The 115,343-nt window shown below is 40.2% G+C and carries 100 protein-coding genes and 2 pseudogenes (2 of these 102 running past the window's edge); 54 read left to right on the forward strand and 48 right to left on the reverse strand.

The features are described from left to right. Both hisF and hisIE read left to right on the forward strand, forming a co-directional pair. Nucleotides 1-111, forward strand: the 3' end of a protein-coding gene (gene hisF, locus HPE56_RS00510; protein ID WP_188241820.1) for an imidazole glycerol phosphate synthase subunit HisF. It extends 645 nt beyond the left edge of the window; the window shows 111 of its 756 coding nt (coding positions 646-756); its start codon lies off the left edge, out of view; the stop codon is at nt 109-111. Nucleotides 112-162: 51 nt separating this feature from the next. After that, nucleotides 163-759, forward strand: a complete 597-nt coding sequence (gene hisIE / locus HPE56_RS00515; protein WP_188241821.1) for a bifunctional phosphoribosyl-AMP cyclohydrolase/phosphoribosyl-ATP diphosphatase HisIE — start codon at nt 163-165, stop codon at nt 757-759. Between the two features lie 41 nt (nt 760-800). Here the strand turns inward: hisIE and HPE56_RS00520 are convergent, their stop codons facing one another. Continuing rightward, on the reverse strand, nt 801-1,175 hold the full coding sequence (locus HPE56_RS00520) for a hypothetical protein (protein WP_188241822.1): 375 nt from the start codon (nt 1,173-1,175) through the stop codon (nt 801-803). Nucleotides 1,176-1,376: 201 nt separating this feature from the next. Between HPE56_RS00520 and HPE56_RS00525 the strand changes: the two genes are divergently transcribed. Together HPE56_RS00525 and HPE56_RS00530 are read left to right on the forward strand one after the other, a co-directional pair. Beyond that, a complete protein-coding gene (locus tag HPE56_RS00525) occupies nt 1,377-2,525 on the forward strand; it encodes a vWA domain-containing protein (RefSeq protein ID WP_188241823.1) in 1,149 nt (382 codons plus the stop codon). A gap of 47 nt (nt 2,526-2,572) precedes the next feature. Next, entirely contained in the window at nt 2,573-4,042 is a 1,470-nt protein-coding gene (locus HPE56_RS00530) for an AAA family ATPase (protein ID WP_188241824.1), read from the forward strand. 69 nt (nt 4,043-4,111) lie between these two features. Here the strand turns inward: HPE56_RS00530 and HPE56_RS00535 are convergent, their stop codons facing one another. Then, nucleotides 4,112-5,602, reverse strand: coding sequence for a sensor histidine kinase (locus HPE56_RS00535; protein ID WP_188241825.1), 1,491 nt, complete (start codon nt 5,600-5,602; stop codon nt 4,112-4,114). Beyond that, a complete protein-coding gene (locus HPE56_RS00540) occupies nt 5,599-6,297 on the reverse strand; it encodes a response regulator transcription factor (RefSeq protein WP_188241826.1) in 699 nt (232 codons plus the stop codon). Before HPE56_RS00540 ends, HPE56_RS00535 begins: the two co-directional genes overlap by 4 nt. Nucleotides 6,298-6,613: 316 nt before the next feature. On the opposite strand from HPE56_RS00540, the gene HPE56_RS00545 reads away from it, so the two are divergent. After that, nucleotides 6,614-7,498 (forward strand): anti-sigma factor, encoded by an 885-nt coding sequence (locus tag HPE56_RS00545; RefSeq protein WP_188241827.1) that lies wholly within the window; start codon nt 6,614-6,616, stop codon nt 7,496-7,498. Between the two features lie 71 nt (nt 7,499-7,569). On the opposite strand, the gene HPE56_RS00550 is transcribed toward HPE56_RS00545, so the two are convergent. Then, nucleotides 7,570-8,052 carry a hypothetical protein gene (locus HPE56_RS00550; RefSeq protein WP_188241828.1) on the reverse strand — a complete coding sequence of 161 codons (483 nt, stop codon included), beginning with the start codon at nt 8,050-8,052 and terminating at the stop codon, nt 7,570-7,572. 170 nt (nt 8,053-8,222) lie between these two features. Then, nucleotides 8,223-8,663, reverse strand: a complete 441-nt coding sequence (locus tag HPE56_RS00555) for a hypothetical protein (protein ID WP_188241829.1) — start codon at nt 8,661-8,663, stop codon at nt 8,223-8,225. An 89-nt stretch (nt 8,664-8,752) separates the two neighbouring features. Here HPE56_RS00555 and truA point away from each other — a divergent pair, with 89 nt between their 5' ends. Further along, nucleotides 8,753-9,538 (forward strand): tRNA pseudouridine(38-40) synthase TruA, encoded by a 786-nt coding sequence (gene truA, locus HPE56_RS00560; RefSeq protein WP_188241830.1) that lies wholly within the window; start codon nt 8,753-8,755, stop codon nt 9,536-9,538. Nucleotides 9,539-9,585: 47 nt separating this feature from the next. After that, the gene (gene corA / locus HPE56_RS00565; protein WP_188241831.1) at nt 9,586-10,665 is read left to right on the forward strand and encodes a magnesium/cobalt transporter CorA; all 1,080 of its coding nucleotides are present in this window, start codon (nt 9,586-9,588) and stop codon (nt 10,663-10,665) included. Between the two features lie 16 nt (nt 10,666-10,681). On the opposite strand, the gene cysM is transcribed toward corA, so the two are convergent. Together cysM and epsC are read right to left on the reverse strand one after the other, a co-directional pair. Then, nucleotides 10,682-11,566 carry a cysteine synthase CysM gene (gene cysM, locus HPE56_RS00570; protein WP_188241832.1) on the reverse strand — a complete coding sequence of 295 codons (885 nt, stop codon included), beginning with the start codon at nt 11,564-11,566 and terminating at the stop codon, nt 10,682-10,684. Continuing rightward, nucleotides 11,559-12,350, reverse strand: a complete 792-nt coding sequence (gene epsC, locus HPE56_RS00575) for a serine O-acetyltransferase EpsC (protein ID WP_188241833.1) — start codon at nt 12,348-12,350, stop codon at nt 11,559-11,561. The genes cysM and epsC overlap by 8 nt, the downstream gene beginning before the upstream one ends. A 95-nt stretch (nt 12,351-12,445) precedes the next feature. On the opposite strand from epsC, the gene HPE56_RS00580 reads away from it, so the two are divergent. Next, the gene (locus tag HPE56_RS00580) at nt 12,446-13,126 is read left to right on the forward strand and encodes a DUF2461 domain-containing protein (RefSeq protein ID WP_188241834.1); all 681 of its coding nucleotides are present in this window, start codon (nt 12,446-12,448) and stop codon (nt 13,124-13,126) included. Here the strand turns inward: HPE56_RS00580 and HPE56_RS00585 are convergent. The 4 genes from HPE56_RS00585 to HPE56_RS00600 all read right to left on the reverse strand — a co-directional run bounded on the left by HPE56_RS00585 (nt 13,115) and on the right by HPE56_RS00600 (nt 19,028). Then, nucleotides 13,115-13,525 (reverse strand): glyoxalase, encoded by a 411-nt coding sequence (locus tag HPE56_RS00585; protein ID WP_188241835.1) that lies wholly within the window; start codon nt 13,523-13,525, stop codon nt 13,115-13,117. The two genes, HPE56_RS00580 and HPE56_RS00585, sit on opposite strands and share 12 nt — an antisense overlap. Nucleotides 13,526-13,659: 134 nt before the next feature. Then, nucleotides 13,660-16,689 carry a WD40/YVTN/BNR-like repeat-containing protein gene (locus tag HPE56_RS00590; RefSeq protein WP_188241836.1) on the reverse strand — a complete coding sequence of 1,010 codons (3,030 nt, stop codon included), beginning with the start codon at nt 16,687-16,689 and terminating at the stop codon, nt 13,660-13,662. A 67-nt stretch (nt 16,690-16,756) separates the two neighbouring features. Continuing rightward, on the reverse strand, nt 16,757-17,524 hold the full coding sequence (locus HPE56_RS00595) for an outer membrane lipoprotein-sorting protein (protein WP_188241837.1): 768 nt from the start codon (nt 17,522-17,524) through the stop codon (nt 16,757-16,759). 211 nt (nt 17,525-17,735) lie between these two features. Next, nucleotides 17,736-19,028, reverse strand: coding sequence for a dipeptidase (locus HPE56_RS00600; RefSeq protein WP_188241838.1), 1,293 nt, complete (start codon nt 19,026-19,028; stop codon nt 17,736-17,738). A 192-nt stretch (nt 19,029-19,220) separates the two neighbouring features. Here HPE56_RS00600 and HPE56_RS00605 point away from each other — a divergent pair, with 192 nt between their 5' ends. Beyond that, nucleotides 19,221-21,005: an ATP-binding protein gene (locus HPE56_RS00605; RefSeq protein ID WP_188241839.1), complete on the forward strand. Its 1,785-nt coding sequence runs from the start codon at nt 19,221-19,223 to the stop codon at nt 21,003-21,005. 187 nt (nt 21,006-21,192) lie between these two features. Further along, the gene (locus tag HPE56_RS00610) at nt 21,193-22,278 is read left to right on the forward strand and encodes a hypothetical protein (RefSeq protein ID WP_188241840.1); all 1,086 of its coding nucleotides are present in this window, start codon (nt 21,193-21,195) and stop codon (nt 22,276-22,278) included. 622 nt (nt 22,279-22,900) lie between these two features. Here the strand turns inward: HPE56_RS00610 and HPE56_RS00615 are convergent. Next, complete coding sequence (locus tag HPE56_RS00615) at nt 22,901-23,764, reverse strand: sigma-70 family RNA polymerase sigma factor (RefSeq protein WP_109653916.1); 864 nt, start codon at nt 23,762-23,764, stop codon at nt 22,901-22,903. A 180-nt stretch (nt 23,765-23,944) separates the two neighbouring features. Here HPE56_RS00615 and HPE56_RS00620 point away from each other — a divergent pair, with 180 nt between their 5' ends. From HPE56_RS00620 to HPE56_RS00640, 5 genes are all read left to right on the forward strand, one after another. Continuing rightward, entirely contained in the window at nt 23,945-24,454 is a 510-nt protein-coding gene (locus HPE56_RS00620; protein ID WP_188242483.1) for a DUF6155 family protein, read from the forward strand. Between the two features lie 269 nt (nt 24,455-24,723). Continuing rightward, nucleotides 24,724-26,235: a DEAD/DEAH box helicase gene (locus HPE56_RS00625; RefSeq protein WP_188241841.1), complete on the forward strand. Its 1,512-nt coding sequence runs from the start codon at nt 24,724-24,726 to the stop codon at nt 26,233-26,235. A gap of 93 nt (nt 26,236-26,328) precedes the next feature. Then, entirely contained in the window at nt 26,329-27,567 is a 1,239-nt protein-coding gene (locus tag HPE56_RS00630; RefSeq protein WP_188241842.1) for a glycosyltransferase, read from the forward strand. Between the two features lie 195 nt (nt 27,568-27,762). Continuing rightward, nucleotides 27,763-28,011: a hypothetical protein gene (locus HPE56_RS00635; RefSeq protein ID WP_188241843.1), complete on the forward strand. Its 249-nt coding sequence runs from the start codon at nt 27,763-27,765 to the stop codon at nt 28,009-28,011. A 299-nt stretch (nt 28,012-28,310) separates the two neighbouring features. Next, a complete protein-coding gene (locus tag HPE56_RS00640) occupies nt 28,311-28,559 on the forward strand; it encodes a hypothetical protein (RefSeq protein ID WP_188241844.1) in 249 nt (82 codons plus the stop codon). 174 nt (nt 28,560-28,733) lie between these two features. On the opposite strand, the gene aceA is transcribed toward HPE56_RS00640, so the two are convergent. Further along, a complete protein-coding gene (gene aceA / locus HPE56_RS00645) occupies nt 28,734-30,011 on the reverse strand; it encodes an isocitrate lyase (RefSeq protein WP_223170127.1) in 1,278 nt (425 codons plus the stop codon). 77 nt (nt 30,012-30,088) lie between these two features. Continuing rightward, complete coding sequence (gene aceB / locus HPE56_RS00650) at nt 30,089-31,687, reverse strand: malate synthase A (RefSeq protein WP_188241845.1); 1,599 nt, start codon at nt 31,685-31,687, stop codon at nt 30,089-30,091. A 118-nt stretch (nt 31,688-31,805) separates the two neighbouring features. Here aceB and HPE56_RS00655 point away from each other — a divergent pair, with 118 nt between their 5' ends. Both HPE56_RS00655 and HPE56_RS00660 read left to right on the forward strand, forming a co-directional pair. Continuing rightward, nucleotides 31,806-33,281 carry a helix-turn-helix domain-containing protein gene (locus HPE56_RS00655; RefSeq protein ID WP_188241846.1) on the forward strand — a complete coding sequence of 492 codons (1,476 nt, stop codon included), beginning with the start codon at nt 31,806-31,808 and terminating at the stop codon, nt 33,279-33,281. A gap of 372 nt (nt 33,282-33,653) precedes the next feature. Further along, nucleotides 33,654-33,896, forward strand: a complete 243-nt coding sequence (locus HPE56_RS00660) for a hypothetical protein (RefSeq protein ID WP_188241847.1) — start codon at nt 33,654-33,656, stop codon at nt 33,894-33,896. A 170-nt stretch (nt 33,897-34,066) separates the two neighbouring features. On the opposite strand, the gene HPE56_RS00665 is transcribed toward HPE56_RS00660, so the two are convergent. The 11 genes and pseudogenes from HPE56_RS00665 to HPE56_RS00715 form a co-directional block, all read right to left on the reverse strand. Beyond that, the gene (locus HPE56_RS00665; RefSeq protein ID WP_188241848.1) at nt 34,067-35,512 is read right to left on the reverse strand and encodes a glycoside hydrolase family 30 protein; all 1,446 of its coding nucleotides are present in this window, start codon (nt 35,510-35,512) and stop codon (nt 34,067-34,069) included. Nucleotides 35,513-35,757: 245 nt separating this feature from the next. Then, the gene (locus HPE56_RS00670) at nt 35,758-37,182 is read right to left on the reverse strand and encodes a M20 family peptidase (RefSeq protein WP_188241849.1); all 1,425 of its coding nucleotides are present in this window, start codon (nt 37,180-37,182) and stop codon (nt 35,758-35,760) included. Nucleotides 37,183-37,289: 107 nt separating this feature from the next. Continuing rightward, on the reverse strand, nt 37,290-38,786 hold the full coding sequence (locus tag HPE56_RS00675) for a M28 family peptidase (protein WP_188241850.1): 1,497 nt from the start codon (nt 38,784-38,786) through the stop codon (nt 37,290-37,292). A 71-nt stretch (nt 38,787-38,857) separates the two neighbouring features. After that, nucleotides 38,858-39,059: pseudogene (locus HPE56_RS20610) on the reverse strand (hypothetical protein). Nucleotides 39,060-39,101: 42 nt separating this feature from the next. Next, nucleotides 39,102-39,728, reverse strand: a complete 627-nt coding sequence (locus tag HPE56_RS00685) for a Pycsar system effector family protein (RefSeq protein WP_223170128.1) — start codon at nt 39,726-39,728, stop codon at nt 39,102-39,104. 27 nt (nt 39,729-39,755) lie between these two features. Continuing rightward, entirely contained in the window at nt 39,756-40,796 is a 1,041-nt protein-coding gene (locus tag HPE56_RS00690; RefSeq protein WP_188241851.1) for an adenylate/guanylate cyclase domain-containing protein, read from the reverse strand. A 4-nt stretch (nt 40,797-40,800) separates the two neighbouring features. Continuing rightward, nucleotides 40,801-41,175 carry a response regulator gene (locus HPE56_RS00695; protein ID WP_188241852.1) on the reverse strand — a complete coding sequence of 125 codons (375 nt, stop codon included), beginning with the start codon at nt 41,173-41,175 and terminating at the stop codon, nt 40,801-40,803. Between the two features lie 45 nt (nt 41,176-41,220). Continuing rightward, nucleotides 41,221-44,787, reverse strand: coding sequence for a sensor histidine kinase (locus tag HPE56_RS00700; RefSeq protein ID WP_188241853.1), 3,567 nt, complete (start codon nt 44,785-44,787; stop codon nt 41,221-41,223). Nucleotides 44,788-44,886: 99 nt separating this feature from the next. After that, the gene (locus tag HPE56_RS00705; protein WP_223170129.1) at nt 44,887-46,191 is read right to left on the reverse strand and encodes an ATP-binding protein; all 1,305 of its coding nucleotides are present in this window, start codon (nt 46,189-46,191) and stop codon (nt 44,887-44,889) included. Next, complete coding sequence (locus tag HPE56_RS00710; protein ID WP_188241854.1) at nt 46,184-48,688, reverse strand: ATP-binding protein; 2,505 nt, start codon at nt 48,686-48,688, stop codon at nt 46,184-46,186. Before HPE56_RS00710 ends, HPE56_RS00705 begins: the two co-directional genes overlap by 8 nt. 144 nt (nt 48,689-48,832) lie before the next feature. Then, nucleotides 48,833-50,770 carry a S9 family peptidase gene (locus HPE56_RS00715; RefSeq protein ID WP_188241855.1) on the reverse strand — a complete coding sequence of 646 codons (1,938 nt, stop codon included), beginning with the start codon at nt 50,768-50,770 and terminating at the stop codon, nt 48,833-48,835. 301 nt (nt 50,771-51,071) lie between these two features. Between HPE56_RS00715 and HPE56_RS00720 the strand changes: the two genes are divergently transcribed. Continuing rightward, entirely contained in the window at nt 51,072-51,914 is an 843-nt protein-coding gene (locus HPE56_RS00720; RefSeq protein ID WP_188241856.1) for a 1,4-dihydroxy-2-naphthoyl-CoA synthase, read from the forward strand. Nucleotides 51,915-52,385: 471 nt separating this feature from the next. Here the strand turns inward: HPE56_RS00720 and HPE56_RS00725 are convergent, their stop codons facing one another. Next, nucleotides 52,386-53,714: a serine hydrolase domain-containing protein gene (locus tag HPE56_RS00725; protein ID WP_188241857.1), complete on the reverse strand. Its 1,329-nt coding sequence runs from the start codon at nt 53,712-53,714 to the stop codon at nt 52,386-52,388. A gap of 227 nt (nt 53,715-53,941) precedes the next feature. Here HPE56_RS00725 and HPE56_RS00730 point away from each other — a divergent pair, with 227 nt between their 5' ends. From HPE56_RS00730 to HPE56_RS00745, 4 genes are read left to right on the forward strand one after another with little or no spacing between them, the layout of a single operon-like run. Next, complete coding sequence (locus tag HPE56_RS00730; protein ID WP_188241858.1) at nt 53,942-55,477, forward strand: FG-GAP repeat domain-containing protein; 1,536 nt, start codon at nt 53,942-53,944, stop codon at nt 55,475-55,477. Continuing rightward, nucleotides 55,464-55,895: a 3D domain-containing protein gene (locus HPE56_RS00735; RefSeq protein WP_188241859.1), complete on the forward strand. Its 432-nt coding sequence runs from the start codon at nt 55,464-55,466 to the stop codon at nt 55,893-55,895. The genes HPE56_RS00730 and HPE56_RS00735 overlap by 14 nt, the downstream gene beginning before the upstream one ends. Nucleotides 55,896-55,906: 11 nt before the next feature. Beyond that, entirely contained in the window at nt 55,907-56,569 is a 663-nt protein-coding gene (locus HPE56_RS00740) for a peptidoglycan recognition protein family protein (RefSeq protein WP_188241860.1), read from the forward strand. 1 nt (nt 56,570) lies between these two features. Beyond that, nucleotides 56,571-58,043: a M14 family metallopeptidase gene (locus HPE56_RS00745; protein WP_188241861.1), complete on the forward strand. Its 1,473-nt coding sequence runs from the start codon at nt 56,571-56,573 to the stop codon at nt 58,041-58,043. Between the two features lie 272 nt (nt 58,044-58,315). Here HPE56_RS00745 and HPE56_RS00750 read toward each other — a convergent pair whose 3' ends face one another. The 3 genes from HPE56_RS00750 to HPE56_RS00760 all read right to left on the reverse strand — a co-directional run bounded on the left by HPE56_RS00750 (nt 58,316) and on the right by HPE56_RS00760 (nt 60,850). Then, entirely contained in the window at nt 58,316-58,615 is a 300-nt protein-coding gene (locus tag HPE56_RS00750; RefSeq protein WP_188242487.1) for a GIY-YIG nuclease family protein, read from the reverse strand. Nucleotides 58,616-59,406: 791 nt separating this feature from the next. Then, the gene (locus HPE56_RS00755) at nt 59,407-59,574 is read right to left on the reverse strand and encodes a hypothetical protein (protein ID WP_188241862.1); all 168 of its coding nucleotides are present in this window, start codon (nt 59,572-59,574) and stop codon (nt 59,407-59,409) included. Between the two features lie 184 nt (nt 59,575-59,758). Beyond that, nucleotides 59,759-60,850 carry a vWA domain-containing protein gene (locus tag HPE56_RS00760; RefSeq protein ID WP_394355028.1) on the reverse strand — a complete coding sequence of 364 codons (1,092 nt, stop codon included), beginning with the start codon at nt 60,848-60,850 and terminating at the stop codon, nt 59,759-59,761. A gap of 169 nt (nt 60,851-61,019) precedes the next feature. Here HPE56_RS00760 and HPE56_RS00765 point away from each other — a divergent pair, with 169 nt between their 5' ends. The 3 genes from HPE56_RS00765 to HPE56_RS00775 are packed head-to-tail and all read left to right on the forward strand — an operon-like array spanning nt 61,020 to nt 63,726. Next, nucleotides 61,020-62,030, forward strand: coding sequence for an XdhC family protein (locus HPE56_RS00765; RefSeq protein WP_188241864.1), 1,011 nt, complete (start codon nt 61,020-61,022; stop codon nt 62,028-62,030). Next, a complete protein-coding gene (locus HPE56_RS00770) occupies nt 62,024-62,638 on the forward strand; it encodes a nucleotidyltransferase family protein (protein WP_188241865.1) in 615 nt (204 codons plus the stop codon). Before HPE56_RS00765 ends, HPE56_RS00770 begins: the two co-directional genes overlap by 7 nt. Further along, on the forward strand, nt 62,635-63,726 hold the full coding sequence (locus HPE56_RS00775) for an amidohydrolase family protein (RefSeq protein ID WP_188241866.1): 1,092 nt from the start codon (nt 62,635-62,637) through the stop codon (nt 63,724-63,726). Before HPE56_RS00770 ends, HPE56_RS00775 begins: the two co-directional genes overlap by 4 nt. Before the next feature lie 13 nt (nt 63,727-63,739). On the opposite strand, the gene HPE56_RS00780 is transcribed toward HPE56_RS00775, so the two are convergent. Further along, the gene (locus HPE56_RS00780; protein ID WP_188241867.1) at nt 63,740-63,886 is read right to left on the reverse strand and encodes a hypothetical protein; all 147 of its coding nucleotides are present in this window, start codon (nt 63,884-63,886) and stop codon (nt 63,740-63,742) included. Nucleotides 63,887-64,024: 138 nt separating this feature from the next. Between HPE56_RS00780 and HPE56_RS00785 the strand changes: the two genes are divergently transcribed. Then, entirely contained in the window at nt 64,025-64,483 is a 459-nt protein-coding gene (locus HPE56_RS00785; RefSeq protein WP_188241868.1) for a sigma-70 family RNA polymerase sigma factor, read from the forward strand. A gap of 41 nt (nt 64,484-64,524) precedes the next feature. Here HPE56_RS00785 and HPE56_RS00790 read toward each other — a convergent pair whose 3' ends face one another. Beyond that, nucleotides 64,525-65,157 (reverse strand): GntR family transcriptional regulator, encoded by a 633-nt coding sequence (locus HPE56_RS00790; protein ID WP_188241869.1) that lies wholly within the window; start codon nt 65,155-65,157, stop codon nt 64,525-64,527. Between the two features lie 221 nt (nt 65,158-65,378). On the opposite strand from HPE56_RS00790, the gene HPE56_RS00795 reads away from it, so the two are divergent. The 5 genes from HPE56_RS00795 to HPE56_RS00815 all read left to right on the forward strand — a co-directional run bounded on the left by HPE56_RS00795 (nt 65,379) and on the right by HPE56_RS00815 (nt 73,766). Next, a complete protein-coding gene (locus tag HPE56_RS00795) occupies nt 65,379-67,496 on the forward strand; it encodes a DUF5916 domain-containing protein (RefSeq protein ID WP_223170130.1) in 2,118 nt (705 codons plus the stop codon). A gap of 308 nt (nt 67,497-67,804) precedes the next feature. Beyond that, nucleotides 67,805-69,916 carry an elongation factor G gene (locus HPE56_RS00800; RefSeq protein WP_188241871.1) on the forward strand — a complete coding sequence of 704 codons (2,112 nt, stop codon included), beginning with the start codon at nt 67,805-67,807 and terminating at the stop codon, nt 69,914-69,916. 1,581 nt (nt 69,917-71,497) lie between these two features. Then, nucleotides 71,498-71,728 carry a GerW family sporulation protein gene (locus HPE56_RS00805; RefSeq protein WP_394355029.1) on the forward strand — a complete coding sequence of 77 codons (231 nt, stop codon included), beginning with the start codon at nt 71,498-71,500 and terminating at the stop codon, nt 71,726-71,728. A 277-nt stretch (nt 71,729-72,005) separates the two neighbouring features. Beyond that, on the forward strand, nt 72,006-72,461 hold the full coding sequence (locus tag HPE56_RS00810) for a cold-shock protein (RefSeq protein ID WP_109654622.1): 456 nt from the start codon (nt 72,006-72,008) through the stop codon (nt 72,459-72,461). Nucleotides 72,462-72,845: 384 nt separating this feature from the next. After that, complete coding sequence (locus HPE56_RS00815) at nt 72,846-73,766, forward strand: EamA family transporter (RefSeq protein WP_188241872.1); 921 nt, start codon at nt 72,846-72,848, stop codon at nt 73,764-73,766. An 87-nt stretch (nt 73,767-73,853) separates the two neighbouring features. Here the strand turns inward: HPE56_RS00815 and HPE56_RS00820 are convergent, their stop codons facing one another. The 7 genes from HPE56_RS00820 to HPE56_RS00850 are packed head-to-tail and all read right to left on the reverse strand — an operon-like array spanning nt 73,854 to nt 80,024. After that, nucleotides 73,854-74,462, reverse strand: a complete 609-nt coding sequence (locus HPE56_RS00820) for a rhodanese-like domain-containing protein (protein WP_188241873.1) — start codon at nt 74,460-74,462, stop codon at nt 73,854-73,856. Between the two features lie 12 nt (nt 74,463-74,474). After that, nucleotides 74,475-75,131: a rhodanese-like domain-containing protein gene (locus tag HPE56_RS00825; RefSeq protein ID WP_188241874.1), complete on the reverse strand. Its 657-nt coding sequence runs from the start codon at nt 75,129-75,131 to the stop codon at nt 74,475-74,477. Nucleotides 75,132-75,142: 11 nt separating this feature from the next. After that, entirely contained in the window at nt 75,143-75,733 is a 591-nt protein-coding gene (locus HPE56_RS00830; protein WP_188241875.1) for a YeeE/YedE thiosulfate transporter family protein, read from the reverse strand. Between the two features lie 23 nt (nt 75,734-75,756). Continuing rightward, nucleotides 75,757-76,287, reverse strand: coding sequence for a YeeE/YedE thiosulfate transporter family protein (locus tag HPE56_RS00835; protein ID WP_188241876.1), 531 nt, complete (start codon nt 76,285-76,287; stop codon nt 75,757-75,759). 12 nt (nt 76,288-76,299) lie between these two features. Continuing rightward, complete coding sequence (gene nrfD / locus HPE56_RS00840; RefSeq protein WP_188241877.1) at nt 76,300-77,241, reverse strand: NrfD/PsrC family molybdoenzyme membrane anchor subunit; 942 nt, start codon at nt 77,239-77,241, stop codon at nt 76,300-76,302. A 9-nt stretch (nt 77,242-77,250) separates the two neighbouring features. Beyond that, nucleotides 77,251-77,784: a 4Fe-4S dicluster domain-containing protein gene (locus HPE56_RS00845; protein ID WP_188241878.1), complete on the reverse strand. Its 534-nt coding sequence runs from the start codon at nt 77,782-77,784 to the stop codon at nt 77,251-77,253. Continuing rightward, nucleotides 77,781-80,024: a molybdopterin-containing oxidoreductase family protein gene (locus HPE56_RS00850; RefSeq protein ID WP_188241879.1), complete on the reverse strand. Its 2,244-nt coding sequence runs from the start codon at nt 80,022-80,024 to the stop codon at nt 77,781-77,783. Before HPE56_RS00850 ends, HPE56_RS00845 begins: the two co-directional genes overlap by 4 nt. A 184-nt stretch (nt 80,025-80,208) precedes the next feature. Between HPE56_RS00850 and HPE56_RS00855 the strand changes: the two genes are divergently transcribed. The 5 genes and pseudogenes from HPE56_RS00855 (at nt 80,209) to HPE56_RS00875 (ending at nt 86,934) form a co-directional block, all read left to right on the forward strand. After that, the gene (locus tag HPE56_RS00855; protein ID WP_188241880.1) at nt 80,209-82,107 is read left to right on the forward strand and encodes a hypothetical protein; all 1,899 of its coding nucleotides are present in this window, start codon (nt 80,209-80,211) and stop codon (nt 82,105-82,107) included. A 165-nt stretch (nt 82,108-82,272) separates the two neighbouring features. Next, the gene (locus HPE56_RS00860) at nt 82,273-82,926 is read left to right on the forward strand and encodes a metal-dependent transcriptional regulator (RefSeq protein ID WP_188241881.1); all 654 of its coding nucleotides are present in this window, start codon (nt 82,273-82,275) and stop codon (nt 82,924-82,926) included. Further along, entirely contained in the window at nt 82,926-83,945 is a 1,020-nt protein-coding gene (locus HPE56_RS00865) for a metal-dependent transcriptional regulator (protein ID WP_188241882.1), read from the forward strand. Before HPE56_RS00860 ends, HPE56_RS00865 begins: the two co-directional genes overlap by 1 nt. 3 nt (nt 83,946-83,948) lie before the next feature. Beyond that, a pseudogene (gene feoB, locus HPE56_RS20615) lies at nt 83,949-86,140 on the forward strand (ferrous iron transport protein B). 101 nt (nt 86,141-86,241) lie between these two features. After that, nucleotides 86,242-86,934 (forward strand): 3-keto-disaccharide hydrolase, encoded by a 693-nt coding sequence (locus tag HPE56_RS00875; protein WP_188241883.1) that lies wholly within the window; start codon nt 86,242-86,244, stop codon nt 86,932-86,934. Between the two features lie 12 nt (nt 86,935-86,946). On the opposite strand, the gene HPE56_RS00880 is transcribed toward HPE56_RS00875, so the two are convergent. Beyond that, nucleotides 86,947-89,139, reverse strand: coding sequence for an amino acid permease (locus HPE56_RS00880; RefSeq protein WP_188241884.1), 2,193 nt, complete (start codon nt 89,137-89,139; stop codon nt 86,947-86,949). Between the two features lie 90 nt (nt 89,140-89,229). Then, entirely contained in the window at nt 89,230-89,817 is a 588-nt protein-coding gene (locus tag HPE56_RS00885; protein ID WP_188241885.1) for a pseudouridine synthase, read from the reverse strand. A gap of 258 nt (nt 89,818-90,075) precedes the next feature. On the opposite strand from HPE56_RS00885, the gene HPE56_RS00890 reads away from it, so the two are divergent. From HPE56_RS00890 to HPE56_RS00905, 4 genes are all read left to right on the forward strand, one after another. Next, nucleotides 90,076-91,119, forward strand: a complete 1,044-nt coding sequence (locus tag HPE56_RS00890; RefSeq protein WP_188241886.1) for a dipeptide epimerase — start codon at nt 90,076-90,078, stop codon at nt 91,117-91,119. 3 nt (nt 91,120-91,122) lie between these two features. Continuing rightward, nucleotides 91,123-92,160, forward strand: a complete 1,038-nt coding sequence (locus HPE56_RS00895; RefSeq protein WP_188241887.1) for a DUF1611 domain-containing protein — start codon at nt 91,123-91,125, stop codon at nt 92,158-92,160. Nucleotides 92,161-92,312: 152 nt separating this feature from the next. Beyond that, nucleotides 92,313-93,383, forward strand: coding sequence for an adenylate/guanylate cyclase domain-containing protein (locus HPE56_RS00900; RefSeq protein WP_188241888.1), 1,071 nt, complete (start codon nt 92,313-92,315; stop codon nt 93,381-93,383). Nucleotides 93,384-93,779: 396 nt separating this feature from the next. Further along, a complete protein-coding gene (locus tag HPE56_RS00905) occupies nt 93,780-94,358 on the forward strand; it encodes a DUF4251 domain-containing protein (protein WP_188241889.1) in 579 nt (192 codons plus the stop codon). 72 nt (nt 94,359-94,430) lie between these two features. Here HPE56_RS00905 and HPE56_RS00910 read toward each other — a convergent pair whose 3' ends face one another. Then, nucleotides 94,431-95,315 (reverse strand): AraC family transcriptional regulator, encoded by an 885-nt coding sequence (locus HPE56_RS00910; protein WP_188241890.1) that lies wholly within the window; start codon nt 95,313-95,315, stop codon nt 94,431-94,433. A 313-nt stretch (nt 95,316-95,628) separates the two neighbouring features. Between HPE56_RS00910 and HPE56_RS00915 the strand changes: the two genes are divergently transcribed. The 9 genes from HPE56_RS00915 (at nt 95,629) to HPE56_RS00950 (ending at nt 102,827) form a co-directional block, all read left to right on the forward strand. Continuing rightward, a complete protein-coding gene (locus HPE56_RS00915) occupies nt 95,629-95,928 on the forward strand; it encodes a putative quinol monooxygenase (protein WP_188241891.1) in 300 nt (99 codons plus the stop codon). Between the two features lie 64 nt (nt 95,929-95,992). Next, on the forward strand, nt 95,993-96,466 hold the full coding sequence (locus HPE56_RS00920) for a Dps family protein (protein ID WP_188241892.1): 474 nt from the start codon (nt 95,993-95,995) through the stop codon (nt 96,464-96,466). A gap of 8 nt (nt 96,467-96,474) precedes the next feature. Further along, complete coding sequence (locus tag HPE56_RS00925; RefSeq protein ID WP_188241893.1) at nt 96,475-97,419, forward strand: aldo/keto reductase; 945 nt, start codon at nt 96,475-96,477, stop codon at nt 97,417-97,419. A 12-nt stretch (nt 97,420-97,431) separates the two neighbouring features. Continuing rightward, nucleotides 97,432-97,986 (forward strand): thioredoxin family protein, encoded by a 555-nt coding sequence (locus HPE56_RS00930; protein WP_188241894.1) that lies wholly within the window; start codon nt 97,432-97,434, stop codon nt 97,984-97,986. Between the two features lie 540 nt (nt 97,987-98,526). After that, complete coding sequence (gene nfsB / locus HPE56_RS00935; protein WP_188241895.1) at nt 98,527-99,192, forward strand: oxygen-insensitive NAD(P)H nitroreductase; 666 nt, start codon at nt 98,527-98,529, stop codon at nt 99,190-99,192. A gap of 20 nt (nt 99,193-99,212) precedes the next feature. Beyond that, nucleotides 99,213-100,220, forward strand: coding sequence for a zinc-binding alcohol dehydrogenase family protein (locus HPE56_RS00940; protein WP_188241896.1), 1,008 nt, complete (start codon nt 99,213-99,215; stop codon nt 100,218-100,220). 475 nt (nt 100,221-100,695) lie between these two features. Then, a complete protein-coding gene (locus HPE56_RS20425; RefSeq protein ID WP_262890258.1) occupies nt 100,696-100,824 on the forward strand; it encodes a hypothetical protein in 129 nt (42 codons plus the stop codon). A gap of 29 nt (nt 100,825-100,853) precedes the next feature. Beyond that, nucleotides 100,854-101,084 (forward strand): LLM class oxidoreductase, encoded by a 231-nt coding sequence (locus HPE56_RS00945; RefSeq protein WP_223170133.1) that lies wholly within the window; start codon nt 100,854-100,856, stop codon nt 101,082-101,084. Nucleotides 101,085-101,273: 189 nt separating this feature from the next. After that, a complete protein-coding gene (locus tag HPE56_RS00950) occupies nt 101,274-102,827 on the forward strand; it encodes a DEAD/DEAH box helicase (protein ID WP_188242488.1) in 1,554 nt (517 codons plus the stop codon). Between the two features lie 232 nt (nt 102,828-103,059). Here the strand turns inward: HPE56_RS00950 and HPE56_RS00955 are convergent, their stop codons facing one another. Genes HPE56_RS00955 through HPE56_RS00975 form a run of 5 tightly spaced genes read right to left on the reverse strand, consistent with a single transcriptional unit; the run spans nt 103,060 to nt 107,258 of the window. After that, complete coding sequence (locus HPE56_RS00955; RefSeq protein ID WP_188241898.1) at nt 103,060-103,737, reverse strand: type 1 glutamine amidotransferase domain-containing protein; 678 nt, start codon at nt 103,735-103,737, stop codon at nt 103,060-103,062. Between the two features lie 58 nt (nt 103,738-103,795). Then, on the reverse strand, nt 103,796-104,956 hold the full coding sequence (locus tag HPE56_RS00960) for an iron-containing alcohol dehydrogenase (protein ID WP_188241899.1): 1,161 nt from the start codon (nt 104,954-104,956) through the stop codon (nt 103,796-103,798). A 26-nt stretch (nt 104,957-104,982) separates the two neighbouring features. Beyond that, entirely contained in the window at nt 104,983-105,981 is a 999-nt protein-coding gene (locus HPE56_RS00965; RefSeq protein ID WP_188241900.1) for an NADP-dependent oxidoreductase, read from the reverse strand. Between the two features lie 15 nt (nt 105,982-105,996). Next, complete coding sequence (locus HPE56_RS00970) at nt 105,997-106,629, reverse strand: nitroreductase family protein (RefSeq protein WP_188241901.1); 633 nt, start codon at nt 106,627-106,629, stop codon at nt 105,997-105,999. Nucleotides 106,630-106,676: 47 nt separating this feature from the next. Next, entirely contained in the window at nt 106,677-107,258 is a 582-nt protein-coding gene (locus tag HPE56_RS00975; RefSeq protein WP_188241902.1) for a TetR/AcrR family transcriptional regulator, read from the reverse strand. Nucleotides 107,259-107,500: 242 nt separating this feature from the next. Between HPE56_RS00975 and HPE56_RS00980 the strand changes: the two genes are divergently transcribed. The 3 genes from HPE56_RS00980 (at nt 107,501) to HPE56_RS00990 (ending at nt 111,869) form a co-directional block, all read left to right on the forward strand. After that, entirely contained in the window at nt 107,501-107,857 is a 357-nt protein-coding gene (locus tag HPE56_RS00980) for a pyruvate kinase (protein WP_109654551.1), read from the forward strand. Nucleotides 107,858-108,002: 145 nt separating this feature from the next. Then, nucleotides 108,003-108,419, forward strand: a complete 417-nt coding sequence (locus HPE56_RS00985; protein ID WP_188241903.1) for a c-type cytochrome — start codon at nt 108,003-108,005, stop codon at nt 108,417-108,419. Between the two features lie 168 nt (nt 108,420-108,587). After that, nucleotides 108,588-111,869, forward strand: a complete 3,282-nt coding sequence (locus HPE56_RS00990) for a VPS10 domain-containing protein (protein WP_188241904.1) — start codon at nt 108,588-108,590, stop codon at nt 111,867-111,869. A 123-nt stretch (nt 111,870-111,992) separates the two neighbouring features. Here the strand turns inward: HPE56_RS00990 and HPE56_RS00995 are convergent, their stop codons facing one another. Further along, nucleotides 111,993-112,544: a hypothetical protein gene (locus HPE56_RS00995; RefSeq protein ID WP_188241905.1), complete on the reverse strand. Its 552-nt coding sequence runs from the start codon at nt 112,542-112,544 to the stop codon at nt 111,993-111,995. Between the two features lie 234 nt (nt 112,545-112,778). Further along, complete coding sequence (locus HPE56_RS20230) at nt 112,779-113,000, reverse strand: heavy metal-binding domain-containing protein (RefSeq protein WP_223170134.1); 222 nt, start codon at nt 112,998-113,000, stop codon at nt 112,779-112,781. A 240-nt stretch (nt 113,001-113,240) separates the two neighbouring features. Between HPE56_RS20230 and HPE56_RS01005 the strand changes: the two genes are divergently transcribed. Continuing rightward, complete coding sequence (locus HPE56_RS01005) at nt 113,241-114,623, forward strand: MFS transporter (RefSeq protein ID WP_188241906.1); 1,383 nt, start codon at nt 113,241-113,243, stop codon at nt 114,621-114,623. Next, nucleotides 114,620-115,343: the start of a GH36-type glycosyl hydrolase domain-containing protein gene (locus HPE56_RS01010; RefSeq protein ID WP_188241907.1), read on the forward strand. It continues 1,655 nt past the right edge of the window; only the first 724 of its 2,379 coding nucleotides appear in the window; it begins with the start codon at nt 114,620-114,622; its stop codon lies beyond the right edge, outside the window. The genes HPE56_RS01005 and HPE56_RS01010 overlap by 4 nt, the downstream gene beginning before the upstream one ends.

Raw genomic sequence — 115,343 nt, forward strand, 5'->3', positions numbered from 1 at the left:
AAAGGAAAAGCGGATGCAGCCCTGGCCGCAAGTGTTTTTCATTTTAAGGAAATAGAAATAAACGATTTAAAAAAGGAACTCCGATCAAAAGGGATTCCTGTACGATTATAAAAACCATGTTCTTGGATATTTAAGATGTTCAAGGCGTTTAAAACATATAAAATGGATATTGATTTCAATAAAAACAGTGACGGACTCGTTCCGGCCATCATTCAAGATGCAACAACTAAAAACGTTTTAATGTTGGGGTATATGAACCAAGAGGCGTATCAAAAGACCCTGGATACCAAAAAGGTGACTTTTTATAGTAGAACCAAAAAGCGTTTATGGACAAAAGGGGAGGAAAGTGGCAACTTCCTGAATTTGGTGGAGGTTAAGAACGATTGCGACCAAGATACCTTATTGGTTCGCGTAAATCCTGTTGGACCTACCTGCCATAAAGGAAGTGATACCTGTTGGAATGAAGATAACAAACAGGAATTCGGCTTTTTGTCCGAATTGGAAGCGGTTATTGCACAACGCAGAAAAGCGGCCGATGGCAGTAAATCCTATGTAGCTTCATTGTTCGAAAAAGGCATCAATAAAATTGCACAAAAGGTAGGGGAGGAAGCTGTTGAGGTGGTCATAGAGGCCAAAGATGACAATGATGATCTGTTCTTGAATGAAAGTGCTGATCTTCTATTTCACTATTTAATACTGTTACAAGCTAAAGGGTATGCCCTTAATGACATTGTAGAGGTTTTAAAGGGAAGGCACTAAAACTTCCTTCAATATTGTATTTGTACAAGTAAGGGATCTTATTATTCATGAGATTCAGCCCATAGGTCAAGAATAGTAATCAACTCTTGGGTATTTAGGTATACCTTTTTACTATAATAACGTCCACGGGGCCAATCTACCGGATCGGCTGCTTTTTTGGCATCCATGGTAATATCCAGGATAAGCTCTGTGGCATTCTCACAGTCACACTCTTTCATACCATCGGCAATTTTCTTGTAGGCTTCCAAAGTTTTCCCGGAGTAATAAACCTGATGATCAAAATTGTGGGCCTTTAAGGCCTTTTTGGAATGGGACAGGGCATACGTTGCCCTACTGTAAACCGCTGAACAATCGTCATCAATGGTGCCAGGAAGAATAGACACTAGAAAAAGGAATAATAGAATTAATTTGTTCATAGGTACTTAAGTTTTGGATCAACTTTTAGTTGAACGTTATAATCAAGTTGATATTGTAGGAAATAACTTATATTTTAAGATACTTACCCTTATTCATATTCCTTCTTAACCTACCTCGAAGAGACCCTTCCAAAATAGTTACCTACGTTAAGTTTTTCTAAAAACGATTTAGCTTCATATTTAATACCTTAATTTTATGATATGGCTATGAATTTGAGAAAAGGATTTCGTTTTACTACCTACGATGCTCCTGAGCAATCCCCTTTTGATAAACTCTTCGAGATTTTTCAAGAGTTGATTACACATACTTCCGGTGATGTGGATGAGGCATTGGATTGGTTACGGGAATTGGATAAGGAATATGGGCTTACCGATGAGAACTATACCATTGATGATTTTATCGAGGACCTAAAGGCTAAAGGATTCTTAAGGGAAGAATTCGAGGATGGTGGTGGCGATGGGGAAGGCGAGGAAGGAACCCCGGGAAATCTAGCGATTACCGCCAAAATGGAACGTATTATCAGGCAACATGCCTTAGATCAAATTTTCGGAAAATTAAAACGCAAAGGTTCCGGTAACCATAGAACGAACAAAGCAGGACAGGGCGACGAGCATACGGGTGACTTTAGGGAATATAGATATGGAGACGGATTAGAGCATATTTCAATGACCGAAAGTCTTAAAAATGCGCAAATCAATAATGGCGTTGGTGACTTCTCATTGACTGAAGATGATTTGGTTGTTGAAGATACCCACTTCAAGGCCCAAATGAGTACGGTTTTAATGATCGACATTAGCCATAGTATGATTCTCTATGGTGAAGACCGAATTACCCCTGCGAAAAAGGTAGCGATGGCATTGGCCGAATTGATTACCACGAGATATCCCAAAGACACATTGGATATACTGGTTTTTGGAAATGATGCTTGGCCCATATCCATAAAGGAACTCCCGTATTTAAAAGTAGGTCCATACCATACCAATACCGTAGCAGGGTTACAATTGGCGATGGACATACTGAGGCGAAAGCGAAATACCAACAAACAGATTTTCATGATTACTGATGGTAAACCCAGTTGCCTGAGGCTACCCGATGGTACGTATTATAAAAACAGCGTAGGTCTCGATGATCATATTGTGGAGAAATGCTATAATATGGCCAGTCATGCCCGAAAACTGCATATACCCATAACTACCTTTATGATTGCCCAAGACCCTTATCTTAAGCAATTTATAAGACATTTTACCGAAGCCAATAAAGGCAAGGCCTTCTTTACGGGGTTGACCGGTCTGGGAGAAATGATCTTTGAGGATTATGAGGCAAACAGAAGAAAAAGATTAAAAGGTTAAAATACTAATTTACCATTCCTGTGGTAACAGGAATCACAAAAAAGCATATGAACTTGAAAAAGGAACAAATAACAACACTTGGGGAGCTAAAAAAAGCCGGCTATAAAACAAAAAGCATCAAGGATGAACTTCGTGACAATCTACGGGAGAAAATAAAAAAAGGGGAGGAATCCTTTCAAGGGGTTTGGGGCTATGAGAATTCCGTGATACCCGAATTGGAACGAGCTATACTATCGCGTCATAATATCAATTTATTGGGATTACGGGGCCAGGCCAAAACCAGGTTGGCCCGATTGATGGTGGATCTCCTCGACGAGTGGATTCCTTTCGTTGAAGGTTCTGAAATCAATGACGACCCTTTCAATCCCATTTCACGTTACGCAATGGAATTGATAAAAGAGCAAGGAGACAATACACCGATAACATGGCTTCACAGGAGTGAACGGTTTTATGAAAAATTAGCCACCCCGGATGTTACCGTGGCTGATTTAATTGGGGATGTGGATCCCATTAAGGCCGCAAATCTTAAACTGTCCTATGCCGACGATCGCGTTATCCATTTTGGAATGATACCGAGGGCCAATCGTTGTATATTCGTAATCAATGAGTTGCCCGATCTCCAATCCAGAATCCAAGTTTCATTGTTCAATATATTGGAGGAGGGTGATATTCAGATTAGGGGCTTTAAATTACGATTACCCCTTGACCTTCAATTTGTCTTCACTGCGAATCCAGAGGACTATACCAATCGCGGAAGTATTGTGACACCACTCAAGGATAGGATAGGATCCCAGATTCTGACGCATTATCCCGAAGACATTCCAACAGCACGAAAAATAACGGCCCAGGAATCCAATTTGGACCAAAGACAGATAGATACCGTATATGTTCCGGAAATCGCAAAAGACCTCTTGGAGCAAATCAGTTTTGAGGCACGAAACAGTGAATATGTTGATGCCAAAAGTGGGGTTAGTGCCCGAACCAGTATCACGGCATTTGAAAATCTATTAAGTACCGCAGAACGGAGGGCTTTGATAACCGGAGCCGAAAAAACAACCGTAAGGCTGAGCGACTTTATGGGAATTATACCGGCCATTACCGGTAAGATTGAATTGGTGTATGAAGGGGAACAGGAAGGTGCGGATACCGTTGCTGCCATTCTAATCGATGAAGCGGTAAAATCGCTATTCACAACCTATTTTCCAGAGATTAAAAAATTGGAACGCAAAGATGAGGAAGGACCCTATGACGAACTTGTAAGTTGGTTTTTCCAAGGGGAAGGATTTGAACTTTTGGATGAATATACCGATACTGAATACAAGCGGGCTCTTGATGACGTGCCTCCGCTGGGTCAATTGATCAAGGAAAACAATCCTGAAATCCCAAAAGAGGATAGTTATTTTTTAAAAGAGCTATTACTTTGGGGATTGGTCGCCCATAAGAAATTGAGCAAGCATCGATTCTCGGAAGGTTTCCAATTCAAAGATCTTTATGGAAGCTATTTCAGTGGACTCTAATAGCTTAGAAACATAAAAACCTTCCAAAATATGGAAGGTTTTTTATTTTCATAATCATCTATTTCCCATCTAAACGTGATAGGCCGGTAATTTAAAGATAAAAGAACTTCCTTCCTTAGGTTTGCTAAGTACGGTGATGGTTGTATCGTGTAAATCCATGATTTTTTTCACGATGGCCAATCCTAAACCGTGTCCCTGTTTTTTAATGCTACTATCAACCTGCTTATAGCGGTCGAAAATAAAGGGCTGTTCACTTAAAGGAATGCCTGTCCCCGTATCCCTAATGTTAATCTCAACCTGGTCATTATTCTGTTTTATGGAAAGTACTACCACTCCCTTTGGCGGAGTATATTTTAGGGCGTTTTCCAAAAGATTCTGCAAGGCACGCTCAACAAGGCCTATATCCGCAAAAACCATACAATTCTCTTGGGCGTTATTCAGATGAAGGTCTATTTCTTTCTGTTGGGCCAATACATTGAATTTTGCAATAAGGTCATGCGATAATTCCGTAATGGAAAATGGCTCCTTTACCGGGGTTATCTGTTCTGCCTCAAGTTTTGAGTATTCAAACAATTGATTGATCAATTTGGATAACTTATCCGCATTGTCATAAGTGATTTGTAGGTATTCCTGCTTTTCCGTGTCGGTTAGGGAATCCTTTTTCATTTGCATGGTTTCAATATAACCTTTAAGAATGGCCAAGGGAGTTCTAAGGTCATGGGAAACATTGGCAATGAGCTCCCTTCGTAATTGATCTACGGATTTCATTTTATCAAGGTTACCCACAATGGTATCCGCCATTTCGTTGAAGGTGTTGGCAAATACCTCAATATCCGAGTTTTTGGGGTTCTCGATCCTAGCTTCAAGATCACCTTCCTGAAACCTTCTTACCGTGCCGGTCATAAGCCTTAGGTTTTTCGTAAGAAACCATATACTTATAAAACCAACGATACCAGCAAAGAGTATGGCTAGGAGGGAAGCTCCTATACCCAAATTGGAATAATAGCGTCCGATCAAGGTATCACTTACCTGTTGTAACTCTTGCCCAGCCAGAATAATGTAGATATACCCTTCCTTACCCTCAATATTATAAGGTGCTGCGGAAAATATTTTCTTTTCTTCAGGATTTCTTGGGTTATCCCCCAAAATATATTTCTCCCCCTTGGCCGCAATAAATTGCTTTATAGGGGCTGTCGATACACTTTTTACATCAGAATCCGCACTATGGTCCAAAACAACGGAATATAAAATATGCCCACTTTTGTCGGTTAGATACACTTCAATGCTGCGGTTAACGGCCATCATATCGTGCATTAGATCACCGAACAACGCTTTGTTCACACTACCATCAACCAAAAAGGGGGACGCATCCTGAAATTTTTCCTCTATAAGATGATTGGCTAAACTGGCATTTATCTTTTGTATGGTCGCCTCACTATGCTTATTGTCAAAATATCCTGTGATAAATATGTACGAAGCCCCTATGACCACGATCAATATTATAAAAGCGAGCCATAATTTTTTTACCAGTCGCGGTGTTAAGGTTTTATCCGTGCTCATTCTATAACGTCTTCATTAAATTTATACCCAACGCCCCAGGTGGTCAATATAAAATTGGGGTTTGCCATATCGGACTCAATTTTAGCCCGTAAACGATTGATATGGGAATTTACCGTATGTTCATACCCTTCAAAATTGTAACCCCATATCATATTCAACAATTCAGAGCGCGTATAATTTCGGCCGGGATTGGATGCCATCAATACCAACAACTCAAATTCCTTTGGACTAAGCTCTATTTTCTGACTATCCAAAAGGACTTTTCTTTTCTCAATATTGATTGTCAAATTCTCGGCGTTTATGGCTAACGTGTTTTCCTTCTTTTCCACCTTTATCTCGGTCCTACGTAAAACGGCCTTGATCCGGGCAAGTAGCTCTCGAATACTAAAAGGTTTGGTCATATAGTCATCAGCACCTATCTCCAAACCAAGAACCCTATCGATTTCTTCGGATTTTGCGGTAAGCATTATAATGGGTGTATTCTTTACAGCCCGAAGCTTTTTGCAGATTTCAACGCCATCCATAGTGGGTAAGGTCAAATCCAGGAGAATCAGGTCATAATCGTTTTCCAAGGCCATATGGAGTCCCTCTTCCCCATCCATCGCCTTGGATGTGGTGTAAATCAGGTCGGTAAGATGGATCTCCAATAGTTTGATTATCTCGGGATCATCCTCTATTATTAGAATATTTTTCATATTTGTAATTACGAATAAAATCAAAAGTTATCACAGAATTATCACAGCAGGATTAAACTTTGGGATAATACCTGTTGACTGTCCTTCAAAAAAAATGTGACCAACAAGTACTTAACCTACTAGTAGTTGAATATTTGGAAGTGTCCTTACAATATACCATTCATATTTCATAAAACGAATTGGGGGCTATCTTAAATGATAGATCAAACGGTTGTTATTGGTTTGTAATAAGTCCGTATCAAAAGTTTATCCTTTTGTGACCCTTCTGTTATACTATCCCCGTTAGTTTGTCCCTTAACTATTAAACATGAAAAAAATGGACAAATTAAATTTTAAGTACGTATTTATGGTGATGTCAGTTGTACTGGTATCATCCTGTAATGTAAACGACGACGACGTTGAGGAACCACAGAACACTGCACTGACCTTGGCAATTGACGGGTTGGAGGATTTGGGTGCGGATTTCCGCTACGAGGGTTGGGTAATTGTAGATGGCGCACCAGTGAGTACAGGTACCTTTTCGGTAAATGCGAATGGGGAACTTTCCCAGACATCCTTTGATATTGATGCTGTTACGTTGGAAAGTGCCACAAAGTTCGTTTTATCCATTGAGCCCAATCCAGACCCTTCCACTTCCCCGGCAGATACAAAAATATTCGTAGGCGATTTTAATGGGAATTCCGCCGCTTTAACCACAGGGACAGTGGCTCCCACCTTTGATGCCATTTCAGGTAAATTCATCATCGCAACACCTACCGGCATGGGTACTGAAGAAGAAAAGTATAGCGGAATCTGGTTTTTGGACAACAGTTCTGGTAGTGCTGAAAACGGATTGGAATTACCCGCCCTTGAACCTGGATGGAAGTATGAAGGTTGGGTGGTTATCGACGGTATTCCTGTCACCACAGGTACATTCACTTCCGTTTCAGGTAGCGATGAAGCAAGTATGTTCAGTGGCACAAACCCTGGGCCTCCATTTCCTGGTGAGGATTTCTTGGTCAATGCTCCAGAAGGTCTAATGTTCCCTACAGATATTAGGGGCAAGGTTGCCGTAATCAGCATTGAACCTTATCCTGACAATAGTCTTGCACCCTTTACTTTAAAACCTTTAGCGGGAATGATACCTGCCGATGCAATGGGCGTTCAGGAAATAAGTAGTAACGTGAATGGGAGTTTCCCTTCCGGCACCGCAATGCGATAAGCTATTTATAACACCTAAAAAAAGCTCCTTGAAATTGATCAAGGAGCTTTTTTTTATAACTATCAATCCCTTTAATCCCAAGAATCAATTTCATCATTGATCCTATTGAAATCATAGGCTCCTATTTTATCTTTCCGATGTTTAAACGTAACCAAGGTCAATACTAATAACATTACATATAAAAAAGTGATGAATACCCCTATTGGAATAAAAGTTGCGGGTATCACATGACTTTCAAAATCGCTATAACTCAATAAAATGGAAATGGTTTCAAAAAGCTTGTAACTATATATCACTAAGATCACATAGAGTGTAAACTCCAAATTGCGCATTTGGGGATCGGTGATCTCTTCTTCCTTGATTTTAAACCATATCGCATAGAGGTATGCAAAATGTACTAGGGTCAATAAAGGGAAGATATAGTTATCGAATTTAAAGAAATAGAATTTATTGGTATAGAGTCCATAAAAACTAAATATGTTCAATAAAAGTAAGACACTTACTGAAAGTATGAGACAACTTTTCCACGACAACAATCGCGTTATTAATTTCATGTTTAATTGGTTTCTGGGGTATTGGGGACCCCCTTTGCTACAAATAAAACGAAAAGCTATAGCTAAAATTCAAAATAATCGATAAACGACATTTTATGTTGTCAAGAATAGAAATAGTGTGGTCAAAACCCAATAATTGCCTTGCCACACTTTCCCTTATGTTTTTGTGGTCAATTGATCCAATGTTTCTTCTGCGCCGAATTGGCGAATACTACCAGACCGGCACCAATAACGATTAGGACTATTGGCATAACGACCCCTTGGGCAGTATCATAAACTTCAACGGCATTGGTCATAAAATAGGAGTATCCCATTTGTGTCAAAATACCCAAAAGTGAGACCATCAATATCATTTTGGCCCATTTCTTACGGATGAGTAAGGCTATACATCCCAAAACCCCACCCCAAACAGCAAAAGCAAATGCTGCGGTAGCCCATGCCGGCGTATTTTCCATTAAGGCCAACTGTTCCATTGGCATGGCCGCTTTCATTTCCTCGGTCATAAAGGCCTGGCCCAAATAGGCCATTGCCCCCATAAGATTCCATATCAGAGCCACAATACTTACAATCCAGTACCAGACAGGTACTTTTACTTTACCATGGCTTACCATATTATTTTTGTTTAGTTGATTACGTAATTAAAATACAAAAATTATGGCAGTTATAATTAAACTGTAATTTTGGGGCAAATAATTCACCAATGAGGCAGCAACGGTTTTACTATTTGATCAATGTCCAATATTTGGGTTTTAGGTTCAGTGGTTGGCAAAAACAACCCGGCCAAAAAACCATCGAAGGTATGATCACCAAGACCCTAAAGTTTATTATGCCCAATGTTCAGTTCAAGATATTGGGTGCCGGACGAACGGACTCAAAGGTCTCTGCCTTGGATGCCGCATTTGAGCTTTTCATAAACGATGTACCTATTAAGGACCATGCCGTTTTCTTGGAGCTTTTCAATGAAAATTTACCTTCCGATATTAGGGTGACAGGAATCAAGCAAGTAGATGAATCCTTTAACATCATTAAAGATCCTAAAACCAAGGAATACATTTATCTTTTTTCTTTCGGTTCAAAGAACCACCCTTTCAGTGCCCCGTTTATCACTAATATCCTTGAAAATTTGGATTTGCAGGCCATGGTCAAGGCCACATCCTTTTTTGTGGGTTCCCATGATTTCACCTCCTACACGGTGAAAGCCCAAAAAAACAAACAACGATTACGGACCATAGAAGTATGCGAAATTCGGGAAAATACCCTTTTTAAGGCCAATTTTTTTCCTGAAAAATCCTATGCACTCCACATTAAAGGGAAAGGATTCATGAGATATCAGATACGAATGATCATGGGAGCCTTGATCCAATTGGGAAAAGGGGAGTTGTCCATGAATGATATCGAGGAATCCCTTTCCTCCCCCGGTTCCTTAAAACTGACAAGTGTCGCCCCTGGGTCAGGACTCATGTTGCATAGCATAGAATTCAGATAAAGGAAAGACCTCTATTACTTTTAGTATATTTATATAAATATCGTTACATGGCCAAAAAGAAGGACGTTTTAAAAAGACAATTCAAAAGACATAAAAAAGTTGGTAAAGCCCCTGGAACGATAACCTATATGGGGCATCGGGAAGCCGTTGAGACCAAGGTCACGATTATTGAGTATACCGATAGTCTTCATAAAATCCATTATCCCGGGGATGTTGGGCAAATTGTCGCCCATAAGGATACCCCTACAACCTCATGGGTCAATATCGTAGGTTTAAGTGATGAGTCTTTTATTGAAAAGGTAGGTTTCCACTTTGGTTTAAATTCATTGATTCTTGAAGACATCGTAAATACCCAACAGCGTCCGAAAATCGACGAATACGAGGATTATATTTTTGGGACATTCAGAATGGTCTACATCAATGACAATAATGAATTGATCGGGGAACATGTAGCCATGGTGCTCATGCAAAATTGTGTATTGGTCTTTCAAGAACTTGATTATGATGTTTTTAATGGGGTCAGGGATAGAATAAGTGCTAAATCGGGACGGATCAGAACCAAAGACTCCGATTATTTGTTTTTTGCGCTGTTGGATTCCATCATAGATAATTACTTTGTCGTTTTGGAACATATTAGTCACAAGATTGAAACCTTGGAAGATGAGCTCTATGAAAATCCCACCCCTGAGGTAGCCCGTAACATACAACAGTTAAAAAAGGAAGTCCTTAAAATACGCCAATGGATTTTCCCGGTAAAAGAACTTGTAGGTCGATTGATCGATTCTGAAAATCCGCTGATCAGTAAGGATACCAAATTTTTCCTAAGGGATGCCCTTGATCATTCCTTTGAAATTAACGAGAGCTTGCAGATTTATCGTGAAATGGCCATGAGTTTAATGGAAATGTACATGAGCAATATGAGCAACAAGATGAATGAGGTCATGAAGGTCCTCACGATTATGTCCTCTATCTTTATTCCATTGACTTTTATTGCCGGTATCTATGGAATGAACTTTTCACATATGCCAGAACTACATTGGAAATATGGTTATTTCCTCATTTGGGGCATAATGATTGTCGTATTTATCGGGATGGTATTCTTTTTCAAAAAGAAAAATTGGTTATAACTCGGATACTTTCCCATTAATCGAACAAATCGGAGGAAAGATACCGGTCTCCCCGATCACAAATGATAGATACAATGGTTCCTTTATCCAGGGTGGCCGCTAATTTTAACGCCGCCATTGTAGCGCCGCCACTGCTCATCCCTGCAAAAATACCTTCTTCTTTTGCCAGTTTTCTAGCCATTTCCCTAGCTTCTTCGGCACTAATCTCTATGACCTGATCAACTTTACTTGCATCGAATATTTTGGGGAGGTAGGCTTCGGGCCATTTTCGTATGCCCGGAATACTCGAACCATCGGTAGGCTGTACGCCGACAATCTGTATGTTTTCATTCTGTTCCTTTAAATACGTAGAGGTACCCATAATTGTTCCTGTGGTTCCCATCGATGACACAAAATGGGTGATTTCCCCTTCCGTATCATTCCATATTTCCGGTCCAGTCGTTTTATAATGGGCTTTCCAATTGTCCTCATTGGAGAATTGGTTCAACATAATATAGCCCTCATTCCTTACCTTGGCCTCCGCATAATCCCTAGCGCCTTCAATCCCTATATCTGAAGGGGTAAGTGTAACCTTGGCACCATAGGCACGCATGGTCTGCACCCGCTCCTTGGTAGAGTTCTCTGGCATGACCAATTCAATATTGAGTCCGTAAATACCCGCTATCAAAGCCAAGGCAATACCCGTATTACCACTTGTAGCCTCAATAAGCTTGGAATCCTTGGTGATGGTACCCTTTTCCAAACCAGCATTTATCATATTATAAGCTGCCCTATCCTTAACACTACCTCCAGGGTTGTGACCCTCCATTTTAAAAAGCAGTTTTACATTGGGATTTGTATTCAGGACCTGTGATGCAATAAGAGGGGTATTTCCAATGGTGTCGAGTATACTCTTAGACATTTGTTGCTGTTTTGATTTTGATTATCGGTGTGTTCAAGACCGTTGAATTTGGGGGTACCGAAGATGTTACCCAAGCATTACCTCCAATGACACTGTTGGCCCCTATAACTGTTTCGCCACCCAGTATGGTAGCATTGGCATAAATAGTGACGTTATCCTCAATGGTCGGGTGTCTTTTTGTTTTCTTTAAATCCTTGGCAACATACAAAGCCCCAAGGGTAACCCCTTGATAAACCTTTACATTGTTCATTATTATGGCCGATTCGCCTATGACAACCCCTGTAGCGTGATCAATAAAGAATGATTTTCCAATGTGGGCACCCGGATTGATATCAACACCTGTTTTACTATGGGCATATTCGGTCATCAACCTTGGGACCAACGGAAAACCCAATTGATATAACTCATGGGCCAATCTGTAAATAGCGATGGCATAAAACCCCGGATATGCCATATAAACCTCCTCTATCGACATGGAGGCAGGGTCGCAATCAACAATGGCCTCTGCATCCAGGTTCAGGCTTTCAAGCACATTGGGTAAGGATTCCAAATACCCTTGCCATATCTTACTACATGGGTTCTCGCATTCCCAACAAGCCAATTTGGCCAATTCCTCAAAATCGGTTTTCAAGATTTTTAAATTCCCTTCGACAGGGGTATCTATATCAAAAAGGGTATAAAACAGTTTATTGGTGAACAATTCAACCTTTTCCTTTAAGGCAAACCTTAGATTGGGTTGTTTTTTGTGCTGTTTTATTTTATCGATTACTGATTGCTGGTCCATTCGGTGTTGATTTCGAAATCTAAATTAATCATTATTTTAAAAGGAGTTTGTTCCATTTGGTTAACTTTAGCTTAAAATAACCTCAGATAAGTCGTATGCAAAACGCAGTAATTACTAAAGAAGTGTTTTTATTCTTAAAGGAGTTGGAACAAAACAACGCGAGGGAATGGTTTACCGAAAACAAAGACAGGTTTAAAGAATTGCAGTCCAGCGTAAAGGATGTTTTTGGTATTCTTATGGAAAAAATGAAACAGCATGATGATATTGAAAAGATGAAAATGTTCCGTATTTATAGGGATGTCCGTTTTTCAAAGAACAAAACGCCGTATAAAACACATTTGGCTGGTTCATACGCTAGGGCAGGGGCAAGATTACGAGGTGGATATTATGTACATATAGCTCCTGGGGAAAGTTTAATTGCCACAGGATTCTGGAACCCCGAGAAGGAGGACTTATTGCGTATTCGAAAAGAATTGGAATTGGATGCCGAGGAATTCAAGTCCATTATTTATGATCCAAAATTTAAAAAAATCTGGGGAAATCTAGTAGGTGAGGAGTTGAAAACGGCCCCAAAAGGATTCGATAAGGAACATCCGGATATAGCCCTGATCAGAAAGAAACAATTCATTTTTATCCGAAAATTCACGGATAAGGAAGTACTTTCAAAGGATTTTGTCAATACGGTGGATGAATCATTTAAGCGTATCCGTCCTTATTTTGACTTAATGAGTGATATTTTAACGACCAATCTCAACGGGGAATCTTTATTGGACTAAGGTCGGGATCTCGAAAACCTGCATTTGGCTTTTGATACGTTCGATGACCATATGCATCATGCGTTTGTTCAAGGCCGAGGAATTTTTTATGTAACCTTCATATTCTTCAACCGTAAATTGACCAATGATCATCCCTTTTAGGGAATTCCGGAATTTAATATCCTTATGGATGGAATTTTCGATATAGAGCAACTTATTCTCCAAACTTAGTTCATGGTACCTGTTTTTGTGTTTGATGATATAGTTTTGAAAAACAGCCAGTATAAGATCGTTCTGCAGTTTAATTATAGGACGCATGGTTCGGTTCTGGAATTGTTCATCAGTACTCATTGATGGATCCACTTTGGCCGATAAGATTTGTGGACGTATTCGCAAAAGATTATGGGACCTGTCACTCATGTTCCGAAGTTTTAATAAAGATACCTGTTTCAATAGCTCCTTCGCACTCCTATTGTTTTAGTTTTTAACGGGGTTATAAACAAAAAAAGGTCATTGGTTGTTTACCAATGACCTTTTTGATATGGTACGTTCTGCTAATTGTGCTCCAAGAATTCGTCAAACGTCATTAAAGCAAGGGGTTCCTTGGTTTTGAACTTTTTCTTCAATTTTATGAAATCCGATTTTGCCGTTTCAAATTTTTCAGCGATCATACTTAGGTTTTCCACCTCGGATGATGTTGGCTTATCATAGTTATCGGCTAATTTACTATAGAGATCGGCCATTTTTTCGCGCAATTGCGGTTCGGCGGAACCCACATAATTATCACCCGTGGTAATGACCAAAGTTTCTTTGAGGTCAATTAATTTACCGGCCATTTTGGAATTCTTATCGAGCTCTGATTTGGTTATCATTTCATCCAATTCATATACCAGATAGGCCAATTCCTGGGTCATGTCATACATTTTCATGGTGGTCTTGTTCTTAAATTCCCTTTCTTCGGCCGTTAATGGGGAATTCGTATCATAGATCAATTCAAAAGTATGTTCAAAGGTTTCCTTTCCTTTGGTCATAACCGCTTTGTATGTACCCGCAGGGACGGATGGGGACGTAAATCCACCGAAAGAAAATGTCTTTCCCTTGGCAATTTTGGGTTGTTTGATTTTTCCGTTCCAGTTTACAATATTGATTCCCTTCGATTTACCTGGACCCAACTCAATAACGGTATTACCTTCCATATCCTGGATCTCCATATTCATTTTGCCAAACGTATGCCTTTTCTTTAGGAAATACTTGATTTGGGCATCTTTGGTTTTGTTGCGCCCCACGAATTGTGTTTCTATTCCAAAATTACCCGAAAAACTACTTTCTTCGTTGATAACGGTAGGCTTGCTGGCAAAGAAATGTACGTTCTTGTTCAATACTTCTTCGTCGAGATCCCTAAGTGGGGAAATATCGTCAATAATGATGACGCCCCTACCGTGGGTACCCATAACCAAGTCATTGGTCTGCTTCTGCAATTCAATATAATGAACGGCTACCGATGGCATGTTATTGGTGAATTTTTTCCAATTTTTTCCACCATCTATGGTGATATACAGCCCAAATTCTGTCCCTAGGAACAATAAATCGGGATTTACATAATCTTCTTGGATATTGCGGACAATACCAACCACATCATCTGTGATGATACTCTTCCAGGATTTACCAAAGTCGGTCGTTTTATAGGTGTAAGGACGCATGTCATTTTGGGTATGCCCCTCAAAAACTGCATAGGCCGTTCCTTTATTGAAGACACTGGCTTCTATATGGTATGTCCATGTGTTTTTAGGAAGACCGGTAATATTCACAACGGTATTTGTCCATGATTTCCCTCCATCTTGGGTTACCTGAACATTGCCATCGTCTGTACCTACCCAAATCACATCCCCATCAAGAGGTGATTCCGCTATTGTAAAGATGGTGGTATGGTTTTCTGCCCCGGAATTATCCTTGGACAATCCTCCTGAATCCTCCTGTGCCTGCTTGGCAGGGTCATTCGTGGTTAAATCGGGTGAGATGATTTTCCATGTATCCCCCATATCTTCCGATTTGTGCAGGAATTGACTCCCCATGTAAAAGCGATCAGGTTGATGGGCACTGATAGCCATGGGGGCATTCCAGTTGAATCGCAGTTTGGCAATACCTTTGGAGGGTAGGGGCTGAATGGTTTTTGTAAGATTTCTATCCACATCAATACGCCAAACGTTCGCTGCACCCTGCATTTCGGAATAGATAATGTTTTTGGATGGATGTTTTAAGACCCGGAAGCCATCACCATATCCCACAGAATTCCAATCCCGGGCCTCTACGCCGCCAGGGGAGGAGGAGGGGCCATACCAAGAACCGTTATCCTGTAGGCCTCCATATACATTATATGGGGTTTCATTATCTACACTTATGTGGTAAAATTGTGATAGCGGAAGGTTTTCCACAATTTCCATATTGGTACCACCATCCCAAGAACGATAAACACCACCATCGGTACCGACATACATAATATCGGAATCCTTAATACTAAAAGCGATATCATGGATATCACTATGCATATTCCCAAGGTTCTTGAATGTTTTTCCTCCGTCCCTGGAAATAGAACCACTAAGGCCACCCTTAACAATCACATTTTCATCCCGGGGGTCAACGACAATCCTTGAAAAATAAAAAGGTCTAACCGTAATACCAAAATCATTGTTCAATTGTTTCCATGAATTTCCAGCATCATCACTGCGATATAAACCTTTACGTTCATCTTTTTCCGCCTCGATTACGGTATATAGTACTTTGGGGTTCGAAGGAGCCACGGCAATCCCCAATCTTCCTAATTTTCCGGAAGGAAAACCGTTGTGTATTTTGTTCCAAGTCGCACCACCATCAGTTGATTTGTATAAAGCACTAGTATCACCCCCGGACTCGAAACTCCAACCCGTACGTCTAAATTCCCACATCGAGGCATAGAGAACATTGGGGTCAATGGGGTCCATGATCAAATCGGCACAACCGGTTTTAGGATTTACGTATAACAATTTTTTCCAAGTTTCCCCGGCATCCAATGATTTATAGACACCCCTTTCTTCACTATCGCCCCAAAGTGCTCCCAAAACGGCAACATAAACTTCGTTCGGATTTTTGGGATTGACAATGATATTGGCGATACGTTCAGATTTGTCGAATCCAAGTTTTTTCCAATTGGCCCCTCCATCTATCGACTTATACAGTCCATCACCAAAGGAAACACTATTTCGGGTCCACGTTTCCCCTGTCCCTACATAAATGGTATTATCCGGGTCATTGGGGTCTAAGGCAACCGCCCCTATTGATTGGCAATAGTCATCGAAAATAGGGTTGAAGGTAGAACCCGCATCGTTGGATTTCCATACACCACCCCCTGCGGTCCCTGCATAAATTATCCTACTATTGGTCGGATGCACTTCCATATCGTTTATTCGTCCGCTCATAAGAGCCGGACCAATATGCCTAGCGGTCATATCACCGAACAAGGCTTTACCGTCGTTATTTATGTCTTGTGCATTTACTGAATACAGTCCGACCAGGCCCCAAAGGGCTACTAGGGATAACAATTGTTTCATTTAAGGATGGTTTTAGATAAAAAAAGCCCTTAAATAAAGGGCTTTTTAATGTTGTGTTTATTATTTATTATTTTTCCTCTACTGCCATCACCTCTGGAAATACGAAGGAGGACTCTTCCACTGTGGGATTCAAGACAATGGATTCTATGGTTAAGGGACTACCGGGCTGACCTTTTACCCCTTGGGTCATTGAAAAAGGAAAATACAGTCCATCGACTTCCTGATAATCGCTAAAGGTCACTTCTTGTACCATTCCTTTGGCCTGACCTGATTTTACTTCGGATTGCACGGCAATAGGTACAAAGTTCTCCGTATCAAAATAATAAAATGATACATCTTCTTCCTTTTTACCATCTACTGTTATAGGTTCCTTGGTCAATTTTATTTTATAGGTCTCCGTACCTTCTATGGTTTCATTGCCCAATAATTCCACGGTATACCCTTTTTCCTTATAATCTATAAACGAATCAGGGAAGTCATTGGAGTTCAATTTAAAATTGGCAGTAGCCTCTGCATCACTTTTTTCTGGCTTCATGGTCATAAAATTGTGGCTCCATAAAGTTTCCCCATCAAAAACACCCTGCTTTATCTCTTTTCCTTGGAAGTTGATAATGGTCATTTGTTTACCATCGCTAAATTGTAGGATTTCCAAAGGAATTTCCATTCCCTGTTGATTGACTTTTGCAACCATCTTGATACCCTCTACACTTTTAAGCTTTTCCAATCCACCGATATTTTCAAAATAATTATCAAGGATCTCATCGGCGGTTTGTGCGCTTAAGGGAGCAATACAAGTAATGGCGAATATTGCAATACATAGTTTTAGTGTTTTCATTGTTAGCGTTTTTAATTTATTGTTTGATTAGTATCAAATATAAAGGGAATGTTACATTATATTTATTCTTATCACATAAATTAACAAGAATTGTCCTAATAATCCACTAGTGTCAATTAACAAATACAGCTAATTAATGTGCGCGAAGTCTTCCTTTGCCTTTTGGGTAAAAATGTTACCCAGCCTACCTTATATAAAGGTGAAATTTAAATTATTGTTCTTTATTCAACGCAACCGCAACTTCCTGAACTTGATCGAGTACCCTTAGTAAATTACCACCCCATAGTTTTGCTATCGCTTCCTCGGAATACCCCCTTTTTACCAGTTCTGCGGTTACATTCATCGTCTCCGAGGCATCTGACCATCCTTCGATTCCACCGCCACCATCAAAATCGGAACTGATACCTACATGGTCAATCCCTATTAAATCTACCATATAATCGATATGATCCACAAAATCGACCACACTCACATCTTCCGGAACATCGATTTTGGTTTTGGCCATTTCCATTCCAATATCCATCACCCTCCTGTAATTGCCAAAAAACTCCTTTCTCTGGATTTCGGTCAAATCCTTTATTTGGGACCTTTCATACCAAGCTACCCCCAATGAATCTGCAACTTGCGCATATATATTCTTCATATAAGAGGTGCGTTTATCGTTCTTTTCCGTATTCAGGTAAGATCTAAAAGCAACGGTTTGTACCACACCTCCATTTTCTTTCATCATCAAGAGCTGCTCATCATCCAAATTACGACTGTGGTCGCAAAGGGCCCTAGCCGATGAGTGGGAAGCGATAATGGGTGCTTTGGACAATTGGATCATTTGGATCATCGATTCCTTTGACGGGTGTGAAACGTCGATCATAATGCCCAATCGGTTCATTTCCTTAACCGCTTTCCTACCTAATTCGCTTAAACCATTGTGAAGCCATACACCATCGGCCTCCCCAGTGTTCGAGTCGCAAAATTGGCTATGGCCATTATGGGATAAGGATATATATCTGGCCCCCATATTATAATAGTTTTCAAATTCAGAAAGATCTTCACCTATAGGGTATGCATTTTCAACACCGATCATGGCCACTTTCTTTCCAGAGGCCACAATACTGCGTACATCATCTGAAGTGTACGCCAACTCGATTTTATCCGGGGCAATTTCCTCGCATAACCTGTGAATGGCATCAAATTTGGCCATTGCGTTTGCCTTTGCCTTAGCATAACCTTCTGCGTTCAATGAATCTTGACCTGTATAAACAATAAGCCAGGACACATCCAAGCCACCTTCCTCCATCTTTGGTATATTAACTTGTGTATCAAGTCTTTGCGAGTAATTGATTGCTTTGGTGAAATCATTGACATTGATATCGTTATGGGTATCTATCGTAATGACTTTATCATGGATTTCCTTGATTGCATCTTCACTATCAACACCCGTTTTTTTTGGGTTATTCCCACAAGAGAGTAACATTAAAAGACTGCTTAGATAAACAAGTTGTTTCATAGGATGGGTTTTATACCTACAAATAAAGCAATTTGACAACATAATAGGCTACTTCGGGAACAATAAATTGGCTAGCTGACCAATAATGGACAATTTTAAAGTCTAGATAAGGGAATCACAATTCCTTGATCACCGATAAATCAATTAGAGACCTTTTTTTGTAGAATTATATGAACCCAAATCCGATGCTCCTTGAAAGCTACTAAAATACTATCACATTTATCCAATTTGGAATCGTTATTGAAGGATTTCTCCTATGAAGAACTAAGTGTCAATGAAGGTTCGGACTTAAAGAAGAAATTTGAGTCTTTCAAAACCAGTTTGGAGGATAAGTTGTACAATCCTTCCGAAAACCGGAATATGGGAGACTTCGAATCCAATGAGGAAAGGGTGCTGATGAAAAATAAAGTTTCAAAACCAAAAAACAGTATAAGTGCCTCGAAACTCATTGCGACGGTAAGTCATGATATGAGAACACCATTAAACGGTATTATCGGTTTCAGTGATTTGCTAAAGGAAGGGAAACTGTCTGAAAACCAACTGCAAAAGGTGGAAGCTATCCAAAATGCCTCTGATACACTCATGGGAATCGTGAACGAGCTGCTTGAATATTCCAAATTATCACAAGGTTTGGAGGCTATTGAACAAAGGGACTTTAATTTTCCAAATGTTATCCAAAATATAGAATATCTCTGTAATACGTTGATAACAAAGCCGAACGTATCCTTTAGCGTAGCCGTTGAACCTGGAATTCCAAAAATACTAAAAGGCGATCCGAGTAAACTGTCCCAAGTATTACTCAACCTACTAGGCAATTCGATAAAATTCGTTGAAAAGGGAGAGATAAAACTCGCCATAACCCAAAAAAGACTTAGAAATGACAAATTGGTCCTGGCCTTTAGCGTATCGGATACCGGTATTGGCATAGCCAAGGAGCAATTAGGTCACATTTTCGATTCCTTTACACAAGCAACCAACGACACCTTTTTAAAATATGGTGGAAGTGGTTTGGGATTGACCATCGTAAAACAGATCATAGAACTATTAGGTGGACAAATCGAAGTCTCGAGTAAACTTGGAAAGGGAACAACATTTGATTTTGAAATACCTTATGAAAAAGGAATTGAAAGTAATATTGATAAAAAATATACAGATACCGTTATGGTATCCAATGCCATAAAGCAGGTAAAAGGTATGCGTATTGTCGTTTTCGAAGACAATAAAATGAATCAACGATTGATCGAATTACGACTATTAAAATGGGGCTGCAAAGTATATATCACGGATAATGGACCGCAAGGACTTGAATACATTGCCGAAAACAAGGTGGATGTGATCTTGATGGATTTAAGGATGCCTGCTATGGATGGTTATGAAATCACCAAGAGAATAAGGGCCAATGCCAATAAAAACGTCAACCAAATCCCCGTAATAGCCGTCAGTGCCGATTTTACCCTAAGTGAAAGAAAAAATGGAGAGGCGATTGGGTTAAATGATTTTATACTTAAACCCTTTAATTCCCAAGAACTTTTACTGAAATTAATAACCCACGGTAATAAAGCCAAAGATTCCAAAACAACACTGGAATCAAAACCCAAGGATACAACCGCGCAAGTTAAACTGCCAAACGCCCGTCTAGATACCATGCTCGAAGAATGCATGGGTGATTACGGCTTTTTAAGTGAAATGGTTCGCATATTCAAACAGAATATACTTGAGTTCATAGGTGCTTATTGTGTACATATGAAAAACGCCGATTGGGAAAATCTATCCTGCGCAGTTCTTAAAATAAAGCCTGGGGTAACCTTGTTACATGCAAACTCGCTGATGATCATTCTTGAAAGATTACAAACCATCGTACAAACTCCCTCTGCCAAGAATATTAAGGAGATGCGGGAATTGCAACTATCCTTTATCAAGGAACATGAATTGGTCTTACAAACCATTGATTTGGAAATGGCGAAACTTGGAAAATAGGATATGAACATTCAAAAAATAAAAATTAAACAGAATAAGACCAAAGTTGAACTATCTATTACTGACATATAAAACCGATTTACTTTTCATAGTTCCCAAACTTCATGAAAACTTGTTATGGGACCTTTCCTTATTGATAGTGACCCTTACGGCACTATACTTTGTTACGATCCGATTCCTAAGCAAAATGAGCGTTTCAATACAAAGGAAGATTGAAAAAGAACATAAACTGGAATCACACGGACATTTCCCTTTTTCCATCGACAAACATAATTCTTCCGAAGTCATACCAAAATCACGTAAGCCCTATAACCACTGGGATGGACAGAATAATAAAAGCATCAATGCCCTGCATACCGAAACTGTCCATTTAAATATTGACTTTTTACCTAAAGTAGTCCACAAGGACGAAATTGGGAATTCAGCAGCGGAGGCTTCCATTTCTTCAAGTACCTTAGGAATCAATGAGGACGAATTGACATTTTTACCCTTGGTCATCGATGATGGGAGCACTATCACTGGGAATCCAGAATCCGGAACTGAAGTCAATGACCCCAAGAAGGCCCTCCATGATGGTTTGGAATGGTTCGAGATAGATGCAGATACGAATTTGGGCTCCTTATTAAAGTTTATTTCCTTGATTCCTGATGATCAGGGTGGATTAAACGAACCTGCCCAGGAACAGCATGAATCCCTTAATATTTCATCAAGACTTTCCAATCCTATCTTATTTGACGGAAAAACCTTTATAAGTAGGCGCTTACTAGAGGATATTGAAGCGTTTGGTGATTGTCGTGAAATACCTTTACTCAAAGAGCTACAATTAAAATCGAAGAACGAAGACATCATAAACAGAATAGAAGGGATTATGCTTGAATTCAAGATTCGGGAGGCCAAGACCTCACAAAGGAATATCCGAAACTATTTAGAGGAGGAATTCAATCCCTTTAGTGTTTTTGAGGATCTTTTCCGTAACTGTGACGTTGAGGCGAAACTTATTTTAATGGATATGATCCTTGATGTAGGTGATAAAAAAGAATTGAACTTTTTAAAGAAGCTTTGTAAAGACCCGAATGCTGAAATTCGCACAAAGGCTATTACGGTACTACAGGGTCTCGAAAATAAGATTTTCAAGGAAAGCCTATGTTTTGATCTTTCAGATACCTTCGATATTCTTTCACAGGAACGTACAACGAACCAACAGGAATTATTCAAAGCGTGGTTAGAACAGAATTCATCAATCCTAGATGTGATAAAAAGATCCATCCGATAACCTTCTTTTGGTTTCCTGTTACAGATCATTTGGACAATATTTTTGCCATCCTTTTTACTTTCAAATCCTCAAATTGAAAAAACAGGCCTTTTTTGATAGTCCACCAAATGATTAAATCCTCGATGAACTGCAACACCTTGTTTTTACTGGATTTGCTATTCCATTAAAAATGCTATTTTGACAACACATTTTTTTTGTTTCACCACAATTTATTGCGCCATGGCCCCGTTATCAATATGTTTACTGTATAAATAATAACCCAAATCGCTTGCTTATTGCAGCTATAACTTAACCTTAAACCACATGCTATACGATACCTACGGGGAGGAGTATTTAGCTTTCCTCCAAGATCTGAACGAAATTTTAAGTATCAATGAATTAGTAGAATTGGATTATATGTAATCCTTTTCGTTAACCCCATAACCCCCTAAAACCTTACGCATTATGGCAAATAGAAACGCAGATAACGCAGCTTACATGAATTTTATTGAGAATTTGAATGAAATCTTGGTAGACATCAATGTTAGTAAATTAAGCTTTTCCTAAAGAGCTGATTAACCATAAAAAAAGCCCTGACGATAACGTCAGGGCTTTTTTTATTGCCGTTTATTATTCTCTTCGCCTATCCCAAATACGTTTTTAATAATTTACTTCTGGAATTGTGACGTAACTTTCTTATGGCCTTTTCCCTAATTTGACGAACACGCTCCCGTGTAAGATCAAAAGTCTGCCCAATTTCGGCCAAGGTCATCGATTGTTGATCCCCAATACCATAATAGAGCTTAACCACATCAGCCTCTCGAGGGGATAAGGTTTCAAGGGCCCTATTGATCTCGGTATTCAATGACTGTTGTAATAAGAGCTTATCGGGTCTTGGTGATTCCCCAGAACGGAGTACATCATAAAGGTTCGAATCCTCACCCTCACGAAGTGGAGCATCCATGGATACATGTCTTCCTGAATTCTTAAGGGACTGTTTTACCTCAGAAACCGTCATTTCAAGTTCTTTGGCAATTTCCTCAGGGGATGGTGGACGTTCATGGGCCTGTTCCAAATAAGAAAATGTCTTTTTGATCTTATTAATAGAACCGATCTTGTTCAAAGGAAGTCTTACCACCCGTGATTGTTCTGCCAAGGCCTGCAGAATTGATTGACGGATCCACCAGACTGCGTAGGAGATAAATTTGAACCCACGGGTCTCATCGAAACGTTTAGCGGCCTTAACAAGCCCCAAATTACCCTCATTGATCAAATCGGGTAATTTTAATCCTTGGTTTTGGTATTGTTTTGCCACAGAAACGACAAAACGTAAATTGGCTATGGTCAATTTTTCAAGGGCAATTTGATCACCGGCCCGAATACGCTGTGCTAATTCTACTTCTTCTTGGGCATTTATCAATTCGATTTTACTGATATCCTGCAAGTATTTATCCAGTGATTTTGATTCTCTATTGGTTACCTGCTTGATAATCTTAAGTTGCCTCATATATATAGTTCGAGTTTAAAATTCAACATTCTACAAGTCTTCATAATACATTAATATTCTGTCTTTTCCAAAAGATTCCATGAATGTTATACAGAATTTATGACAAGTTTCGGAATTAAAGCACAACTGGACAGGTATTTTACTATTGCTTGGTGTATTTTTGAAATTCAAGACGAGAAGATGAGTAAAAGGGCCCTAAAGAAATATGTGACGGAACTTAAAAAACGGGAGTTGGAAGAGCAACTTCTGGATCTCTATACCCGGTTTCCCGTGGTGAAAGAGTATTACGACTTTATCTTTAATCCGAAAGAGGATAAAATGGTGCAGGAAGCCAAAGCAAAAATTTCCAATGAATATTTCCCTTTAAAAAGAAAAAGACCCAAAGCACGGCGTTCTGTGGCCCAGAAATACATCAAGCATTTTATGAAGTTGGGGGTAGAGCCCCATTTAATCGCCGAAGTAATGTTGTTTAACCTCGAAATCGCACAAACTTTTTCCTTGGAGCGCAATGTGCCCGAGTCCTTTTTCAAGAGTATGTTGAATTCGTTCACCGAAATGGTCCAGTTCATATCCTTAAATGGGCTATTGCCCAATTATAAGGAACGCATAGTCAAAGTATATAATTTCACACAAGATAACCATTGGAGTTTCCAAGAAGGATTTTCCAGGGCTTTGGATATCCTGGACTGATCTGTAGCGCATTATTACCGGATAGAAAAACAAAATCCACCTCCTACTTAGGCTTACTTATCCAGAATCAGTTGGCCAGTAAAGTTTTGCGAACTTACATTTTACGTATATCACTGTTTATCCACACGTTACAGGGTACCGTTCCATATTTTTCAAGGATTTATGCCCTTAAATTTCGTACAGGTTTATATTTCTCCTAATTTTGCAAAATTGGGCTTTGCCGTAACACCCAATAAAAAAGAAATGTAGAAAATCACAAATCGACCTGTTTGGAAGTACAAAAAAACACCAAAGAAAAAACACTTTACGATTATCAGTTAGAGGACCTCAATACCATATTCAATTATTTGGAAGAGTCCCCCGACAATGTTAATCTACTATATCAATTACCAACGGGTGGGGGAAAAACAGTGGTTTTCTCGGAAATCGCAAAACGATATATATCCAAAACCCAAAAGAAGGTCGTTGTCTTAACGCACCGTATAGAATTAAGTCAACAAACCTCCCGAATGCTCCATGGTTTTGGGGTCAAGAACAAAATCATCAATAGCGAGGTCAAAGAATTGAATGACCAAGATAATTTCATGTGCTTTGTAGCCATGGTAGAGACCCTAAACAACCGATTACAGGATGAAAAAATAGAAATCAATAATATTGGGTTGGTGATTATCGATGAGGCCCACTACAATTCTTTTCGAAAATTGTTCAAATATTTTGAACATGCGGTTATTCTTGGAGTAACGGCCACCCCTCTAAGTTCGAATATCAAACTTCCTATGAAGGACAACTATCAGAAGTTGATTGTTGGGGAGTCTATAGAATCCTTGATCAATAGGAGATTCTTGGCCAAGGCCAATATGTACAATTACGACGTGAGCCTTCAGGGGTTGAAACTGGGAATCAATGGGGATTATACCGTAAAATCCTCTGATGAACTCTATGGGAACCAAAGTATGTTGGGCAAGCTTCTTAATGCCTATAATGAGATTTCAAAAGGGAAGAAGACCCTTATTTTCAACAATGGTATCAACACCTCGATCTATGTGTATGAGACCTTTAAAAAAGCCGGACTCCCCATTCGACACCTAGACAATAAGAATACGGCTTCCGAACGACGCGAAATATTACAATGGTTTTCCGAAACACCGGATGCCATCCTTAGCTCGGTAAGTATCCTAACAACGGGATTTGATGAGCCTACTGTTGAAACCATTATGCTTAACAGGGCCACACGTTCACTGACCTTATATTTTCAAATGATCGGTCGTGGATCCAGGGTTTTACCGAACAAAGAGGAATTTACGGTAGTCGACCTGGGGAACAATATTGCCCGGTTTGGACTGTGGAACGCCCCTATAGATTGGCAAGAAATCTTCCATTTCCCTGATTTCTATCTTGAAAACATCAAGAATGATGAGGAAATTGAACGGGAATTCGTTTATGAGATGCCCTCTGAACTCCGCAAGCAATTTTCGAATTCGGAAAATATCGAATTTGATATCAAGGCCGAATACAAAAAAGTATTTGCACAAGGCTTAAAATCCAAGATCGTTTTAGAAAATAGTATTGAGCAACATGCCCAAATTTGTGTCGAGAATGCCGAGGATGTTTTTGATGCCCGTATATTGGCCAAGTCATTGAAAGAGGAAATCGCCTATCGGGTACGCCAATATTCCTACTGTATTATGAATAATACCAAAAATTACAAAGAGTGGCTGGAAGAGGATTACGAACGTAAATTGCGCTCTAAGATTTCAAAGATGTTCGCTGAAAGGATGTGATTTTAAGGATATATTCGTATCGTTCGTTGGAAATATGTGCTTTTGAACACGCCATGCATATGGTACACTTCCAACCGACAATTTTTGAGAATAATGGGACAACAACAGCTTCTTATCATTGGTTATACCTGGCCTGAACCCTCAACGACGGCTGCCGGCAACAGAATGTTGCAATTGATCCGGTTTTTCCTTGAGCAAAATTATAAAATCACGTTTGCCAGTACTGCCAGTCGTACGGAACATTCCCTAAACTTGAATACACTAGGTATAGCAACCCAGAACATTCTTCTGAATGATTCAGGTTTCAATGTTTTTGTCAAAAACCTAGATCCCTCAATTGTGCTTTTCGACCGATTTTTGACCGAGGAACAGTTTGGTTGGCGCGTAGCCGAAACAGTGCCCAATGCCCTGCGTATATTGGACACAGAGGATTTACATTCATTACGGGCTGTACGGGAACAATGTTTTAAGTCGAACAAGGAATTCAATGCAACGCTATGGCTACAGAGCGATATGACCAAAAGGGAAGTGGCCTCGATCTACAGATGTGATCTTTCCCTGATTATATCCTCCTTTGAAATGGATTTGTTAACGGCCGTCATCAAGATGGATAAAAGCCTATTGCTTCATCTGCCCTTTCAATTGGAGACGATTGAAAAAGAAAATGCTTCGGACAGATTACCATTTAAGGCTCGAGAGGGTTTTATCTACATGGGCAATGGCAAGCACGCACCCAATATGGATGCCGTTATATGGCTCAAATCAGATATATGGCCATTGATCCGTAAAGCCCTACCAAAGGCCGAGTTACATATCCATGGTGCGTATCTCCCAGCGCATATCAAACAAATGCACAAACCTGAAACCGGTTTTATGGTCAAAGGATGGGCCAAGGAGGTACAGGAAGTAATGGGCAAGAGTCGAGTAAATTTGGCCCCATTGCGTTTTGGAGCGGGAATCAAAGGTAAATTGATCGATGCCATGCGCTATGGTACCCCTAGCGTAACGACAACAATAGGAGCGGAGGGCATGAATGACGATTTACCATGGAATGGACATATTGTGAATAGTGCCGAGGAAATCGCCAAGTCCGCCATTGCATTGTACAACAATGAATCGGAATGGCTACAGGCCCAGCAAAATGGATTTGGGATTATCGACACCTACTACAATAAGAAAATCCTCGATAAAACCTTAGCGGACATCCTAGATGCACTTCATTCCCATTTGAAAGAGCATAGAACAAACAATTTTATAGGGGCCATGGTACGCCATCAATCCATGGCAGGTACCAAATATCTTTCCAAATGGATCGAGGAAAAGAATAAATAACAACTATCTACCCTTAAGATCATCGTTTAACGACCCCTTATTTCGGTAAGCTGTTTTTAGGGTGCTTCCCGTTTATCGAGGGAATTTTGCACTTTATCCCTAATCTTGTCAAAGAACGATAAATAGGGACGTTCAGCGAATTGCAACCCTTCAAAATACACTTGTCACTGTTATCATTATATAACAAAACAAGTCATGAAAGCAATCGTAACCATCATCTTTATCATCTTCATCGGAATAACTGCCCAAGCACAGAACAATAATCAAGAGGTACACGTTGAAACCATCGAAATGGGTATCACCATCACCACGGCTGCTGAAACCAAGAACGAAGTGAAGTCCGATACAAATACGGAAGTTGCCAGATTGTACAAGTTCAAAAATTCCAAAATCAAAAAAGCCCTTTCTTTTACCACCAAAAGAAACAAAGCTAAAATGGCATAAGTAACCATTACCGTATTGCTCTCTTTATTGACCCGCTTTTGTTATACCAACCTGGACGAACTCCATATAATACTTCAAATAAATCGAGGAAAAGAATAAATTAGGCATGACTGAAGCCTTGTTTCATCGTTTAACGACCCCTTCTTTCGGTAAGCTGTTTTTAGGGTGCTTCCCGTTTATCGAGGGAATTTTGCACTTTATCCCTAATCTTGTCAAAGAACGATAAATAGGGACGTTCAGCGAATTGCAACCCTTCAAGATACACTTGTCACTGTTATCATTATATAACAAAACAAGTCATGAAAGCAATCGTAACCATCATCTTTATCATCTTCATCGGAATAACTGCCCAAGCACAGAACAATAACCAAGAGGTACACGTTGAAACCATCGAAATGGGTATCACCATCTCCACGGCCGCTGAAACCAAGAACGAAGTGAAGTCCGATACAAATACGGAAGTTGCCAGATTGTACAAGTTCAAAAATTCCAAAATCAAAAAAGCCCTTTCTTTTACCACCAAAAGAAACAAAGCTAAAATGGCATAAGTAACCCTCACCGTATTGCTCTCTTTATTGACCCGCTTTTGTTATATCAACCAAAAAAACAATACATACTTATCCAAAACAATCAAGGATTGAGATTGCAAGGGTAGGAGCCTATGGAAACAAAAAGCAGCTGGGTGGGGCCCAGCTGCTTTTTTAATAAGATATAAGATACTTTTAGAACTGTGCTACCTCAGTACTATCTTTCATGGCCACAGTACTCGCTGCCCCTGCGGTAACGGTATTCTGTACGGCATCAAAATAGGTGGTACCTACAAATCCTTGATGTTTCACCGCCTTGAATCCACTTTGCTGCAATTTGAACTCGCGTTCCTGCAATTCGGAATAGCCTGCCATACCTCGTTCTTTGTACGCCTTGGACAATTCGAACATACTGGTATTCAAGGCATGGAATCCTGCAAGGGTGATAAACTGGAACTTATAACCCATTATGGCCAATTCCTCCCTAAAGGTTTCCATTTCTGTAACACTTAGCTTTGCGGCCCAATTAAAAGAGGGAGAACAGTTGTAGGCCAACATCTTACCCGGATATTTCGCATGGATCGCTTCGGCAAATTCACGGGCATAGTCCAAATCAGGATTTGATGTTTCCATCCATATCAAATCGGCATACGGAGCATAGCTCAATCCCCTGGCAATACCTTGCTTAATACCATTGTTGACCCCAAAAAACCCTTCATTCGTGCGTTCTCCGTTGATGAATTTATGATCACGGGCATCAATGTCACTGGTCAACAAATTGGCTGCATCGGCATCGGTTCGGGCAATGATCAAGGTAGGAACCCCCATGACATCGGTAGCCAAACGGGCTGCGACCAACTTATTTATCGCCTCTTGTGTCGGTACCAATACTTTACCTCCCAAATGGCCGCATTTTTTAGCAGAGCTCAATTGGTCTTCAAAATGCACGCCTGATGCACCCGCCTCGATCATCGCCTTCATCAGTTCAAAGGCATTTAAGTTACCTCCGAATCCTGCTTCGGCGTCTGCAACGATAGGCACCAAATAATCCAACGTTGTACCATCACCATTCACACATTGAATTTGATCTCTGCGCAACAGGGCATTATTGATTCGCTTTACTACTGAAGGTACGCTATTGGCAGGGTAGAGGGACTGGTCAGGGTACATTTCCCCAGCAAGGTTGGCATCGGCTGCTACCTGCCATCCACTTAAGTAAATCGCTTCCAATCCTGCTTCAACTTCCTGTACAGCCTGATTGCCGGTCAAAGCGCCCAAGCCGGCCACAAAATCCTGTGCATTCAATTTTTGCCATAATTTTTCGGCTCCCAAGCGGGCGATACTATGTTCTAGCTTGTACGAACCTTGTAATTTTACAACTTCTTCTGCCGTATAAGGCCTTTCAATACCTTTCCAACGCGGATTAGTGGTCCAATCTGCAATTAATGCTTGAATTCTGTCTTGTTTTTCCATAATTTTACGAAACGTTATTAGTAATTAATAATTGAGAATCCCGTCGAGTGTTACCGCATTCGCGGGATTTTTTTTAGTTATATATAGTTGTAGGCAGATAGCGTTAGAAATTCCTCAAACTCTTCTGCCGTAATCAGTTTCCTAAAAAGGTCTATGGCCAATTCAAATTTGGTATTGACCATATTTTGTTCCCCGACTTCCTTTATGATCTTTTCAACTTCATCATCAAAGATCCTATTGCATAATTCCAAGTTGAACGTTCTACCATCGTCTAGCTTCACTTCGTTCTTCAACCATTGCCATACTTGGGTCCGGGAAATTTCAGCCGTTGCGGCATCCTCCATAAGATTGTAGAGTGCAACTGCACCATAACCACGGAGCCAAGCCTCGGTATATAGTATTCCTACGTTGATGTTTTTACGCACACCGCTTTCAGTCACTGTTCCCAAAGGTATTTCGACTAAATCCTCAGCTGTGATTTTTACATCATCCCTTGAAACATGCATCTGATTGGGTGTCGGCATGTATTTGTTGAACTCTTCCATGGCCACCGCTACCAAATCAGGATGTGCCACCCATGTACCGTCATGGCCGTTTTTGGCTTCCCGTTCCTTATCCACCCGAACCTTTTCCAATGCGATCCGGTTCGCATTTTCATTGTTCTTGATAGGTATTTGTGCCGCCATACCCCCAATAGCCAGGATACCCCTTTTGTGACAGCGCTGGATCACCAACTTTGAATACGCATCCATAAAGGGTGAGGTCATGGTTACCTGATCCCTATTCGGGACCACAAAATTGGGATGGTTCCTGAATTTTTTGATATAGGAGAAAATATAATCCCATCGTCCGCAATTGAGTCCCACAATATGGTCCTTCAGCTCATAAATGATCTCATCCAACTGAAAGCTTGCCGTAATGGTCTCTATGAGCACGGTTGCCTTAAACGTTCCTACAGGTACCTCTACATAGTTTTCGGCAAATTCAAAAACCCTATTCCACCAGCGAGCTTCTAGGTAATGTTCCAATTTTGGTAGGTAAAAGTACGGAGCCGTTCCTTTTTTCATCAGCGTTTGGGTGTTATGGAAGACATAAAGTCCAAAATCGACCACACTACCGGATAGTTCTTCCCCATTGATGGTCAGATGTCTTTCATTAAGATGAAGTCCCCTAGGCCGAACCATTAGCACCGCAGTTTCTTCATTCAACCGATACGATTTGTTTTTTACGGTATCGACCAAGGATATGGTCCCTTTATTGGCATCGATAAGATTCCTTTGGCCTTCAATGGTATTTTGCCACGTAGGGGAGTTGCTATCCTCTAAATCGGCCATGAAGGCCTTTGCCCCTGAATTCAAGGCATTGATGATCATTTTACGATCTACGGGTCCAGTGATTTCCACACGACGATCCTGAAGATCATGTGGAATGGGTGCGGCAGTCCATATGCCTGCTCGTACAGCCCCGGTTTCATGGGGGAAATCCGGAAACTTCCCCTGATCAAATTCCTTTTGTTGTTCCTTCCTGGATTTCAACAACTCCAATCGTTCGGCATTAAAATACTCATGCAATGCGGAAAGAAAGGTAAGTGCCTCCTTGGTAAGGATTTCCGGATAATGGTTTTGTACTTCCTTGGCGAAGTTGACCGGCGGTAATTTTAATAGTGTGTTTTCCATGACATTGATTTTACGAGAACAATGTTATAAAAAACATTTTATAAAAACAAGCGAACGTTCGCTAATTATATTTATTCGCTATTTATTGATATTCGCAAAATTGGTTATATTTGTATGTATGGAAGAAGATTATATTAAACTTATTTTTGGGCTGAAGCTAAAGCAGATAAGGACTGACAGGAATTTATCGCTATTTGGACTATCAAAACTTTCCGGCCTGTCCAAATCCTATTTGAATGAAATTGAAAAGGGAAAAAAATATCCCAAACCGGATAAAATTTCCATCCTTGCCGAAAAATTGGACGTACCTTATGACCAAATGGTATCCCTGAAACTGGATAAGAATCTAGCCCCGATTGGCGAAATTCTCCAGTCGAAGGTCTTAAAAGAGATTCCATTGGACCTCTTAGGAATCAAAGAAAGTACGTTAATCGATATCGTATCCAATGCCCCGGCGAAAATGAATGCCTTTATCAGTACCATAATCAAGATCGCACAGAACTATGATTTTGGAAAGGAAAGCTTCTTTCTAGCCTCTTTACGCTCCTTCCAAGAGGCCAACCACAACTATTTCGATGCATTGGAGCAAGAGGTCCTTAAATTTGCAAAGGCGTATCAAATCGACCTAAGCCAGAATGTAACCTCACAGGAATTGGAGGAAATCCTCGTGGAGGAATATGGGTATACCATTAACAATAAAGATTTGGAAAAGCATAAGGAATTGGATGCCCTGCGTTCGATTTTTGTTCCCAAGACCAAAACCCTTTTATTGGCGAATCATATAGATGAGGCACAACGTACGTTTATTTATGCCAAGGAAATTGCCTTTAATTTCCTGGGGTATCAGGAAAGGCTCTATACATTTTCTTGGATCAAATTCGAGAATTTTGACCAGGTCCTCAATAATTTCTACGCTTCCTATTTTGCGGGAGCCATGATTTTACCCCGAGAGCCATTCACGAAACAACTAAAACAGTTGTTCAATAAGAAAACCTTTGATCCCGGACTGTTCGTTAAAATGATCGACTCTTTCAATGCCTCACCGGAATCGTTGTACCAACGTATGACAAACATACTACCGAAGGACTTTAATGTACAGAACCTTTTCTTTTTGCGATTTGTACATAAAAAAGGGGATGAGAAGTATTATCTCACCAAGGAGTTACACTTATCGCACCAGCATTCACCCCATGCGAATGAAAACAATGAACATTATTGTCGGCGATGGGTTTCCTTACGGGTGCTACAACAGATCATAAAGAAGAAGGAGAAGCATGTCTTTGATGTGCAAATATCCCATTATCCCAATAACCAGCCTTCTTATTTGGTGTTTTCCTCGGCCACGAAAGACCCGTTTAAGGAAAACCAATACCGAAGTATCAGTATAGGCATATTGATCAATCCACAGCTAAAACGTAAGATGGCATTCCTGGACGACCCCAAAATTGCGAACTACCATGTAGGGGTAACATGCGAGCGTTGCCCTATCACCGATTGTAAGGAACGCATCGTACCTCCCAAAATTTTGGAAAAGGAGTTGTTGAACCAAAAAATCGAAGCCACGGTTGAACACTTAATGGATAATCTATCATAAAGTGCTCTTTTTACAACAGAATAGAACGAAGCAATAACGGCTATAGGGGTTTGGTCTCGGTTTCTGCCATCCCCTACAAATCTTCATTTGAAAAAACGGGATAGCCCCCTAACCTATATATATATTTTACGGTATCGGTAATTATGGCTCCTTTGGGGATTCTATTCCCATTTTCACGGACGTGATGCGCACTATTCTCCCGTTTAAATACCACTTTTTTCGGTAAGCTGTTTTTGGGGTGCTTCCCGTTTACCGAGGGAATTCCACACTTCACCCCAATTCTTGTCAAATAACGATAAATAGGGGCGTTCAGCGAATTGCAACCCTTCAAAATGCACTTGTTACTGTTATCATTATATAACAAAACAAGTCATGAAAGCAATAGCAACCATCATCTTTATCATCTTCTTCGGAATAACTGCACAAGCCCAAAACAACACTCAAGAAGTACAGGTTGAAACTATTGAAATGACTATCGTTACTACTACGGAAACCAAAAACGAGGTTAAGACTGAAACTACTACTGAAGTAGCTCGATTATACAAATTCAAAAACTCCAAGGTTAAGAAAGCACTTTCTTTTACTACCAAAAGAAACAAAGCTAAAATGGCTTAAGAAGATTGAAGCAAACATTGAATACAAAAATTGTCCTACGATTATTTCAATGAATTGATTTATAGCTACGAATACAGAAACTAATGCCACAACCCTTACCACAAAGTATTTGGTGGAATGGAGTGGGAGGTAAGCCTAAAAATCCTTAGTTGCTAAATATTACATAAACCTTATTCTACCTTTAGGGTGGTAAAGGAGTCCGGCTTTAAATCAACGGAAATATAGGTGCCATCCAGTTTTAGACTCAACTGTCGATTTTCCTTTAATTCGTTTTGCATCACAAGGATAATACTATCATCCGGATTCTTAAAAGCCAGCATATTGTCAAAACTACCGGTTGTTCGTAAGAGTTTAGCCCCTTTTTGTACATAATGGCTCACGTGCTTAAGTAAATAATACTCATGATTGTATTGAAACGTATTATCAGTGGTATCTACACTAACCAATGAATTCTGTTGCCATCCCCAAGTACTTATTCCTCCCGCATCCAAAGACGTATTCCAATACATATAGGCATTGGCCCCATTGGATAAATAATGTTTCATAAGTCCCCAAGAATATACGCATTTAGACCAATCATTTTTTCCATTTCCACACTCTTGTTCGGTTTGGTACAGGGTTAGATCCGGGTAACGCTTATGTATCCCCGGAATGGATTCCTTACCTGCCCATTGAAAACCAACACCCGATACAAATTTCTTGGCATCAACATCGGTCAATACAGTATCTACAAGAGCTTCATTCCCACGCTCCATGGTGCCGAACATTACATCTACATTTAATTCTTTCATCGCAGGCCCTAAATATTGACCTACGAACGTAGTTAACCCCTTCGCTGTCCATGTACAACTGGGGAAAACCTGTGCCGAATTGAATTCGTTTTGGGGCATTACCATAAAAATATCGATGCCCTCTTTGCGATAGGCTTCAATAAATTTGGCAAAATAAAGCGCATAAGCCTTATAATAGTCGGACTCTTGAATAAACATATCGGTACCTTCCTTTCCCTCTCTATCCAAGGGTAGGCCATTACCGATCAAGGTAATATCCTTTCCATTTTTATCGGAAATTTTTATAGAATCCCCCATTAAACTCTTTGCCGCATAATGTTTGTTGTATTTCATCCATTGGGGCGGAGACCAGGGGGAGGCCCATATTTTCAGTTTCGGATTATATTTTTGCGCATTTTGGATAAAAGGCATCAATGTTTTTTTATCATTGGCAATACTAAAATCCTTCATTTCAAAATCGCCTTCCGTTTCATCGTAAGAATACCATTTTTCCGCAAAGTCATTGGCCGCGACGGGCATTCTACAAATCGTGAAATTTGCCCCAACCCCTGGTTGGAACAATTCTTGTAGAATTCCGTCCCTATCTTCCTGACTCAGCCGTTGCAGCGACATCCAACCCAATTCATTGAAACATGTCCCAAATCCGTCTATGGTCTGTAAGGTATCCGCACGTACTATTTGGACATCCAAATTTTCTTTGGAAGAAGTTGTTTTCGCCAGCCCACCGACAACCCAAGGTTCTAATTCCGTAGAAGTTACGACCTCTATTTTTGGTTGGGAACAGGCAGCCATCAGTAAAAGGAGAATAGGGAATAAATATTTCATTTTTATATTTTAAATCATACAACTATCCTAACAAAGTTCGTGAATCCCCATCATTATCAATGCTTTTAAATGAGCAAAAAACTACTGATTTTAACATTATTGGGTCAACACCCAAGTTCTGTGATATACAGAGAAGGGTAGGTGGCAAGGTGTGTGGCCCCTCCAACGGCATATTTAAAATATTGGGTAGTTTTACCTTAATTGATAAGGTTTTCGCGGATTTTACGAAAGAATTTAATCATAGCTTAATTAAATTGCTTGATCAAGTGATAGGAGAATTCAACAAGCTCCTTGTAATTGGCCTTGCTTATTTTTTCGTCAATACCATGAAAACGGGTTCTATTATTAGGATTTAACCGAATGGGATAAAAACGGTATACATCATCTGAAATATCATAAAAATACCGTGAATCGGTGCCACCACCTAAAAGACCTGGTACTACCACACTGTTAGGGAACATACTTCGTATGGTTTTTTCTAAAATTTTGTACGCATCGGAATCAATGCTGGAAACAGGTGACGGGTTTGTTAAAAAGCCTACAGGTTCTATTTTTATTCTGTCTGAAATGGTATTCTTTATATGCTCTTGCACGGATGCTATCGTTTCTCCCGGTAAAATCCTAAAATTGACAGTGGCTTCCGCAACGGTTGGGATGACATTATTTTTTATCCCACCGTCTATAATTGTGGGAGCAGTAGTGGTATGAGCATTTAAAGCTTCAAGAACCGGTTTTTTTAAAAGCCAAGGATTTGCAAAGGCAACCTTTTGGAAAAATGATAGTTCCGGACCCATATACTCAAATTGGTAATCAATTGGTTTTACCAATTTATAGGGTCTTTGGTTGTTTTCCAGGTCTACGATAGCTTGTGCCAGGATTCCTATAGTGTTTTCTTTTGGCGGTGCGGAACTGTGACCTCCAGAGGTTTCAACAATCAGCTTAAATGAAGCAAAACCTTTTTCGGCCAGATTTACCACGGCAACAGTATTGATACCTGGAACAAGATCTTCAGCCAAGAAACCTCCTTCATCCAAGGTCATGGCTGCGTGCACTCCTTTCGCTTTTAGGTATTCAGCTATTTTTGCGGCACCATTAGGGCCTCCGACTTCCTCATCATGACCAAAGGCGAAGTATATGGTACGTTCCGGTTGAAACGATTCTCCCAATAGCCCTTCCGCAGCCTCTAACAAGGCAATGAGCGTTCCTTTATCATCCATCGTGCCACGGCCAATAATTTCCGTTTCCGTGATTTTCCCTTCAAAAGGTCCTGCTTCCCAGTCTCCCAATGTTGGTTCATCTACAGGTACCACATCCTGGTGGGACATTAAAATGATCGGTTTTTTAGAAGGGTCACTCCCAGGCCAAGTGTACAATAAACTATAGGTGCTTATTTTTTTAAGGGTCATTTTTTGGTGAACTAACGGAAATGTCCCCTCTAGAAAACGATGGAAACCCAAAAAAGCAGTAGAATCCGGTACGGCATCTTCACTATAGGATATCGTTTTATATTGAAGGCCTTTACTTAAGTTTTGATAAATATCTTGGGCTATCGCAGCCTCTTCCAATGGTTCTGGAGCTACCTGTTTTGAGCTCATACGTATGGTGTTGAACAATAGCACAACAATTAATAGGAGTAAAGCACTGAATAAGTATTTTAGGATTTTTTTCATTTTGGTTAGGGTTATGTTCAACGTTTTTATCAAAGTCCCGGAGTTCATTTAAAACTTAGTCAATAAAATAATTACCAACAGTATCAGGGAATCTGAATATCCATGATTTAATCTTTAATAGGAACTTCAGGAACTTTACCATACAATGCATTGCCAGCCGCCTCATATTTATCACCTTTGATCCAATAAGGTCTCTCTGGGTCATTGGCAATAGACCGTCCTGAAAGTATATATCCTTGATAGAATTTTACCAGATAGTCATAATCCAGACTATCAGCTTCATCCGCAGCTTGGTGATAGTATTTGTTGATTTCATCGTCGAAAGCATCAAATCCGGTAGAGTAGGTGGGGGCTGGGATTCCAACCTTAGCAAAACTAACATTGTCACTTCGGTCGAAAAGTCCCTCTTCCGGTGCTACCTCATCTATATCCAAGGCGGTTAAACCAAAAGTTTTAGCCCCTTGAATCATTTTATCTTTAGCGGTGGTACGGTTTAATCCGGCAATTGTCGCCAAACTGGTGTTGTTGTATCCACCTCCGTCCGTATTGAAGCAATAGATCATTTGATTTAGGGGTATAACAGGATGCTCAACATAATACCTACTACCCAAAAGCCCCAATTCCTCTCCTGTAAAAAGAATAAATAAAGCAGATCGTTTGGTGGGATACTTGGCCAAATTCTCCGCCATGGTCAGAACTACCGTTGTTCCGATAGCATTATCCCTTGCTCCATTAAAAATACTATCTCCCTTAGCGTCTGGTCTACCAATACCAATATGGTCGTAGTGGGCCGAGTAAATAATGTATTCCTCTTTAAGTTTTGGGTCGGTCCCCTCCAAAACGCCAATTACATTTTGGGTTTTTATCTTTTCTTTATGTATTCCAGAGCTTGTAATTTTAAGAGGTACGGATTCGGTACCTAGTTTTGCCAAATTTTCTGGAGTGGTCTGTACCCACAAATAAAGGGGTAAAGCCTCTTTTTTACCTTCAGTAAGACTAGTGCGCTCTTCAAAGGCATGTTTAAAACGCGGCCATAATTTAGGATCAAAAGCCCCGACCTCTATTAACCCCCTTGCACCATGTTGTATGGCCAGCTCCCGTTTTGGGGCTCGACTCCCCATGGCAGGCCTTAATTCAGAAGCTTCCGGGGTACCAGCTTTTGCAATAATTATTTTTCCTTTTACATCCTTTCCCTTGTAATCCTTTTCAAGTCCATAATCAAGGTAGACCGCCTCTTCTTCACTGTCTATGGCATCGATATCAAAAGCCACCACTTCCGGATAGGACTGTCCATTAAAAGAGAGTTCAATTTCTTCCTGTAAAAAGAAATGGTATAAATCCATATTTTGATAATACGTACCATTCCCAGGATTAGGTTTAACCCCGTAACTGCGTAACGTATTGGCTAGATAGGAAGCAGCTATCTTCAACTCAGGAGAACCGGTTGCCCGACCCTTTAAGGCGTCATCCGCCAAAAAGTAAATATGGCCTTCAATTTCATTTTTATCAACGGTCTCCGCCGCTATTTCGGCATCGGTCTGCGCGGTAACTATTGTAGTTACGATGAGTACGGTGTACATTAAAAAAGTTCTTGCTATTTTCATTGTTTTCTTTTTAATAGGTTTTATTGGGAATCTTTTTTTATGATTTTACTATGATGCCCTTCCTCTGATTCTTATTGATACCCAACAGCGACCATAATGCTGATAGCCCCTATGAACAGCATTCCCATCGTTGGATTTATGGCAAAGCGCAACCACTTATTATATGGAATACCGCTTACTGCCAGAACAGCCATTAGAGCACCATTGGTAGGCCAAAACACAGGTCTGTCTTGAAAGACCAATCAAGTCCGATAAAGGCACTAAAACAGGCATGGTCAATTTGAATTTTATGGTTGCTCATTATCAAAATCATGGTTATACAATTCTATGCACTCCAAAATACACTGCCGTTACAAATAATAAGACTAGACTAATTACCAAAAACCGAATGGACCGTTGTACGTTCCTAAATTTCCAAGCGGCTATTTTGGAATTGATATAGATCTGTTCCCCCAATTGCTCAAAAACCTCTTTTTCATTAATACTGACATCATAAAATTTCTTGGAAAATTCCTTGATCGTACCGAACTTGTTGATAACATCCCCAAAATAGAATACATTATCATCATAATTCCCCTCCAATTTTGGAATAAAACAGCGAACGCTATAAAAAACCGAAATTACGGTTGCCAAGAACCATAGGGTTGTAAGGATATATAATGGGGTAGGGTTGGCATCTGAGCGCAATACGGTTTCGGCACTTTGATAAATGAAGTTCAGTATAATACCATAAAAGGATAAAATAAGTCCAGCTTTAAGCTCGGAAGCCTTTATAAGATTGGAAACATAGTTGATGGTACCCCAATAGTGATCCACCAATTCTTCGGCATGTCCTTTCGTTTTAAGTTCATTAAGGAGCCCTTTTTCGAAAGTGGATAACGGATTTTGTCCTTCCTTGGCTTTGGTTTTTTTTTCGTTATCTGTTGGTTGTGGTTTGGTCATAGTTTGAAATTTATAGATTTCAATGAATTATTCTAGCACATTATAAACCGTGAGTGGTTGCGCTTTGTTTTTCATGGTAATACTGCCTAGATTCTCACATTTAAAAGCTTCTTTAACCTGCTCATAGCAACCTTCACAGATTATGATTTGATTTTCTTTAGCAGCATCTTGTAATCTAGCTGCAGTATTTACGGTATCACCAATAACGGTGTAATCTAGACGCTTAAGAGTGGCAGAACCAATATTGCCCGAAATCATTTCCCCACTTTTAATACCGATAGAAACTTTTGGCTGGTATGTTTCTTTGCCTTCCCCTTTGGGTAAGCTGTTCACTTGATTTCTAATGGCAAGGGCAGCATCAATAGCACGGTCTAAGTGGTATTCCCCCCTAAATACCGCCATTACGGCATCGCCTATAAATTTATCGATGATACCATCTTGCCCCATAATCTCCTTAACCATGGCATCAAAATAGGTATTGAGCATGGTCACCACGACATCGGGACTCGTTGTTTCACTGATTTTTGTAAAACCACAGACATCAACGAACATAACCGTGCCTTCAATGCTTTCGTTAGCCATAATTTTGGACTCGTATTCCTGTCCGCCCATGAAATTAAGTACGTTCTCATCGACATACATTCTAAGGATATTATTCTCTTTAATTGCCTGTAACGTTTTTCTAATCTCTTTGGCATGTTTTAGGGTTTTCTCCATGGTCAAGGTAAGATCCTCAAAATTGATGGGTTTGGTAATGAAATCAAAGGCACCACGGTTCATTGCAACACGAATATTTTCCATATCACCATAAGCGGAAACAATGACCGATTTAATAAGCGGACTGGACTCGTGCAATTCCGAGAGCAGGGTAAGACCATCCATTTCCGGCATATTGATATCGCTCAAAACAATATCAACGCCAGGGTGTTCTACAAGCTTATCCAATGCATCCCTACCATTTATGGCAAAAACGAACTCATATTCATTTTGTCTAATCTGCTTCCTAAATTTTTGCTTGATGAGTATTTCCAAATCAGTCTCATCATCTACTACCATTATTTTTGCCATAACCCTAAGTTAAATTTATAAGCTTATCCTTTAATAGTGAAAAATCTAAAGGCTTGGTTAGGAAATCATCGGCCCCAAGATTTTTTGCCATCGTTCTATTTTCCTCATCCCCATAGGCGGTAATCATCATAACCAACGGTGGTGGTTTTACATAGTTCTTTTTAATAGTATCCAATAACTCCAATCCGCTCATGCCTGGCATATTAATATCCGATAATATCAAGACAGCCTCCTGTTCCATGGTCTTCATTACATTTAGCGCATCCTCTCCGGAAAAGGCAAATACGAATTCCAGTTCCTCCCGACGTATTTCCTTTCTAAAACGTTGCTGAAATAACACTTTTACATCTTGTTCATCATCTACAACTAATATTTTCATAATCTGTTCTTTTTGTGGTTTATGATTAATTATAAAGTGGGCTCATTATTTTGAATGATACGGTAATGAAATCGTAAAGGTGGTGCCTTCTCCCTGTTCTGTCTGTACAGTCAACTCACCACCATGTACTTTTACAATATCATAACTTAAGGATAAGCCCAGCCCTGTACCTTCGCCAGAGGGTTTGGTGGTAAAAAAAGGTTGAAATATTTTTTCCAACACTTCTTTAGGTACTCCATTACCATTATCCGCTACTTTAATGAGTACCTTGTTCCCATGCTTTTCGGTGCTCACGGAAACGGTAGGCTCATATCCTTTAGGGTTTTGTTCCTTTTTCTTTTTCACCACATAAAAGGCATTTGTTATCAGGTTGAGGATTACCCTGCCCATATCTTGTGCTACAATGTTTATTTTACCGATGGAGTCATCAAAATCCGTATTCAAGGTTGCATTGAAGGTCTTATCCTTAGCACGTAAACCATGATAGGCTAGGCGAAGGTACTCGTCTGATAGGGTGTTGATATCTGTCAACTCCTTTTGACCTGAACTGCTACGGCTATGTTGTAACATCCCTTTTACAATGCCATCGGCACGTTTACCATGAAAGATAATTTTATCTTCGTTGGAAGAAACATCTTTTGCCAGCGCTTTTACTTCATCATAGTTGCCATTTTCAATTTCTTCTTCCATTTCTTCCAAAAGTTCCTTATTCACTTCAGAGAAATTATTGACGAAATTCAAGGGGTTCTGTATTTCATGGGCAATACCAGCGGTGAGTTCACCCAAACTTGCCATTTTTTCGGACTGGATCAATTTGGATTGTGTGGACTTCAACTCATCAATTTTGGTTTTAAGCTGCACCGTTCTATGGGAAACACGCTCTTCCAAAAGTTTATTTTCCTTTGTTAATTTCCGGGCCCTGAAAACGATATATGCCCTAAGAATACTACCGGCAATGATGACAAACAACAAGTATGCCCACCAGGTTTGCCACCAAGGTGGATTAATTTTAAACGAAAGCGTATCAGGTGTAGACCAGCCGCTATTTCCAATTCTTGCAGCAACTTTAAAGGTGTAATCCCCTGGTTTTAAATTGTAATAGTTCTTGGTCTTCGTAGCATAAGAAGCAAAGTTCCAATCTTCATCCTCACCATCTAGAATAAAACGATAGTTTAATTTATCCCTGTTGAATATATCATTACTTCCATAACTAAAACTAATACTGTTCTGGTCATAGGGTAGGACAAGTCCTTGAGGTAGGTTGTAAGGACGTTTTACCGAATCCCATGTTATACTATTGGTACTTGCATATGTAGAACTTTTAATTACTGTAGAGTCTGACTTAACGTTTAAGCCGAACCCAGGATTTTCATCCATGACGAACATGTTATTAATTTGAACGGCGCTTATGGTACTATCAATTTTAGGTTCAGTATTCAACACCATTAGCCTAAATTCACTGGAAGTACTTGTAACACCTGACCAAAACTGGCCATTTTTTAAAAATTGAGGTGAATTTTGTAAATAGTCGTTAAATTTAAAACCGAGGCCACCATTAAAATTATAGAAGCCTTTATCTGTTGTTTTTGCAGTGGCTTTTTCCACGGCAATCAAGCCATTACCACTAGCAGCGTACATCATGCCCCCTTTTTCTGTCAGATCATAAAAATCTGTAGGATATAGTCCGTTTTCTTTCTTTATTGAGGTAAGCGTATTTTGTTCTAAGTTAAGTATGTTAATACCATTTGCGGTAGCTAACCATAGCTCTCCTTCGTTAGAAATTTTGGCTATGGATACATTATTATTACTTAGACCTTGTTCTTCTCTAAGATAACGTATAGTGTTCGTTTTTAAATTTACCTTGGCTAACCCTTTCATAGTGGGGATCCAAAGAATTTCTTTATCATAAAATAGTATGGACCCGCTTCCTGCTATTAGAATATCAGGGTCATTTTTGGAAACTACTTTTTTAAAGCTGTTGTTTTCAATATTATAGACATACAGACCCGTATTCGCATATATTGCAAAGGTATGTTCATTTATAATTGCAATACCTGCTCCGAAAACAGCTCCAGATTTGGCGTATGAAATTAGTTTACTTTTTTTCCTATCAAGAATAGAAAAGCCATCTCTAGTATTTATAAAATAAATATTAGGTGTGATCTCTTTAATGAAACTTATTGTGTTAGTATTGCCATGTAATTGCTCAAAACTTAGGGTTTTTATAAAATTTTTATTTAAGTCAATAATATTTATTCCTGCAGCGGTTCCAAGCCATAGTTCACCCCTTGAATCTTCTTCTATTTCCCATATTTCATTATTTACTAAACCTCTTGTGTCATCAAAATATTCTGTTTTTAAAGTGAACTCATTGGCAATGACCACTCCTTTATCATTTGTCGCAATCCAAATAGACCCATCTTTACGTTTTAAAGGGGTTGGTATTCTAAGAGAGCCTTGAAGAGTAGCGTTTAGGGCAATTGTTTTGGAAGCATCCTTATTTTTATTAAGTATAAAGGCCTCTGTCGATCCGAATATCCATAAGTTGCCTTGGGCATCTTCTTCTAGTTTATCACCTGTAATGGTATATCCGCTTTCAGAACCTAAAACACTAACTATTTGCTTATCTATTGCTATTCTTAAAACACTGGAAGAAGCATTGGAATTACCATTAGGCGCTGGGTAAGGATAACTTAACCAAATATTATTATTGGCATCTTCTTTAATATCCCAAACTATTGAGTTCAGTTCAATTTCGGCTATATTAGAAATTGTTTTAAATTCTTTTCTAGAGGGATCCAACACGCTCAAACCATCCTGATAACTGAGCCATAAATTATTTTTGCTGTCCTCAAATATTTTCCAAGGTTTATTGGAGCCTTCATTTTTAATCTTTCGTAAACTTTTCATTTCCGCATCCATTGCGTAGAATCCTTCAGTAAGCGAGTTCAGGTAGATCGTACCTGTATGGTCGCAAAGAATATCGAAAGGTGTAAAATTGTCTGTCATGGTAATCTTATATGCCGTATCGTTCTTAAAATCCAATACTGTTAAAAAACGAGGACCCGGACTAACCAACCAAAGTTTACCTTGATGGTCAAAGGTCATTTTGTACACTCCTGGGTAATCGTATACAAAGGCGTTCTCACCATCATAGTAGGTTAATGGTGTATTGGTCGCGGAAGACCCTATCCAAATAGCCCCATCTTCAGTTTCTAAAAAGGAAGTAACATCATTAGAGGGTAATCCTTCATTGGTAGAAAGTTGTAGTAAGTTTACATGGGTACCGTCCATATTCCCTGGAGGTTTCATTTTGGTAATGGTCGGTTTTTTTATAGGTGCTTTGGTTACTGTAAAGGGAACGGAATCAAACTTTAATTCCCCCGTAGGATAACTGTCCCAGTCCAAATCGTATTCCTTCATTGGGGACTTTAACGGTTTAAACGTGTTTAGTTCAAAAGGTTTACTGGGCAAGGCATCTACGTTTAAATCATAAGTAACGGGTGTCGTCAGCGAATCATTGGTTATGGTTTCCCATTCAAAGGGTTCTGGTTCTGAAAATTGTAACGGTATGGCTTCCGGAGCTTTATAATCACCCACGGTAGTTTCCATTTCAGACTTGCTTTGTTTATGGCAAGAAACCAAAAATAGGCAGCAAAAAAAGCTGGTTATTAGTATTTGTCTCATCAATGGTTTGTTCTTCATACTGGTCTAGTTATCGGTTGTATTTGGTAATTCTATAATAAATGTGGTTCCCTTGTTTTCTGTTGTTTCTACCATTAATTTTCCCCCATGGCCTTTCGTCACGATATCATAACTCATGCTTAAGCCCAGCCCAGTGCCTTCACCTGTGGGTTTAGTGGTAAAAAAAGGTTGGAAAATTTTATCCAAGACCTCTTTTGGGATGCCATTCCCATTATCGGAGACCCGTATCGTTATATGGTCATCGTTCTTTTTAGTACTGACGGAAACTATAGGTTTAAAATTTTCGTCGTCCTCTTTTTTTTCATTCACAGCATAAAAGGCATTGGTAATTAAATTGAGAATTACCCGTCCCATATCTTGTGGGACAATGTTTATTTTACCGATAGTATCATCAAAATCAGTCTCCATAGTTGAGTTAAAAGACTTATCCTTTGCTCGTAGACCATGATAAGCTAACCTCAGGTATTCGTCAGCCAAAGCATTGATGTCCGTAGGCTCTTTGGTGCCGCTACTGCTCCTTGAGTGTTGTAACATACCTTTTACAATATTGTCTGCACGTTTACCATGGTGGTATATTTTTTCAAGATTTTGTTTGATATCCAATGAAATAGCCTTGGCCTCTTCAAGATCCCCTTTATCAAGTTCCTCGTTCATTTCATCAATGAGTTCATTACTGACTTCACTAAAATTATTGACGAAGTTCAATGGATTTTGAATTTCATGGGCAATACCTGCCGTAAGCTCGCCTAGGCTCGCCATTTTTTCGGAGTGGATGAGTTGGGCTTGGGTGGATTTTAGGTTTATAATGCTCTGCTTTAATTCTGCAGTGCGCTCGTCAACCAAATTTTGAAGTTCCCTATTCTTGCGATACATTTCATCTGCATGCCAAGTATCGCCCTCTTCGGTTTCCACGGGAAGAGAACCATGCCAATGAATGATCCTCCATTTTTCGGATTCATAAAACATTACAGTGGATATCCTTAATGGAAGTTCGGTCTTAATGTTCTTGGCTTTAAAACTTAAATTTATTTCCGCAACCATTACAGCAGAATTCCCATCATTGGAATACTGCTGCTTTATTATATTCAGCCGGTACCTATAATCTTCCAAAAACTTTCTTTGCTCTTGTCCGAGCCTACATAGTTCCTTTAAGCTGTCGATACCAAAAACCTTTTCTTCGGCCGTAGTACCAAAACCCATGATATCGGTAGCGATTAAATCATCCAATTGATCAACGGGCAAGTCTTCCATAAAACTTTGTACCCAAAGCTGATACGCGCTTAATAGGGCTTTTTCTTTGTTTTTATCCATCTAAAAGGGAATTAACAGGTAAAATTATTCGAAACTCAGTGCCTTCTCCTTCTTGGGTATCCACTTTCAATTCACCACCATGCCCCTTCTTTATAATATCATAACTCATACTCAATCCTAATCCCGTTCCCTGTCCTGTTGGTTTCGTAGTGAAAAAAGGTTGAAAAACTTTGTCGATAACGTGTTTAGGTATTCCATTGCCGTTATCAGTGACTTTTATTTCTATTTTATCACCAACTCTTTTTGTACTAACTGTAACGGCTGGCTTATAGACTTTAGGTTTTTGTTGTTTCTTTTCATTCACGGCATAAAACGCATTAGTAATTAAATTTAGAATTACCCGCCCCATGTCTTGTGGTATCATATTTACTTTTTCAATATGCTCATCAAAATCGGTTACCAGTTCGGCATTGAAACTTTTGTCCTTTGCCCTTAATCCGTGATAAGCCAAGCGTAAATATTCATCGGCCAGTTTATTGATGTCCGTTGGTTCTTTTTCAGCAGTACTTTTTCTGCTGTGCTGTAGCATTCCCTTTACAATGGCATCTGCCCGTTTCCCATGGTGGTTTATTTTCTCTAGGTTCTGTTTGATATCCTTGGCGATGAATTTCACCTCTTCCAAATCACCCTTTTCAATTTCCTCGTTCATTTCATCAATGAGTTCATTACTGACTTCACTAAAATTATTGACGAAGTTTAAAGGGTTTTGGATTTCATGGGCGATACCAGCCGTGAGTTCTCCCAAACTTGCCATCTTTTCGGCTTGGATCAATTGTTTTTGTGTGGTTTGAAGGTTAGACAGCGTGTCTTCTAATCTCTTTTTTTCTGCAAGTAGGGCAGTGGCCTGTTCTTCCTTTACCTGTAAATCCATAAATCGGATGTACGCTTGCTCAAAAACCCTTGCAAAGCGTTTTAATATTTCTGCATTGCTTTCTGAAGGCACAAGCCCTGTAAGTGATGGAATTATGATGGCCGAATGTTTAGACCAAGCCGCTGAAAGATGGTGCTTTTCAGCTTGAAGGGCATACTGTTTAAATTCATCAGGAAAGTCTCTATAATCGCTGTGTTCAAAGCAATACGCAAAAAATCCATTCTTCGTTTCAACAGAAAATTCTTTAGAAAAATAGGCATCACCTCTAATCTTGGATTCCCAAGCATCATCAAATATTGGATTTTCAAAATAGGGCACTAAATAACTTCCAGAATAAGAAAAGTCATCTGCGGCAATCCAATGTAATACATCTTTATTATCTGGGAAATAGGTGCAAAGAATCACCCCTCCTGCATCGAATATAACACCCAATTCCTGCAACTTTTCTGCAACTACAGCAACTACTTCCTGCAATTCATCCGGTTTTTGCATTGCCAGTGAACGCGAACGTACTTTTTCCAAGGCAGTTTCAATCTGTGCTTCCCTAACTTGTGCTTCTGCTTTTTGAATATCTAGAAATCGGCGATGTGCTAAATCAAAAGCATCTGCAAATTTTACTAAGATTTCTAGGTCTTCTTTTGGCGGATTTTCAACTACACCAGGAAGGCTGTACCCAATTTCACCATGTGAGGTCTTCGCCATGACAAAGGTAAGTCCCCCAATATGCCGAATATCATCATGGGTAGGGGCTTGGGGATCAATCTGTTGAAAATTGCCCAATGTGATCATTTTATCCACATAATCAATGGCAGCTTCAGCGTCCATGGCATAAATAACTATGGGGTCGGTACTTTTTTCCCATTGGGCCAATAGTGGAATATCCCCGTGCATATGTCTAGGCAGTTCCATCACCATACCAATACGGGTACCATCACCGGAGGTCATGGCTTTCTCATATTTATCTGGCAACCACATCATATGCCAGAAATACTGTGCCTCGTAACCCAATTTGAGAAATTCAGTCCGTAAGGTCACCACTACATCCAAAAGGTCTTCAGAGACGATCATAGCCAAGGCCTTTGCACGAATATGCTCTAAGGCACCCTCAATTTCAAGTTCCCTGTTTTTTTCTTCGAGTTCAATAGTCCGTCGTTGTATGGCTTCCCTTAACTCTAGGTTTTCCTTGCTTATCTTATCCAAGCCTAGCGTTTCCCCATCTTGGGCCTTGCTATCCGGTGTAGAATAATGTTGATACACAAAATGCCAACCCTCATTATTCTTCTCCAAAACATTGCTGAATCGAAATCGGTCATAAAAATTCCAAATTTCCCCATTCGAGAACCATGCATCGAAGATGTGGGTGATTATTACCAATTCCCCAAACTGTTCAACAATTTTAGTTTCATTGCGTAACTGGGACTTTCCTGAAAATTGTTCTGCGGTATTCCTAAAAAAATCAGTGGTGCCCTTTCTATTCAAAAACTCTTCATTATTGGTAGAACCTATAAAATGAAAGGCATTGTCAAAATAGGAGTCATAAGTTTCAACATCCCCATTTAAATAACTGTACAGCCATTTGTCATAGACTTCGATTACCTGTTGTTGGTTTTGTTTGGTCGGTTTCATATATGGTTGTTCATTAGCGCTAAAATGATGAACGTTGTATGATTTTCATAAAAGTCTCACGCATAGGACACAAGGATATATAGGGTTGGAGGGTCTATAAAATTACAATCGTCATAATTGCTGGTATTGATAAAGGGAGAAGTATCACTCTGCCTCTTCAATTTCAATTTTGGGAACTTCCCCCTCAACAGGTAGGTTTTCTTTTTTAAGGTATTGGTCCAAAAACTTCAATATTCGGCTATACGCCTCGATTTGATTTTCCTTTTTAACAAAACCATGACCTTCATCCTCAAACAATACATATTCCACAGGAACATTGTTTTTCCGTACGCCTGCCACGATCTCATCGGACTCTACTTGCAACACTCTTGGGTCTTCTGAGCCTTGTAGTACTATTAAGGGCTTGGTAACCTTGTCGGTGTGGAATAAAGGTGAAATACGTTTTAAACGAACGGAATCGGCCGAATAGGGATCACCCAATTCCAGGTACAGGGCCTCTCGAAACGATTCCCAATACGGAGGGATACTTTTTAAGGTACGCAGCCAATTGGTGACACCGAATAAATTAACACCTACATCAAACTCTTCTGGAGTGTATGTTAATGCCGCCATCGTCATGTATCCACCATACGACCCGCCAATAATCCCTATTTTTTCGCCATCGATTTCAGGCTGTTCGGCTAACCAGTTTTTACCCTCTACACAATCTTGGAGATCTTTTTCACCATGATTCTTATCGTCCATTTTGAAAAAGGTCTTTCCATAGCCACTGCTGCCACGATTATTCACGGCCAAAACGGCATAACCGTGGTTGACCATATACTGGATCAAAGAGCTGAAATTTTGACGTGTTTGCCCCCCAGGACCACCATGTACCCAAACCAAGGCCGGTACTTTATTCGTTTCGGAAGCCTGATATGGTAAATAATAAATGGCAGGAATCTCCGTGCCATCGAACGAATTAAATCGAATCACTTTGGCATTGACCAAATCTTCAGCATCAATAGCATCATTCAAAACATGGGTCAATTTGTATTGTTCCTTGGTCTTAAGATTATAAGTATATAAATCCGATGGTGTATTAGAGCCCCCAACATACATACGCATCCATTCTTCATTATCACTAAAACTTACACTTGTAATACTTTTATCGTCAAAATCAGGTAACTCAATAGGCTGCATTGTTTTGGCATCCAAGATGTCAATGGCATTTTTCCCGTCTTCATTGGTATAAACGACCATGTAATTCCCTTGGGAGGTAAAACCACTTCCCATAATGTCCCAAGACTTTTCAACAACCTTTTTCTTTTCCTTTGACTCCAGATCATAGGACATCAAATATGAAAATTCGCCACCATCATCAGTAGTGTAATAAAAAGTTGTATTGTCCACTGAAAAATCCTGGGCCGAATTTGCACTTAGATTATCATTGATTTTCGTTGTCTCCTTGGTTTTTACATTATAGATAAATAAATCGCTGTCATTGGTATTCATCACCTTTGATAAGGCGATAAAATTCTCGTCATCCGACATTTCGCTATAATCCAAGCCGTCATTATTTTGGTAGATCATTTCAGAGGTATAGCCATCAATCGATAATTTATACACATCAAAAAACCGAGGGTCCCTTTTATTGGACCCGTAATACAAATGGCTCTTATCCTTTGACCATCCATAAAAACCAGCCTTGGCGCCTTTTGTCGGGGTTATGTCCTTGATCGAACCATCCAATTCCCTTACAAATAGATGGTCAATTTCATCCCCATTACCATCCGCACTGAAAAGCATCCTATTATCCTCCGGAAAGTAGGATTCCGCAAAAACGGATGTACTATCGGATGCGGTAATCGGGGTCAATTCACCCCCTTTGACAGGAATCGTATAGATATTATAAATCCCAGATCGATTACTGGAAACCAATAAATTACTGTTGTCAAAAGAGAAACTTCCACCACCGACAGACTCATTATCCATAAATTGTTCAATCGTGTATTGCTTGATTTCCCTTTGGGCCACTTCCGTTTCTTCCTTGCACGAAATCAATAGTATAACGAGTACTAATCCTAACATTTTAGTCTTCATATGGGCATTTTTTATTATAAATTAGAAATAACTAGATATGAAGCACGTGAATAAAGTCGTTTTCTTTCCTCAACTAAATAGTACTACAATGGCTAATAAAAAATGGGGGAGTATCCAAATATAAATAAATTTGCCACACTTTTAACAATCATACATCGATTCCCGAATTTTTGTATCCTTATCAGAAAAACAGTTAGCCTGTATCACTTCGGAAAAGACGATGACAACCTGTAGCCCATAATTTTCCCAAATTGTGTTACTTTGCACTCGTTAACTTTGTTGTAAATCAAAAATCGAAACAATGCAAAAAGCCAATTGGGAAACCGCCATGGAATTTGAGGACATCACCTATAAAAAGAGTAATGGGGTTGCCCGTATTGCCTTTAACCGGCCCAATGTGCGCAATGCCTTTCGGCCAAAGACCACCAGTGAACTCTACAAGGCTTTTTATGACGCCCAGGAAGATACTTCTATAGGCGTAGTGCTACTTTCTGCCGAAGGACCTTCAACCAAAGACGGAGTCTATTCTTTTTGTAGTGGGGGTGACCAGAAGGCTAGGGGACATAAAGGCTACGTTGGTGAGGATGGTATGCACCGGCTTAATATTCTCGAGGTTCAACGCCTGATCCGTTTTATGCCCAAAGTAGTCATAGCCGTCGTGCCAGGTTGGGCCGTAGGTGGCGGGCATAGTCTCCATGTGGTCTGTGACCTGACCTTAGCCAGTAAGGAACACGCCCTTTTTAAACAAACCGATGCCGATGTGACCAGTTTCGATGGCGGATATGGCTCTGCCTATTTGGCCAAAATGGTGGGACAGAAAAAAGCCCGGGAAATCTTCTTTTTAGGACGTAATTACACTGCTCAGGAGGCGTATGAAATGGGTATGGTAAATGCCGTGATTCCGCATGCGGAATTGGAGGACACCGCTTATGAATGGGCTCAGGAAATTTTGGAAAAATCACCTACCTCCATAAAAATGCTCAAGTTCGCCATGAACCTGACCGATGATGGAATGGTAGGACAGCAAGTGTTTGCTGGAGAAGCCACCCGATTAGCCTATATGACCGAAGAAGCGAAGGAAGGTCGCAATGCCTTTTTGGAAAAACGGAAGCCGAATTTTGGAAAAAACAATTGGATTCCTTGATTAGAACAAGAAAGGCGAGGAGGAATTACATCCTAAAAAAGCAACGCTAAGCTACTAGTGCAATTTCCCAATCGTTTCACTTCTTCGAAATGACGGGTGCCTAAATGAAGTCATAAGTCATTCCGAACGAGCCATGCGAGGAGGAATTACATCCTGTATTTAAAAACCATGGTCTTAAGTTTGGCATTTTTTGATTTCCCAATCACTACGTTTCTTTGGTATAGTCCTACAGGTAACCACAAAATTGTCATAAACTAAAAAGAGCCTCACCCTAATGGACAAGACTCTTTTACGAGAACACTATATGAAAATGAAAAAAATTATTTACTTGATTATTACACGGTAAATGTAACATCAACCTTCCTAGAATAAAAAATCTTGTTGTAAGCTTAGGAAGTTTTGTGGTGAAAACCCCAAAAATTGATATTTAATAAAAGTAAAACACTAAATCAGCTCCAATTTCTTTGAAAACTATTGGATTGCTTTTATCACGTCACTTAAGAAAGCATTCACATCAAATTCAGGGTCTTCTGCCAATCCTGTACGTACCACTACCAAATCCTTAGAGGGTATTACAAATACATATTGGCCTTGATACCCATTGGCCGAATATAAATCTTTGGGTACATCGGGATATTTCCCCTGGGCATTGAGCCAAAAATGAGCCCCATAAGTACCTTCTGAAAGTGGAGTAGGGGTTGTTATATAGTCCACCCAATTCGCATCAAATAATCGTTCCCCGTTCCAATTCCCTTTGTTTAAGTAAAGGAGGCCGAATTTGGCCCAATCCCGGGTATTGGCCCATCCGTAGGAAGAACCAATGTAATTCCCTTTCATGTCGGTTTCAATAATCATGGAGTTCATACCTATTTTATCGATCAATGCCTTATAGGGGTAATCCAAATACTCTTGATGGGTTTCAAATCGGTCTCGTAATATTCCCGAGAGTAGGTTCGTGGTGCCTGAGGAATAATTCCATAGTTCCGTAGGAGCGGCTATCGCTTTTTTATCTTTTTGGGCAAGGGTCATATCCCCATCCAAAAACAACATTCGGGTAACATCGGAAATTGCTGTATAATCCTCTTCCCAAGCCAATCCACTTTGCATTCTTAGCAAATGGTCCAGGGTAATGTTTTTTCGTTCATCTTGTTGCCAGTCTTCAATAGGAGCCGGTTCTTTCAAATCAATCTTACCTTCATACTCCAATATCCCATACAGGGTCGCCAAAATACTTTTGGTCATTGACCATCCTAAAATTGGTGTATCCTTGGTAAATCCATCAATATATTTTTCCCCTATAATCCTGTTTTTATAAGCTATCAGAACAGTTCTTGTTTTTTGTACTTCCGTATTGGCAAAGGCACCGTCAATTGCTTTTTTAAGTTGCTGGTAATCCACATTACCAAAAACAGTATCCTTAGGGGCTACATCACCATAAGGAAAAGGAAGATTCGATGTCGTATGGACCCTTTGGGGCGTAAATTGGTATGCATCGCTATCGAAATCACCATTCACCAGAACACAACCAATACCTTCACTACATATAGCCTTACGTTTCATAAGTCCGTATACGGTAGCGGTGGCACCATTCGGGATCAACTCGGATTGGGCCAATTTGATCATGGGGACATTATGGTCGTTGGCATTAATGGATTCCATACTGCGATGGGCGATAAAATGGTTGGAAGCCATGCTTTTTGCGGCAAACCCGGATATGATATTCAGTTTTGGATAATTGAACCAAATGATTCCTGCAAGGAGAATAAGCACAGGAACAACAACTCTTTTTACTAACTTCATAACTTCAATACGGTTTACACACAAATTTAATATTTCTTTTTCCCTTTTATGAATCCAATCCCACATTTGCTAAAACATATTTTATAAATTGCTTAAAATATATAGAACATCCGATTTTTAGTTAAAACCTCAAATTATCGAAAGGTACGGTTTCATGTACATTTACGGTATATGGCATCAAGAAGTTAGGCAAAACCGGTTGAAGAACCTGTAATCAACATACCCCAATGCGCATTTTTAGATATATCTATTTCGTTGCCATTTTAAGTATATTAAGTTCATCTTGCTCAAAGAACAAAGAGAAAAAAGCTTTGGCCCTATACCAAGCCCGTTGTGCTGCATGTCACATACCCCCAGATATTCAATCGCTTTCCAAAGAACTATGGAAAAACAGGGTGTTACCTGATATGGGGGCGAGAATGGGCGTTCGAAACCCCAATTATAATCCGTATAAAGGCCGTGCATACAAGGAACAGGAAGCCATGATGAAATCGGGTATCTTTACCTTGCCCCAAACAATTAAAAACGAGGATTGGCAGCTATTGCAGGATTATATCATTCAACAGGCTCCAGATTCCGTTTCCATGCCCAATAGGGAGATAACACATCATGAAACAGCAATTTTTCGACCAAATCCCATAACCTTTGATACCTTATCGGGATTGATGTTCACGTATTTGAATTTCGATAATACATCGGGTATAATCGAACTTGGGGATATGGCAGGAAGGCTTTTGAACTATGATTACATGACAGGTAGACTGCGTTATTTGAATGCCTATTCCCGACCAATAACAGCCTTTAATAAATCACAATATACCACCTATATTACGGCAGTGGGTAAATTAAATCCCTCCGAGATTCCTTCTGGTAGGGTCTTTGTCGAAAAAGAAGGAACCACTACCCATTTACCCCAGGTTTTGCACAGACCCGTGCATACAGTCGTCGATGATCTGAATGGTGATGGGAAGGATGAACTTATCATCAGCGAATTCGGGTACCTTACCGGAAAGCTCTCCCTATTGAAACCCAACGATTCCACAGGTTTTGAAAAGCAAATTCTTTCCGGACTTCCGGGAGTGATTCGTTCTGTAGTCAAGGATATGAATGGTGATGGAAAAAAAGATATTGTAGCCCTATTTTCCCAAGGGGATGAGAATATCACCATATTCTACCAAGAAGATGATTTGAAATTCACCATGGATAAAGTGATTCGTTTTAGCCCCGTTTATGGGAGTAGTTGGTTTGAATTGATCGATTATGATAATGATGGGGATGACGACATAGTAACGGTCAACGGCGATAATGCCGATTTCACCTTTATACCCAAACCTTATCATGGCCTGCGGATACATATCAATGATGGGAGTAATCATTTTGAAGAAAAGTATTTCTATCCTATGAATGGTGCCACTAGGGTAGTTTCGAGGGATTTTGATCAGGATGGGGATATCGACTTTGGGCTCCTATCCACTTTTCCCAACTATCACAATCCAAAAGAATCGTCATTTGTTTATTTGGAAAATAAGAATGCGATGGACTTTACTTTTGAGGATGCGACCCTCGAAGAAGCCAACTTTGCCCGATGGCTACTTTTGGATGCCGGCGATGTTGACAATGATGGGGATCAGGATATTATCCTAAGCTCATTTTCATACGCATTCACTCCAGTTCCTATTGAAAAAACCAAATATTGGAGGGAAAAAGGTATTGATATTTTGATTTTGGAGAATAAAACAAGGTCACGGCATGAGCAACAATAGTCTTATTGGTTTTCTTATTATTTCCATTTTCTGGGGATGTAAAGAGGATAAAGAAGAGGATCCCTACGTTTGGATCCCATTGGAAGTTACGGCTACCGCCTACAATTCCCTGCCTTCCCAAACCAATGAGGCACCTACCATTACCGCTTGGGGCGATACGTTGAAACCTGGGGTAAAATCATTGGCCGTTTCCCGTGATTTGATTGCAAAGGGATTAAAATATGGCACCATGGTGCGTATAGATACTTTTCCCGATACGTTTTACATTAATGACAAGATGCATCCTCGGTGGAGAAACAAGATCGACATTTATATGGGAAAGCAAATCGATACGGCCCTCAATTGGGGGAAAAGAAAGATCATTATTGAATATGCCGTTTTAAAAGAAAAACTGGATTCTTTACCTTTAAACGATTAAAATTACACACGATGAATAAGATTTTCCCGCTTTTGGTCCTACTCGCTGTTACGGCATGCTCAAGCACCAGGAATATTGTGGACAAACCCGTTGTTTTCAATGAGGAACGCAATGAACTTACATTAAAATATTTAAAGGACAGATATGGTTTAGATCAAAAAGAACCTACCATTGTACCTAAAATGGTAGTGTTACATTGGACCGCCATCCCGACTTTTGAAAAGTCCTATGAGGCTTTCCATGATTCAAAATTACCGAATTGGAGACCCGATATTGAGAGTGTTAGTGGTTTGAATGTATCTGCCCATTTTTTAGTGGATCGTGATGGTACTATTTATCGATTGATACCGGAAACCACTATGGGGAGGCATGTGATAGGGTTGAACCACTGTGCCATTGGGGTGGAGAATGTTGGGGGTACAGAAGACACTCCACTGACCAAGGCACAATTAAAATCGAATATTTGGCTGGTGAAGTATTTGGCTGAAAAGTACGCTATCGAATATGTCATTGGACACCATGAATATACCCTTTTTGAAGGGCATGAATTATGGTTGGAAAAAGATGAAGGTTACCGAACGACAAAATCGGATCCTGGGGACGAATTTATGTCCAAGGTCAGAAAGGCGACAAAAAATTACAGATTCAAACCACTACCAAACAATACCAAATAATATGAATTCAAAGTTAATAGTGCTCTTCTTAAGCCTTACCCTGTTCCATACCACATATTCCCAAAATTCGGATATCACTTCAGAACTCTATAGTACGTATGATACCTACAAGGAACAAAAATTGAATATTCGTCGCATAAAACACCATGATTTACAACCACTGATTGCCAAACATGCCACAAACCCCATATTTACAATTAAAAAAGTAGGGGAATCGATTGAAGGACGTGATTTGAGTTTGATCAGTATCGGTTCGGGTAAGACCCATGTTTTTTTGTGGTCCCAAATGCATGGGGACGAACCAACAGCTACCCAGGCTATTTTCGATATCCTTAATTTTCTATCCAGTGGGGATTTTAAGTCTGAAAAAGAGGAGATCCTTAAGAACCTAACCCTACACTTTTTACCGATGTTGAATCCTGATGGGGCAGAACGTTTTCAGCGAAGAAACGTATTGGGGGTTGACATAAATCGGGATGCACTACGGTTACAATCCCCGGAAAGCAAAACCTTAAAGCGGATGAGGGATAGCTTAAAGGCCGATTTCGGTTTTAATCTTCACGACCAAAGTACCTATTACAATGCCGAGCGAACCGATAAACCAGCCACGGTTTCCTATTTGGCTCCTGCCTATAATTATGAAAAGGATATTAATGAAACCCGTGGAAATGCCATGAAGATCATTGTTTTTATGAACAATATCATCCAGAAATATGCTCCAGGGCAAGTAGGGCGTTACAATGATGATTTTGAACCACGGGCCTTTGGGGATAACATACAAAAGTGGGGAACAAGCACCATTTTAATAGAATCTGGTGGATATGCCAATGATGTGGAAAAGCAGGAAATACGGAAACTCAATTATGTGTCCATACTTTCGGCCATCTATACGATTGCGGAAGGAAATTACAAGGATATTCCCATTACCGATTATGAAAAGATCCCCGAAAATGACAGGAAATTGTTTGATTTGAAAATCAACAACGCCACCTATCGCCTTTTGGATAAAAATTATGTCCTTGATTTGGGTATAAATAGATTGGAAGTTGATAAGGAAGGAAAAAATGACTTTTGGTACAGTAGCCGTATTTTGGACCAAGGGGATTTGTCGACCTATTATGGGTATGAAACTATCGATGCCACAGGTTATACCATAAAACAAGGGAACGTATATCCTAAAACCCTACATACCATGGCAGAATTGGAACAGATCAATGCCATGGAATTGTTAAAGCAAGGATTTACCTATGTACGGATAGCGAAGATTCCTTTAAACGCATTGGAATCACCCATTCCATTGAATATAATTGGAAGTGCCTATAAATTACCGGAAGTCCTTCAGTTACAAGTAGGGATTAATCCCACCTTTTTATTGGAAAAGAATGGAAAACCGGAATATGCGGTAGTAAACGGATTCTTATTGGACTTGACCACAGGAAAAGGTGCATTCAAGAATGCGATGATCTATAGATAAGTCAATACATTCCTTCGAAATGACCAGTGAAGTCATTCCGACAGAGCGATAGCGACGAGGAATCGCATCCTATACTTAAAAATCCTAAGTTCTAACTCGACTTTATGTGATTTCCCAATCGTTTCAATCCTTCGAAATGACGGGTTGCCCAAATGAAGCTATAGGTCTTTCCGAACGAGCCATGGGAGGAGGAACGCATCATGTACTTAAAAATCCTGGGTTCAGACACTGCTTCTTTGTGATTTATCGGTTGTTTCTCTCCCTCGAAGTGACTAAATAATTTGATTATTTAGTGATTCCCATTTAGGATTGAACTCAGAGATAAGTTTATTCTTCTTTTCCCTTCTCCATTTTTTTAGTTCTTTTTCTCTAGCAATAGCTTCCTTTGGAAATTCAAAACCTTCATAATAAACTAAATAAATACAGTTATACTTACCTGCGAAAGATTTCTTAGAATTTTGACTATCAAAATAATGTTGAGCTATCCGTTTTTGAATATTATTAGTGACACCGATATATAATGTCGTTCTATATTTATTTGCCATAATGTATACAAAATGATTGTAAAACATTATTAAATTTAAGTCATTTCGACCAAAGAGAGAAATCCCATCCTGATTAGGAATGATGCCAGAATTACATATCAACCAACTCGGCTTTATGTGATTTCTCAGTCGTTTCACTCCTTCGAAATGACCAGTGAAGTCATTCCGACAGAGCGATAGCGACGAGGAATCGCATCCTGATTGGATAAAATCTGAAGTGGAAACATGAATTGAATATACAGGTCATTACATTTATTCCAAATAACGTTTGGTCCTTTCGACCATAAGGAGAAATCACATCCTAAAAAACAACGTTAAGCTACTAGTGTGATTTCTCAGTCCTTTCACTCCTTCGAAATGACGGGTTGGCCTAATGAAGCTAAAAGTCATTCCGAACGAGCCATGCGAGGAGGAATCGCATCCTGTACTTAAAAATCTTGGGTTCAGACTCGGCTTTATGTGATTTCCCTATTGTTTTACTTTTTCGAGATAACGCTAAGTCATTTCGACCAAAGAGAGAAATCCCATCCTGATTAGGAATGATGCCAGAATTACATATCAACCAACTCGGCTTTATGTGATTTCCCAATCGTTTCACTCCTTCGAAATGACCGATTGGCCAAATGAACCTATAAGTCATTCCGACAGAGCGATAGCGACGAGGAATCGCATCCTATACTTAAAAATCCTAAGTTCTAACTCGACTTTATGTGATTTCCCAATCGTTTTACTCCTTCGAAATGACGGGTTGCCCAAATGAAGCTAAAAGTCATTCCGAACGAGCCATGGGAGGAGGAATCGCATCCTGGTACCTTCAATCAATATCCGAATCGGATGGTCATGTACGGTCCGTAAACAATAAGTATCACCAACATCGTGAGCAATATGGAAACTATGGAAGCAAACAATAAAAGCACGAGACTTTTATACGTTCTGGATAAATGTCCGGCTGGACTGTTTTGAATAATTTCTTTGATTACACCCATGATTTTCAATCTTTAAATTTAACAGCATCATCATAGTCTTCAGGATGTAGGTATTCAATTAAAATGGGGTTGTTATTTAGTAAACAATTAGGTCCTAAAAAACCCTACTCCGTTTAGCAAAAAAAAACATAAAAAAAAGTGCCCCTATAAGAGCACTTTTTCAATCAGAATAAATTATTTGGGTTTATTCGCATCCACCGGTAAAGCCCTTGGCACTAAACTTGGTCTGCACTGCACCTTGTCGACTGCCATCCACAACCCGAATGGCTAAATTGTTATCGCCACTCCCATCCCTTTTAGGGCTACAGTACTCAAAAAGATAAAAGCTATTGGCCCGTTCCGATATTTTTAGGGAAATATCATTAAACGTATTTTCCAATTCCTCCGCATTCCCTGCGAACACGCTATAGGTCTTTCCGATATCGGACAACACCTGCGTATCGATTTCCGCCCCTAGGCCAATCGTAAAAAACGATATATTCCCGTTTGCCTCGGCAACCTTCTTCAATGCTTCTTCTTCTTTATATCGCGATGCTTGATCGGTACCATCGGTAAATACAACAACAGAGGCCGCACCGATAACGTCATCCTTAATGTTGTCCTTTAAAAGATCTTCTGCAATCTTAGTGGACTTGATAACGGCACCATAAAGATCTGTGGATGGGTCATTACTGATATCATCGGTAATTGAATCAATAGCTGCAACCAACTCTTCCTTAGAACTGGTCAAATCGTTCAAAAGATGTAATTCATCTTCCCCGTCAAACCAATAAATCGCCATTTTATACGATTCCTGGGTAGTTGCCGGCATTACATTGTTCACAAAAGTGACCGATGCTGTTTTCAATTCGTCAAGACTACTACTCAACACACTATTACTTAAATCCAAAACCAAAAGCGTATTCGAATTGAATATCTGTGAATTGGGTGAGATACGGGCAAAGGATTCTGATGCTGAAATGGTATTGAAACATTCATCGTTTCGACCTTGTTCGTAAATCGTAAATTGGTTTGCCGTTAATTGGGACACAGGATTGCCATTGGTATCGGATACCTTGAACAAGATAGAAACCTTACCTGGCAAGGTGGTGTACTGTTCCTGAATGGACAACACCAAATCACTTTCGCCTAAATTGAGACATTCATCAACAGGTTCCCCTTTCCCAAGTCCATCCCCGAAATTAAGATCCAGGTTCACATCATCATCCGAATTACCACAGGAAAAGACTAAAAAAAGAAAGGTAAAAACACTAAAATATCTTAAATAATATTTCATTTTCATTATTTTGAGGTTCAACACACAGAACGTATAATCGAATTTAAAAGTATACCTTGTTTTAAAAAATATTGTTAAATCTTGTTAAAGAAAAATCCGGTGGTTTTTATATGGTCTATTTTAGAAGTTATAAAAGCCTGATACAAAATTAATTCAGCAAGCATACAGGATGACCCATGAATTCAAGAACATTGTAAAAGCCTATATTTCGGCTAAAAAAAAACAGGAGAAAACCGTTTTGGCGACAGTCGTTGCCCTAGATGGCTCATCCTATAGAAGACCGGGTGTTCGCATGATGATCCTTGAAAGCGGAATGGCCATTGGGGCCGTAAGTGGGGGATGCGTTGAAAAAGAAGTTTTAAGACAGGCACAAAGTGTTTTTAAGGATGGTGTCCCGAAAATGATGACTTACGACGGCCGGTACCGTTTGGGATGCGAGGGCTTACTCTATATTTTGATCGAACCTTTTCAACCCCAAGATGAGTTTATCGATGCTTTCAAAAATAATCTTAAAACGAGGAATCCATTTCACATCAAAACATACTTTACCCTCCAAGAAGGTTGCCATCAGGCCTATGGGTCGATCATCAGTATCAACAAAGGGGATTATGCCCTGTGTAAGAACAACCATCCTCGTAGGGACTTACAGTTTTTTACCCAAGAATTGAAACCGTGTTTCAAATTATTGATCATTGGGGCAGAACATGATGCGGTTCAACTAAGTACTTACGCCTCCCTTACGGGTTGGGAGGTCACGATTGTAACGGTACCTTCATCGCATAAAACGCTTAATGATTTTCCTGGCGGCCAGGAAATGATCGCTGTAGATGCGGAAAATCTAGATCTGGGTCAAATTGATGATCAAACCGCTGTGATGATAATGACACACAATTATGTAAAAGACCTTAAATTCCTATTGAGGATTGTAGGCACCCATCCAGCCTATATTGGTATTCTAGGACCTGCCAAACGAAAGGAAAAGCTATTGGGGGAATTGATCGAACGCCATCCTGTAATCGACGACTCTTTTTTCGATTCCATTTATGGCCCTTCGGGTTTGAATATCGGGGCAGAAACGGCCCAGGAAATCAGTATAGCCATCATATCCGAAATTTTGGCCGTGGTCCGTAACCAAAACCCTATAATGCTCAAAAACAAATCCAACTCCATTCATTGTTAACGGACAAAAACAATAATATAGCCTTGATCATCCTGGCCGCTGGGGAATCTTCCCGTATGCAACAGCCAAAACAACTGCTGCCTTGGGGTGATACTACCCTCTTAGGCCATGCCGTCAATGTTGCCCAAAGAAGTGAGGCAAATAAATTTTACACGGTACTGGGAGCCCATGCCGATGCCATTCAGAAAAAGGTCGCTCTTTCAAATACCCAGTTTATCATCAACCCGGAATGGAAAAAAGGCATAGGTTCTTCCATTGCCTATGCTACGCGATACCTTTTGAATTCTGAAACGGATTATGATGGACTATTGTTTATGCTCTGTGACCAACCATTGATCAATGCCGAATACCTTAATGGCATGATCAAGGCTTATGGGAATGGGGATAAAAACATCATTGCAACGGCATATGAACATGGGAATGGAGTACCCGTTCTTTTTCATAAAAAATTTATTGGCGAACTACTAGCCTTGGACGGTGATTCGGGAGCTAAGGATATCATAACCAAAAACACTGGTGAAGTATGCGCTCTTACTCCCAAAGGAATACAGATAGACCTCGATACCTATGAGGAGTACCAACATTTAAAAAACCAAATGGACCTATGAACATTAAAAACCTGTGTGTATTATTTGCAGTGATGATTACATCGATTACCAATAGTATCGCCCAAGAAATGGATTTTGAGAACTATAATCCCAAGTCAACCTTAGTAGTACCCGTTCATGAGGTGAAAAGGGCTAAATTCCCATTTATAGATGTCCATAGCCACCAAAGGGACATGTCCCCAGAAGCCTTGTCTGCATTGGTCAAGGATATGGATGCCCTGAATGAGGGTGTCATGGTCAATTTAAGCGGAGGTTCCGGGGAACGCCTAAATACCATGATAAAAAACATAGCCGCAAATTACCCAAATCGTTTCGCTGTTTTTGCCAATGTCGATTTTGAAGGGGTAGGTTCCGATGGTTGGTCAGAAAAGGCAGCCAAACAATTGGAAACCGATATCAAGAATGGGGCAAAAGGACTTAAAATATTCAAGAGTCTGGGATTGCGCTATACCGATAGTGACGGAAAACGGTTGGCGATAGATGACCCAAGGTTAGATCCCATTTGGGCCAAGTGCGGAGAACTGGGTGTACCGGTATTGATCCATGCTGCCGACCCCAAATCATTCTGGGACCCGATGGATAAGGACAATGAACGTTGGTTGGAGCTAAAGACCCATCCCCGAAGAAAAAGATCGGATACCGATCCTGCTCCTTGGGAGCAAATAATCGAAGAACAGCATCATGTCTTCAAAAAACATCCAAATACCAAGTTTATCAATGCCCATATGGGGTGGTATGCGAATAACCTTAAAGAATTAGGGGAACTAATGGACGCCATGCCCAATATGTATGTTGGAATAGCCGCGGTTATTGCGGAATTGGGAAGACAACCTAAAAATGCCCAGGCTTTTTTCATAAAATACCAAGACCGGATCCTTTTTGGAAAGGATAGTTGGAAACCAGAGGAGTTCCCCACCTATTTCAGGGTTTTGGAAACTGATGATGAATATTTCCCGTACTATAAGAAATACCATGCATTTTGGGCCATGTATGGACTAAACCTCCCTGATGGGGTTTTGAAAAAGGTTTACTATAAAAATGCCTTGAAAATTATTCCTGGATTGGATAATAGTTTATTCAAAGAATAAATTTCCGACCGGTTTAGGACTTTATATTTAGGGTTTCATAATCCGTTTGGTCTTGATATTCCTGAAAAATACCACAAGAATATACTTTCTTGACCAAAGGGGCTTTTTCCTTTATTCTCTTTTTTGATAAGGCTTCAATCTGTGGAGACAAATAGTTCATGGCTTAAATTTAAGTGCTTATTCAAATAACGAAAGAAAAGTGATAATAATATAGGGACGGGTACAATCATAATATTTATTTAACAAATGTGATTTTTTAAATTAACGAACAACTAATACTACAAAGCAAAACCAGTACATGGTTCGAGAGGATAAATTCGTAAAGATCATAAAGGATAATGAAGGGGTTATTTTTAAGATAACCACCATTTACACCGATAATAGGGAAGACCAGCAAGACCTATACCAGGATATCGTATACCAACTTTGGAAATCCTTTGATTCATTCAGAGGGGAAGCCAAATTCAGTACCTGGATGTACCGTATTGCCTTGAACACCGCTTTGACAAGAATCAAAAAAAACAAACGTAAAGGTCATTCCATGCCCATTGACAAGATAATCTTGGTTCAAACTGAACTATACGATACCGTATTTGAGGAACGGATAAAAATACTGTACGCATACATACATCAGTTGAATGTACTTGAAAAAGCGTTGATACTATTATTGGGGTGGTATTCGTTTTTCTATTTTTCTTTGCCAGATGGGGCTATGGTTGTTATAAGGGGGGCACGCGTTCTGCTGAGGACATTCTAAGGGAATTGGAGTAGGGGGTAATCAACCCTTCCTTTACCCAATTAAATAAACCTGAGCTGTTTTTGGATATAGTCCAAAATCAACATCCAATTCATTTTTAAGACTAGGGCAGCTGTAGGGACATTGTCATCCTCGATGGCTGAAATGATCCCATCATGCTGATTGTCAGATTTGGCATAGATGGAATCATCGGACATAAATGCCCTTTCGTAAAAGATGATCCGTGTTTTAAGGTCGGTCAAAATCTGATGCGCAAGAGCGTTCTTGTAGTGCTGGGTGAGTATGTTGTGGAATTCGAGCTTTGCATGTATACGGGACAAGGTATCCTTAGCATTTTTAAACTTGATCTGGGTTTGTTTTAAGGCTTGGATCGATGAGGCTTCAAAAACCGAATTCTCCAAGGCCAAAACTTCAAGATCGGCCACTAATTCATACAGATCCTTGGCTTCCGAATAATTCAACTCCGCAATTATAAACCCTCTGTTGGGGATCGCTTTGATCAGCATCGATTGTTGCAATTGGGTCAGTGCCTCCCGGATCGGGGTCACACTTACATCCAGCTTACGTGCCAAAGCGGCCAAGTTTATGGTCTTTCCTGGTTCCAATTTGCCATAGGTCATTTCATCCAGAAGATGCGCCCGAACTTGATCGCGTAAGATTATTTTTGATTTCATGCCGCTAAGATACTATATCGTATACGATTTAACGTTGTTCTTTAAGACTTGGTATACTACCATATAAGAAAAATATAATCCCTTAACTTCCCATATTGACAATTTTGAGCCATTATTAGTACAATATATACAATTGATTCTCTAGGGAAATACCTATCTTGTTTTCGATTATGGGAAAACAAATCACACTATTTTTTGTGCTCTTTACAAGCTTTCTTAGCATGGCACAAAAAAAGAATGAGTCTTTTCGGTTACATATCAAAAAGACAACCTCACCCATTGTAATTGATGGTGTGGCCGATGACCCCGCTTGGGAGGATACAGAAAAAGCCGATGATTTCTTCATGGTCCTGCCCATGGATAATCGCAAGGCCACCGAGATGTCTGAAATACGGATGGCCTATGACGATAAGCATATTTATCTTATCGCTACTTTTTTCAATACAACCAAGGGTCAGAATATCGTTGAGTCCCTACGTCGTGATTTCAGTTTCGGTAAAAACGATAATTTCCTGCTGTTTCTTGACCCATTCAACAACCAGACCACGGGGTTCTCCTTTGGTTCCAATGCCGCAGGCGCACAATGGGACGGTACCATGTTCGGGGGTAGTAGCATAGACCTCAATTGGGACAGTAAATGGATCTCCAAAGTGGTAAGTGACGAAGATAAATGGGTTTTTGAAATGGCGGTGCCCTTCAAATCGATACGCTATAAAGACGGAGTAAGGGAATGGGGTATCAATTTTAGTCGTTTAGACCTAAAAGCCAGTGAAAAATCCAGCTGGACACCCATTCCAAGGCAGTTCCCTACCGCATCATTGGCGTATACCGGGGTATTGGTCTGGGATCAACCACCACCTTCACAAGGCTCAAATATTTCCATTATTCCTTACGTATTAAGTAGTGTAAGCAATGATCTTGAGGGGGAAAGCTCTTTTGATAAAAAAGTAGGTGGCGATGTCAAGATAGGCCTAACCTCCTCCTTAAACCTTGACTTGACCGTAAATCCTGATTTTTCACAGGTGGAGGTTGACCGACAAGTCACCAATTTAGACCGTTTTGAACTGTTTTTTCCAGAAAAACGACAGTTTTTTCTTGAAAATGGCGACCTTTTTGCCAATTTTGGGTATTCGAGCATTCGTCCTTTCTTTTCAAGGCGTATCGGTTTGGGCGTACCTATAAGGGCAGGGGCAAGGGTCAGCGGCAACCTGAATGAAAAATGGCGTTTGGGGGTTATGGATATGCAAACAGCCGCGGTGGATGCAACGGGGCTACCCAGTCAAAATTTCGGCGTACTGACCTTACAACGAAAAGTCTTTGGCCGATCCAGTATCGGACTCATGGTGGTAAACAAGGAATCCATCAATTATCCCCAAGAAAATGATTCCATAACTGCCTTATATCCTAAATTCAATCGCAACGTTGGAATGGAATACAATTTGGCATCGTCAAACAATATGTGGGATGGCAAGGCCTTCCTTCTTAAATCGTTCTCCCCGGACGACGAAGGCAATGGTATTACCCAAGCTGCCCATTTGGAATACAAAAGTAGAAAATGGAACTGGCGGATACAGGAAGAGTCCGTAGGCGAGAATTACAGGGCAGAGGTTGGTTATGTACCTCGAAACGGTTATATAAAGACACAATCGTTCTTAGGGTATCTATTCTTTCCAAAATCTGGACAAATCCTAAGTCATGGACCTACATTGAATACCAGTTATTATTTTAATGAGGATTTTGAACGTACCGACAATACCAGTTATTTATTATACTCCTTTGCTTTTCGCAATCGAAGCAGCCTTGATTTTTTTATATCGGATGATTATGTTGAATTATTGTCTCCTTTCGACCCCACCCGTTTGGGTAAACAAGAATTGGCGGTAGGAACCAAACACCGCTGGAACGCCTTTGGTTGGATGTATGCCTCGAAACCCCAAAGCCTATTCACCTATACTTTTGATGGTCGTTTGGGAGGGTATTATGAAGGCGGAAACAGAACAAGCCTTAGCACGGAACTTGGATATCGTTTTCAACCCTATGTGAGCCTCAGTGCAAACTTGAATTACAACCGTATAAAAATGCCTGCCCCGTGGAATACGAATGAGTTCTGGCTCATTGGATCGGAAGTGGACATTACGTTTACGAATAAATTGTTCTTTTCCAATCTCTTTCAATATAACGAGCAATCTAAAAACTTCAATCTGAACTCACGCTTCCAATGGCGTTATAAACCGGCTTCTGACCTGTTTATCGTTTACACCAACAATCATTTATTGGACCCATATAACGGGCGGACCTGGTCATTGACCCTGAAACTCAATTATTGGTTTAATCCATAGGAAACCAATACCATAACCCCTTTTGATCATCTGCCATAAAACCCGTAAAACCAGTTACATCCATTTATATTTACAGTTCACCTCACTTACACCTTAGGCTGTTGATAATCAGGTTTTTCAATTTAAGGGGAATTGTAAAATCATTTTTGTATTTTTAAAAGGTTTTTCCCTTATTCATAATAAAGAAGTGATTTAATAGCCAAACATTAAGAATACAATAATTTTTAGATATAAAAACTAACAAATATCATGTTATTCCCTTTAATGTAATTCTAGATTTGTAAGACATCAATATAAATCGCTACTCCATGAAGATATACGACGATAAACACATTAAGAATGTTGTTCTAGTTGGGGCTCATAACTCTGGTAAAACGACACTGGCCGAAACGATGCTTTTTGAGGCTGGATTGATCAATAGGAGAGGTACCGTAGAAAACTTGAATACGGTCTCTGATTACCACGATATTGAGCATGAGCGGGGAAACTCGGTTTTTGCCACCCCGCTACATACCGAATGGCGGCAGTATAAGATCAATATCATGGATACGCCTGGTTTGGACGATTTTATTGGGGAGATAATTTCCTCCATACGTGTGGCAGATACCATTGTGACCGTCATTAACGGACAATATGGCGTAGAGGTAGGTACCGAGATCATTTGGAATTATATCGACAAATACCAAAAACCGACAGTTTTCGTAATCAATCAAATAGACCATGTGGGCCTTAAATTCGATGAAAGTTACAATAGCCTTAAAAATTTGGTCGGAAACAACCTGGTCAAAATCCAATATCCCATAAAAGTGGATGGCGCCCAGTGCATCATCGATGTATTAAAAATGAAGATGTACAAGTTCGGGCCTAATGGGGGAAAACCGGAAAAATTACCCATTCCCAAAGACCAAAAAGAACTGGCAGATCTATTGCACAATGAATTGGTTGAAAAGGCTGCGGAAAATGATGAGGACTTAATGGAACTCTTTTTTGAGAAAGGCAGCTTGAACGAAAATGAAATGCGACAAGGCATCAAGGCTGGTATGCTAAACCAGGAGGTGTTCCCCGTATTCTGCATTTCGGCCCTAAACGATATGGGTAGCGGACGTTTAATGGGATTCATAGACAATGTAGCCCCTTCTGCCTCGGATTTAAAACCGCAACAAAGTGTTGAAGGCAAAGTTATTGAGCCGAAAAAAGAGGCACCGACATCACTTTTTGTATTCAAGACCATCCATCAACCCAATTTGGGACAGATTACCTTTTTCAAGGTTAAATCGGGGGAAGTAAAACAGAACGATAAATTGGTGAATTCGAGAAATGGGGAAACGGAAATTTTGAACCAATTGTTCATTATGGACGGCAAAAAACGTGAACCCGTACCAAAATTGACCGTAGGGGATATCGGAGCAACCTTAAAATTAAAGTATACGGAAACAAACGACACCTTACACGAGGCGGGCAATCCTATTACCATAAAACCCATCCAATTTCCTGAACCAAGGACTAAAAAATCAATTTCAGCATCGAATAAAAAAGAAGAGGAAAAATTAAGTGACGCCTTAAAGAAAATACACAGTCAGGATCCAACGGTCGTGGTTTCGTATTCAAAAGAATTGAAGCAAATGATTTTAGGTTGCCAGGGTGAATTGCATTTGGCAACGATCGATTGGACCTTAAAGAATGGTTATGGCATTGAAGCATCATTCGAAAAGCCCAAAATAGCCTATCGTGAAACCATTCAGCGATCTGCGAATGCTAGCTACAGACACAAAAAGCAATCCGGTGGGGCCGGACAATTTGCCCAGGTACATTTAAAAATAGAACCTTGGTATGAGGGCATTCCTGAACCTGAAGGATTCAATATTCGAGGTAAGGAAGAGGTTGATCTGCCATGGGGCGGTAAACTCGTCTTTTATAATTGCATCGTGGGCGGGGTAATCGACCTTCGATACTTGCCGTCGATAATGAAGGGCATTTTGGAAGTCATGGAAACCGGTCCGTTAACAGGCTCGTACATACGTGATATACGGGTCATGGTTTATGATGGCAAAATGCATTCCGTCGATTCCAATGATATTTCCTTTAAAATTGCCGGAGCCCATGCCTTTAAGGAAGCTTTCCTGAATGCCAATCCCAACTTGTTGGAACCCGTAAACGAATTAACGGTTAAGGTCCCTGAAGAAATGGTCGGTAATGTGATGACCGACCTACAATCGCGACGTTCCATTATACAGGGAATCAATACAATGGATAATTACCAGGTACTAAAATGTATGGTGCCCGCTGCCGAATTATATGGTTACTCTACCAATTTACGGTCTATGACCCAAGGTAGGGCTACCTTTAAATCCGTTTATTCATCCTTTCAAGCCGTTCCTTCGAATGTGCAAAAAGGATTGGTGAAACAAAATGAAAAATAAATTACTAACCAACCTTTAGTAAAGAGGGTGCACTTTTAATAAGTGCACCCTCTTGTTTTTTCCTTAAGGATGGTCTTTGTGGCCTATTCCTATTTAAAGTGACGGTAGTTTGCCCATTGCACCCTTTTACTATTCTTAAAATTGGAAAAATAAGAATTTTTCCGGGCCTCAGTAGGGGTTTGTAAAGTGATTGTTGTTCTCATGATGATTGTTTTTTAGATCCTGAATAAAGTCCAGGAAGTGATTGATGATTGTTTTGTTATTGTTGGGGCTACCTGTTGTAACTTCTATATTCTGCCCAACGTACGCGTTTACTGTTCTTAAAGCTTGAAAAATAAGCGTATGTTCTTGATGCTGTAGGTGATTTACTTAATGTTGCTCTCATGATGATTGTTTTTTATGATCTGTATGGCAATACCGATCTGATTGTTTTTTGATTGTGTTGATGAAGGTTTGTATTAGCGATTATATTTTCTATAACCTGCCCATTGAACCCGTTTGCTGTCTTTTAAGGTTGAAAAAAATGAATTTACCCTTGTTTCTGTTGCTGTTCTTCTTAGTGATGCTCTCATGATGTTCGTTTTTAATTGTTATTGGTTTTGTTGCTGATTGTTAGATCATAGAATCTATCGGTATGCCAACCGCTACCGAAATCAAAATATATTCTAGGTCTTACTTGATGTGGATATAATGTTTCCATTGTGTTGTTTTTAATTGACTTACACTAAACAGACGAGATGGGTGTAGTTTTGTTACAGTACTATGTATAAAAAGGTACTATTTTATATAATATTTAACAATAAGGGGTATGCAATAGGGGAGTAGAAAAATACTATATATCTCATTTACAGTCTTTTATACTTATTTACAAGTAAGAATGCAAAAATCAATAAAATGTAATAAAAATGACTTGGGTCATTGTTTTAGGGTTAGTGTTCATCTTCCTTTTCCTGAAAATAGGTTATGACATTGCTTATTGTCCTAATACTCCTATGTGTATTCATGCGGTTCCTATTATTGATGAAAGTGGTTCTTTTCATTGTTACGGGTACCCTTGAATATTTTATACAAGCCAAAGGATTGGAGGGGGCAGTTGATTCGGATTCACATTAAGGCCTTGTTCATGGATTTCTATTTCCATCCTTTAAATCGAATAAGTTCCCAGGAAAAGGAAAAAAACATAAAAAACAATAGGTTTCTAAAAAGAGGCATCTCAAAATAAATGGTATTCTTAAGGCTTTACAAACCTAAAGTCAGTCAACTAGTATTGAATATTGATACAGGGAATTGTATCACAGATGCCAAATTGTATCCTGTATTTGCTTTTTTAAACCTTAGCCAGGGACAATTCAATATTAATTTTATGGGACAAAACCAATTCATACTTCCTATACAGAATAGACCAATACTTGTAATTAGAGCACTTATTAACACTTAAAACCCAATACTATGGAATTCCGTTTTGAAAAATTATTGGCAAAGACCACAGACTTTATGAAGGCCGAGGCCGATACAGAAACTGTAGTTGGCAAATAATTTAAACTGGGTGAATTTAAATGTGTACCCGTTATAAAGGTAGGCATGGGATTTGGCTCTGGTAGGGGTGAAGGCACAAAAGGCCAGGGCATGGGTGCTGGTGCGACTGTGGACATTGAACCTATTAGCTTTTTAGTGACCATAGGTGATCAAATTTCATTTTTGAAAGCAGGCAAATCACACGGATTGGCTACTGCATTTAAAAAGGTTCCTGGCCTTATTGAAATAAAACCAGAAATAGGAAAGCCGAAGAAACCGGCGCTTAAATCTTCCTAAAAGGCGAAGGATCTATAATCAAAGGATGGTTTTCCTTAAGGGCAAACCATCCTTTTTTATGGGAACGTTTGTACCGTGTGAAGAACTACATAAGCAACAAAATCTTTTACTATTATTAAATTAATTAGCAAAACCTTATATTTGCATAAGTTTTTGAATTAGGGACCATTTTTCAATGAAATGGTCATATGTTTTCTCCAAGATTGTTTTTTTTCATAGCACGATTTGTTTAAGCCCTTTTTCTTAAATTTAAAACAAAAATTTATTGTAATAAAATATGGCCAAGTCGCAACAGACATTTAACAAAAGTGAAAAAGAAAAGAAGCGTTTGAAAAAACGTGAGGAAAAGAAAAAGAAAAAAGTAGCTCGAAAAGCTGCAGCTAAAGAAAGTGGCGGCGGCATTCAGTTTGCTTACGTTGATTACAACGGCAATTTAACCGATACCCCTCCAGATCCATCCCAAAAGATAGAAATCGAGGCAGAGGATATTGTTTTGGGAATTCCTAAGAAAGAGGAAAGTGATGAGGAGAAATTCGATCCAGTAAGAACAGGTAAAGTTTCTTTCTATGATTCTTCCAAAGGATTTGGTTTTATCATAGATGCGGTTGACCAAGAAAAGTATTTTACCCATGTCAGTGGTTTAATTGATGAAATCGAAGAAAACGATAAAGTATCCTTTGAACTTGAAAAAGGGCAACGTGGTATGAATGCCGTTAGGGTTAAGAAAATCTAACACCATACCATTTCATAACAAATTTGATTTATAAAGACCGTGATACATTTGCGGTCTTTTTGTTTCTTACCATTTCAAGCCTGCCACCAATAGAGGGCATAAGCCCCCCTAAAAGCATATCAAAATAAATGTTCGCCCTACATTGATTCGGCCGATTATCAAATGATCAAAAATACCCAATCTTAGGATAGGGATTATCCAAATTCGTTGTTTTGAAACGTAGTCCCATTCGAAAAAGGACATACTGATATCATAACAATTTGACTGTGTGAATACCTTCAAGGTGTGGACTTTTATTGGTCCACCTCTTTTTTATGCTAATTTTACTGTTTTAATCAAAGGATAATTATAGTATGGGGTCAGAATTCAAACAAAGGAATGGTAATGGGTAAACCGCAGTCTTCAATGCTTATTCTACTGGCATTCTTCTCCATATATGTTATTTGGGGTTCTACCTACCTTTTAAATAAAATCGCCGTAAATGAATTACCCCCTTTTATGCTTGCGGCCATCCGTTTTACTGTTGCTGGGATATTGATATTCATTATCGCCATAATGATGGGAAAAAGTATTGCCATAAGCTGGCGGCAATTGAAGAATACCATAATTGCCGGTTTCCTGTTCTTATCCTTTGGAAATGGGATAGTAGTTTGGGCCCTTAGGTTTGTTGATAGTGGGTTCGCCGCTTTGGAAGTTTCTGCTCAGCCATTGATTGTTCTCCTACTTATGCGTATCCTCCAAGGTAAAAAAATACAGTTGATGTCCATTGTTGGGGTAATCCTAGGTTTGATCGGAATTTATTTACTGGTGAGCCAAAAGCAAATCCTCAGTCAAGAGAATTCCATTTTAGGAATGACCATGATCTTTCTATGTATGTTGAGTTGGGCCTATGGAAGTATTTTTGTCGGAAAGGCAGATTTACCAAGAAACCACTTTGTGAATACGGGTTATCAAATGCTGATGGCGGGTATTATGCTTGCTATTTCGAGTCTGCTTTTTAACGAGACATGGAGCTCTCCACGGGTATGGAGCAGCCCTGTCCAAATTTCGGTGGTATTGCTTATCATATTTGGCAGTATCGTGGCCTTTACATCGTTTAATTATTTATTAAAAGTCGTTTCCCCTGAAAAAGTAGCCACCTCTACCTATGTAAATCCCATAATCGCTCTAGCCTTAGGTTGGTATTTTTTGGATGAAACGATTACCCTACAGTCCATTATAGCCGCAGTAGTACTGCTTACAGGTGTTTATTTTATCAACACGAAACGAAAATTCATGGTTTTTACCCGTTTTTTCCGATCATGACGATTTCCCATGTTCGTTTTAGAGGATATTGAAGCAGTGGATTCAGAGTAGGGTAAAGGACGGATTTCCACTATATATCAAGAAAAATCAACAACCACCCTCTGGTTTTCGTTTTTTCTTTTTCTTCACTGCTATAACCTTTTTGGGAGTTACCGGAGCCATTGTCTGCTCTCCCCCTGAATTTTCAGTATTACCCTTGAAGATATCCAAATAATTGGGTACGGGCTTTTCCAAATCGAAATCTGTCACTAGAAACCGATTATCGACGAGCTGTGTGGTACTGTTCAGGATTTTTATATTATCATACCCCAATTGGTACAAGATCATCCAGGCACTGTTCGCCTCATTTTGATTTTTGCCATAAAAGACCACTGTTTTTCCCTTATTTGTTAAATCATCAAACCTTGCAATGCTTTCTGCTTCCAAAATATCCGCTGTAGGCATATTCAGGGCATTATCAATATGGCCCTTGGAATACTCGAACCTATCACGAATATCGATAAAGACGGAATTTGATGGGTCAACGTTGGAATAGTCGACCAAATAGTCTTGGGTGTTGACCATAGCCAAAGTTTCCCTGTTTGTTTTTTTATAGACGTTTGTCGGTTTTTTAAAGGTCAATATTCCAATTAGGATGACCAAAATAAAAACCACGGTAGATATAGAGATATGTTTTGTTTTTTCCAATTCTTTCATGACGATACAGTTTTAGCAACCTCCCTCTGGTTTTCTTTTTTTCTTTTTCACAATGGGAATGACGACTTTCTTCGGAGTCATATCCTGTTGTTCTACTTGATTATGTTGTTTTATACCCACACCAAAATACATCGCGGCTGCCTTTCTGAAATCGTATAGTTCAAAAGCCTCCTTTGCCATATTTTCAGTCGGTTCAGGTGGATTAAGGATGGTGTTATACCATCCCTTGATACCTCCTTGGAGTACATGCAGGTTTTCATAATCCATTCTGGTCAATATCAACCAAGCTTGGTCTGCCTTAAAATCATCATTGGAAAACAATACAATATCATATTGACCTTGATTCAAATAGGCTTCATAATCCGCATTTAAGATCGCATCGAAAGGTATATTGAGGGCTCCTGTCAGGCTATATTCCGCGTATTCTTTTTCGTCCCGCAGATCGATCAGAAGAATCGATGGGTCTTTCGTAATGATCTTATGGGCCAAATCATCTGAGGTAACATAACGCTCAGGGTTGACTACTTTCGCCAAAAGGTCTTCCGCTGTAACACGTTCGTTTTTTTGATATGCCGGCAACAATAACAGACCTAAAGCTGCAATAAGGAGCAATGAAGCTAGGATGATATACCGATTAGCGAGAATTTTGGCCAGATTCCTATTGATCATGATGCTTTATTTTAGTAAAATACTTTTTTAATCCGCTTTCTAACAATATCCGAAACAAAGAAGGCCACCAAGGCAATCAAGGTGACCCCAAAAATGATATAATTCGCTGGGATATCGAAACTATCCACCAAAGTGATATTCCCTAAAAAAGAGCCATTATAAAGTCCTTCAAATACCCCATAGGCCTCTGAAAAAATGAATACCCCGACCATTATGCCAAAAACATAGACCCAAGCATCCAATTTCCCGATAGCGACGGCACACAGACTGGTACCCGGACAAAATCCGCCTGCGACGAAACCTACCCCCATAATGGCCCCTCCGATAATCGCAGCCCATAAATAAGTGGGATGCACATATAACATGCTTATATCAACCCATCCCAGATAATCCATATAATACAAGCCGATCACCGAGACAACGGCAGCTGTGAAAAACACTTTCAGTACGGCAAAATCATATCCATAAAAAACACCTGCCAATTTCCGGGAAGAAGAAAATCCCGAAGCTTCCAAAATAAAGCCAAAGGCCAACCCGATCAGCACGGCGATAATGATGTTCCATTCATTTGTTAATATTCCATTAGGTATCAGAGGTCCCATATGCCTTATATTTTACTATTAATCTATATCCAATTTTTTCTAAAAAAGTATGCAAAAAGATATGCCGTTCCGAAGATGGCCAGCATAGTGATAAACCCACCGGTCGACAATACGGCCATACCACTCAAGGCCGCCCCACTGGTACAGCCTCTGGCAATCTGTGCCCCAAGTCCAAAGAGGATTCCACCGAACAAGGCAAAGACCAAACGTCTTCGTGAAGTGATCTTTGGGGAATGTTGTACCCTAAAACCCATACGACCCGATAGGGACCCTGAAATAAAGGCTCCGGCAAGGACACCAAGGCTTTCAAAAACCAACCAGGTGTTCATGGGTGATTCATCATCCTTAACGAATTTACTGTAATAGGCATTGTTGATGGTGTGCTCATGGGAAACCTTATCGACCAACGTAACAACACTACTTTTCATAGCACCGCTAGCCCCAAGGCCACGCCCCGTCATATAAAAAGTAAAGATGATCAAAAGTCCCAATAGGAAACCTCCGAAATAAGGATTCCAATATACGTGTCTGTTATTTTCACTTGATTTATCCATTACATGCAATTATTAATATAGATAACGTGTTAATTGTCCCGCTTCCACCATAACAAATCGGAATACCAGTCCACCTATGAGGATGAGAATGGCGGGGACCACAACGGGAACCTTATAACCTTTCAACTCCAAAATTTCCAAAAGTCCGGGCAACAGCAAACCGAGAATAACCACAAAAACAAAGAACATAACGGTAAATTCGCCATTGGTCAAGAGTTGCATGGCTTCCAATTGCACTTCAGAACCTGCCCAATATCCCATGATCATATGTACGATAAGGGCCAATTCTATAACAATAAGGACAATATCAATCTTACTGAAAAGGCTTCTTTCACTTTTCGATTTTGAAAAAAGAATAATGGTAGCCGCTGCCGTCGAAAGTCCTGATACCAAGAACAGGGGACCTAAAATGGCGTTGTTCCATAATGGGCGTGCATTAAAGGCCGATAGCAGTATCCCGGTATATATCCCAAGTACTATGGAAAGGGGAATCAATACATACGCCATATTCATTCGATTTTTGACCACAAAGGCTTGGAATTTTTTCAAAAACCCGAATTTCAAATCCATTTTAGGGAAAACCTCCTTCCAATAACTAAAAACCCAAAGCATGGATAAAGGGGTAATAATAAGCAATACCCAAGCTCCCCAGGACATGGGGGATTCAATCCTAACGGTTGTATACAACTGCCAAAAAAATATTTTATGGGTAAGGTCATAAAACAAGGCCAATAGCCCAAGTACCAAGGCTATAGGTGCTATCATAACGGCATACTTGACCGTGGCCGGGGTTTCCTCTTCTTTTTTAATAACGGTAAATACCGCTGCAAAAAATAAGAGTCCGGCTGCCAAGCCCCCTAAAAACAGATAAACTGAAATCGGCCAGTGCCATATTTGCAACGATGGGTCGATGTTCGGTAGGTTTCTACCACTGGTGAATAGTTCTTCTTCCATTGTAAGGGTTTATATTAAATAATAAACATGGGGTTTTGTACCCGCTTCCGGCGCCAAGGTTTTATGCTTTCTGGCTTTGAGCAATTGCGACACTTCACTGTTCGGGTTATCCAAATCCCCAAAATACATGCATTTGGTAGGACAAACCGAAACACAGGCTGGAAGTTGGCCTTTCTCGAGCCTATGATGGCAAAAAGTACACTTGTCAACATAACCATCAGGATGTTGGTATCTTGCATCATAAGGACATGATTCTATACATGCGCCACAACCAATACATTCATCGGGGGTCACCAAAACGATTCCTCCTTCAATAATATGGCTTGCACCTGTAGGGCAGCAGCGTACACAGGGTGCATTCTCACAATGATTGCACCGCTCGGATCGCAATTCCAACTCAAGAATGGGATAGGCTCCTTCAACCCGTTCAGTAATCCAGTCCCTGCAATACCCAATAGGAACATTGTTCTCGGTTTGACACGCAACTACGCAGTCACTGCAACCTACACACTTTTTGGTGTCGATGACCATGGCATATCTCATACTTCTACAGTTTTAGATGGATTTTCAGTGAGTATCTTAACAAAGTTTCCACGCATTCCTGTTCCTCCCATAATGGGATCAATGGCCACTTGACTGATCAATTGTGTATCACTGGCGCCCTTGCCATGTGCACGACCCAATTTTTTGTTGTTATGCCCAAAACCATGGACCATATATACGGAATCCCATCGGATCCTCTCGGTAACACGAACCCGAATAGGAAATGAGGATTGGACCCCATCCTGATTCTCTAGCCAAACGTATTGTCCTTTCTTCAAACCAAGTATTCGAGCCACCTTTGGATTGACCCACAGGTCGTTCTCACTCTTTAAATCGTTGAGATTGGGGTTGTTTACCGTTCTACTGAAGGTATGCATGGGTGATCTACCATAATTCAATCGATAGTATCCCGGTGCAGGCTCTGGGTGTTTCGTATACTTGGGCATAGGGTTAAATCCCTCTCTTTCCAAAGCTGCCGAGTAGAACTCTATTTTACCACTATCGGTATAGAATTCATAATCCTGTCCTTCTTCCAAATACATAGGGCCAGACTTTCTTGGGAATTTTTTCACCCCTATTTTTTCCATTTCCTCCAAGGAGGTTCCCATTTGTTTCAATTGCCAAGCAATGACTTCTTTATAATCATCATATTTAAAATAGTCGTGCAGGCCCAGTTTTTCCCCCAATTGTTTGGCAATCCACCAAGCCGGTTTCGAATCGAATCTTGGTGGAACCGCGGGCATTCGCAAGGCAATGGAGGGTTCCCGATTGGTGGCTGATCGAATGCCATCATAACGTTCCAAATAGGTACATTCGGGCAAAACCACATCGGCATACCCAGTGATCTCCATAGGCATGGTATCTACGACCACCATAAAATCCAACGCATTGATAGCCTCTTCCAATAACTTTTTGTTCGGAATGGAATTGTTCAAATTGGTGCCGGCCACCAACCATGCCTTTATAGGGTATGCATTCTCCTCTGAAGGTAAAGAGGCCCTTATGAGCTCATTGGTAATGCCCATTTCTGCAAAAGGATATTTTTCACCAATTTCTTGCCAACCCCATTTTGGGGTAGGATAGGGGGGATGGGGAAACTTCGGAATACTTATTTTCTCCTTGAAGTAGAATCCGCCCCTACGGCCCCAAGAACCTAATAGTCCATTCAATATGGCCATAGCCCTTGCCCGTTGGGTATCGTCCCCATACCAAGTCACATGGCGTCCTGGATGTATTATGGTTGCAGGGGCGGCTGCGGCCATAATCCGTGCCGTTTTTCTGATTTCCTCAGGCTTTATTGTGGTAACACCATAGGCCCATTCTGGAGTGTACTCCTGTACGTGGTCTTTTAACTCCTCAAATCCCAGGGTATACCTATCCACATATTCCTTATCATATAAATTCTCGTTTATTATGACATTCATCCAGGCGAGCAATAAGGCAATATCGGTAGAAGGCTTGATGGCCAACCAATGTTGCGACTTACTTGCTGCCGTTGAAAGTCGCGGATCCACCGTGATAATGGTAGCACCACGATCAATGGCATCTGACATTTCCTGTACTTGGGTATTATGCATGTTCTCACCAATATGAGACCCTATCAATACCAGACATTTCGTGTCCCGTATATCGGTTGGTTCCGGTGAACCCACCCATGACCCAAAAGTTAGGCTAAAGCCTGCCTCCCTTGGCCCGCGACACTGTGCATATGCCGGCTCCGCTATACTTTCAGAGCCGAAAGCCTTGAATAAATGTTCAAAATGGGAGCCTGGGGATCCATGTTTCAGTAATCCTAAACTCTCAGCACCGTATTCTTTCTTTATCCCCTTCATTTTTGTTGCGATCAAGGTCAATGCCTCATCCCAATCCGTTTCCACAAAAGTTTCCTCACCATCGATAACCTTTCGCACTAAGGGTTTCCTTAAACGATCGTTGTCGGTATACATACCAACACCACCAGTTCCGCGGGGACATAGCCTTCCGTTGCAATGGGGGTCAATATCGTTACCTATGATTTTATGAATGGTACCCTTACTGTCAGCATGCACCCATCCGGCACATTTCCAAAAGCATACCTCACAATAGGTTGCAGTCTGTCTTAATTTTTCAAGGGAATCCTCCAATGCAAATCCCTCTAAATAGGAATTTACACCCATGGATTCCAATGACGTAGCCGCAACAGCTACACCTCCAAAACCTAATGCGGAAATCTTAATAAATTTTCTTCTTGACGTACCCATAGACTTTTTAATCAAATTCTAAAGTGCAATATTGCATGCGTAGGAATGTAAATTTACACACCTCTATAGCTTTAAATAATGATAATTATCATGTTTTCAGTAAGTTAAGTGTAACAAATGTTACACAGGAATCCCTTTTAAAACTGATTTAAATTGTAATTTTGATAAGGAAAACCAAAGGTTTATGAAGAAGAATGCATTTGGGAATATAAAAAAAGTTGCCGTTGCATTATTGATCTTGATGGTGTTGGGTGCCCTAATTTTCATAAAATATTGGGGCTTTGGAAACATAGGGAGTGCGGCACCTTCAGAGTATGTTGATATCTCACCTACTTCAGAGAGTTGTCTGCAATGCCACTCCAATACGAGTGGTTTTTCTGATTATCACAATCCTGAATTCATAGGTTGTATGAGTTGCCATCTGGGTAATGGGAAGGAATCGGACAAGAACAAATCACATGAGGGAATGGTACTTATCCCCGGTAACCTCAGTAACGCCTCCGAAACCTGTGGAAAATGCCATCCGAATGAATTGTCAAAAATAAAGGTCTCCCTAATGACAACGAATAGTGGTATCGTGGCCGTGGATAAATATATTTTTGGCGAAGCTGAAACCCCTAATGACCATTACCATATAAAAGATATAAAGCATACCGCCTCTGAAAAACACTTGCGGGACCTATGTGCCAATTGTCATTTGGGGGCAGACAAAACGGAGTTCGGGAAAATTACCCAATTGAGTCGTGGTGGTGGCTGTATCGCGTGTCATTTGAACTATACCAAGGAGGCCCATAACGAATTGACCCAATATCTCGATTCCAATAATAAAACGATTCCAAAGACCCATCCCTCTGCCGACATCTTCGTGAATGACCTTCACTGCTTTGGATGCCATAGTCGATCCAGTCGAATATCAACCAATTATGAAGGTTGGCAAGAAACCCTATTGGATGAAGAGGATGTCCAAAATAAACCGAATTATCGGGTTATGGAAGATTTGAGGGTTTATGCCAAAAAGGAGGCCGATGTACACCATACCAACAATATGCTATGTGTTGATTGTCATTCCAGCCATGAAGTAATGGGTAATGGCATATCCTATGCCCATGAGGAACAAGCGGTTACCTTGAAGTGTTCCGATTGTCATTATAAGGAAAAACCACAAACAATCCCCTATGATTCCCTTGATCAAGAATCCCTACTGGTTTTTATGCACAGGAAATACACCCATACCGATAAACCCATACTGGTAGCCGAAAATGACGGTCACCCTTTGGTTAATTCGTATATGGAGGGTGACCAAGCCTATTTGGTCGGCAAAAAAGATGGTAGGCTCCATAAGATAAAACCGCAATCTGAAAGCTGTTCACGGGATAGTGCCCACAAGAATGTCAGTTGCGCTACATGTCATTCGTCCTGGACCAACAAATGTATTGGTTGTCATAATGTATTTGATAAAAAAGACCCTAACGGATTTGACTTGCTCGATAAAACAAATGTCACCGGGCAATGGGTAGAGCATGTCGCGGAATTTTTGACTTCATACCCCACATTGGGGGTTAGGGAATCCGAGGATGGTAAAAGGTACGAGCCAGCCATCCCTGGAATGATCATGACCCTTGATAAGGGGAGTTTCGAATCGGATCGGGCAGGGGAGGATGTTTCCTTTCATCGCCTATATGCCCCAAATTCGCCACATACAACCACAAAGTCCGTCAGGGACTGTAAATCGTGCCATTCAAACCCCACAGCCTTAGGCTATGGAAATGGGAAATTGATATATAACACATCGACAGGCAAGGGTCAATGGGAATTTACACCGGAATATGCCATGAATCCCAATGATAATTTACCCGAAGATGCTTGGATTGGTTTTATGAATTCCCGGAATCAAGATAAGGTCAATACCACCCGGACCGATTTTAGACCCTTGTCCATCAAGGAACAAAAACGGATGCTATTGGTCGGGGCTTGTTTACAATGCCACTCCGATAATTCCAAGGTAATGCGGCAAAGTCTGGGGAATTTCCAGTATCTCCTCGATAATATGGATGCGCGTTGCATACGACCGAACAATCCTTAATAATGTAAAAAACACTTCGAGGAGCTCTTCTTTCTTAACTATATGATTTTAATATTCATCATCTAACGGTGGTCTCGGAAGTATTCCTACTGATAACCCTATGGTTATGCCTTATTTTTTAGATTAGACTAAAAATATTTTATATTTTTGCTAAAAATTATTGTCATGTTATCCCAGGCCGAGGAAAATTATTTAAAGGAGATCTATGCATTGGGCGAAGAAACCCAGAAACTGGTGAGTACCAATTCGATAGCAAAAAAAATGAGGACCAAGGCATCTTCCGCGACCGATATGCTTCAGAAACTTGCCAATAAAGGATTGGTGGACTACACAAAATACAAAGGGGCCAGACTCTCTAAAAAAGGGGAAACCAGGGCGATGGTCATTGTGCGAAAACATCGTTTATGGGAAACCTTCTTGGTGGACAAGCTTGGTTTTAGTTGGGATGAGGTACATGACATCGCAGAACAATTGGAACATATTCAATCGAAAACATTGACCGATAGACTCGATGCTTTCCTGGAATATCCTTCCCATGATCCCCATGGCCATCCCATACCCAACACAAACGGTAAAATCGTTGCTTCGGAGAGCATTATACTCGCGGAGTTGAAAGTAGACCAAGAAGGGATTGTAGTTGGGGTAAAGGATGCCTCGGATAGTTTTTTGAAATATTTGAACAAGATCAATATTACCATTGGGGATACCATTAAAATAGTGGAAATAGAACCCTTTGATAATTCTGTGACAATCGATAACAATGCACAACAAATCACAATCTCCGGAAATGTTGCTAAAAACCTCTATATAAAAAGCTAATGAACACATACGATCCACTTTTGGCACTTTTGGTATTCTTGGGTATTTGCCTATTGGGCTTTCTGTTTTTCAGGCCTAATAACGGCTGGTTCTGGTTGATCAACAAAGGATCCCAGTCCACCGATAAAATAATTGTCGAAGATATCCTTAAACGATTATACCACAATGAAAATGCAGGCAAATATCTGAATATCAATGATATTGTACGCACACTGAAACAAAGTGACAAAATGGTCATTGATAGTATCGATAATATGGCCACCTTAGGATTGGTACGCATTTCAGGCGATGTTGTGAAATTGACGAAATCGGGCAGCGATTATGCCTTGCGGATTATAAGGGCGCATAGATTATGGGAAAGATATCTAGCCGATAAAACCGGTTTTAACAAGACCGAATGGCATCAACGGGCCGAAAGAAAAGAGCATGAGTTATCTATGGATGAAACCAACCTCTTGGCCCATAAACTGGGCAATCCACAATTTGACCCGCATGGGGATCCCATACCCACCATAACCGGTAAAATGGCTGAATTAAAGGGGGTTCCCGTATCCGAATTAAAGACGCATACTATTGGAAGGATAATCCATATAAAAGACAAACCCGATATCATTTACAAACAGATAATGGCCGAAAACATCCATATAGGCTCCATTATACGGGTCGTTGAAAAATCCCCGGAACGGATTGTTTTCCATTCCGAAGGGGAGGCTTTTAAGTTGGCACCGATTATGGCGGGTAATATTACGGTTTCCATTTTGGAAAAAAATATTTCCTATGAGGAAGATATTTTAAGGCTCAATATCCTAAAGGAGAATGAAAAAGCAAAAATTATCGGTATTTCAAAGGAAATTAGGGGAGAAAGTAGAAGACGGTTATTGGACCTTGGATTTGTAAAGGGAGCCAATGTAAGTATTGATCTTTTAAACCCATTGGGTGAGCCCAAAGCTTATTTGATAAAAGGAACAAGTATTGCCTTGAGAAACGATCAGGCATCTAAAATTTTAATTAAAAAATAGGTCATGGAAGTTAAACCTAAAAGTGCATGTGATAGCTGTGCGCATTTCAATGCGGCCGGATTAAAAAAATTAGGGGTGGACACCTCCTCTTTTGACCATGTTATTGCGTTGGCCGGAAATCCGAATACAGGTAAAAGTACCGTTTTCAATGCCCTTACCGGTTTGCGTCAACATACGGGAAACTGGCCCGGTAAAACGGTAACCAGGGCAGAAGGTGGATTTGAATACAATAATGAAAAATACAAACTGGTGGATTTGCCGGGCACCTATTCCTTATTATCGACTTCCGAAGATGAGGAAGTAGCCCGAAACTTCATTCTTTTTGGGAAACCTACAGTTACGGTAATCGTAGTGGACGCCAGTAGATTGGAAAGAAATCTGAACTTGGTTTTACAGATATTGGAAATTACCGATCGGGCGGTGCTATGCCTAAACCTAATGGATGAGGCCAAACGTAACGATATAGAGATAAACACGCGTACGTTAGCGCGCGACCTCGGCATTCCTGTGGTTCCCGCAAGTGCTCGATACAATGAGGGAATCCCTGAATTGATACAGACCATCAGTGAGGTTGCCAATGGTACGATCGTTTGCAAACCCCATCGCATTAAGAATATCCCAAAAAATATTGAAAAAGCTGTTGAGGATTTAAGTGTGGAAATCCTTAAGGAATATCCCGATATGCCTAACAGTCGTTGGATTGCCTTTCGCCTTTTGGAAGGTGACCAACACATCATTAATTTACTCCAAACCGGTGAATTTGAAGAATATATCTCATGAAGCAAAAGAATATAGACAATATCATAGCCCTCTCCAATGATCTTCGTTGGCAAATCGGTGACGAATTCCATGATAACCTTGCTGAGGGTATATACGCCGATGCAGCCGAAATCGTAAAGGTATCCGTTCACAAGCCGAATGGCGACAATAGATTGCGATTAGATGCCAAAATCGATAAGATCATCACCAGTAAAACATGGGGGTTCCCCTTAATGTTCCTTATTTTGGCGGTCGTACTTTGGTTGACCATTGTTGGTGCCAATTACCCTTCCTCAATGCTGGCGGAATTGCTTTTAAATACCATTCATCCGGCATTGAAGGGATATGCATCGGCCTTAGGTTTACCTTGGTGGCTCGATGGTTTTTTAATTGACGGTGTTTATATGGCTGTAGCTTGGGTCATTGCAGTGATGTTGCCCCCAATGGCCATATTTTTCCCATTGTTTACGCTTCTGGAGGATTTCGGTTACCTACCACGGGTCGCTTTTAATCTAGACCATTTATTCAAATTATCGGGAGCCCATGGCAAACAGGCCCTTACCATGAGTATGGGTTTTGGTTGTAATGCCGCCGGTGTCGTTGCAACGCGGATCATCGATAGTCCACGGGAACGTTTGATCGCCATTATCACGAACAATTTTTCGCTCTGTAACGGGCGTTGGCCTACCCAAATCTTGATTGCCACCATATTTATAGGTGCTACCGTACCGGCTTCCTTTGCGGGTATTGCTTCCCTAGGGGCTGTTATTGGTGTCGCCGTACTCGGTATTTGTTTTATGTTCCTGACCTCATGGGCGTTATCAAAAACCGTGTTAAAGGGAGAGGTCTCTACATTCAACCTTGAATTACCGCCATATCGCCCACCAAGGTTCTGGAAAACGATTTACACCTCGATCATTGATAGAACGCTTATCGTTCTTTGGCGAGCCATCGTTTTTGCTGCCCCCGCGGGTGCTGTAATTTGGCTTATTTCCAATATCCATGTCGGGGATTTAAGTATTGCAGCTTGGATGATTGATTCCTTTGACGGATTTGCATTCCTTTTTGGTTTGAATGGGGTGATCCTAGTGGCTTATATCGTCGCGATTCCTGCCAATGAAATCGTGATACCCACCATCTTGATGCTTACGGTCTTGGTTACCGGAATCTCAGGTGGGGCAGGGGCTGGCGTGATGTTCGAATTGGACTCGGCCAATGCGACCGGTGAAATCCTTAGAGCTGGGGGATGGACGTTATTGACAGCCGTCAACCTCATGTTGTTCAGCTTGTTGCACAACCCCTGCAGTACAACGATCTATACCATTTATAAGGAAACCAAAAGTGTGAAATGGACGGTTGTAGCTTCCATTTTACCTGTGATTTTAGGCTTCGTGGTAACATTTCTTGTAGCCCAAGTATGGAGGTTGTTCGCTTAGTATTTCCCCGAAGTAAAGAACAAAATGGTGCTTATCCATAAAAACCTTAGCGACCAATTATCAATAAGGATTAAATAGGTATATTGAACCTTTAAAAACACATGGTTATCAGAAATCTATTTACAATCCTTTTCTTTGCGACGGTCACATGGAATGGTACATCACAAACAACCATTGGCCTTTTCAATGGTAAAGATCTTGAGGGCTGGCATATCGATGTACCGGCAATGGACAGCATTCCCGAGGCGATCAATCCGTTTATCATACGCAACGGAATGCTTGTAAGTCTTGGGGAACCACAAGGTCATTTGATCACGGATACGAAATACCATGATTTTCGGTTGGATATCGAATATCGATTTTCCGGAAAACCCGGTAATTGTGGGGTTTTGGTATTTGCCTCTACACCAAGGTCGTTGTACAGGATGTTCCCAAAATCGATAGAGGTACAGATGAAGCACAAAAATGCAGGTGATTTTTGGTGTATCGTTGAGAATATCGAGGTGCCCCATATGGAAGAGCGCAGAGGCCCGAAAAAAGAATGGGGCATTACAGAAGGGAAAAAACGCAGGATCCCCAATTTGACCGATGGTTCTGAAAAGCCATTAGGGGAATGGAACCATATGCGGATTGAATGTTTAAAAAACGAAATCAAAGTGTGGGTCAATGACGAACTGGTCAATCATGGCTATAATGCCACGGCCAGTACGGGACAAATAGCCTTACAGGCAGAAGGTTCAGAAGTGGAATTCCGTACCGTGAATCTGACCCCGATTACAACATTAAGCAAATAAGTCCCTCTAGTATTATGCCAAGATACTCTCATGGCCCGAGTCCTTTACAAAAAGGCAGGAACTCCCTGTTTTTGCACTGATCTCCTTGACAAATTCAAATTGCAGATTGCCTTCCATCCCAAAAATATTTAAGTCAGCTACCGGTGATTTCTCCACTATTTCCTTAAAACTACCGACATACACCTCGGTCAAGGTCTCTGGCAATCGGGCAAGGTTTATCAGCGTTAATAAAAATTGTTGGGCATTTTCCTTTTCCCCTTCTTCATCGATCACAATAATCAATCTAATATTGGCATCCCAATTCTTTTTTAATTTATACGCCACTAAAATAGACAGGTCCAAGTTTCCTATATCCCAACCCAAATCCCAATTATCCTTCCTGTCCCTTACCCAAACATTGATCATATTCCGTTGGCCCAATTGGGCCATAGGGTGCGACAGATATAGTAATACCCCAATCTCCAACCGTATACACTCCTTGATAACAGGTCGTAATTCCGTTTCGTAATCGTCGTGTTCCTGCAGATTAAGAAATACGATATTGGGTTTGAAAAATGCACCTTGTAAGGCTTGGTTACCGTAATTTACGCCCTGTGCAAAATCATCACTGTGAATAACCGTCCATGAAGAAAACACCCCTTTCTTCCGGAATGACTCCGATAGATTGGCCAACTCATCCCTAAACCCGGTTTTTTCCGAAAAGGGCTCAATACCAAGAAGCTTAATGGAACCTTTTGGTTTGGCAATATTCCTTAAAAACTGGAAATTGCCCTTTGCACCATGGATATCGCGGATGGGAACCATTAGATTCGGTTTCCACGCCCGTTGTTGCATACTTTTCATGCCCCAAGTATGCTTTGCCGCCCATTCCGCAAAAGAAACGAACAACCCTGATCGGACATCCTCAAAAGGGGTTTCCAAATTCTGCCGGGCCAAAAACCAATACACCACAAACACGATACTAATGGAAACAAGGCTAATGGTTGGATTAATAATGAACATGGCCAAAACAGAGGATGAAAGCCCCAACCATGGTATCCATTTATAGACTTTGAATATCGGTCGATAACTTATGAGACCAAGGCGCTGTTCTATGATCACAACAATATTGATCATGGCATACGTAATCAGAAAGAATAGGGTGACCAACGGAGCTATAGCATTAAGGTCCCGTAAAAGCATGGTTGCAAAAATGATGACCCCCGTAACGACCATTGCATTTCTTGGCTGGCCGTTAGTGCTTTTGCCCGAAAGAAAATCGCCATAAGGCAATACCCGGTGTTCACCCATTGCAAAAAGTATTCGAGAAGAACCTACAAGGGACGCCAATGCGGAGGAAAAAGTGGCACCAAGAATACCCGCTACTATCAACGGCCCAACATAAGACTTCTCAACTATGATGTTATAATTTGAGATCAATTCTTGTTCTGTAGCCGTACGGGCCAACCAATACGCTAACACCATATAAATCAGGAAACTGACCCCAATGGCCCAAAGTGTACCTTGCGGAATGCTCTTCTTGGGGTTTGCCAACTCACCAGACATATTCGCGCCTGCCATTATACCTGTGGCGGCAGGAAAGAACACAGCGAAAACCAGCCAGAAATCACTACCTGTGAATCCGTTTTCGATTGACCCCTTGAAGGTTCCCCAACGTATGGCATCTTCAACTGGAATATACATTGAACCATAATATGCGGCCAATACTATGGAAAACAATGACAGAATTATAATGACCATGATAAAAAACTGTGTTTTTATGGCAAGGTCGGCACTTATATAGGCGATAGTCAATAGCACCCCAAAAACAAGAATATCCACTAAAAAAGGTTCATGTCCCGGGAAGATGGTCAACCACCCCTCCCTAAAACCAAAAATGTACATGGTAACCGCCAATCCTTGGGATATATACCTGGGTATACCAAGGCTACCACCCACCTCGAGACCAAGCGATTGGGAAATAATGGCATAGGCGCCCCCAGCACCAATACGAATGTTCGTTGTAATTGCAGACATCGATAAAGCTGTACATAACGTAATGAGGAAAGAAACGATAATAATCAGCCAAGCCCCCAGTAAACCGGCATTACCAACCACCCAACCCAAACGTAGGTACATGATAACCCCTAGGATAGTAAGAAGGGTAGGAGTGAAAACCCCACCGAACGTGCCAAACTTTTTGATGTCTTTTTCTACTGCTTTCATCTTTTACTAAAGCTAGTAAAAAATAAATTGAAAAAAACAATAATTCTTTGGCTTAGAGCGACACATCGAATCTATGGGTGCGATGATAGATTACCCCAGTAAATCGTCTACCGGATGCACCGAACCTGACTCCATATTATCCAGCGTGACTTTACCTATCCGCACCCGAACCAAACGTAAGGTTGGAAAGCCTACGGCAGCGGTCATCTTGCGTATCTGGCGAAACTTGCCTTCGGTTACGGTTATACTGATCCACGAATTGGGGCGATGCCTACCAATTCGGATTTTTTTACTGGCATCTGGCAAAAATTGAGGTACCGCAAGCGTTTTTACTTCACATGGTTTTGTTGAATATCTTTTTCCTTCAAACCCGATTTCAACACCTTTTTGTAATATTTCAATGGCATCCTCATTTATTTCACCATCCAATAGTGCATAATATTCCTTTTCTATCCCTGAGCGGTTAATGGTATCGCTCAGTTTTCCATCAGTGGTCATCAGTAATAATCCCTCGGATTTCTCATCAAGCCTTCCAATGGGCATTGTTCCTTCTGGAAAATCATACAATTCACCTAAAAATCGCTTCTTCCGAATCTGCCGATCCTCATTGGAGGATAATTGGCTGAGCATCCCGAAAGGTTTATAAAGCTTAAAATATTGGTGTTGTTTTATAGGCATGTAATTACAAAAATAACAAAGGTTGTTATATCATGACCTTATAAGTTAAATCTTAGGTTATTTATTTGGAAAACTGAGGTTTCATATTGTAATTTCAACCTTTATTACCTCAGCGGTCAAGGCGCAAGCATCAACTGGGAAAGTAATCTCCTTAAAACCAATATATATTTACATATAAGTGACAACATAAGACTCTAAATACATATCACCATATTAAAAATTGCTGCTGAATAAAATAAATCAGATACCATTCAAGAAATGAAACTTACATTCAAAACAATTCACCTAAAAAAAAGATTCCCACTGCGTATTAGTCGGGGATTGGTTACGGGATCCGACAACCTTTTTGTAGGGGTTACCAAGAACGGTGTTACCGGATGGGGCGAAATGGCACCTTCATCGACCCTAGGAAATGAATCGGCGGAAGACGGTCAACGGTTACTTGAGCAGTTTTTCAATACCGGAATCAATCAACTATCGATAACCGAAATTTATAAAAAAGGCAGGGAATTCAATCTGCCTTTGTGTGTTTTAGCAGCCTTGGACATTGCCTTATGGGACCAATTGGCCAAGACGGCAAAACTGCCATTGTACCAGTTATTCGGCATTCCCTTGCCCAAAGTAGCTACTTCGGTAACCATAGGAATTAATCCGCCTGAAGTGGTCAAAGAACGAATTCCATTATTATTGGAAGGAACCGGGGTGCGCTTTTTAAAAGTTAAATTGGGATCAAAAGATGGCATTGAAGCCGACAAAGCCATGTTTTCCCAAGTTGTGGAAAGCACAAAAAATTATAATGTAGGGTTACGCGTAGATGCCAATGGGGGTTGGGATGTTGACCAATCCATTCTCATGATGAAATGGTTGGCCGATTTAGGGACCGATTATGTAGAACAACCTTTGGTTCATGGGAGGGAAGAAGACCTTCCTTTTATTTTCAAAAACAGACCACTACCTATTTTTGTAGATGAGTCCTGCTGTTTTTCAACCGACATTCCCCGATGGGCCAATTCGGTCGATGGTGTAAATTTAAAGCTGATGAAATGCGGTGGTCTAACGGAAGCCCTGAGAATCATAGCCACAGCTAAAGCCTTTCATCTTAAGACCATGATAGGCTGCATGGGGGAATCCTCCCTTTCCATATCCGCAGCAGCGGCAATAACCGGACTTTTGGATCACGTGGATTTGGATTCCCACCTTAATTTGGATCCCGATCCTTTTTCAGGTGCACAATTGATAGATGGGGTGATTATGCCAACAGAACGCTACGGACATGGGGCTATTTTAAAAGAAGAATTTTAGATTATGATAGGAAAAGAAAAGAAATTGGCTATTTATATGGAAGGGAATTTGGATTCCATTTATGCCAAGATGGGGTATGGGGTTATGCGTTATTCAGAAAACCCTATCGTTTGTGTCATCGATTCTGATTATTCAGGGAAAAAAGTAAGTGAAGTTATTGACCAACCCTTTAATATCCTTATCGTTTCTTCGGTTGAGGAAGCTATTGACATGGGGGCGGAAGTCATGGTTTTAGGATTGGCCCCTACAGGAGGCAAGTTGCCCGATACCTGGGTTACGGATGTTGAGAAGGCGTTGACATTGGGAATGTCACTTGTAAATGGTTTGCACGACCTTCTTGGTGATCGTTTTGCCCATCTTTTGAATGCCGATAAGCCCGAACAGGTTATTTGGGATGTACGCAAGCCTGTAACCGACTATGCCATCGCCAGGGCAAGGGCAAGCTCCTTGAAAAACAAACGGGTGCTTATGATCGGTACCGATATGGCCGTTGGAAAAATGACGGCAGGACTGGAAGTTTACAAATGGATAAAAGAACAAGGTATATCCACCGATTTTCTTGCTACGGGCCAGATTGGGATAACCGTCACAGGAAAAGGAATCCCATTGGATGCCATAAAGGTAGATCAAGCTTGCGGTGCCGTTGAACACATGGTTCTAGGAGCCAAGGACAAGGACATCGTTTTTATAGAGGGCCAAGGCTCTTTATTACACCCAGGGAGCACTGCAACCTTACCTTTATTGCGGGGTAGCTGTCCAACACATCTTATTTTGTGCCATAGAGGCGAAATGACAACGTTAAGGGATGTAAAGGAAATAAAGATTCCCCCTTTTAACGAGGTTATCAAATTATTTGAGGCGGTAGCCCATGCCTGTGGAACCTTTCCCAAGGCAAAAACGGTCGGAATTGCAGTAAACACAAGTAAACTCAGTGAAAGTGAAGCGCTTCAGGTTATTGAAAAGATAGAGAAAGAAACCGGTTTGCCGGTAACCGATGTTGTCCGCTTCGGGGCAGAAAAAATAGGACGTACATTAATTTAATGTTGAATTAAAAAAAGGAAGCACAAAAGTTAAGTCTATATCATAAAGATGTTAAGCATACAAAATCAAGATGCCAAACCCTATTGGATTATATATAGGTGTCCCATACCAAGACTTATACGTAACTTCGATATTCGTTCCGATAAATAGCTATGAACATAAGAACCAAAAGAAGGTGGATAATTATAAGGGATTATATGATCGGTTGGACGCTTGCTTTCCTGTTTCTTGTCATTGTTCGTGGTATAGGAACCATTGAGGTAAGCTCCATACATTTTGAATTCAAGGAAGCCTTATTGGCTTCTTTTATATTCGGTCCCATTTTTGGAAGTATTTCCGGCTTTGTACAGAACCTTGCCGAACATCGCTACAATCAAAGGGTCTCAATATACAGGTTGGTTGGGTTTCGATTACTCTATGCCATCATTTTCTTGTTATTCCTTAACTTTATGGTCTATGTCATGGTAACCCAATTTTTTGGGGAAGCCAAAGGATTTTTGGCCTTTGCCTTTGAGCCAGGAAGTATTCCAATATATTTCTATATCCTTACCGTAGATAGTTTAATGCTACTCGTACGACAAGTCAATTTAATGTTGGGTGAAAACAATCTGTCGAAATTGTTGATGGGGAAATTTTATAAACCAAGGGAAGAGGAACGGATATTTATGTTCTTGGACCTACAATCCTCTACAGAGCATGCAGAAAAACTCGGACATATTGCCTATAGTCGTATGATCCAGGATTGTTTTAACGATTTGGGGGTCGTCATTGAGAATGAGGCTGAGATTTATCAATATGTTGGTGACGAGGTGGTCCTCTCTTGGATTTTAAAAAAGGGACTGCGCCATCAAAATTGCCTTAACGCCTTCTTTTCCTTTAAAAACAAAATCCACAAGAAGAAGGACTATTACCAAGCCAATTACAACTGCCTTCCTTTCTTTAAAGCCGGTCTCCATTCCGGTAAGATCACGGTAACGGAGGTGGGTAAATACAAAAAGGAAATTGCCTACCATGGGGACACGATCAACACCACCTCCCGAATCCAAGGCAAATGCAATGCATTGAATCAAGACCTATTGGTATCCCAACAATTAAAAGACCAATTGGACACGACCGGTTTTAACTTTGAAAATATGGGAAGTATCCCTCTAAAGGGAAAAGAAAAGGAAGTCGTAGTCTTTGGAGTAACCCAAGCTATCCCTAAATCAAAAAAGCCCAGGTAAAACCCGGGCTTTCCACCAACCAATCACTAAACTTAATACAATTTATTGAATCATTTCTTTCTCATAGCAAATTGTATATATTCTAAGTCGTAAACAAAACAAATTCCTTACAACTTATAATCCAATAAGGAGGGAAATGGCAACAACTTTATTGGCGGTATAACAATGGAAAGGTTTTCTCCTTTATATACGGTTGAATCCTGATACCCCTTGATACATACCCCTCGATTTCCCCTATCAAAGAATTAACAGATTTTTGAGAGTACAAATATGGAAAATACCGTAAATTAAGGGTAGTAAAGGTCTATAAGGCAAAGCTTTCCATATATGGGAATACCCGTGGGAATAATACTTAGGCAATAGGTAAAAAAGTTGATCAACTAAAAAATAGGACCTGTGAAAAAAATTAAACATTTAGTATTTTTAGGTTTAACAGCAGTAGTGTTCTGGGCATGTAATAGTACCCAAAGTGCTGGCGCTATTGCCCATAAAACCGAACAGTTCGAGGCCTTGAAAGAACTTGTGGCCACAAAATCATTTACCATTGATGTAAAAACCGCCCATCCTATGCAGACCCAAGCGGTAACCCAAGTTACCACGACCTTATTGCGAAACACCGGAAATACGGCTGGCCGCATAGATGTTAACGGTGACTTCGTAAAAGTAATGCAAGATAGCGTAAAGGGCTCACTCTCTTATTTTGGGGAAGTACAGGTTGTCAGCACCTTGAACCCACAGGATGCCGGTATTCATTTCCAGGGTAAACCGTCAACCTATGAAGTTACCGAGAACAGCAAAAAACAATACCTCAAAATTGAATTCGATGTCAAGGGGAAAGCGGAATCCTATGAGGTCATTATGACCTTATACCCCAATAAGAAAGCTACTGTTTTCGTAAACAGCGCATATCGAAACTCCATTCGGTATGACGGGGATATAATTGCCATTGAGGACCGGGAAAATCCAAAAAGTTGAGCTTGGTAAATTAATATTGGAGGCCATAAGAATGACATTCGCGGTTAAACCTAGGACTAGTGATGCCCGTCTTTAAGCAACACAGGAATTTCGTTTTAAGAGCATATACTCTCCCTTGTTCTTAAAATCACGGATAGAGGTCCCTACATACCGCTTAAAAGTCTTTGATAAATGACTCACATCGGTAAAACCCAAATCATCGGCAATCTCGGTAAGGGTATAATCTGAATTCAACAAACGTATTTCGACCAATTTGAGTTTAGCCTTGATGATATACTCCCGAAGTGACATATGAACCTGTTTTCTAAAGTACTCACTGACATAAGTAGGCGACATTAAAAAGGTGTTTGCCAAATTTTCCACTTTTAAAAGTTCCGGTTTATCGATATGCTCATTGATATAGGTCAACATTCGGGTTATTCTGTCATCTGTTTTCCGCTGGATGCCCTCAAAATAGTGGCTCTTTTTAATATTCCGTATCAGAATCTCCAAAATACTGGTCATTAGACTTGTGACGAGACTTACGGAATCTTCCCCATAATTCCTGGATTCCTGCAATATCATTTCAATGAGGTTCTCCAAATACCGTCTATCCATTTCATTTTTAATGATATCACCGGGCAATTGATTGTAATTGGATAATATATAAGAGGCTTCCTTAAACCATTCATCCCTATCTATCGCTTTTCTGCCCACATTCTTGAAAAAAGAATCCGTAAACTTCAGAAAGACGAATTTTGTGGGGTCGTCAATGGTGAAGGAATGACATTTCAGTGGGGGCAACAAAAATATGCTTCCTTTCCCATAGGTATATTCATTGTAATTTATGCATTGCGAACCCCTTCCTTCCTTTATCAAAACCAATTCGAAAAAGTTCTTCTTAACGGCCCGTTGCTTCCATTCCTCCAACTCCAATTCTTGTATTTCAAAGGGTTTATAAGCTTCTAATACTTGCATAATTCCGGTGTTATCATCATTTTGAATGGCTAAACTATAAAAATCATTTCAAGATCATTAATAATTCCTTCCATAAACCTTTAAAAATACATCATTACCCCTTTTAAATACATCCCTTGTCGATCTATTTTGGTGTAACTTTGTATCGTAAAATTTTGAAAAACAAGAACGGGAGTCTCGATAGCATTTGCGATATCTGGTATTTGAATCCTCCTTTTACAGGGAACGTTGGACTTACACCCTATTAAATATCAAGACTGAAATAGCAACAAAACTATTGGGAACCACAAACCTATAAAAACGATATATTGACATGAAAAAACCGTACCTAACCATCGTAGCACGAATTTTGGTAAAAGAAGAACAGAGGGAATCCGTAAAGGCTGAATTGTTGAAATTACTGGACGTAACCAGGGCAGAAGAGGGTAACATCAGCTATGATCTACATCAGGACAATGAAAACCCAAATCTCTTTTTGTTCCATGAACGATGGGTAAATCAGGAGTACTTGCAAAAACATTCCCAAAGCGTCCATTTTGTGCAATTTCAAAAAGCTACGGAAGGCAAATTAGAGGATTTTACAGTTCATAAAATGACAGAAATCGAAAACTAGTCGGTAATAACGCAATCCTGGAAACAGGGTGCAGCTTTACCTTTTGAATTAAAATATAGCATCAATGAAAACGAATATTGGAATTTCAGATGAAAATCGTCAGGCTATCGCCGATGCTTTAGCCAAGATTTTAGCGGATGAGTATGTACTCTACACCAAAACCAGAAATGCACATTGGAATGTAGAGGGTCCTGATTTTTATGATAAGCATAAATTTTTTGAAGGACAATATGAACAATTGGCTGCGGTTGTCGATAGTGTTGCGGAACGTATCCGTGCTTTAGGACACTATGCACCGGCTACCCTGAAGGAATTTTTGGAACTGACCCACCTCACAGAGCGGGAACAGAACGACAATAGCGCCCAAGGCTTTATCAAAGAGCTTTTACAAGACCATGAAACAATTTGCATACACTTGAGGGAAGTCATCACTCCGTTTGCAGAAACGTATCAAGACCATGGAACCAGTGATTTTGTTACAAGCTTATTGGAAGAACATGAAAAAACCGCATGGTTCTTACGCGCTCATTTAAAATAAATTGGAAAATGGAAAAAGTAACCATAGGAAATACCGATTTAGAAGTATCCCGTATTAATTTTGGAGGAAATGTTTTTGGCTGGACCTTGGATGAAAAACAGTCTTTTGAAATTTTAGATGCTTACGTAGAGGCGGGATTCAATTTTATCGACACGGCGGACACCTACAGTTGGTGGGTAAATGGCGTTGGTGGTCAATCGGAAACCATCATTGGCAAATGGATGAAAGCCCGTGGCAACAGAGATAAATTGGTCATTGCGACCAAAGTCGGTTCAGAGACGAAAGAACATCCTGTCGACATTAGCAAAAAACACATTCTAAAGTCGGTAGACGAATCCTTAAAACGTCTTCAAACAGATTATATAGATTTATATTATACGCATTTTGACGATGAGGTTACCCCCGTGGAGGAGACTTTATCCACTTATGATCAGATCATAAAAGCGGGTAAAGTACGGCATATTGCGGCATCAAACTTATCCCCGGAGCGATTGGAGGCTTCCTTTAGGGCTTCGGAGGAAAACAACCTTCCAAAATATGTGGCCTTACAACCCCATTACAATTTGGTTGAGCGTACAAATTACGAGACCAAATATGCAAACTTAGTAGAAAAGTACGGACTCAGCGTTATGCCCTATTTTTCCTTGGCAAGCGGATTCTTAACCGGAAAGTACCGTTCTGGGGATGATTTAAGCAAAAGTGTACGAGGTGGGAGTGCAAAAAAATATTTAAACGATAAAGGCCTAGGCATTTTAAAGGCCTTGGATACTGTTTCAGAAAAACACAACAGCAAACCCGCTACCGTAGCTTTGGCTTGGTTGTTGGCCAAACCACATATTGCCGCACCAATTGTAAGTGCCACAAGTAAGCACCAACTGCAAACGTTGTTTGATGCCCCTAAACTACATTTGGATGCAGAAGACCTAGGGATATTGGAAATTGCCAGTAATTAAAAATAGAAAAGTATGTCTTTAGCTTTATCGAACATGATGGAATTAGGTACCAAGGCACCCGATTTCACTTTATTGAATACCATAACGGGCAAACATGTTTCCCTCTCCGAATTAAAGTCGGACAAAGCAACTGTTGTTGTTTTTATCTGCAACCATTGTCCGTTTGTACATCACATAAATCCAAAATTGGTAGCAGTTGCTAATAGCTACCAGGCAAAAGGGGTACAATTTATTGCCATTAGCAGTAATGATGTTGATAATTATCCGCAGGATGCACCGGAATATATGACGCAGGTGGCGAAAAAGGAAGGGTATCCTTTTCCTTATTTGTATGATGAAACCCAGGAAGTTGCCAAAGCGTACCAAGCAGAATGTACTCCAGATTTTTTTGTTTTTGACAACAATATGGAATGTGCATACAGAGGTCGTTTTGATGAAACCAGACCCGAAATGGGACAACCTTCGGGCAAAGACCTATCCGATGCCTTAGATGCTTTATTGGCAGGCAATACAGTAAATACGGAGCAAAAACCAAGTATGGGTTGCAATATTAAATGGAAGTCCTAGGACGAGGTAGTAAGAACGGTTCCTGATAATTGTAAATACGGCCTAAACCGGAATTTGATATACCAGGAACCGATTTACCCAAAACATGAATTTATTCCGTATAAAGGAAGGCAACAGCTTTAACAATCGTTTCCTTGAAAATACAATTTTAGGAATAAGGCCGTATAATCATATCTAAAGGGCTGATTCACTTGCCACATAGTCTTAAAAAACCTTCTCCCCGTTCTTATATAGGACGCTACACAAGACCTTCGGAGGCATTAGTTACAGAAGACCGTAAAACAGATTCAACCAAGAATCAATCTTTGTTTTAAATAGTTACCTCAAACTAATCATGTATTAATAAAGGATAAACTATTATTTATTGGCGTTAAATCGAGGATGTTCCCCTTCAAAACCATTTTATTGGCAAAATTTTAGGATAAAACCCTTCTAAAACCTTTTTTTATACCAACAACACCTTTTTTTATACTCTAATCCGGACAGGTTACCGATGTACCTTTGTCTAAAAATTTTCAATCAACATACTAAAACATACAAATGAATTTACAAGACACATTAAACTGGAGATATACTACGAAGGAATTTGACCCAACCAAGAAAATATCTGATGCAGATATGGCACAGGTTAAAAACTTATTACGAATGAGTCCTTCAAGTGTAAACCTTCAGCCTTGGCACTTTATCGTTGCTGAAACTACAGAAGGAAAAGCGCGTATGACAAAAGGAACCCAGGGCTTTTTTCATTTTAATGAACCTAAGATTACAAATGCTTCTGCGGTAGTATTGTTTTGTTCAAAAACAAGTGAAGATGCAGATGATACTTTTTTTAAACACCTTTTAGAAGTACAGGATAAAGACGGAAGATTTCCAAATGAAGACATAAAAAATGGTATGTACGGAGGAATGAACGCTTTTGCTGACATTCATAAATACGATTTGAAGGATTATCAACATTGGATGGAAAAGCAAGTATACCTTAACATTGGTAACTTTTTATTAGGAGTTGCAAGTTTAGGTATTGATGCAACACCCATGGAAGGTATTGATGTAAAAGCATTAGATGAAGAATTCGGATTACGAGCAAAAGGGTTTACGTCTTTGGTTGTTGTTTCCTTAGGTTATAGAGCAGCATCTGATTTTAATTCGACGGACAAAACTCCAAAATCTAGATTGGCAGAAAGCGAAATTATCACTGTAATATAATTGCAAAAATTTTAATTCAGATGAAAGCAATAGGATACAAAGAGAATTTACCGGTTGATAATGTAAACTCGCTACAAGACATTATTTTAGACACCCCAAAAGCAACAGGCAGGGATATTTTGGTGGAGATTAAAGCCATTTCGGTAAATCCTGCAGATTACAAAGTACGTGCAAATATGCCTGTACAAGGTGACGATTGGAAAATTATTGGATGGGATGCTACCGGAATTGTAACTGCAATTGGTGACGACGTTACCCTTTTTAATGTTGGTGATGAAGTTTGGTATGCTGGCGATTTTACCCGTCAGGGTAGTTATGCGCAATTTCAGGTAGTTGATGAACGCATTGTAGGTGAAAAACCAGCAAGTTTATCCTATGCGGAAGCTGCTGCCTTACCATTAACAACACTTACTGCTTATGAAATGTTGTTTGATAGATTAGAGGTTTCTAAAGACGATGCCAATAAATCCATTTTAATAATAGGAGCAGCTGGAGGTGTTGGTTCTATAATGGTGCAATTAGCCAAAAAGTTAACAAAACTAAATATTATCGCTACCGCTTCTCGAGAAGAAACTACCGATTGGTTAAAAGAATTAGGTGCAGATACGGTTATCAACCACAGAAATAAATTGAGTGAGGAGTTTGAGAAATATAGCCTACCTGCTCCTGAATATGTGGTGAGTCTAAATGCTACAGAACAACACGTAGACGAAATTATAAAGCTGATCAAACCCCAAGGAAAATTCGGTTTTATTGACGACCCAAAATCATTGAACGTAATGCCTTTTAAAGGTAAAGCGGTGTCTACGCACATTGAGTTGATGTTTACAAGATCTATGTTCCAAACCGATGACATGATTGAGCAGCACAACATTCTCAATAAAGTTTCCAAGTTGATCGATAACGGAACGATTAAAACCACTTTAGGGGAAAATTTCGGAACTATAAATGCCGAAAATCTTCGTAAAGCGCACGCTTTTTTAGAAACAGGAAAAGCAAAAGGTAAGATTGTTTTAGAGGGATTCTAGGCTCAACGGGTTAGATAATTAAGTAGAAATTGTCACTTCTAGTGTTTTTATCGAAATAGAGTGAAAATAAAAATGTATTGAGAAGCACAGTAATCAGAATGGTTCTCGATACAATCCCGAAGCTTCGGGACTGAAAAAGAATTTCACTCGAACTGACAATCTAGATTATTAAAAAATCATCATAAACGGACGTCACTTCGAGTGAATTTTGAGGCACGAGAAATTTGTATCGAGAAGCCTAACAGATAAGATTGGTTCTCGATACAATCCCGAAGCTTCGGGACTGAAAATAGAATTTCACTCGAACTGACAAACTAACTATTAATCAATATATAAGAATGTCACTTCGAGTGTTTTTATTGAAATAAAATGGAAATAAAAATGTATCGAGAATTTGGGAACACGCTTGCTTTTCGATACTAATAACTTTATAAAAAATTTCTTTCGAACTTGACATATTCAATAAAATATAGAAATGAAAAACACACTAGCAGCACTAGCTGTAACAGCTTTATTTGCTAGTAACACAGCAAACGCTCAAGCAAACATTATTGCCTCTGTTGCAACATCAAAAATGCAATATTTCAATTTTGATGAAATGTAGTGCCAATTGAAAATTATGACCAAGGACCTATGCCAACTGTGCAACATCAACCAGGGCGGGTACAACTTCTTAAAACCTTGGGCTATAAAGCGGCCTGGCCGCACGATGTTCCTTTTAATGTGCCTACTTTTGGCGATGCAGGTCAGACTTTTCACCCATTTACCCATTTGGGTTATTTAGCAAGACAAACATCAGAAATTACATTGGAAGTTTCTAGTATTGCTTTGCCTTTACATCATCGGGTACATGTTGTAAAATAAGCCGCAACTATAGACCAATTATCCAGTGGCAGAATAATTTTAGGCATGGCTTCCGAAGATAAATATGATGAAAACCCGGCGATAAATCCTATTTATGCCAATTGCGGGGAATTATTCAGGAAAGCTTTTCAATACATTAGTAATAACTTATTGAAGGTATTACCTTTGAAGATTCCAGAAAAAGATATCATGCAAGAGACTTTAATAGAATTACAGGAAAAAAAGACGGACAAAGAACTTTACGACTACCAGCAAGGTGCCATTCATCAAATTTTTGAGAAGTTCGACAATGAAAGAGATGATTACCACCTTTTATATCAATTACCTACTGGTGGCGGAAAGACCGTAATTTTCTCTGAAATGGTCCGGCAATACCTTAAAAACCACTCGAAAAAGGTCTTGGTCATGACACACCGAGTAGAGCTCTGTAACCAGACTTCTAAAATGCTCACCAGTTTTGGAGTTGTCAATAAAGTAGTCGATAGCAAAGCCAATTTAGATGACCATGAACGCTACAGTTGCTATGTCGCCATGGTAGAAACACTGAATAATAGGCTTAACGACGGTATATTGGATATCTCGGACGTTGGTTTGGTCATTGTAGATGAGGCCCATTATAATTCCTTTACAAAACTGTTCAAATTTTTCAAAAACTCTTTTATTCTTGGTGTCACTGCTACGCCCTTGAGTTCCAATAAGGAGTTGCCCATGAACAGCAACTATGATGAGTTGATTCCTGGGGAATCCATAGAAAATTTAATTGAAAATGACTTTCTGGCCAAAGCCGAAACGTATCAGTATGATATGGGGCTGACTTCTTTGGAAGTAGGTTCCAATGGGGATTATACGGTTAAATCATCTTCGGACCTCTATACGAGTCCGTCTATGTTAAATAAATTACTGGAAGCTTATACGAAACATTCCAAGGGGAAAAAAACATTGATATTCAACAATGGTATAGAAACCTCAATCCAGGTATACCATACCTTTAATAATGCGGGATTGCCGATTATGCATTTGGACAATACCGCTACCAAGAAACAACGAAAACATATTTTAAAGTGGTTTCATGAAACCCCGGACGCGATACTAACATCTGTAAGTATCCTGACAACTGGTTTTGATGAACCCACTATAGATACCATTATCCTAAACAGGGCCACAAAGTCCTTGACCTTGTACTACCAAATGATCGGTAGGGGTTCTCGGGTGTTGAACAACAAATCTAAATTTACCGTTATAGATCTTGGCAATAACATCTATCGTTTTGGTCCTTGGGGTGCCGATCTAAACTGGGAGGCCATTTTTAAATCCCCAAATTTCTACATAGACCGCATCAAGGACGATGAAGCTATTGAAAGCACCTTTAAACATGAGTTGGCCGAGGACATTCGGTCCGAATTTTCAAAATCCAAGGACACTTACCTGGATATTAATGCCATATATAAGGAAGCTACCTTTTCCGGGGAATCCTCTAAAGTGGTATTGGAAAAATCCATTGAACAGCATGCCTATATCTGTATAGAAAACAGTGAAGATGTGTTTGATGCCCTTGCGTTGGCAAAATTACTTAAAGAAGACATTGATAATAGAATACAAGTTTATAGCAAGTGTATCAGTAAAAGCACCTATAATTTTATAAGTTGGCTAAAACTGGATTATCAAAAAAAGCTCAACGCCTATCTTCGTGAAAATTTTGACGCCGTTTTTGAACAGATTCATGGTCATCCACCAGAAGATTAATCAAGTCTTATCATCCAAAAGATCTTTTAGATGGTAGAAGGCGTTCCATTTAAATATCGATTGTAATTTTATAAATGATGATTGCTGATGCCAATCGGTAAAATTTAGAGCAAAACACCTCGTTTTATAGGCATTTTTTGATTTAACGACCACCTCATTCAACCAAATACAAAAGAGCCTGCAAACTAAAATAAGTTTACAGGCTCTTTGCTCAATAAACAACCAACACTTCCTATTTCAAGGAAGCCAATAATTTTTCAGCCACCAATTCGGACGAAGCAGGATTCTGACCTGTGATCAAGTTTCCATCCTGAATGGCAAATGGGGCCCAATCCTCTGCATTGGAATAAAATGCTCCATTTTCTACAAGCATATTTTCAAGCAGAAAAGGAACGACTTCCCTTAACCCTACAGCTGATTCTTCAGAATTTGAAAATCCGGTTACTTTTTTACCTTTTACCAATCGGGTACCATCGGTATTTTTAACGTCTTTCAATACTGCTGGGGCATGACAGACAAAAGCAATCGGCTTTTGCTGACTATTGAATTTCTCAATCAAGGCAATGGAATTCCCATCTTTGGTCAAATCCCACAATGGTCCATGTCCGCCAGGATAAAAGACAGCATCAAAATCATCTGGATCCATATCGGCCAAAACTTTTGTATTCGCTATTTTTTCCTTTGCCACAGTATCCTTATTGAATCGGTCCGTAGCAGCAGTTGCCGCATCCGGCGCATCACTACTAGGGTCAATGGGTGCAGCACCCCCTTTTGGGGTAGCAATTGTAATATCGGCACCCTTATCCAATAAGGTGTAATATGGACTTGCAAATTCTTCGACCCAAAAGCCTGTTTTTTTTCCTGTATCCCCTAATTTATCATGGGATGTCAATACAAACAATATTTTCATTTCTTATTCTTTTTTAATTTTTTTACCACCTATAATTTCACACGTAAATCGTGTGCTATCAATAAGCCATTTTTACGATTTTCTCAACTTTGTCCGGACTTAAGGATTGATGTTCCCCTAGGCCTAACCAACCACGATTTGTAAAGCGTTCCGCTATTTTTTCGGCAGTTCCCTCATAATCCTTGGTATAATCAGAAAGTTTGGTGTCAATTCCCAATTCCTTAAAAAAAGCTTCTGTTCGCTCTATGGCGGCATAAGCCTTATCATCCGTACTACCTTCGGTAATGTTCCATACCCTATCGGCATATTGTGCCAATTTCTCTTTTTTGTCCTCAAAATTGAATTTGTAATGACTTGGCGCTATTACAGCTAAAGTACGAGCATGGTCGATACCAAACAAAGCGGTTAACTCATGGCCCATGGCATGTACGGCCCAATCTGAAGGCACTCCTTTTTGAATCAATCCGTTTAAGGCCATGGTACAGCTCCACATAAAATTGGCAGCAGCGTTATAATCGGAGGGGTCTTTTAAAACCTTAGGGGCTACTTCTATCAACGTCTGTAAAATGCTTTCGGCAAAACGATCTTGCAACAAAGCACCGACAGGATAGGTCATATACTGTTCCAACACGTGTGTAAACGCATCGGTAATGCCATTCACCAATTGCCGTTCTGGAATGGAAGTGATGACCTGGGGATCTAAAATGGAGAATACCGGAAACAATCCTGGTCCGCCCATAGCCAATTTCTCTTTGGTTTCAGCCCTCGTGATCACGGCTCCTGAATTCATTTCCGAACCTGTTGCCGGCAACGTCAATACCGTACCAAATGGCATTCCCTTTTCTGTTTTTACATTTTTGGTTAAAATCTCCCACGGTGTATCCCCGTCATAAACCGCGGCCGCAGAAAGAAATTTGGTGCCATCAATTACAGAGCCTCCACCTACCGCTAGGAGATAGGTGATTTTTTCATCTTTGACCACCTTTAGGGCGTTCATTAAAACAGCGTATTCAGGATTTGCGGGTATTCCACCGAACTCAACGGTATCGATTTTGGCCAATGCTGTTTTAACCTGGTCATAAATTCCGTTCTTTTTGATACTACCACCTCCATAAAGCAATAACACCTTGGCATCTGCAGGAATTTCTTCCGTAAGTTTTTTTATAGTGTCCTTTCCAAAAATGATTTTGGTAGGATTTTTGAATTCAAAATTGTTCATCTTCTTTTTCTTTTTTGTTTTAAAACTTAAATCTTAACGATCATCTTTCCTTTGTTTTTCCCGTCAAACAAATCGATAAAAGCATTCGGTATATGATCAAAACCAGTAACAACTGTTTCTGAATAGGTCAATTTTCCTTCGGCTAACCAAGCTGATAAGTGTTTCATCGCCTCGGGAAACTTTTCAGCATAATTGGAAACGATAAACCCTTGCATTAAAGCGCTGTTTTTCACCAAGAAAGGTTGTACGCTAATACTTTTAGGTAATTCGGTGTTGTTATAGACTGAGATGGCCCCACAAACTATAATCCTTGCAAATCGGTTGATATTGAATAACACGGCATCGGATATGGGTCCGCCAACGTTATCAAAATAGATGTCCACACCATGGGGTGCGGCTTTCGCGATGTCGGCTTTGATATCCTTACTTGTATTGTAATTTATACCCGCATCAAAACCGAATTTACTTTTCAGCAGTTCAATTTTCTCATCGGTACCCGCGATTCCAATGACCGTAAGGCCTAGGATTTTCCCGATTTGGCCCACGACACTTCCTACGGCCCCGGCAGCACCTGAAACAACAAGTGTTTCCCCTGCCACGGGTTTACCTATTTCATGCAATCCTAAGTACGCTGTCAATCCCGTCATGCCCAAAATCCCTAAATAAGCACTTAGAGGGGCTTTCGAAGCATCAACTTTTAGGAGTCCTTCCCCAGTGGATTTTTGTTTGGTCTTCCAAGATAACATCCCGGAAACAAAATCGCCTACCGCAAAGTTTTCATTTTTGGATTCGATTACTTTGGCAACAACACCCGATTGTATGGGTTTATTTAGTTCAAAGGGGGGGACATACGATTTAGCATCGCTCATTCTACCCCTTAAATAGGGGTCGACGGAAACATAGGTTGTTTCCAACAGCACTTCGCCCTCACTGATTTTTAAATCAGGATCTTCGGTGACAAATTCAAAATCCGAAATTGAGGGTTTACCTTTAGGTCTGTTTTTTAATAAAATTGTCTTTTCCATAATCAATCTAATCTTTTAGTCTATGACAGTCACCAAATCCTCAGTAGGTTTTCTCACCTTGACCAGGTTGACCAACCAATCCTGATCTTCTTGTCTGTAGCCCAAGGGCAACAATACGGCGCTACGAAGTCCTTTTTCCCTTAATCCTAAAATTTTATCAACTGCATCAGGGTCAAACCCTTCAATAGGGGTGGCGTCGACACCTTCAAAAGCGGCAGCGGCAATTGCTTGGGAAAAAGCGATATACGCTTGTTTTGCGGCATGATTAAAATTCTCTTCCGCATCTTTTTGGGGATAAGAGCTTAATAGCATCTGACGGTAATTTTCCCATCCTTCGTTTTTGAATCCACGAATTTCATTGGTCAAATCGAACATATAATTGATACGTTCCTCGGTATAGGTATCCCAGGCAGCGAACACCAAAAGGTGCGAACAGTCGGTAATAACGGACTGGTTCCAAGCCACGGGCTTGATTTTCTCTTTGATTTCTTGATTGGTGATCACGAAAATCTCAAAGGGTTGCAATCCACTGGAGGTTGGTGCCAAACGAGCCGCCTCTAGAATGTGGTCTACTTTTTCCTGGGGTATTTTTTTACCATTCATCGCTTTGGCAGCGTATCTCCATTTCAATTTATCTAATAATTCCATTCTTTATATTTATCGTTTTAATTATACTTGGTACTATGTATTTGTAATTAGGTTAATTGGATACTGTCCCATGCTGCCTGATAGGCATCTTCAATATGGGCGTTATCGATGGCACAGGCCCCACGTTCCTGATTGATCATCAAAAACGATAGCGGATTGATCGTATAGGCATATAGCAGGTAATCTGAAATGGGTTTAATGATTCCTTCCTCTTTTCCCCTTTGCCATAAATCGAGTAGAGGCTGAAGGTGTTTTATCCCTTCTTTCCTACTGGACTCATCGATCATGGGCGTATTATCACATTGGGCGAGGAACAAAGCCTCCTCACATTTATTCAATTTAAAATCTGCAATGCGTTTCCATATTATTTCAAATCCTTCTTTGACCGACATATCCTCGGTATAGGTTGCAAAGGCATATGCGGTAAAAGCAGCCTTCACTTCGATATACGCCTTGTTCACCAAATCTTGTTTATTCTCAAAGTACAGATAGATGGTGGCCGGCGATACATTGGCCATTTTGGCGATTTTCGACATGGGTGTTGCATGAAACCCATTGTTGTTCACAAGGGTTATCGTTGCCTTAATCAGGGCGTTGCGCTTGTCTATGCTTTTCTGGAGTTTAGCCATTTTCTTTTTATATTCAGGGCAAAGCTACAAATAAATGAACGTTCATTCTTTTTTTTAACAAAGATTTATAGCATTCCACATGTATCGGTTATGAAGAAAGGTTCCTTTCATCCATAATCTATGTCATTAGCAGGGCTTTACACTAAGGATGATACACAAGACATACGATCGTTGATAATTTCATGGTATTTGTTTTATTGATATAGCAGTAAACCCCGTACTTTTACGGGCTTTTTATACCTATGGAAAAACTTAAGATCGGCGACAAACTATACAACACCAAACAAGACGGATTTACCGATTTTGTACGGTATTCCTTTTCAGAAGTAGTGGAACTCACCAAGACCTTGGCCGTTTTAAAAAATGGGGTAAAATTGATAAACGAGCCCAAGGAATCATACATCACGGAAGATATAGGCTACTCCGTTAACCGCAAGAAAGGGGTACACTGGCATTTAGTCTCCTTGGAGGCAATACGAAAGGCCCAAATGGAAAATGAGAAGATAGCGGCCCATGACTGGTTTGAAAACAAAGAATTCTCCCTTAAGGAAAAAGTATGGATTTATAGGCAGTTTAAAGCCTTCGACAAAAAGGAATAAGTAGCTGTGCTATCAACATTTGAAGAATACAACCAACTTTAAGCCTATATGGTCTGAAGTTGGCAAAACCTTATTTAGATAGTCAAGAAATGGAATATAAATTTACCTTTGTACTTCATTACGTGGTATTTATATTTTGAAAGCTATGCGTTTAATACTATTGTTTATCGGTTTTCTTTTTTTGAGTAGCTGCAAGGATGAGAAAAAATATATTGAAGGTGCAAAAAAACCGATGCCTGAACGTGCCGCACTGAGTAGGGATTCCCAAATTTTCTTGGGCAACAGGTTGTTTTCTGAAAAAACATGCATCACCTGCCATGATATAAACAGAAAGAAGACGGGTCCCTCCATCAAGGAAATCATGAAGGTCTACAAAGCCCAAAATGGCGATATTTTTGCCTTCCTTAAAGGTAATGCCAAGCCTATTGTTGATACCACTGCCAGCCAAGTAGCCATTATGCAGGCCAACATCAATGGTTTTTTAAAAGGAATTTCCGACGAGGAATTAAAAACCATAAGCACCTATATGTTGCATGTTGATGAATTAAACCCTGACCAATAATTTCCAAACCAGAATTACCATTACTACCAAACATTTTCTTTACCCTTTGAAAACTACAAGGATAGGCTCCATATTAAGCTATCAATTCTGTTTTTGAACCATTTTTCTTTCCTATCTTTGATTAGCCTTCTTTCATAAGGTATTTTCCTTTAACCAATACATTCCAACATGTCAAAACCAACCCTAATTGCACTATTGTTTTTGTGTCTGGGCCTTCAATTTGGTCATTCCCAAAAATCAAAAAAAATCACCCAACAACCGCTTGATGAAATTTCGCTTAATGGATTAAAATGGCGGAGTATAGGTCCGGCCATAACCTCTGGAAGAATTTCCGATATTGCCGTTAACCCTAACAATCCGTTTGAATATTATGTAGCGACCTCTTCAGGGGGGGTATGGAAAACCGATAATTCCGGGGTTTCGTACACTTCATTATTTGACAATGAAGGTTCCTACTCCATTGGCTGTGTGACCATAGATCCTACCAATCCGAATGTTATCTGGATTGGAAGTGGGGAAAACAACAACCAACGTTCCGTTTCTTATGGTGATGGCGTCTATAAATCGATGGACGGCGGTAAAAGTTGGAAAAATATGGGTTTACAAACATCCGAACATATAGGGAAGATCATTGTGCATCCTGAAAATCCCGATATGGTCTATGTTGCGGCCATTGGCCCGTTATGGAGCAAAGGTGGTGAACGGGGATTGTACAAAACCAGCGATGGTGGTACAACCTGGGAAGCCATACTAACCGTAGACGAACACACGGGTGTCAACGACATCGTTATGGATCCCAGAAATCCAGATATCTTATACGCATCCACATTCCAACGCAGAAGACATGTATATACCTATGTGGGTGGTGGTCCTGGTTCGGGAATGCATAAAAGTACCGATGGTGGTGCAACTTGGATGGAAATCAATAACGGACTCCCTACCGTGGAATTGGGAAGAATAGGGTTGGCCATTTCCCCTGCCAATCCGGAAATCCTATATGCCATTGTCGAAGCTGCGGATGGTAAAGGCGGATTTTATGTCTCAACCGATAGGGGAGCGAGTTGGGAAAAACGGGGCGACCATAAAACCAGCGGTAATTACTATCAGGAAATTATAGCAGACCCTATTGACGAGAACACCATCTATTCCATGGATACCTGGATGACCGTTAGCCACGATGGGGGCAAGTCCTTCAAGAATGTCGGTGAGGATTTTAAACATGTGGACAACCACTCCATGTGGATAAACCCTAACAATAATAGCCATTGGTTGGTAGGTTGCGATGGTGGTATTTACGAAACCTTTGATGCGGCCAAAAACTGGGATTTCAAAGAAAACCTTCCTGTGACACAGTTCTATAAGGTAGCCTTGGACAATGATGCTCCCTTTTACAATGTATATGGGGGTACCCAGGATAACTTCAGCCTTGGAGGACCTTCCAGGGTGCTTACAAACCATGGTATTCGAAATAGTGATTGGTTTATCACCAATGGAGGTGATGGTTTTGAGTCCCAAGTCGATCCCTATAATCCGGATATCGTTTATGCACAATCCCAATACGGATTTTTAGTACGTTACGATAGAAAGAGTGGTGAAAAAATCGGTATCCAACCCAAGGAGCGAAAAGGGGAGGATGCCTATCGCTTCAATTGGGATGCGCCATTGGCTGTTAGTAAGCATGCCAAAGGTCGTTTGTATTTTGCAGCCAATAAATTATTCCGTTCCAATGATTATGGGAATAGTTGGGAAGTGATCAGCGATGATCTTTCGCAACAAATAAACCGAAATAAATTAAAGGTATATGATCGAGTGGTCAGCATCGATGCCGTGGCAAAAAATGGTTCCACTTCACTTTATGGCAGTATAGTAGCCTTATCGGAATCGCCAATAGATGAAAACCTAATCGCCGTTGGTACTGATGACGGATTGGTCCAAATTACGGAGGATGGTGGAATTACCTGGCGAAAAATCGAAAATATAGCTGGTGCCCCAAAACAGTCCTACGTCAATAATGTGTATTTGTCCCGTCATAATGCCAATGTGATGTACGTTGCCTTCAACCATCATAAATATGGTGATTTCAAGCCATATATCTTTACCTCTCTGGATAAGGGTAAAACCTGGAAAAGTATTGCTTCCAACCTACCGGAAAGGGGTAGTGTTTACGCCATCGAAGAAGACCCCATCGATACCGATCTCATTTTTTGCGGAACGGAATTCGGTGCTTTCTTTTCCCCGGATAAAGGACAACATTGGAAAAAGCTTTCTTCTGGATTACCGACCATTGCGGTTCGCGATATTGCCATTCAAGAACGTGAGAACGATTTGGTATTGGCCACCTTTGGTAGGGGCTTTTATGTAATGGACGATTATTCTGCCTTGCGTACCATCGATAATACGGTTCCGTCAGAAACCGCCATCCTATATCCGGTTCGGGATGCCTTTTCATGGGAAGAAAGTAGTCCGTTAGGGTTACCCGGTAAATCATTTCAAGGCGATAATCTGTATACCGCCCCCAACCTTGGGCCAGAGGCGATGATCACCTATTATTACAATGAAGATTATAAAACGTTGACCGAGAAAAGGACCAAGCGTGAAAGTGAACTTATCAAGGGTAAAAAAGATACGTATTACCCCAACTATGATGCCCTAAAGGCTGAAAAAGAAGAGGAAGCCGCCCAACTGCTCTTTACGATTACCAATGCCGATGGACTTGTAGTTAAAAAGGAATTTGTAAAACCATCGAAAGGACTGCAACGATTCCATTGGAACCTACGATTTACCCCCCAAGACCCCATAGACTTAGATGGACCCGATTTCTATAATCCTTTTGGAGGAGTTGACGAAGGTACGTTGGTGGCTCCAGGAACCTATACCGTTGCCATGCAACGTTATGAAAATGGTCCTTTGAGCGATTTGGCCAACCCTGTCGAATTTCAGGTCAAAGCTTTGAATAATACCACCTTACCAGCTGAAGACAGGGAAGCCAAAGTGGCTTTTCAAAGGGAAGTTTCCAAGTTAATGGCCGATTTGAAAATCTGTCAGAACATCATCAAAGAAAGTAAGCATAAGCTTAAGTATATCAAGGCCGCTATAAAACGTTCAGAGCAACCTTATGGACCTTTAGCAAAATCAGTTACCACCATTGAAAACAACTTAAAGGAAATTGATATCGCCCTATATGGTGACCCCATTAAGTATACATTGGACATCAACCAACCCCAAACTACCGCGAACAGAATAGGGATTATGGGCTATGAACAAAAATACTCTACGTCGACGCCGACCAAAACGCATAAAGACAACTATGCTATTGCTAAAACAGAATTGACCATCATCAAGAAAAAGGTGGAAGCTATTTTCAATAGCGATATAAAACAGTTGGAAGATCGATTAATAAAGTCCGGCGCACCGTATACACCGGGTCGTGGGTATGAGCCTAAGGAATAAAAAGATAAAACAACTATCCTTATCATATCTAAAAAAGAAAGGTCCATGTGGGCCTTTCTTTGTTTAACATATTTTTTTTTGGAATTATGTACTGAACAACCCGTTAATGAATAGTTGCAATGGTTAGAAACGTGCCCTAAAGGAAAAGGCGCTTTGTACGTTTCGAACGGAATAGAATTCTTCCTGTTGATCACTGATATTTCGATGATATCCCAATTCGAGTAATAAATTGGGATTTATCTTATAGCCCATCCCTATATTCAGGTTGGTTTGTATAAGCTCTCCTTCACCAGTAACTTGATTAATATCATACTCGACTTCGGGACCAGCAAAGAGGTATAATTTCCTGTTCAAATGGTATTTGATCAAAAACGAAGAATTAGTACGCTCGTGCGTTCCAAATTTATCATAGAAATGTTGTAACTGAAGATGTAATCTCCTTGAGATTTGATAGTTTACATAAAAGTTTTTGGACACTTCCCCATTTACACCCACTGGATAACGTGCCCCATAAACCGAGATACCGGTATTTATTTCAAAATCGGTATTTACCGGCGGTTTTTCAATAAGTTCCTGTGCGGTTATAGATAAGGGTAGGGTAGTGAGGAACAAAAAAAACAAGGAATATCGCATACCTAAAAATAGAAAATAATCATTTTTAAAACACTGTTTCATAACATATTATAGATTATTTAACAATTAAACCCCTCGTTCAGGAAGCTTATACCAGGGCACATTCCATATGGACTTTTCGGTAAATTCCCGTTAGGCCAAAAAAAGCACCCTATTTTTAGGGTCCTTCAATTATATGATGAATGAATTCCATTAAGTAGACATGGGGCAATTAACACATTCACTTTCACAGATGTAATTCCCATGCTTATGAACCGTGCAGGTCACCACATTACCTTACTTCACTTCCTGTAAGTCCATTTTACAAACCGGACAGGTACCAGGTTCATCATACGTTTTGCCATCCTCACAATCCATGGGGCACTGGAAGGTAGCTGAAGCATGTAATTCTTCATGGGTTTCTATCTTGGGTTCGGCTTTTTGGTCCTTACACGAGGTAAGAGCCATCATGGTAAATACCAATAATAAAAGAGAAAAGGAGGTTGACTTGATTTTCATGGAATTTATTTTTTTTAGGATATGTCATTTTTAAGTGGAACATCCTTTGTAATGGTCCCAAATATATTAAAATAATAGCCCGTTGTAATTTATTCACACACGTCCGTTTGATGTTTTTTTAATAAAAGAGTGATTTTTGGATTTTAATACATTCTAAATAATATCAGGATTTGACGCTATTCGGGTATTCGGAATAAATTTAACTTCCTACCTTAAAACCCTTAAAACAAAACCAACCGAATGTCGAAAAAGCAACAAACCGATCAAGAAGGGATTTTGGCCCCTATTGCGCTCAAGGAAAAAATAGGGTATGGACTGGGTGATTTGGGTTTCAATTTCTATTGGGCCAATATTTCCGCCTTTCTCTTGATCTTTTATACCGATGTCTTCGGAATTTCCGCCGCCGCCGCCGGTACCATGATGTTGGTGACGAAAATTGTCGATGCATTTACCGACCCCGTAATGGGAGCCATTGCCGATCGCACAAAAACCCGTTTTGGTAAATTTAGACCCTATTTGCTGTGGGGAGGCTTGCCCATGGCGGCTGCCGGAGTAATGACCTATACGACACCAGATTTGGCCGAAGGGGGCAAGGTGATATGGGCCTATGGCACCTACACCCTAATGATGATGATGTATACGGTACTAAGTGTCCCTTATTCCGCACTATCGGGGGTCATCACAGGAAGAAGTCAGGATAGGACCGAACTGGTCAGTTTTCGTTTCATCGCGGCATTTACCGGCACCACTTTGGTCAACTTTTTCACTTTAGACCTCGTAACCTTCCTTGGCAATGGGAATGAAACCTTAGGATGGCAATTGACCATGGGGGTTTATGGTATTTTGGCCACCATTTTATTCGCCCTTGTATTTTACACAACCAAAGAACGGATTTCACCCCCGGAACACCAAAAAACAAATGCCTTTGGCGACATTAAGGATTTGTTGAAAAACAAACCATGGTTAGTATTGTTCAGCATCGCATTGATCATTATGATTACCATTACCATGCGTGCCGGGGCATCCATTTATTATATTAAATATTTTGTGAAACGTCCGGACTTGATCAAGTATTTCCTTACGGCCTACGGACTCGCTTTAGCGGCTGGGGCAGCATTGACCCCGTTATTGACAAAGTTCATGGATAAGAAGAACCTCCTCATGTTACTCATGACCATTACCGGGGTTTTATCCATACTTTTTTATTTTATTCCCAGTGATGCCATTTGGCTCATGTTCACCGTTCATATATTAATTGGGCTTGCTTTAGGGCCTAAATCCCCTTTGGCGTTCTCAATGTATGCGGATACGGCCGATTATACCGAATGGAAAACAGGTAGAAGAGCCACCGCCATGACCTTTTCCGCGGCCATTTTTTCCCAGAAATTAGGTGGGGCCTTGGCCTCATTCGCTATCGGGACGGTATTGGCTACCATGGGATATGTCGCCAATGAGGCACAGTCCAACGCCTCCCAAACGGGAATTATATGGACCATTAGTATAATGCCGGGCATTGTGGCCCTATTCGCCGCTTTTGTAATGCGCTATTACACCTTGGACAATACCTTGCTCAAAAAAGTACAACGTGAATTGAAAGAACGAAAGTCAGCAGAACAACAATGATCCAACCTGTAGAAAACGGAGCTCGACTAGAGCTCAATAGCCCCATAAAATTACCAAATGCATCCGCTTTTCTGTGGAATAGGAAAATGATGGTCCATATGAATTGTCGTGGTTATACCGTAGCCCAGTTTATGCAACCGGAACCTTCAAAATATGCCCACGCGCCCAATCTGGAAGCGAAAACCTTTATGCAACCGGAACAACCGTATTATGCACATCATCCCGGTCGTTTTTTTTACATAAAGGATGAAGAAAGCAAAGAACTGTTCTCGGCCCCCTACGCTCCTATAAAAAAGCCCTTGGATAGTTATATTTTTTCCGCTGGTAAAAGTGATATCCTATGGAAGATCGAACATGACGGACTCTATATTGAAATGCGTTTAAGCCTTCCTTCCAACGAAGCCCTGGAACAGTGGAGCTTTACGATTAAAAACAATACTCCAATAACCCGAAAAATCAGTATATACCCTTATTTTCCCGTAGGTTATATGTCGTGGATGAATCAATCCGGGGAATATAATGAAAACCTTAATGCCATTGTATGCTCCTCGATTACACCCTATCAGAAATACAAGGAATACGATAGGATAAAAACGCTAAAAGACAAGACGTATCTTCTTGCAGACACCGTACCGACCTCATGGGAAGTAAACCAAGCTGCTTTCGAGGGCGAAGGCGGACTCCATAATCCCACAGGTATAGCCGGGATCGAACTGCTTA

The sequence above is a fragment of the Maribacter aquimaris genome, from assembly GCF_014596745.1.
GTDB classification, from domain to species: Bacteria; Bacteroidota; Bacteroidia; order Flavobacteriales; family Flavobacteriaceae; genus Maribacter_A; species Maribacter_A aquimaris.

Coding starts and splice junctions, on each gene's coding strand:
- hisIE (WP_188241821.1), top strand. CDS start 163: ATGGATATTGATTTCAATAAAAACAGTGACGGACTCGTTCCGGCCATC.
- HPE56_RS00520 (WP_188241822.1), bottom strand. CDS start 1,175: ATGAACAAATTAATTCTATTATTCCTTTTTCTAGTGTCTATTCTTCCT.
- HPE56_RS00525 (WP_188241823.1), top strand. CDS start 1,377: ATGGCTATGAATTTGAGAAAAGGATTTCGTTTTACTACCTACGATGCT.
- HPE56_RS00530 (WP_188241824.1), top strand. CDS start 2,573: ATGAACTTGAAAAAGGAACAAATAACAACACTTGGGGAGCTAAAAAAA.
- HPE56_RS00535 (WP_188241825.1), bottom strand. CDS start 5,602: ATGAGCACGGATAAAACCTTAACACCGCGACTGGTAAAAAAATTATGG.
- HPE56_RS00540 (WP_188241826.1), bottom strand. CDS start 6,297: ATGAAAAATATTCTAATAATAGAGGATGATCCCGAGATAATCAAACTA.
- HPE56_RS00545 (WP_188241827.1), top strand. CDS start 6,614: ATGGACAAATTAAATTTTAAGTACGTATTTATGGTGATGTCAGTTGTA.
- HPE56_RS00550 (WP_188241828.1), bottom strand. CDS start 8,052: ATGAAATTAATAACGCGATTGTTGTCGTGGAAAAGTTGTCTCATACTT.
- HPE56_RS00555 (WP_188241829.1), bottom strand. CDS start 8,663: ATGGTAAGCCATGGTAAAGTAAAAGTACCTGTCTGGTACTGGATTGTA.
- truA (WP_188241830.1), top strand. CDS start 8,753: ATGAGGCAGCAACGGTTTTACTATTTGATCAATGTCCAATATTTGGGT.
- corA (WP_188241831.1), top strand. CDS start 9,586: ATGGCCAAAAAGAAGGACGTTTTAAAAAGACAATTCAAAAGACATAAA.
- cysM (WP_188241832.1), bottom strand. CDS start 11,566: ATGTCTAAGAGTATACTCGACACCATTGGAAATACCCCTCTTATTGCA.
- epsC (WP_188241833.1), bottom strand. CDS start 12,350: ATGGACCAGCAATCAGTAATCGATAAAATAAAACAGCACAAAAAACAA.
- HPE56_RS00580 (WP_188241834.1), top strand. CDS start 12,446: ATGCAAAACGCAGTAATTACTAAAGAAGTGTTTTTATTCTTAAAGGAG.
- HPE56_RS00585 (WP_188241835.1), bottom strand. CDS start 13,525: ATGAGTGACAGGTCCCATAATCTTTTGCGAATACGTCCACAAATCTTA.
- HPE56_RS00590 (WP_188241836.1), bottom strand. CDS start 16,689: ATGAAACAATTGTTATCCCTAGTAGCCCTTTGGGGCCTGGTCGGACTG.
- HPE56_RS00595 (WP_188241837.1), bottom strand. CDS start 17,524: ATGAAAACACTAAAACTATGTATTGCAATATTCGCCATTACTTGTATT.
- HPE56_RS00600 (WP_188241838.1), bottom strand. CDS start 19,028: ATGAAACAACTTGTTTATCTAAGCAGTCTTTTAATGTTACTCTCTTGT.
- HPE56_RS00610 (WP_188241840.1), top strand. CDS start 21,193: ATGAGCGTTTCAATACAAAGGAAGATTGAAAAAGAACATAAACTGGAA.
- HPE56_RS00615 (WP_109653916.1), bottom strand. CDS start 23,764: ATGAGGCAACTTAAGATTATCAAGCAGGTAACCAATAGAGAATCAAAA.
- HPE56_RS00620 (WP_188242483.1), top strand. CDS start 23,945: ATGAGTAAAAGGGCCCTAAAGAAATATGTGACGGAACTTAAAAAACGG.
- HPE56_RS00630 (WP_188241842.1), top strand. CDS start 26,329: ATGGGACAACAACAGCTTCTTATCATTGGTTATACCTGGCCTGAACCC.
- HPE56_RS00635 (WP_188241843.1), top strand. CDS start 27,763: ATGAAAGCAATCGTAACCATCATCTTTATCATCTTCATCGGAATAACT.
- HPE56_RS00640 (WP_188241844.1), top strand. CDS start 28,311: ATGAAAGCAATCGTAACCATCATCTTTATCATCTTCATCGGAATAACT.
- aceA (WP_223170127.1), bottom strand. CDS start 30,011: ATGGAAAAACAAGACAGAATTCAAGCATTAATTGCAGATTGGACCACT.
- aceB (WP_188241845.1), bottom strand. CDS start 31,687: ATGGAAAACACACTATTAAAATTACCGCCGGTCAACTTCGCCAAGGAA.
- HPE56_RS00655 (WP_188241846.1), top strand. CDS start 31,806: ATGGAAGAAGATTATATTAAACTTATTTTTGGGCTGAAGCTAAAGCAG.
- HPE56_RS00660 (WP_188241847.1), top strand. CDS start 33,654: ATGAAAGCAATAGCAACCATCATCTTTATCATCTTCTTCGGAATAACT.
- HPE56_RS00665 (WP_188241848.1), bottom strand. CDS start 35,512: ATGAAATATTTATTCCCTATTCTCCTTTTACTGATGGCTGCCTGTTCC.
- HPE56_RS00670 (WP_188241849.1), bottom strand. CDS start 37,182: ATGAAAAAAATCCTAAAATACTTATTCAGTGCTTTACTCCTATTAATT.
- HPE56_RS00675 (WP_188241850.1), bottom strand. CDS start 38,786: ATGAAAATAGCAAGAACTTTTTTAATGTACACCGTACTCATCGTAACT.
- HPE56_RS00685 (WP_223170128.1), bottom strand. CDS start 39,728: ATGACCAAACCACAACCAACAGATAACGAAAAAAAAACCAAAGCCAAG.
- HPE56_RS00690 (WP_188241851.1), bottom strand. CDS start 40,796: ATGGCAAAAATAATGGTAGTAGATGATGAGACTGATTTGGAAATACTC.
- HPE56_RS00695 (WP_188241852.1), bottom strand. CDS start 41,175: ATGAAAATATTAGTTGTAGATGATGAACAAGATGTAAAAGTGTTATTT.
- HPE56_RS00700 (WP_188241853.1), bottom strand. CDS start 44,787: ATGGAAACTACCGTGGGTGATTATAAAGCTCCGGAAGCCATACCGTTA.
- HPE56_RS00705 (WP_223170129.1), bottom strand. CDS start 46,191: ATGGATAAAAACAAAGAAAAAGCCCTATTAAGCGCGTATCAGCTTTGG.
- HPE56_RS00710 (WP_188241854.1), bottom strand. CDS start 48,688: ATGAAACCGACCAAACAAAACCAACAACAGGTAATCGAAGTCTATGAC.
- HPE56_RS00715 (WP_188241855.1), bottom strand. CDS start 50,770: ATGAAGACTAAAATGTTAGGATTAGTACTCGTTATACTATTGATTTCG.
- HPE56_RS00720 (WP_188241856.1), top strand. CDS start 51,072: ATGCAAAAAGCCAATTGGGAAACCGCCATGGAATTTGAGGACATCACC.
- HPE56_RS00725 (WP_188241857.1), bottom strand. CDS start 53,714: ATGAAGTTAGTAAAAAGAGTTGTTGTTCCTGTGCTTATTCTCCTTGCA.
- HPE56_RS00730 (WP_188241858.1), top strand. CDS start 53,942: ATGCGCATTTTTAGATATATCTATTTCGTTGCCATTTTAAGTATATTA.
- HPE56_RS00735 (WP_188241859.1), top strand. CDS start 55,464: ATGAGCAACAATAGTCTTATTGGTTTTCTTATTATTTCCATTTTCTGG.
- HPE56_RS00740 (WP_188241860.1), top strand. CDS start 55,907: ATGAATAAGATTTTCCCGCTTTTGGTCCTACTCGCTGTTACGGCATGC.
- HPE56_RS00745 (WP_188241861.1), top strand. CDS start 56,571: ATGAATTCAAAGTTAATAGTGCTCTTCTTAAGCCTTACCCTGTTCCAT.
- HPE56_RS00750 (WP_188242487.1), bottom strand. CDS start 58,615: ATGTTTTACAATCATTTTGTATACATTATGGCAAATAAATATAGAACG.
- HPE56_RS00755 (WP_188241862.1), bottom strand. CDS start 59,574: ATGGGTGTAATCAAAGAAATTATTCAAAACAGTCCAGCCGGACATTTA.
- HPE56_RS00760 (WP_394355028.1), bottom strand. CDS start 60,850: ATGAAATATTATTTAAGATATTTTAGTGTTTTTACCTTTCTTTTTTTA.
- HPE56_RS00765 (WP_188241864.1), top strand. CDS start 61,020: ATGACCCATGAATTCAAGAACATTGTAAAAGCCTATATTTCGGCTAAA.
- HPE56_RS00775 (WP_188241866.1), top strand. CDS start 62,635: ATGAACATTAAAAACCTGTGTGTATTATTTGCAGTGATGATTACATCG.
- HPE56_RS00780 (WP_188241867.1), bottom strand. CDS start 63,886: ATGAACTATTTGTCTCCACAGATTGAAGCCTTATCAAAAAAGAGAATA.
- HPE56_RS00785 (WP_188241868.1), top strand. CDS start 64,025: ATGGTTCGAGAGGATAAATTCGTAAAGATCATAAAGGATAATGAAGGG.
- HPE56_RS00790 (WP_188241869.1), bottom strand. CDS start 65,157: ATGAAATCAAAAATAATCTTACGCGATCAAGTTCGGGCGCATCTTCTG.
- HPE56_RS00795 (WP_223170130.1), top strand. CDS start 65,379: ATGGCACAAAAAAAGAATGAGTCTTTTCGGTTACATATCAAAAAGACA.
- HPE56_RS00800 (WP_188241871.1), top strand. CDS start 67,805: ATGAAGATATACGACGATAAACACATTAAGAATGTTGTTCTAGTTGGG.
- HPE56_RS00805 (WP_394355029.1), top strand. CDS start 71,498: ATGGGATTTGGCTCTGGTAGGGGTGAAGGCACAAAAGGCCAGGGCATG.
- HPE56_RS00810 (WP_109654622.1), top strand. CDS start 72,006: ATGGCCAAGTCGCAACAGACATTTAACAAAAGTGAAAAAGAAAAGAAG.
- HPE56_RS00815 (WP_188241872.1), top strand. CDS start 72,846: ATGGGTAAACCGCAGTCTTCAATGCTTATTCTACTGGCATTCTTCTCC.
- HPE56_RS00820 (WP_188241873.1), bottom strand. CDS start 74,462: ATGAAAGAATTGGAAAAAACAAAACATATCTCTATATCTACCGTGGTT.
- HPE56_RS00825 (WP_188241874.1), bottom strand. CDS start 75,131: ATGATCAATAGGAATCTGGCCAAAATTCTCGCTAATCGGTATATCATC.
- HPE56_RS00830 (WP_188241875.1), bottom strand. CDS start 75,733: ATGGGACCTCTGATACCTAATGGAATATTAACAAATGAATGGAACATC.
- HPE56_RS00835 (WP_188241876.1), bottom strand. CDS start 76,287: ATGGATAAATCAAGTGAAAATAACAGACACGTATATTGGAATCCTTAT.
- nrfD (WP_188241877.1), bottom strand. CDS start 77,241: ATGGAAGAAGAACTATTCACCAGTGGTAGAAACCTACCGAACATCGAC.
- HPE56_RS00845 (WP_188241878.1), bottom strand. CDS start 77,784: ATGAGATATGCCATGGTCATCGACACCAAAAAGTGTGTAGGTTGCAGT.
- HPE56_RS00850 (WP_188241879.1), bottom strand. CDS start 80,024: ATGGGTACGTCAAGAAGAAAATTTATTAAGATTTCCGCATTAGGTTTT.
- HPE56_RS00855 (WP_188241880.1), top strand. CDS start 80,209: ATGAAGAAGAATGCATTTGGGAATATAAAAAAAGTTGCCGTTGCATTA.
- HPE56_RS00860 (WP_188241881.1), top strand. CDS start 82,273: ATGTTATCCCAGGCCGAGGAAAATTATTTAAAGGAGATCTATGCATTG.
- HPE56_RS00865 (WP_188241882.1), top strand. CDS start 82,926: ATGAACACATACGATCCACTTTTGGCACTTTTGGTATTCTTGGGTATT.
- HPE56_RS00875 (WP_188241883.1), top strand. CDS start 86,242: ATGGTTATCAGAAATCTATTTACAATCCTTTTCTTTGCGACGGTCACA.
- HPE56_RS00880 (WP_188241884.1), bottom strand. CDS start 89,139: ATGAAAGCAGTAGAAAAAGACATCAAAAAGTTTGGCACGTTCGGTGGG.
- HPE56_RS00885 (WP_188241885.1), bottom strand. CDS start 89,817: ATGCCTATAAAACAACACCAATATTTTAAGCTTTATAAACCTTTCGGG.
- HPE56_RS00890 (WP_188241886.1), top strand. CDS start 90,076: ATGAAACTTACATTCAAAACAATTCACCTAAAAAAAAGATTCCCACTG.
- HPE56_RS00895 (WP_188241887.1), top strand. CDS start 91,123: ATGATAGGAAAAGAAAAGAAATTGGCTATTTATATGGAAGGGAATTTG.
- HPE56_RS00900 (WP_188241888.1), top strand. CDS start 92,313: ATGAACATAAGAACCAAAAGAAGGTGGATAATTATAAGGGATTATATG.
- HPE56_RS00910 (WP_188241890.1), bottom strand. CDS start 95,315: ATGCAAGTATTAGAAGCTTATAAACCCTTTGAAATACAAGAATTGGAG.
- HPE56_RS00915 (WP_188241891.1), top strand. CDS start 95,629: ATGAAAAAACCGTACCTAACCATCGTAGCACGAATTTTGGTAAAAGAA.
- HPE56_RS00920 (WP_188241892.1), top strand. CDS start 95,993: ATGAAAACGAATATTGGAATTTCAGATGAAAATCGTCAGGCTATCGCC.
- HPE56_RS00925 (WP_188241893.1), top strand. CDS start 96,475: ATGGAAAAAGTAACCATAGGAAATACCGATTTAGAAGTATCCCGTATT.
- HPE56_RS00930 (WP_188241894.1), top strand. CDS start 97,432: ATGTCTTTAGCTTTATCGAACATGATGGAATTAGGTACCAAGGCACCC.
- nfsB (WP_188241895.1), top strand. CDS start 98,527: ATGAATTTACAAGACACATTAAACTGGAGATATACTACGAAGGAATTT.
- HPE56_RS00940 (WP_188241896.1), top strand. CDS start 99,213: ATGAAAGCAATAGGATACAAAGAGAATTTACCGGTTGATAATGTAAAC.
- HPE56_RS20425 (WP_262890258.1), top strand. CDS start 100,696: ATGAAAAACACACTAGCAGCACTAGCTGTAACAGCTTTATTTGCTAGT.
- HPE56_RS00945 (WP_223170133.1), top strand. CDS start 100,854: ATGCCAACTGTGCAACATCAACCAGGGCGGGTACAACTTCTTAAAACC.
- HPE56_RS00950 (WP_188242488.1), top strand. CDS start 101,274: ATGCAAGAGACTTTAATAGAATTACAGGAAAAAAAGACGGACAAAGAA.
- HPE56_RS00955 (WP_188241898.1), bottom strand. CDS start 103,737: ATGAAAATATTGTTTGTATTGACATCCCATGATAAATTAGGGGATACA.
- HPE56_RS00960 (WP_188241899.1), bottom strand. CDS start 104,956: ATGAACAATTTTGAATTCAAAAATCCTACCAAAATCATTTTTGGAAAG.
- HPE56_RS00965 (WP_188241900.1), bottom strand. CDS start 105,981: ATGGAAAAGACAATTTTATTAAAAAACAGACCTAAAGGTAAACCCTCA.
- HPE56_RS00970 (WP_188241901.1), bottom strand. CDS start 106,629: ATGGAATTATTAGATAAATTGAAATGGAGATACGCTGCCAAAGCGATG.
- HPE56_RS00975 (WP_188241902.1), bottom strand. CDS start 107,258: ATGGCTAAACTCCAGAAAAGCATAGACAAGCGCAACGCCCTGATTAAG.
- HPE56_RS00980 (WP_109654551.1), top strand. CDS start 107,501: ATGGAAAAACTTAAGATCGGCGACAAACTATACAACACCAAACAAGAC.
- HPE56_RS00985 (WP_188241903.1), top strand. CDS start 108,003: ATGCGTTTAATACTATTGTTTATCGGTTTTCTTTTTTTGAGTAGCTGC.
- HPE56_RS00990 (WP_188241904.1), top strand. CDS start 108,588: ATGTCAAAACCAACCCTAATTGCACTATTGTTTTTGTGTCTGGGCCTT.
- HPE56_RS00995 (WP_188241905.1), bottom strand. CDS start 112,544: ATGAAACAGTGTTTTAAAAATGATTATTTTCTATTTTTAGGTATGCGA.
- HPE56_RS20230 (WP_223170134.1), bottom strand. CDS start 113,000: ATGAAAATCAAGTCAACCTCCTTTTCTCTTTTATTATTGGTATTTACC.
- HPE56_RS01005 (WP_188241906.1), top strand. CDS start 113,241: ATGTCGAAAAAGCAACAAACCGATCAAGAAGGGATTTTGGCCCCTATT.